The 112,934-nt window shown below is 69.3% G+C and carries 102 protein-coding genes and 1 pseudogene (1 of these 103 running past the window's edge); 58 read left to right on the forward strand and 45 right to left on the reverse strand.

Annotation, left to right across the window (positions count from 1 at the left end; all coding sequences use genetic code 11):
* Positions 1 to 450, forward strand: a 450-nt coding sequence (locus EV657_RS01850; RefSeq protein WP_134076960.1) for an NAD-dependent epimerase/dehydratase family protein, incomplete at its 5' end; no start/stop codon positions are given.
* 22 nt (positions 451 to 472) lie between these two features.
* Here the strand turns inward: EV657_RS01850 and EV657_RS01855 are convergent.
* Positions 473 to 940, reverse strand: a complete 468-nt coding sequence (locus EV657_RS01855) for an RrF2 family transcriptional regulator (protein ID WP_075784839.1) — start codon at positions 938 to 940, stop codon at positions 473 to 475.
* A 265-nt stretch (positions 941 to 1,205) separates the two neighbouring features.
* Here EV657_RS01855 and EV657_RS01860 point away from each other — a divergent pair, with 265 nt between their 5' ends.
* The 4 genes from EV657_RS01860 (at position 1,206) to EV657_RS01875 (ending at position 6,271) form a co-directional block, all read left to right on the forward strand.
* The gene (locus EV657_RS01860) at positions 1,206 to 1,385 is read left to right on the forward strand and encodes a hypothetical protein (protein ID WP_134076961.1); all 180 of its coding nucleotides are present in this window, start codon (positions 1,206 to 1,208) and stop codon (positions 1,383 to 1,385) included.
* A 142-nt stretch (positions 1,386 to 1,527) separates the two neighbouring features.
* On the forward strand, positions 1,528 to 3,033 hold the full coding sequence (gene murJ / locus EV657_RS01865; RefSeq protein WP_134076962.1) for a murein biosynthesis integral membrane protein MurJ: 1,506 nt from the start codon (positions 1,528 to 1,530) through the stop codon (positions 3,031 to 3,033).
* A 111-nt stretch (positions 3,034 to 3,144) separates the two neighbouring features.
* The gene (locus EV657_RS01870; RefSeq protein ID WP_134076963.1) at positions 3,145 to 4,314 is read left to right on the forward strand and encodes an efflux RND transporter periplasmic adaptor subunit; all 1,170 of its coding nucleotides are present in this window, start codon (positions 3,145 to 3,147) and stop codon (positions 4,312 to 4,314) included.
* Between the two features lies 1 nt (position 4,315).
* On the forward strand, positions 4,316 to 6,271 hold the full coding sequence (locus tag EV657_RS01875; protein ID WP_134076964.1) for a MacB family efflux pump subunit: 1,956 nt from the start codon (positions 4,316 to 4,318) through the stop codon (positions 6,269 to 6,271).
* A gap of 4 nt (positions 6,272 to 6,275) precedes the next feature.
* On the opposite strand, the gene EV657_RS01880 is transcribed toward EV657_RS01875, so the two are convergent.
* On the reverse strand, positions 6,276 to 6,539 hold the full coding sequence (locus EV657_RS01880) for a hypothetical protein (RefSeq protein ID WP_134076965.1): 264 nt from the start codon (positions 6,537 to 6,539) through the stop codon (positions 6,276 to 6,278).
* A 371-nt stretch (positions 6,540 to 6,910) separates the two neighbouring features.
* Here EV657_RS01880 and EV657_RS01885 point away from each other — a divergent pair, with 371 nt between their 5' ends.
* The 4 genes from EV657_RS01885 (at position 6,911) to EV657_RS01900 (ending at position 13,084) form a co-directional block, all read left to right on the forward strand.
* Positions 6,911 to 7,897, forward strand: coding sequence for an HlyD family secretion protein (locus EV657_RS01885; protein WP_134076966.1), 987 nt, complete (start codon positions 6,911 to 6,913; stop codon positions 7,895 to 7,897).
* Complete coding sequence (locus EV657_RS01890; RefSeq protein WP_134076967.1) at positions 7,894 to 9,402, forward strand: DHA2 family efflux MFS transporter permease subunit; 1,509 nt, start codon at positions 7,894 to 7,896, stop codon at positions 9,400 to 9,402. Before EV657_RS01885 ends, EV657_RS01890 begins: the two co-directional genes overlap by 4 nt.
* 148 nt (positions 9,403 to 9,550) lie before the next feature.
* A complete protein-coding gene (locus EV657_RS01895; protein ID WP_134076968.1) occupies positions 9,551 to 11,464 on the forward strand; it encodes a monovalent cation:proton antiporter-2 (CPA2) family protein in 1,914 nt (637 codons plus the stop codon).
* 108 nt (positions 11,465 to 11,572) lie between these two features.
* A complete protein-coding gene (locus EV657_RS01900; RefSeq protein WP_134076969.1) occupies positions 11,573 to 13,084 on the forward strand; it encodes a malonate--CoA ligase in 1,512 nt (503 codons plus the stop codon).
* A gap of 21 nt (positions 13,085 to 13,105) precedes the next feature.
* On the opposite strand, the gene EV657_RS01905 is transcribed toward EV657_RS01900, so the two are convergent.
* The gene (locus EV657_RS01905) at positions 13,106 to 14,584 is read right to left on the reverse strand and encodes an inorganic phosphate transporter (RefSeq protein ID WP_134076970.1); all 1,479 of its coding nucleotides are present in this window, start codon (positions 14,582 to 14,584) and stop codon (positions 13,106 to 13,108) included.
* A 401-nt stretch (positions 14,585 to 14,985) separates the two neighbouring features.
* On the opposite strand from EV657_RS01905, the gene EV657_RS01910 reads away from it, so the two are divergent.
* The gene (locus tag EV657_RS01910; RefSeq protein WP_075784829.1) at positions 14,986 to 15,471 is read left to right on the forward strand and encodes an NUDIX hydrolase; all 486 of its coding nucleotides are present in this window, start codon (positions 14,986 to 14,988) and stop codon (positions 15,469 to 15,471) included.
* A 162-nt stretch (positions 15,472 to 15,633) separates the two neighbouring features.
* Positions 15,634 to 16,281 (forward strand): nitrogen fixation protein NifQ, encoded by a 648-nt coding sequence (locus tag EV657_RS01915; protein ID WP_075784828.1) that lies wholly within the window; start codon positions 15,634 to 15,636, stop codon positions 16,279 to 16,281.
* On the opposite strand, the gene EV657_RS01920 is transcribed toward EV657_RS01915, so the two are convergent.
* On the reverse strand, positions 16,271 to 19,498 hold the full coding sequence (locus EV657_RS01920; RefSeq protein ID WP_134076971.1) for an efflux RND transporter permease subunit: 3,228 nt from the start codon (positions 19,496 to 19,498) through the stop codon (positions 16,271 to 16,273). The genes EV657_RS01915 and EV657_RS01920 overlap by 11 nt on opposite strands.
* Positions 19,491 to 20,468, reverse strand: a complete 978-nt coding sequence (locus tag EV657_RS01925) for an efflux RND transporter periplasmic adaptor subunit (protein ID WP_134076972.1) — start codon at positions 20,466 to 20,468, stop codon at positions 19,491 to 19,493. Before EV657_RS01925 ends, EV657_RS01920 begins: the two co-directional genes overlap by 8 nt.
* 484 nt (positions 20,469 to 20,952) lie before the next feature.
* Here EV657_RS01925 and EV657_RS01930 point away from each other — a divergent pair, with 484 nt between their 5' ends.
* The 3 genes from EV657_RS01930 to EV657_RS22465 all read left to right on the forward strand — a co-directional run bounded on the left by EV657_RS01930 (position 20,953) and on the right by EV657_RS22465 (position 24,355).
* On the forward strand, positions 20,953 to 21,315 hold the full coding sequence (locus tag EV657_RS01930) for a hypothetical protein (RefSeq protein WP_075784825.1): 363 nt from the start codon (positions 20,953 to 20,955) through the stop codon (positions 21,313 to 21,315).
* Between the two features lie 129 nt (positions 21,316 to 21,444).
* Positions 21,445 to 22,389, forward strand: coding sequence for a deoxyribose-phosphate aldolase (gene deoC / locus EV657_RS01935; RefSeq protein ID WP_207802481.1), 945 nt, complete (start codon positions 21,445 to 21,447; stop codon positions 22,387 to 22,389).
* A 4-nt stretch (positions 22,390 to 22,393) separates the two neighbouring features.
* A complete protein-coding gene (locus EV657_RS22465; RefSeq protein ID WP_166673622.1) occupies positions 22,394 to 24,355 on the forward strand; it encodes an aldehyde dehydrogenase family protein in 1,962 nt (653 codons plus the stop codon).
* A 26-nt stretch (positions 24,356 to 24,381) separates the two neighbouring features.
* Here the strand turns inward: EV657_RS22465 and EV657_RS01945 are convergent, their stop codons facing one another.
* Both EV657_RS01945 and EV657_RS01950 read right to left on the reverse strand, forming a co-directional pair.
* Positions 24,382 to 25,005, reverse strand: coding sequence for a DUF1523 family protein (locus EV657_RS01945; RefSeq protein WP_075784821.1), 624 nt, complete (start codon positions 25,003 to 25,005; stop codon positions 24,382 to 24,384).
* A 7-nt stretch (positions 25,006 to 25,012) separates the two neighbouring features.
* Positions 25,013 to 25,279, reverse strand: a complete 267-nt coding sequence (locus EV657_RS01950) for a hypothetical protein (RefSeq protein ID WP_075784820.1) — start codon at positions 25,277 to 25,279, stop codon at positions 25,013 to 25,015.
* Between the two features lie 134 nt (positions 25,280 to 25,413).
* Between EV657_RS01950 and EV657_RS01955 the strand changes: the two genes are divergently transcribed.
* Positions 25,414 to 26,700, forward strand: a complete 1,287-nt coding sequence (locus tag EV657_RS01955; RefSeq protein ID WP_134076974.1) for an acetylornithine deacetylase/succinyl-diaminopimelate desuccinylase family protein — start codon at positions 25,414 to 25,416, stop codon at positions 26,698 to 26,700.
* Positions 26,701 to 26,707: 7 nt separating this feature from the next.
* Here EV657_RS01955 and panC read toward each other — a convergent pair whose 3' ends face one another.
* Both panC and panB read right to left on the reverse strand, forming a co-directional pair.
* Positions 26,708 to 27,559 (reverse strand): pantoate--beta-alanine ligase, encoded by an 852-nt coding sequence (gene panC, locus EV657_RS01960; protein WP_134076975.1) that lies wholly within the window; start codon positions 27,557 to 27,559, stop codon positions 26,708 to 26,710.
* Positions 27,556 to 28,386: a 3-methyl-2-oxobutanoate hydroxymethyltransferase gene (panB, locus tag EV657_RS01965; RefSeq protein ID WP_075784817.1), complete on the reverse strand. Its 831-nt coding sequence runs from the start codon at positions 28,384 to 28,386 to the stop codon at positions 27,556 to 27,558. The genes panC and panB overlap by 4 nt, the downstream gene beginning before the upstream one ends.
* A 138-nt stretch (positions 28,387 to 28,524) precedes the next feature.
* Between panB and EV657_RS01970 the strand changes: the two genes are divergently transcribed.
* Positions 28,525 to 30,021, forward strand: a complete 1,497-nt coding sequence (locus tag EV657_RS01970) for an ABC transporter substrate-binding protein (RefSeq protein WP_134076976.1) — start codon at positions 28,525 to 28,527, stop codon at positions 30,019 to 30,021.
* Between the two features lie 166 nt (positions 30,022 to 30,187).
* On the opposite strand, the gene EV657_RS01975 is transcribed toward EV657_RS01970, so the two are convergent.
* A complete protein-coding gene (locus tag EV657_RS01975; protein WP_134076977.1) occupies positions 30,188 to 31,405 on the reverse strand; it encodes an aminopeptidase P family protein in 1,218 nt (405 codons plus the stop codon).
* A 243-nt stretch (positions 31,406 to 31,648) separates the two neighbouring features.
* On the opposite strand from EV657_RS01975, the gene EV657_RS01980 reads away from it, so the two are divergent.
* The 5 genes from EV657_RS01980 to EV657_RS02000 all read left to right on the forward strand — a co-directional run bounded on the left by EV657_RS01980 (position 31,649) and on the right by EV657_RS02000 (position 37,502).
* A complete protein-coding gene (locus tag EV657_RS01980) occupies positions 31,649 to 32,593 on the forward strand; it encodes an ABC transporter permease (protein WP_134076978.1) in 945 nt (314 codons plus the stop codon).
* Positions 32,590 to 33,411 carry an ABC transporter permease gene (locus EV657_RS01985; RefSeq protein ID WP_134076979.1) on the forward strand — a complete coding sequence of 274 codons (822 nt, stop codon included), beginning with the start codon at positions 32,590 to 32,592 and terminating at the stop codon, positions 33,409 to 33,411. The genes EV657_RS01980 and EV657_RS01985 overlap by 4 nt, the downstream gene beginning before the upstream one ends.
* Positions 33,408 to 34,979, forward strand: coding sequence for an ABC transporter ATP-binding protein (locus EV657_RS01990; protein ID WP_134076980.1), 1,572 nt, complete (start codon positions 33,408 to 33,410; stop codon positions 34,977 to 34,979). The genes EV657_RS01985 and EV657_RS01990 overlap by 4 nt, the downstream gene beginning before the upstream one ends.
* A 5-nt stretch (positions 34,980 to 34,984) precedes the next feature.
* On the forward strand, positions 34,985 to 36,433 hold the full coding sequence (locus EV657_RS01995) for an aldehyde dehydrogenase family protein (RefSeq protein ID WP_075784811.1): 1,449 nt from the start codon (positions 34,985 to 34,987) through the stop codon (positions 36,431 to 36,433).
* A 76-nt stretch (positions 36,434 to 36,509) separates the two neighbouring features.
* Positions 36,510 to 37,502: a P1 family peptidase gene (locus tag EV657_RS02000; protein ID WP_134077125.1), complete on the forward strand. Its 993-nt coding sequence runs from the start codon at positions 36,510 to 36,512 to the stop codon at positions 37,500 to 37,502.
* Positions 37,503 to 37,531: 29 nt separating this feature from the next.
* On the opposite strand, the gene EV657_RS02005 is transcribed toward EV657_RS02000, so the two are convergent.
* Positions 37,532 to 38,323 (reverse strand): alpha/beta hydrolase, encoded by a 792-nt coding sequence (locus tag EV657_RS02005; RefSeq protein WP_075787493.1) that lies wholly within the window; start codon positions 38,321 to 38,323, stop codon positions 37,532 to 37,534.
* Positions 38,324 to 38,392: 69 nt separating this feature from the next.
* Here EV657_RS02005 and EV657_RS02010 point away from each other — a divergent pair, with 69 nt between their 5' ends.
* Both EV657_RS02010 and EV657_RS02015 read left to right on the forward strand, forming a co-directional pair.
* Entirely contained in the window at positions 38,393 to 39,865 is a 1,473-nt protein-coding gene (locus EV657_RS02010) for an NAD-dependent succinate-semialdehyde dehydrogenase (protein ID WP_134076981.1), read from the forward strand.
* Positions 39,866 to 40,118: 253 nt separating this feature from the next.
* Complete coding sequence (locus EV657_RS02015) at positions 40,119 to 42,053, forward strand: elongation factor G (protein ID WP_134076982.1); 1,935 nt, start codon at positions 40,119 to 40,121, stop codon at positions 42,051 to 42,053.
* Between the two features lie 180 nt (positions 42,054 to 42,233).
* Here the strand turns inward: EV657_RS02015 and EV657_RS02020 are convergent, their stop codons facing one another.
* The 9 genes from EV657_RS02020 to EV657_RS02060 all read right to left on the reverse strand — a co-directional run bounded on the left by EV657_RS02020 (position 42,234) and on the right by EV657_RS02060 (position 54,565).
* Positions 42,234 to 42,716 (reverse strand): Hsp20 family protein, encoded by a 483-nt coding sequence (locus EV657_RS02020; protein ID WP_075787492.1) that lies wholly within the window; start codon positions 42,714 to 42,716, stop codon positions 42,234 to 42,236.
* A gap of 186 nt (positions 42,717 to 42,902) precedes the next feature.
* A complete protein-coding gene (locus EV657_RS02025; RefSeq protein ID WP_243837460.1) occupies positions 42,903 to 43,736 on the reverse strand; it encodes a trypsin-like serine peptidase in 834 nt (277 codons plus the stop codon).
* Positions 43,737 to 43,875: 139 nt separating this feature from the next.
* On the reverse strand, positions 43,876 to 45,165 hold the full coding sequence (gene glcF, locus EV657_RS02030; RefSeq protein WP_134076984.1) for a glycolate oxidase subunit GlcF: 1,290 nt from the start codon (positions 45,163 to 45,165) through the stop codon (positions 43,876 to 43,878).
* A gap of 4 nt (positions 45,166 to 45,169) precedes the next feature.
* Complete coding sequence (locus EV657_RS02035; protein ID WP_134076985.1) at positions 45,170 to 46,267, reverse strand: FAD-binding protein; 1,098 nt, start codon at positions 46,265 to 46,267, stop codon at positions 45,170 to 45,172.
* Positions 46,268 to 46,338: 71 nt separating this feature from the next.
* On the reverse strand, positions 46,339 to 47,772 hold the full coding sequence (locus EV657_RS02040) for an FAD-linked oxidase C-terminal domain-containing protein (protein ID WP_134076986.1): 1,434 nt from the start codon (positions 47,770 to 47,772) through the stop codon (positions 46,339 to 46,341).
* An 82-nt stretch (positions 47,773 to 47,854) separates the two neighbouring features.
* On the reverse strand, positions 47,855 to 49,906 hold the full coding sequence (locus EV657_RS02045) for a glutamine amidotransferase (protein ID WP_134076987.1): 2,052 nt from the start codon (positions 49,904 to 49,906) through the stop codon (positions 47,855 to 47,857).
* Positions 49,903 to 52,689, reverse strand: a complete 2,787-nt coding sequence (locus EV657_RS02050) for a DUF4159 domain-containing protein (protein WP_134076988.1) — start codon at positions 52,687 to 52,689, stop codon at positions 49,903 to 49,905. Before EV657_RS02050 ends, EV657_RS02045 begins: the two co-directional genes overlap by 4 nt.
* Positions 52,689 to 53,561, reverse strand: coding sequence for a DUF58 domain-containing protein (locus EV657_RS02055; RefSeq protein ID WP_113670219.1), 873 nt, complete (start codon positions 53,559 to 53,561; stop codon positions 52,689 to 52,691). The genes EV657_RS02050 and EV657_RS02055 overlap by 1 nt, the downstream gene beginning before the upstream one ends.
* Entirely contained in the window at positions 53,558 to 54,565 is a 1,008-nt protein-coding gene (locus tag EV657_RS02060; RefSeq protein ID WP_113670218.1) for an AAA family ATPase, read from the reverse strand. The genes EV657_RS02055 and EV657_RS02060 overlap by 4 nt, the downstream gene beginning before the upstream one ends.
* A gap of 83 nt (positions 54,566 to 54,648) precedes the next feature.
* On the opposite strand from EV657_RS02060, the gene EV657_RS02065 reads away from it, so the two are divergent.
* Complete coding sequence (locus tag EV657_RS02065; protein ID WP_243837461.1) at positions 54,649 to 55,224, forward strand: DUF1285 domain-containing protein; 576 nt, start codon at positions 54,649 to 54,651, stop codon at positions 55,222 to 55,224.
* A gap of 132 nt (positions 55,225 to 55,356) precedes the next feature.
* On the opposite strand, the gene polA is transcribed toward EV657_RS02065, so the two are convergent.
* The 3 genes from polA to EV657_RS02080 form a co-directional block, all read right to left on the reverse strand.
* Positions 55,357 to 58,164, reverse strand: a complete 2,808-nt coding sequence (polA, locus tag EV657_RS02070) for a DNA polymerase I (protein ID WP_134076990.1) — start codon at positions 58,162 to 58,164, stop codon at positions 55,357 to 55,359.
* 111 nt (positions 58,165 to 58,275) lie between these two features.
* Positions 58,276 to 59,019 carry a DsbA family protein gene (locus tag EV657_RS02075; RefSeq protein ID WP_134076991.1) on the reverse strand — a complete coding sequence of 248 codons (744 nt, stop codon included), beginning with the start codon at positions 59,017 to 59,019 and terminating at the stop codon, positions 58,276 to 58,278.
* Positions 59,020 to 59,038: 19 nt separating this feature from the next.
* Positions 59,039 to 59,251: a zinc-finger domain-containing protein gene (locus tag EV657_RS02080; protein ID WP_075784797.1), complete on the reverse strand. Its 213-nt coding sequence runs from the start codon at positions 59,249 to 59,251 to the stop codon at positions 59,039 to 59,041.
* A 99-nt stretch (positions 59,252 to 59,350) separates the two neighbouring features.
* On the opposite strand from EV657_RS02080, the gene EV657_RS02085 reads away from it, so the two are divergent.
* Positions 59,351 to 60,295: an ABC transporter ATP-binding protein gene (locus tag EV657_RS02085; RefSeq protein ID WP_075784796.1), complete on the forward strand. Its 945-nt coding sequence runs from the start codon at positions 59,351 to 59,353 to the stop codon at positions 60,293 to 60,295.
* Positions 60,292 to 60,840, forward strand: coding sequence for a pseudouridine synthase (locus EV657_RS02090; RefSeq protein ID WP_134076992.1), 549 nt, complete (start codon positions 60,292 to 60,294; stop codon positions 60,838 to 60,840). The genes EV657_RS02085 and EV657_RS02090 overlap by 4 nt, the downstream gene beginning before the upstream one ends.
* A 4-nt stretch (positions 60,841 to 60,844) precedes the next feature.
* Here the strand turns inward: EV657_RS02090 and EV657_RS02095 are convergent, their stop codons facing one another.
* Both EV657_RS02095 and EV657_RS02100 read right to left on the reverse strand, forming a co-directional pair.
* Positions 60,845 to 61,210 carry an HIT domain-containing protein gene (locus EV657_RS02095; protein ID WP_113670213.1) on the reverse strand — a complete coding sequence of 122 codons (366 nt, stop codon included), beginning with the start codon at positions 61,208 to 61,210 and terminating at the stop codon, positions 60,845 to 60,847.
* A gap of 32 nt (positions 61,211 to 61,242) precedes the next feature.
* On the reverse strand, positions 61,243 to 62,817 hold the full coding sequence (locus EV657_RS02100; RefSeq protein WP_134076993.1) for a DUF5928 domain-containing protein: 1,575 nt from the start codon (positions 62,815 to 62,817) through the stop codon (positions 61,243 to 61,245).
* A 63-nt stretch (positions 62,818 to 62,880) separates the two neighbouring features.
* Between EV657_RS02100 and EV657_RS22040 the strand changes: the two are divergent.
* Positions 62,881 to 63,753, forward strand: a pseudogene (locus EV657_RS22040) (sulfotransferase family protein); the annotation flags it as partial.
* A gap of 157 nt (positions 63,754 to 63,910) precedes the next feature.
* On the opposite strand, the gene EV657_RS02110 reads toward EV657_RS22040, so the two are convergent.
* Positions 63,911 to 64,906, reverse strand: a complete 996-nt coding sequence (locus EV657_RS02110; protein ID WP_113670211.1) for an adenosine kinase — start codon at positions 64,904 to 64,906, stop codon at positions 63,911 to 63,913.
* Positions 64,903 to 65,547 (reverse strand): endonuclease III, encoded by a 645-nt coding sequence (gene nth / locus EV657_RS02115; RefSeq protein WP_075784791.1) that lies wholly within the window; start codon positions 65,545 to 65,547, stop codon positions 64,903 to 64,905. Before nth ends, EV657_RS02110 begins: the two co-directional genes overlap by 4 nt.
* A gap of 129 nt (positions 65,548 to 65,676) precedes the next feature.
* On the opposite strand from nth, the gene EV657_RS02120 reads away from it, so the two are divergent.
* The 3 genes from EV657_RS02120 to EV657_RS02130 all read left to right on the forward strand — a co-directional run bounded on the left by EV657_RS02120 (position 65,677) and on the right by EV657_RS02130 (position 68,230).
* Positions 65,677 to 66,546, forward strand: a complete 870-nt coding sequence (locus tag EV657_RS02120) for a methylated-DNA--[protein]-cysteine S-methyltransferase (protein WP_134076994.1) — start codon at positions 65,677 to 65,679, stop codon at positions 66,544 to 66,546.
* Positions 66,547 to 66,692: 146 nt separating this feature from the next.
* The gene (locus tag EV657_RS02125) at positions 66,693 to 67,358 is read left to right on the forward strand and encodes a YiaD family glycine zipper/OmpA-like lipoprotein (RefSeq protein ID WP_113670208.1); all 666 of its coding nucleotides are present in this window, start codon (positions 66,693 to 66,695) and stop codon (positions 67,356 to 67,358) included.
* Positions 67,359 to 67,459: 101 nt separating this feature from the next.
* Positions 67,460 to 68,230, forward strand: a complete 771-nt coding sequence (locus EV657_RS02130; RefSeq protein ID WP_075784788.1) for an FCD domain-containing protein — start codon at positions 67,460 to 67,462, stop codon at positions 68,228 to 68,230.
* 19 nt (positions 68,231 to 68,249) lie between these two features.
* Here EV657_RS02130 and EV657_RS02135 read toward each other — a convergent pair whose 3' ends face one another.
* From EV657_RS02135 to EV657_RS02160, 6 genes are all read right to left on the reverse strand, one after another.
* Positions 68,250 to 68,807, reverse strand: coding sequence for a hypothetical protein (locus tag EV657_RS02135; protein WP_134076995.1), 558 nt, complete (start codon positions 68,805 to 68,807; stop codon positions 68,250 to 68,252).
* Positions 68,808 to 69,237: 430 nt separating this feature from the next.
* On the reverse strand, positions 69,238 to 69,798 hold the full coding sequence (locus EV657_RS02140) for a F0F1 ATP synthase subunit B (RefSeq protein WP_113670206.1): 561 nt from the start codon (positions 69,796 to 69,798) through the stop codon (positions 69,238 to 69,240).
* A gap of 4 nt (positions 69,799 to 69,802) precedes the next feature.
* Entirely contained in the window at positions 69,803 to 70,342 is a 540-nt protein-coding gene (locus tag EV657_RS02145) for a F0F1 ATP synthase subunit B' (RefSeq protein WP_075784785.1), read from the reverse strand.
* 85 nt (positions 70,343 to 70,427) lie between these two features.
* On the reverse strand, positions 70,428 to 70,664 hold the full coding sequence (locus EV657_RS02150; protein WP_042456520.1) for a F0F1 ATP synthase subunit C: 237 nt from the start codon (positions 70,662 to 70,664) through the stop codon (positions 70,428 to 70,430).
* Between the two features lie 57 nt (positions 70,665 to 70,721).
* Positions 70,722 to 71,474, reverse strand: a complete 753-nt coding sequence (locus EV657_RS02155; protein WP_075784784.1) for a F0F1 ATP synthase subunit A — start codon at positions 71,472 to 71,474, stop codon at positions 70,722 to 70,724.
* 2 nt (positions 71,475 to 71,476) lie between these two features.
* A complete protein-coding gene (locus EV657_RS02160; protein ID WP_134076996.1) occupies positions 71,477 to 71,812 on the reverse strand; it encodes an AtpZ/AtpI family protein in 336 nt (111 codons plus the stop codon).
* Between the two features lie 196 nt (positions 71,813 to 72,008).
* Here EV657_RS02160 and EV657_RS02165 point away from each other — a divergent pair, with 196 nt between their 5' ends.
* Positions 72,009 to 72,332: an ArsR/SmtB family transcription factor gene (locus tag EV657_RS02165; RefSeq protein WP_075787490.1), complete on the forward strand. Its 324-nt coding sequence runs from the start codon at positions 72,009 to 72,011 to the stop codon at positions 72,330 to 72,332.
* An 11-nt stretch (positions 72,333 to 72,343) separates the two neighbouring features.
* Here EV657_RS02165 and EV657_RS02170 read toward each other — a convergent pair whose 3' ends face one another.
* Positions 72,344 to 73,249 carry a DMT family transporter gene (locus EV657_RS02170; protein ID WP_134076997.1) on the reverse strand — a complete coding sequence of 302 codons (906 nt, stop codon included), beginning with the start codon at positions 73,247 to 73,249 and terminating at the stop codon, positions 72,344 to 72,346.
* Positions 73,240 to 74,109, reverse strand: coding sequence for a LysR family transcriptional regulator (locus EV657_RS02175; protein ID WP_113670244.1), 870 nt, complete (start codon positions 74,107 to 74,109; stop codon positions 73,240 to 73,242). Before EV657_RS02175 ends, EV657_RS02170 begins: the two co-directional genes overlap by 10 nt.
* A 372-nt stretch (positions 74,110 to 74,481) precedes the next feature.
* Here EV657_RS02175 and ffh point away from each other — a divergent pair, with 372 nt between their 5' ends.
* The 15 genes from ffh (at position 74,482) to EV657_RS02250 (ending at position 83,779) form a co-directional block, all read left to right on the forward strand.
* Complete coding sequence (gene ffh, locus EV657_RS02180; RefSeq protein WP_134076998.1) at positions 74,482 to 76,002, forward strand: signal recognition particle protein; 1,521 nt, start codon at positions 74,482 to 74,484, stop codon at positions 76,000 to 76,002.
* Between the two features lies 1 nt (position 76,003).
* Entirely contained in the window at positions 76,004 to 76,519 is a 516-nt protein-coding gene (locus tag EV657_RS02185; RefSeq protein WP_134076999.1) for a GNAT family N-acetyltransferase, read from the forward strand.
* Positions 76,516 to 77,043, forward strand: a complete 528-nt coding sequence (locus tag EV657_RS02190) for a GNAT family N-acetyltransferase (protein ID WP_113670204.1) — start codon at positions 76,516 to 76,518, stop codon at positions 77,041 to 77,043. The genes EV657_RS02185 and EV657_RS02190 overlap by 4 nt, the downstream gene beginning before the upstream one ends.
* Positions 77,040 to 77,567 carry a GNAT family N-acetyltransferase gene (locus tag EV657_RS02195; protein ID WP_075784778.1) on the forward strand — a complete coding sequence of 176 codons (528 nt, stop codon included), beginning with the start codon at positions 77,040 to 77,042 and terminating at the stop codon, positions 77,565 to 77,567. Before EV657_RS02190 ends, EV657_RS02195 begins: the two co-directional genes overlap by 4 nt.
* Positions 77,567 to 78,172: a GNAT family N-acetyltransferase gene (locus EV657_RS02200; RefSeq protein ID WP_134077000.1), complete on the forward strand. Its 606-nt coding sequence runs from the start codon at positions 77,567 to 77,569 to the stop codon at positions 78,170 to 78,172. Before EV657_RS02195 ends, EV657_RS02200 begins: the two co-directional genes overlap by 1 nt.
* Positions 78,165 to 78,461 (forward strand): chorismate mutase, encoded by a 297-nt coding sequence (locus EV657_RS02205; RefSeq protein ID WP_075784776.1) that lies wholly within the window; start codon positions 78,165 to 78,167, stop codon positions 78,459 to 78,461. The genes EV657_RS02200 and EV657_RS02205 overlap by 8 nt, the downstream gene beginning before the upstream one ends.
* Before the next feature lie 42 nt (positions 78,462 to 78,503).
* Positions 78,504 to 78,860, forward strand: coding sequence for a 30S ribosomal protein S16 (gene rpsP, locus EV657_RS02210; RefSeq protein ID WP_075784775.1), 357 nt, complete (start codon positions 78,504 to 78,506; stop codon positions 78,858 to 78,860).
* A 3-nt stretch (positions 78,861 to 78,863) separates the two neighbouring features.
* Positions 78,864 to 79,514, forward strand: coding sequence for a 5,6-dimethylbenzimidazole synthase (gene bluB, locus EV657_RS02215; protein WP_113670202.1), 651 nt, complete (start codon positions 78,864 to 78,866; stop codon positions 79,512 to 79,514).
* A 3-nt stretch (positions 79,515 to 79,517) separates the two neighbouring features.
* The gene (rimM, locus tag EV657_RS02220) at positions 79,518 to 80,027 is read left to right on the forward strand and encodes a ribosome maturation factor RimM (RefSeq protein ID WP_113670201.1); all 510 of its coding nucleotides are present in this window, start codon (positions 79,518 to 79,520) and stop codon (positions 80,025 to 80,027) included.
* Between the two features lie 114 nt (positions 80,028 to 80,141).
* Positions 80,142 to 80,501, forward strand: a complete 360-nt coding sequence (locus EV657_RS02225; RefSeq protein ID WP_134077001.1) for a hypothetical protein — start codon at positions 80,142 to 80,144, stop codon at positions 80,499 to 80,501.
* 39 nt (positions 80,502 to 80,540) lie between these two features.
* The gene (gene trmD / locus EV657_RS02230) at positions 80,541 to 81,344 is read left to right on the forward strand and encodes a tRNA (guanosine(37)-N1)-methyltransferase TrmD (RefSeq protein ID WP_134077002.1); all 804 of its coding nucleotides are present in this window, start codon (positions 80,541 to 80,543) and stop codon (positions 81,342 to 81,344) included.
* 290 nt (positions 81,345 to 81,634) lie between these two features.
* Complete coding sequence (rplS, locus tag EV657_RS02235) at positions 81,635 to 82,012, forward strand: 50S ribosomal protein L19 (protein ID WP_075784770.1); 378 nt, start codon at positions 81,635 to 81,637, stop codon at positions 82,010 to 82,012.
* An 11-nt stretch (positions 82,013 to 82,023) separates the two neighbouring features.
* The gene (gene rpmE / locus EV657_RS02240; RefSeq protein WP_075784769.1) at positions 82,024 to 82,245 is read left to right on the forward strand and encodes a 50S ribosomal protein L31; all 222 of its coding nucleotides are present in this window, start codon (positions 82,024 to 82,026) and stop codon (positions 82,243 to 82,245) included.
* Between the two features lie 226 nt (positions 82,246 to 82,471).
* Positions 82,472 to 82,867 (forward strand): CZB domain-containing protein, encoded by a 396-nt coding sequence (locus EV657_RS02245; protein ID WP_134077003.1) that lies wholly within the window; start codon positions 82,472 to 82,474, stop codon positions 82,865 to 82,867.
* Between the two features lie 102 nt (positions 82,868 to 82,969).
* Entirely contained in the window at positions 82,970 to 83,779 is an 810-nt protein-coding gene (locus EV657_RS02250; protein ID WP_075784767.1) for a division plane positioning ATPase MipZ, read from the forward strand.
* A 17-nt stretch (positions 83,780 to 83,796) separates the two neighbouring features.
* Here the strand turns inward: EV657_RS02250 and EV657_RS02255 are convergent, their stop codons facing one another.
* Both EV657_RS02255 and EV657_RS02260 read right to left on the reverse strand, forming a co-directional pair.
* Positions 83,797 to 84,111, reverse strand: coding sequence for a hypothetical protein (locus tag EV657_RS02255; protein WP_243837462.1), 315 nt, complete (start codon positions 84,109 to 84,111; stop codon positions 83,797 to 83,799).
* Between the two features lie 45 nt (positions 84,112 to 84,156).
* Positions 84,157 to 85,101: a LysR family transcriptional regulator gene (locus EV657_RS02260; RefSeq protein WP_134077004.1), complete on the reverse strand. Its 945-nt coding sequence runs from the start codon at positions 85,099 to 85,101 to the stop codon at positions 84,157 to 84,159.
* A gap of 114 nt (positions 85,102 to 85,215) precedes the next feature.
* Between EV657_RS02260 and EV657_RS02265 the strand changes: the two genes are divergently transcribed.
* The 4 genes from EV657_RS02265 to EV657_RS02280 all read left to right on the forward strand — a co-directional run bounded on the left by EV657_RS02265 (position 85,216) and on the right by EV657_RS02280 (position 90,198).
* Positions 85,216 to 86,634, forward strand: coding sequence for a form I ribulose bisphosphate carboxylase large subunit (locus EV657_RS02265; protein ID WP_134077005.1), 1,419 nt, complete (start codon positions 85,216 to 85,218; stop codon positions 86,632 to 86,634).
* Positions 86,635 to 86,655: 21 nt separating this feature from the next.
* Positions 86,656 to 87,012, forward strand: a complete 357-nt coding sequence (locus tag EV657_RS02270) for a ribulose bisphosphate carboxylase small subunit (RefSeq protein ID WP_075784763.1) — start codon at positions 86,656 to 86,658, stop codon at positions 87,010 to 87,012.
* Between the two features lie 85 nt (positions 87,013 to 87,097).
* Positions 87,098 to 87,901, forward strand: coding sequence for a CbbQ/NirQ/NorQ/GpvN family protein (locus EV657_RS02275; RefSeq protein WP_075784762.1), 804 nt, complete (start codon positions 87,098 to 87,100; stop codon positions 87,899 to 87,901).
* Between the two features lie 5 nt (positions 87,902 to 87,906).
* Positions 87,907 to 90,198: a nitric oxide reductase activation protein NorD gene (locus tag EV657_RS02280; RefSeq protein ID WP_134077006.1), complete on the forward strand. Its 2,292-nt coding sequence runs from the start codon at positions 87,907 to 87,909 to the stop codon at positions 90,196 to 90,198.
* A 90-nt stretch (positions 90,199 to 90,288) separates the two neighbouring features.
* On the opposite strand, the gene EV657_RS22045 is transcribed toward EV657_RS02280, so the two are convergent.
* Entirely contained in the window at positions 90,289 to 92,013 is a 1,725-nt protein-coding gene (locus EV657_RS22045; protein WP_243837463.1) for a c-type cytochrome, read from the reverse strand.
* Positions 92,014 to 92,551: 538 nt separating this feature from the next.
* On the opposite strand from EV657_RS22045, the gene EV657_RS02290 reads away from it, so the two are divergent.
* Complete coding sequence (locus tag EV657_RS02290) at positions 92,552 to 93,046, forward strand: DUF4405 domain-containing protein (protein ID WP_075784760.1); 495 nt, start codon at positions 92,552 to 92,554, stop codon at positions 93,044 to 93,046.
* A 76-nt stretch (positions 93,047 to 93,122) separates the two neighbouring features.
* On the opposite strand, the gene EV657_RS02295 is transcribed toward EV657_RS02290, so the two are convergent.
* From EV657_RS02295 to EV657_RS02310, 4 genes are read right to left on the reverse strand one after another with little or no spacing between them, the layout of a single operon-like run.
* Complete coding sequence (locus EV657_RS02295; protein WP_243837464.1) at positions 93,123 to 94,022, reverse strand: FAD:protein FMN transferase; 900 nt, start codon at positions 94,020 to 94,022, stop codon at positions 93,123 to 93,125.
* A 40-nt stretch (positions 94,023 to 94,062) separates the two neighbouring features.
* Positions 94,063 to 96,264: a PepSY domain-containing protein gene (locus EV657_RS02300; protein WP_134077008.1), complete on the reverse strand. Its 2,202-nt coding sequence runs from the start codon at positions 96,262 to 96,264 to the stop codon at positions 94,063 to 94,065.
* A gap of 10 nt (positions 96,265 to 96,274) precedes the next feature.
* Entirely contained in the window at positions 96,275 to 96,745 is a 471-nt protein-coding gene (locus EV657_RS02305) for a DUF2271 domain-containing protein (RefSeq protein ID WP_075784757.1), read from the reverse strand.
* Positions 96,746 to 96,777: 32 nt separating this feature from the next.
* Complete coding sequence (locus EV657_RS02310) at positions 96,778 to 97,188, reverse strand: hypothetical protein (RefSeq protein WP_134077009.1); 411 nt, start codon at positions 97,186 to 97,188, stop codon at positions 96,778 to 96,780.
* 144 nt (positions 97,189 to 97,332) lie between these two features.
* Between EV657_RS02310 and EV657_RS02315 the strand changes: the two genes are divergently transcribed.
* Positions 97,333 to 97,992 (forward strand): response regulator transcription factor, encoded by a 660-nt coding sequence (locus EV657_RS02315; protein WP_134077010.1) that lies wholly within the window; start codon positions 97,333 to 97,335, stop codon positions 97,990 to 97,992.
* Positions 97,989 to 99,422 (forward strand): sensor histidine kinase, encoded by a 1,434-nt coding sequence (locus EV657_RS02320; protein WP_113670190.1) that lies wholly within the window; start codon positions 97,989 to 97,991, stop codon positions 99,420 to 99,422. Before EV657_RS02315 ends, EV657_RS02320 begins: the two co-directional genes overlap by 4 nt.
* 15 nt (positions 99,423 to 99,437) lie before the next feature.
* On the opposite strand, the gene EV657_RS02325 is transcribed toward EV657_RS02320, so the two are convergent.
* On the reverse strand, positions 99,438 to 100,157 hold the full coding sequence (locus tag EV657_RS02325; protein WP_243628035.1) for a FadR/GntR family transcriptional regulator: 720 nt from the start codon (positions 100,155 to 100,157) through the stop codon (positions 99,438 to 99,440).
* Positions 100,158 to 100,279: 122 nt separating this feature from the next.
* On the opposite strand from EV657_RS02325, the gene EV657_RS02330 reads away from it, so the two are divergent.
* The 4 genes from EV657_RS02330 to EV657_RS02345 are packed head-to-tail and all read left to right on the forward strand — an operon-like array spanning position 100,280 to position 103,826.
* Positions 100,280 to 101,074, forward strand: a complete 795-nt coding sequence (locus tag EV657_RS02330) for an ABC transporter substrate-binding protein (RefSeq protein WP_075784753.1) — start codon at positions 100,280 to 100,282, stop codon at positions 101,072 to 101,074.
* Positions 101,075 to 101,129: 55 nt separating this feature from the next.
* Entirely contained in the window at positions 101,130 to 101,801 is a 672-nt protein-coding gene (locus EV657_RS02335) for an amino acid ABC transporter permease (protein WP_134077011.1), read from the forward strand.
* A gap of 1 nt (position 101,802) precedes the next feature.
* On the forward strand, positions 101,803 to 102,540 hold the full coding sequence (locus EV657_RS02340; protein WP_075784751.1) for an amino acid ABC transporter ATP-binding protein: 738 nt from the start codon (positions 101,803 to 101,805) through the stop codon (positions 102,538 to 102,540).
* A 26-nt stretch (positions 102,541 to 102,566) separates the two neighbouring features.
* Complete coding sequence (locus tag EV657_RS02345) at positions 102,567 to 103,826, forward strand: cysteine desulfurase-like protein (protein ID WP_243837465.1); 1,260 nt, start codon at positions 102,567 to 102,569, stop codon at positions 103,824 to 103,826.
* A gap of 111 nt (positions 103,827 to 103,937) precedes the next feature.
* On the opposite strand, the gene EV657_RS02350 is transcribed toward EV657_RS02345, so the two are convergent.
* The gene (locus EV657_RS02350; protein WP_134077012.1) at positions 103,938 to 109,307 is read right to left on the reverse strand and encodes an ExeM/NucH family extracellular endonuclease; all 5,370 of its coding nucleotides are present in this window, start codon (positions 109,305 to 109,307) and stop codon (positions 103,938 to 103,940) included.
* A gap of 131 nt (positions 109,308 to 109,438) precedes the next feature.
* On the reverse strand, positions 109,439 to 110,695 hold the full coding sequence (locus EV657_RS02355; protein ID WP_134077013.1) for an Hsp70 family protein: 1,257 nt from the start codon (positions 110,693 to 110,695) through the stop codon (positions 109,439 to 109,441).
* A 148-nt stretch (positions 110,696 to 110,843) separates the two neighbouring features.
* Here EV657_RS02355 and EV657_RS02360 point away from each other — a divergent pair, with 148 nt between their 5' ends.
* A protein-coding gene (locus EV657_RS02360; RefSeq protein WP_134077014.1) for a S8 family serine peptidase crosses the window boundary here: on the forward strand, positions 110,844 to 112,934 show its 5' portion. It continues 672 nt past the right edge of the window; 2,091 of the gene's 2,763 nt are visible here — the first part of the coding sequence; its start codon is at positions 110,844 to 110,846; its stop codon lies off the right edge, out of view.

Raw genomic sequence — 112,934 nt, forward strand, 5'->3', positions numbered from 1 at the left:
GAGGTCGGCGAGGCGCACGACCCCGAGACGCATCTGATCCCGGTGATGCTGGAGGCGATCGAGGGCCGGCGCCCGGCGCTGACGATCCACGGCACAGATTATCCGACGCCGGACGGGACCTGCATCCGCGACTACATCCATGTCAGCGATCTGGTGGCGGCGCATGTTCTGGGGCTCGACTGGCTGCTGGCGGGCAAGGGCAGCCGGGTGTTCAACCTGGGCACCGGGACCGGCTATTCGGTGCGTGAGGTGATCGAGGCCTCGCATGCGGTGACCAACCGCCCGGTGCCCCATTCCGAGGGCCCCCGCCGCGGCGGCGACGCGGTCCGTCTGGTCTCGGGCAGCGCCCGCGCCGAGACCGAGCTGGGCTGGTCCCCCGAACGCTCCGACCTCCCCACCATGATCCAGGACGCCTGGAAATGGTTCCAGTCACAAGGGTACAGGGGCTGACCGGAACGGGGCGGAGGCGCTCTCAGACGGGCGGCAGGGCGGCATCCGCCGCCAGCCGTTCGATCCGCTCGGGGCTTTCCAGCAGGTCGGCGAGGGTCAGCGACTCGATCAGCAACAGATAGGCGTAGAAGACCTGACCGAAGAGCCTGCGGATGCGGCAGCTTTCCTCGTCCTCGCAGTCGTCGCAGGGCTGGTAGGCCCGGCGCGACAGGCAGGGCAGCGGCGCGATCGGCCCGTCGACCTCGCGCAGCAACTCCCCGATCGAGACCTGACGCGGCGCCTTGATCAGCAGATAACCGCCCGACCGGCCCCGGCGCGAGCCGAGATAGCCGGTGCGTTTGAGATCCAGCAGGATATGTTCCAGAAACCGCTTGGGCGCGCCGGACCTCTGCGAGATCTGCTCGATGGTCAACGCCTCGCCGTCCCCGGCGGCCTCTTCCGCGAGCGCGATCAGGGCCTTCAAGGCATACTTGGTCTTCTGGGTGATCATAGGCCACGCATACGAGCGAAACCCGCGACGATCAAGCGCGGCTGTTGCCGGACCGTCCCGGCCGCGCTCGGCACCCCGAAAGACGAATTCTTAAGATACAGTGGCTTGACACCGAAGACCTGCCCAAAGCCATGGCGTTTTTGTCCACATGACGCCAGCCGTCGTCCCCGCCCGGGGCAATCCCTCGACCGAAACCGGAAAGGACGGGAGGATTTATCACGACAACCTCTGTAGACTTAACTGGCCACAATGGGGGATTCGCACCATGCAGCCAGCTCCAAGAGCGGGTTTCGGCGGGCTTGTGACAATGGGGCGGCACAATGCTGCCGCGCTGATCGTCTTTCTGGTCGCCTATCTGGCCCTCTTCGCCTTCATCCTGACACCCGAAAGCCTCTGGACCCAGCCGAGTTCTGCCACCGGCCACAGCCAGAACGCGGGGCGGTAACACCCGAAAGCCCCTCGGCGCCCATCCGCCGGGGGACCGAGCGCCCGACCCGGGCGGCCACTGGCTCCGGACCGGGAAAGGCGCGATAAGCAGGCGGCCCCGGGACCCGCCCGGACGGCGCGGGTCAAGGAGTCGCTGTCCCATGCTTGGCAAACTCGGCACCGTGTCCGGGCTGACCCTGCTCAGCCGGATCTTCGGGTTTCTGCGCGACGTGGTTCTGGCCGCGGCGCTGGGCGCAGGGCCGGTGGCCGATGCCTTCATGCTGGCCTTCCGCTTGCCGAACCATTTCCGCGCGCTGCTGGCCGAGGGCGCCTTCAACGCAGCCTTCCTGCCTGGATATGCCGCGCTGTCGGCCTCGGGCGGTCCGGCCAGACGCTTCGGCGCCGAGGTGCTGGGCTGGCTGTTGCTGGCCAATCTCGTGCTGCTCGCGGTGGCGCTGACCCAGACCGGATGGGTGCTGAGCCTCCTGGCACCGGGGCTTGGCGCCGAGGACCCGACCCGGGCGCTGGCGATCACGCTGACGCGGATCACCTTTCCCTACCTTCTGTGCATGTCGGTCGTGGCCTATCTGGGTGCGCTTCTGAACAGCCGCGACCGGTTCGCCGCGACCGCCGCCGCGCCGATCCTGCTCAATCTCTGCATGTTGGCAACGCTTTGGGCCGCGCCGCTCTTTCCGGGCGTGGCGCAGGCGGCGGCCGTGGGGGTCACCCTCTCGGGCGTGGCGCAGGTGGTGCTGCTGGCCGTGGCCGCGACCCGCGCCGGGATCGCGCTGAGCGTCGCCCCGCCGCGGCTGTCGTCCGAGACCCGGACCTTCTTCCGACGCCTCGGCCCGGCGATGCTGGCGGCGGGCGCGCTGCAGATCTCGGTGCTGGCCGATACGGTTCTGGCGACCTTCCTGCCCGCCGGGTCGCTGTCGACGCTTTACTATGCCGACCGGCTGTACCAGTTGCCGATCGGGCTGATCGGGGTCGCGCTGGGCACCGTGCTGCTGCCCGATATCGGGCGGCGGGCAGGGCTTGGCGATGCCGACGGGATGCGCCGGGCGCTGGACCGCGCGGCGATGGTCTGCCTCGCGACGGGCCTGCCGATGGCCGTGCTGATGGCGCTTCTGGGCGACTGGGCGGTCGAGGCGCTGTTCCGGCGCGGGGCCTTCGATGCCGAGGCCGCGCGCGCCTCGGCCACGATCCTCGCCGCCTATGCGCTGGGGCTGGTGCCCGCCCTGTCGGTGCGCTCGCTGGTCGCGGGCTTTCACGGCCGGGGCGACACCCGCACGCCGCTGACGGCGCTGATGCTGGCCGCGATCCCCAATCTGGGGCTCAAGCTCGCGCTGGCCCCGGTGCTGGGCGCGGCCGGTCTGGCGCTGGCGACCTCTGCGGGGATGGCGGTCTATGCCGGCCTGCTGTGGGTCCTGTCGCGGCGGCGCGGCCATGCTTCGGCGCTGCCGCGCGGGCGCGTCGCCGGGCTTCTGGCGACGACCGCCGTGATGGCGGCGGCGGTGCTGGCCCTGAAGGCGCCCCTGCGTGCAGCGGCCGAGGCGGCGCTGCCCGGGGGCGCGCTGGCCGCAGCCCTGATCGCGCTGGGGCTTGTGGGGCTTCCGATCCAGGCGGCGGGCAGCCTGCTTTTCTTGCGCGGCTGGCGCCCGGCCTGAACGGCGGCCCAGGCCGAAGCCCGCTCCCGGCGGCTTGCCCGGCGACGGAAACCCGCCCGCGGCCCGTATCAGCCTGCAACGCCCCTTTCGCCGCATTGCGAGCCTTTCCCGATGAAAACCAGACTGCGCCTTCTGATCCTTCTGGCCGCCGCCGCGCTGGGCGCCGGAGCCTGGGCGGTCTCGCTGCGCGACACCGCCACCGGCACGCCCGCCACCGCCGCCGCGACCCGCGGCACGGTCGAACGGACGGTTCTGGCCACCGGCACGGTCGAGGCAAGCCAGCTGGTCAGCGTCGGCGCGCGGGTCTCGGGCCAGATCGAGACGCTGGCGGTCGCACTTGGACAAGAGGTGACGGCGGGCGATCTGATCGCGCAGATCGACTCGCTCGACCAGCAGAACGACGTGCTGCAGGCCGAGGCCGATCTGGCCAATATCCTGGCCCAGATCGCGGCCAAGACCGCGAGCCTGAAGAAGGACGAACTGACGCTGAACCGGCAGGTCAAGCTGGCCGCGCAGAACTATGTCTCTGACGGCGATGTCGAGGCGGCGCAGGCCGATGTCGATGTCGACCGCGCCGATCTCGAGGCGCTCGAAGCCCAGCGCAAACGCGCCGAGGTGACGGTTTCGACCGCCAAGATCGCGCTGGAACGCACGCGGATCACCGCACCGATCACCGGCACCGTCGTCGCCATCGTCGTCGAGGAGGGCCAGACTGTGAATGCGGTCAACGACGCGCCGACCATCGTCAAGCTGGCCAATCTCGACCGGATGGTGGTGAAGGCCGAAATCTCCGAGGCCGACGTCGTGCATGTCAGGCCCGGGCAGGACGTGCGCTTTACCATCCTCGGCGAACCCGACACCCCGTTCACCGCGACCGTGCGCGATGTCGAACCGGCGCCGAGCGAGATCGAGGACAGCGACACAATCTCGACCGACGAGGCAATCTATTACAACGGCCTGCTCGAAGTCGACAATCCCGACCGCAAGCTGAGGATTGGCATGACGACCCAGGTCTCGATCGTGCTCGACCGCGCCCAGAACGTGCTGACCGTGCCCGCCTCGGCGATCAGGACCGGCCCGGGCGGCGCCGAGGTCGACCTGTACCACCCCGCCACCGGCAAGGTCAGCCCGCAACCGGTCGAGGTCGGGCTGAACGACAAGGTCACCGCCGAAATCGTCTCGGGCCTGTCCGAAGGCGACCGCGTCGTGACCGGATCGGCCGAGGCTCCGGCGGCCGAAGGCAGCGGATCGCGGCGGATGCGCCCGCCGATGGGGTTCTGAGATGGACGGCACCGAACCTGGCCAGCCGCTGATTGCGGCGCGCGGCATCACCCGCAGCTTTCAGGCGGGCGACGAGACCATCACCGTTCTCGACAGCGTGGATATCGAGATCCGCGCGGGCGAGATGGTGGCGATCATCGGCGCCTCGGGGTCCGGCAAGTCGACGCTGATGAACATTCTCGGCTGTCTCGACCGGGCGAGTTCCGGCCGCTACCTCTTCGACGGGCAGGATGTCTCGGCGTTGGGTCCCGACGCGCTGGCCGAACTTCGGCGCGAGCATTTCGGTTTCATCTTCCAGCGCTATCAGTTGCTGCCCGATCTGGACGCGGTCGGAAATGTCGAGGTTCCGGCGGTTTATGCGGGCGAAGGCGCCGGGCCGCGGCGCGCCCGGGCGACGGACCTGCTGCGGCGGCTCGGCCTCGGCGACCGGCTGGACCACCGGCCGAGCGCGCTTTCGGGCGGCCAGCAACAGCGCGTGTCCGTCGCGCGCGCCCTGATGAACGGCGGCGAGGTGATCCTGGCCGACGAACCGACCGGCGCGCTCGATTCCACCTCGGGCGAAGAGCTGATGGCGTTGCTGCTGGATCTGAACCGGCAGGGCCATACGGTGGTGATGGTGACCCATGACCCGCGCGTCGCCGCCCATGCCCACCGGGTGATCGAGATCCGCGACGGCCGGATCGTGTCGGACACCCCCACCGCCGCCCGGACCGGGGCGGACAGGCCCGACCGCCCGGTCCGCCGGATCCGCGCGGGCGCCGGGCTGAGACGCCAGATCGAGGCATTGGCCATGGCCGCGCGGGCGCTTCTGGCGCATCGGGTGCGCAGCCTGCTGACCATGCTGGGCATCATCATCGGCATCGCCTCGGTGGTGCTGGTGGTGGCGCTTGGCAATGGCAGCCAGCAGAAGGTGCTGGAAAACATCAGCTCGCTCGGGACCAGCACCATCACCATCCGCTCGGGCAGCGGCTTCGGCGCGCGCGACGCCAACCGCTTCGAGACGCTGGTGCCCTCGGATGCCGATGCGCTGGCACTGCAGGACTTTGCCGACAGCGTCTCGCCGGCGGTGTCCGACAGCCTGTCGGTGCGCTACCGGAACGTGACCTCGACCGCCTCGATCGGCGGGGTCAGCGGCGATTATTTCCAGGTCCATGCCTATACCACCCTGCAAGGCACCGTCTTCGGCCCCGAGGACATCGCCGCCCGCGAACAGGTCGCGGTGATCGACGAGGACACCCGCGACACCTTCTTCGGCGCGGGGGCCGACCCGCTGGGCGAGGTGCTGCTGCTGGGCCGGGTGCCGGTCCGGGTCATCGGGCTGGTGCGCGCGACCGGGGCGACCTTCGGCCCATCCTCGCTGAATGTCTGGATCCCCTACACGACCTCGATGGCGCGGGTTTCCGGGCAGGACCATTTCAGCAGCATCGCGGTCCGGATCGCCGATGGCTATGACATGACAAAGGCGCAGGACGCGATCCTGGCGCTGATGCTGACCCGCCATGGCAGCAAGGATTTCTTCCTCACCAACAGCGACTCGATCCGCGAGACCATCACCAGCACGACCCGGACCCTGACCGCGCTGGTCGCGATGATCGCGGTGATTTCGCTGATCGTGGGCGGCATCGGGGTGATGAACATCATGCTGGTGTCGGTCACCGAGCGGACCCGTGAAATCGGGGTGCGCATCGCCATCGGCGCGCGCCGGTCCGACATCGTCGCGCAGTTCCTGATCGAGGCGGTGCTGGTCTGCCTCGTCGGCGGGCTTCTGGGGATCGCGGGCGCGCTGCTGACGGGCGAGATCGTCGACCGGGTCGCGACCGAGGTGCGGCTGTCCTTCTCGGGCACGGCCATCGCGGTCGCGTTCCTGTCCTCGACGCTGATCGGCGTCACTTTCGGGTTTCTCCCGGCCCGGGCGGCGGCGCGGCTCGACCCGGTGGTCGCCCTGAGCCGGGAATAGGACCTCAGGCGGCCCGCATCGCCCGGCGGCGCAGCCGGATCGCGGCGATCCCGGCCCAGAGCATGCCAAGCGGCAGGGTCAGAAGAACGCCGAAGCCCAGCGTCGGCAGGGCGATGACGAAGGTCAGCACGATCATCACGATCGCCGCCATGCGGCTGACATAGAACAGTCCGAACGGCCCCAGCAACAGCGCGGCCAGAATGGCGACGGCGACATTCGGGCCGCCATCCGCGAGGGTGGAGCCGGAAACGGCAGAGATATCGGTCATGGCAGGTCCTCACACCCAGCGCATTCGCCCGGACCAGAGGAGGCCCGGACCTCGATGCATCCTGCCTCTGCCCGAAATCGGGCCGAAATCGCGCGCCAATGCGGGCGGAGGGCGACGGATAAAGACAATTCTATCGCCGCCCCGATCGCCCCGAAGGACGGCGGCCGCCCCGGTTTCGACAGCTGGATTGCGAAACTGTAATCCGGCCGACAGGGGCACGCGATCCGAGGCGTGCTAGGGTCCGCGCGCCCGGCGCGGCGCGGATGTTGCACCGGCCCCGAGACTCGGCCATGCCGCGGGAGCGGACGCCCGCGAAGCCGTAAAAGAACGGGCCGACGCATGTGCCCGGTAGAACAGGAGAGGGCGGGGCGATGAGGCTCGGTCGCAAACCGGTGCTCGCCGGGCTGGCGGTGCTGGCGCTGGCGGGGGTGCTGGTCTGGTGGTGGACCCATCAACGGGTCTATCCCGGCACCGACGATGCCTATGTCGGGGCCCATGTGCTGACCGTCGTTCCCGAGGTGGGCGGCCGCATCGCCGAGCTGGCCGTCGACGAGAACGACCATGTGGCGGCGGGCGATCTGATGTTCCGGATCGAGGATCGCGCGCTGAAGGCTGCGGTCGATCAGGCCCGGGCCCGGGCCGATGCCGCGCTGCAATCGGCGGGCGCCGCCGCCGAGGCCGAGCTCGACGTGGCCCGCGCCGCCAGCCGCGAGGCCGAGGCCGACTATCTGCGTCAGGAGGGGCTGTTTCGCCGGAACGACGTGTCGCAATCGGCGCTCGACAGGGCGCTGGCCGCGCGCGATCAGGCCCTTGCCGAAGAGACGGCAGCGGCCCAGCAACTGGCCCGGGCGCAGGCCAGCCTCGGCGACGAGGGCGACCGGAATGCCGGGGTCCGCGAGGCGCTGGCCGCGCTGCAGATGGCCGAGATCGACCTCGACCACGCGACCGTCACAGCCCCCGAAAGCGGCTGGATCGCCAATATCGACCTCAGGCCCGGGTCTGTCGTGACCGCCGGACAGGCGCTTTTCTCGCTGGTGGGCGATGCCGAATGGTGGATCGAGGCCAATTTCAAGGAAACCGATCTGACCCGCATCCGCCCCGGCCAGCCTGCGGCCATCGGCATCGACCTTTGCCCCGCGCTCGATCTGGAGGGCCGGGTCGCCAGCATCGGCCCGGGGGCGGGGGCGGTCTTTTCGCTGTTGCCCGCGCAGAACGCCACCGGCAACTGGGTCAAGGTCACCCGCCGCATCCCGGTCCGGATCGCGCTTGACCCGGTGCCCGAGGCCGCACGGTTCTGCCTGAAGGCGGGCGCCAGCGCGACCGCGACCGTCGACACCACGGCCGCGCCCGGACCATGAGCGCCGCGCGCTGGCCCATCGTCCTGGCGGTGGTGCTGACCGCGATCCTCGAGGTCATGGACATGACCATCGTCAACGTGGCCCTGCCCCATGTAAAGGCAGCCTTCGGGCTGACCTCGGACCAGACCGTCTGGATCGTCACCAGCTACATCGTCGCCTCGGTGGCGGTGATGCCGCTGACAGGGTTCTTCGTGCGGCGGGTCGGCCGGCGGCGGCTGATCACATCGGCGATCCTGGGCTTTGCCGGCTTCTCGATGCTGTGCGGGCTGTCCTGGTCGGTCGGCACGCTGGTCCTGTTCCGGATCGGCCAGGGGCTGAGCGGAGCCTTCCTGATCCCGCTGTCGCAATCGATCTTGTTCGACGCCTTCCCGCGCGAGAAACGCGGCCAGGCCATGGCCTTCTTCGGGCTGGGCGTGGTGGTGGCACCGGTCTTCGGCCCGACGCTGGGCGCGCTTCTGACCGAATATTTCTCTTGGCGCGCGGTCTTCTACGTCAACTTGCCGCTGGCGGCCTTCGCGCTGATGCTGATCGCGGGCGAGCTTGAGGCCGAAGAGACCCGGGCGCTGCCGGTCGACTGGGCGGGTCTGGCGCTGATGCTGACGGCCATCGGTTGTCTGCAGATGACGCTCGATCTGGGCGAGACCCGTGACTGGTTCGGCTCGAAGCTGATCCAGGTCACCGCGCTGAGTTCGGCTGTGGCGGGGGCGCTGTTCGTCGTGCGGGGCTGGCACAAGCGCGACAACATCGTCGATTTCTCGCTGCTGCGCGACCGCAGCTTTGCCGCGGCGAATGTGGCCATCCTGGGCTTCGGGGTGTCGATGTTCGGCGCCATCGCCATCCTGCCGCTCTTCGTGCAGGGGCTTCTGGACTACCCGGTGCTCGACGCGGGCTATCTGTTCATTCCGCGCGGGCTGGCAGCGGGCGTGTCGATGGTCCTGACCGGCGCGGTGCTTCTGAAACGGATCGATGCGCGGCTTCTGGTGGTCGCGGGGCTTGGGCTGACCGGGCTGGGCAATGTGCTGCTGAGCGGGCTGAACCTCGATGCCGGGTTCTGGGATCTCGGCCTTCCCGGCGTGGTGACCGGCTTCGGGATGGGGCTCTTCTTCGTGCCGATGTCGACGCTGGCCTTCCAGAACATCTCGTCGGCGCGGCAGGACGAGGCCTCGGGCATCTATGGCGTCACCCGGTCGATCGGCTCGTCGATCGGCGTCGCCATCCTGGGCTGGCAGGTGTCCGAGCGCAGTCAGGTGCACTGGGCTTTGCTGGGCGAGGAACTGACCGCGACGCGCCAGGCGGTGGCCCAGTATCTGGCGCCGCTGGGCCTTGCCCCCACCAGCCCGGAGGGGGCGGCCCAGCTGGCCCAGACGCTGCGTGCGCAGTCGGCCATGCTGGCCTATCAGGATGCCTTCCTGCTGGCGGGGCTTGCCGCCTTCGCGATGATCCCCGCCGCGCTGGTCCTGCAAAAGCCGCGCCCGGGCGCGCCCGCCGAGACCGCGGCCACCTGAACGTCCGCGGCCCCCGCTGCGACAACGCCCCGTTCGCGTTCGCCGGTCCAGATGCTTGCAGCACTCGCCCCAATCGCTAGGGTGCGACGCATGCGACACCACCCTTCGGCCCGTCCGGCCGGCGGCGGATCGCCCACCGGGACGGTATATGGAAGGCTTCCTGCTCAACGCCACGCTTTATCTGCTGTGCATCGTGCTTGCGGTTCCGCTGGCCACGCGGCTGGGGCTTGGCTCGGTCCTGGGCTATCTTCTGATCGGGCTGGTTGTTGGGCCGGTGCTGGGGCTTGCCGGTGCCGAGATGATCACGCTGCGCCATGTCTCGGAAATCGGCGTGGTGATGATGCTGTTCCTGATCGGGCTCGAACTCGACCCCCGCGCGCTATGGGCGATGCGGGACAAGCTGGTCGGGATGGGCGGGCTGCAGGTGCTGATCACGGTGGCGCTGGTCACCGCGGCCGCCATTGTCTTCGGCCAGACCTGGCAGTCGGCGCTGGCCATGGGGATGATCTTTTCGCTGTCCTCGACGGCCATCGTGCTGCAGACCCTGACCGAAAAGAAGCTGATGAACACGCCCGGCGGGCGCAGTGCGTTTTCGGTGCTGCTGATGCAGGACATCGCGGTGATCCCGATGCTGGCGATCATGCCCTTCCTCGCCTCGCCCGAGATGCGCGCGGCCGAGACCGAGGGCACCCATGGCGCGATGCATCTGATCGAGGAGCTGCCCGCCTGGGGCGTGACGCTGGTCACGCTGGGCGCGGTCGCGGGCACGGTGCTGGCCGGTCACTATCTGGTGCGCCCGCTTTACCGTTACGTCCAGGCGGCGCGGCTGCGCGAGCTGAACACCGCGATGGCGCTGGTGATCGTGGCGGGGATCGCCTCGCTGATGCTGATGGTGGGGCTGTCGCCCGCGCTTGGCACCTTCCTCGCGGGCGTGGTGCTGGCCAATTCGGAATTCCGGCACGAACTGGAAAGCTCGATCGAGCCGTTCAAGGGCCTGCTGCTGGGACTGTTCTTCATCACGGTCGGCGCGGGCATGGATTTCTCGGTGTTCTGGGACGCGCCGATCCTTCTGCCGGTCTATGTGACCGGCCTGGTGCTGATCAAGGTCGCGGTGCTGTACGGGCTGGCGCTCGCCTTCAAGCTCGACCGGTCGAACCGCTGGCTGTTCACGCTGGGGCTGGCGCAGGCCGGGGAATTCGGCTTCGTGCTGGTGGGTTTCGCCTCGTCCCAGCGGATCATGCCGCCCGACATCGTCGCCATGTCGAGCCTTGTGATCGCGCTGTCGATGCTGATCACGCCCGCGCTCTTCATCCTGCACGACATCATCGCCCGGGTTTTGCAGGCGCGCGGCGGGCCGCGGCCCGATGCCGACCAGATCGACGAACACCATCCTGTCATCATCGCCGGGATCGACCGGTTCGGGCTGACGGTGAACCGGATGATCGCGCTGACCGGCGGACGGACCACGGTGATCGACGACGACCTGCGCGCGGTGCGGCGAGTCCGGCGGCTGGGCTTCAAGGCCTATTACGGCGACGCGACCCGGCCCGCGCTGCTCGATTCCGCGGGCATCGACACCGCCGAGGTGCTGGTGGTCTGCATCGGCGACGCCCGGGCCGCGACCACGCTGGTGCGCTACGCCCGGCGCGTGCGGCCCGACCTTTTCATCATCGCCCGCGCCCGCGACCGCGAACATGTCTTCGAGCTGTACCGCGCCGGCGCCGACGAAACCGTGCGCGAGGTCTTCGACAGCGCGCTGCGCTGCGGGCGCCGGGTGCTGGAAAAGACCGGGCTTTCCGCCTACGAGGCCGAGAATGCCGAAGAGACGCTGTTCAGCTTCGACCGCACGGCGCTGCGCGAGCTGGCCAAGGTCTGGAAGCCCGGCGTGCCGCTCGAGGACAATGCCGAATACATGGAGCTGAACAGCAAGCTTCAGTCCGATCTGGAACGCGCCTTCGCCGAAAGCCTGCTGCACGAGGCCGCCGCGCTGCGAAGCGAAAGCGAGACCACGACGCCGACCGACGTGCTGGCCGAATCCGATACCCTGCCCGAGCCGCGCTGAGCGCCCGTCCGGGGTGCGGTGCTTGGCGCGCTTTACCGTCGCGGGCGCCGTCCCGCAGACTGGGTGGGCCGGCGCCGATGCCGGTCCCGACCAGACCGGAGCCAGCCCATGGCCAACCCGCTTTACGACCAGCTTTTCGGCCGCCATGCAGGGCGCGAGACGCCCTTCCTGCATCTGGCCGACGGCCGCACCCTGACCCATGCGGCCTTCCTGACCACCGCCGCCCGCTTTGCCCATGCGCTGAACGCCTTCGGGCTCGGCCCCGGCGACCGGCTGGCGGTGCAGGTCGAGAAATCGCCCGAGGCGCTGGCGCTTTATGCGGCCTGCGCCCAGGCCGGGGTGATCTTCCTGCCGCTCAACACCGCCTATACCCCGGACGAGCTGGCCTATTTCCTGTCAGACAGCGGGGCGCGGCTGTTCATCTGCGACGGCCGCCGGATGGGCGGGCTGACGCCGGTCGCCGAGGCTGCGGGCGCCCGGATCGCCACGCTGAATGCCGATGGCTCGGGCAGCTTCACGGTGATCGCCCGCGCCAGGACCGGCACCTATCCGACGGTGCCGCGCGACGCGGAGGATCTGGCCGCCTTCCTCTACACCTCGGGCACCACGGGGCGGTCCAAGGGGGCGATGCTGACCCAGGCCAACCTGATCTCCAATGCCGAGGTGCTGACCGATGTCTGGCGGTTCACCGCCCGGGACGTGCTGCTGCACGCCCTGCCGATCTTTCACACCCACGGGCTTTTCGTCGCCACCAACACCCTGCTGCTGGCCGGCGGGTCGATGATCTTCCTGCCGAAATTCGACACCGACGCGGTGATCGCGGCGCTGCCCCGCGCGACCGCGATGATGGGCGTGCCCACCTTCTACACGCGGCTTCTGGACGATCCCCGCTTCGACCGCGCACTGGCGGCGCCTCTCAGGCTCTTCGTGTCGGGCAGCGCGCCGCTTCTGGCCGAAACCCACCGCGCCTTCGAGGCCCGTACCGGCCACCGCATCCTCGAACGCTACGGCATGACCGAAACCAACATGTCGACCTCGAACCCCTATGAGGGCGAGCGCATCGCGGGCACGGTGGGCCTGCCGCTGCCCGGGGTCGATCTGAGGATCGCCGATCCCGAGACCCGGGCCGAACTGCCGCAGGGCGAGATCGGCCAGATCGAGGTCCGGGGCCCCAATATTTTCAAGGGCTACTGGCAGATGCCCGAGAAGACCCGCGAAGAGCTGTGCGAGGACGGCTTTTTCCTGACCGGCGATCTGGGGCGGATCGACGAGAACGGCTATGTGCAGATCGTCGGCCGCGCCAAGGACCTGATCATCTCGGGCGGGCTCAATATCTATCCCAAGGAGATCGAAGAGGCGCTGGACGCCCAGCCCGGGGTGCTGGAAAGCGCGGTGATCGGCGTGCCCCATCCCGATTTCGGCGAGGCCGTGGTGGCGGTCCTCGTGCCCGCGCCGGGTGCCGGGCCCGATCTGGACGCCATCGCCGCCGACCTCAGGACCCGGCTGGCCGCCTTCAAGCAGCCGCGCCGGATGGTGCTGACCCCGGCGCTGCCGCGCAACGCCATGGGCAAGGTGCAGAAGGCGGCGCTTCGCGCCGAGTATCGCGACAGCTTCGCCTGAGCACGCGTCGCGTCCGGGTCGCTATTGCAGGGCCATGATCGCGGCGAAAAGCCCGCCCGACAGCAGGGCTGTCGCCGGGACGGTGATGCCCCAGGCCGCGACGATGGTCATGAAATGCGACCGGCGCACCAGCTTGCGGCGGCGGCGTTCTTCCGGGGCCAGCCGCTTGGCCTGCGGCAGCGTCTGGTCCATCCGGCGCCAGCGCCGCTCGGCATCCCATTCGCGGAAGAACCCGACGCCGAAGACCCCGCCCACGGCGATATGGGTCGAGCTGACCGGCAGCCCCAGCCACGAGGCCACGATCACCGTCAGCGCCGCCGACAGCGCCACGCAATAGGCCCGGACCGGGTTCAGCTTGGTGATCTGGCTGCCGACCATGCGGATCAGCTTGGGCCCGAACAGCATCAGCCCGAACGAGATCCCGAAGGCGCCGATCACCATCACCCAGACCGGAATCGCAACCTGCCCCAGAACCTCGCCGTCCTGCTGGGCATGGACGATGGCCGCCAGCGGCCCGACCGCATTGGCCACGTCGTTGGCACCATGGGCAAAGGACAGAAGCCCTGCGGAAATCACCAGAGGCCCGGTGAACATGACCTTCAGCGACCGGTTCCGGTTCTCGAGCCCCACCGACTGGCGCCGGATCAGCGGCACCGAAACCAGCCCGACCAGGACCCCGACCAGCACCCCGATCAGCGCCGCATGCCCGAGCCCGATATCGAAGAGGTGTTTCAGCCCCTTCATCGCCAGATAGGTCGCAAAGGCGGCCGACATCACGCCGATCAGGACCGGCACCCAGACCCGGGCCGCCGCGATCTTGTCGTCCCGGTAGACGACCTTCCACTTGATGAAGGCCAGCATCCCGGCCGCGATCACCCCGCCCAGAAAGGGAGAGATCACCCAGCTGGCGGCGATGCCGCCCATGGTAGGCCAGTTGACCGCGGCAATGCCCGCTGCGGCGACGCCAGCGCCCAGAACGCCCCCCACCACCGAATGGGTGGTCGAGACCGGCGCCCCGATCCAGGTGGCGATGTTGACCCAGACGGCGGCCCCCAGCAGCGCGGCCATCATCGCCCAGGTGAAGGTGGCCGAGTCCGCGACGCTTTCGGGCGCGATGATGCCCTTGGAAATGGTCGAGACCACGTCGCCGCCCGCGATCAGCGCGCCCGCGCTTTCGCAGATCGCGGCGATGGCGATGGCCCCGGCCATCGACAGCGCGTTGGCGCCGACCGCAGGACCCATGTTGTTGGCGACGTCATTGGCCCCGATGTTCAGGGCCATGTAGGCCCCGAAGGCCGCCGCCGCCATCACGAACAGAAGGCCCGGCGTGTTTCCCGTCACCAGTGCCGCGGCCAGCGCCGCCGCGATGATGAAGGCCAGCGAGATTCCGACGCCCACCAGCGGACGCGACACGGATTGCGCGGCGGTTCCAACCTGCGACAGGCGCTTGAGGTCCTTGTCCAGCGTCTTCCACTGGCGGTCCTTGAAACTGTCTGACAAGGGAAGCCTTTCCTCGTTCGGCCGTCCGTCGGGGACGCACGCCGCTCACTGCTATGAGACACCCTGCGGCGGGGCCTCCTGCGATTGAGGGGCCCAGAAACCGCAGCGCGCCGCAGGTCCGCACGCGCGGACGATCCGTCACGGCGGGGTCAATGTCACTGAAACGTCACATTCACAAGACCCGCCGGGGCCGACCCTGGCGGTTTCTCATCCCAATCGGGCCGAATGGGCCCCAGAGCGTGTCGTATTTGCGGTTGATGACGCTATATTTTTGCACATCTCCCAAAGTATGGCGTCTATGATTCGCGACAGTCGGTCGCGCAAAGCGCGCCCCTCCGGAGAGGCCCGGAGGAAGAACAGCGCGGACGCAGCCCCGACCGCGCAGGATGCGAGCGGAAAAGATGGACGGGAATTTGGCGACCGAGCCAAAGTCACCGGTCGGCAGCCAGATCGCGGCGCTGCCGTTTCGACGTGACAAGAATGGCCGCCTGAGCGTGCTCATGGTCACCTCCCGCGGGACGGGCCGCTGGGTCATGCCCAAAGGCTGGACCATGGACGGGCGCAAGCCCTGGGTCGCCGCCGAGATCGAGGCGCTGGAAGAGGCCGGGGCCGAGGGCTTCATCGCGACCCAGAGCATCGGCACCTACGATTATGACAAACGGCTCGACGACGGCTCGGTGCTGCGCTGCCGGGTCGAGGTGTTTCCGATGATCGTGAAGACGCTCAAGCGCGACTGGAAGGAGCGGCGCGAACGCACCCGCCGCTGGTTCAGCCCCAAGGCCGCGGCCCGGCGGGTCGACGAACCCGAACTGGCCACGCTGCTGCGGTCGCTGTCGGGCAAGCCGCAGAAGGTGCCCGTGATCCGCGACCTGATCCGGTCGGCCTGACCCGGATCGGGGGCGCCCGGGGCGGCCGGCGTTCGCGCAGTGCCGCCGACAGCGTCATCGCCGCCCAGCAATGCGGCACGGCACGCCTGTGGGCCCGGCCGGACGGCGGATCGCTTGACGGCGCCGGGCCGAGATCCAAGGCTGGATCCCAGGAGCGCAAAGATGACAGCTGACACCGCCTATGACCGGTTGATGGCCGGGGCCGCCCGCGCCCGCTGGGACGCGGCCGACCTGCATGTTGCCGCCTCGATCCTGGCGCTCGCCCTGTCCGAAGCCCCGGTTCCCGAGGACCTGCCCGCCCATTGCGGTCTGGACGCGGCCGAACTGGCGGGGCTGCTGGGCGCCCTCTTTCCGGCGGCGCCGCGCGAGTTTCTGCGCGGCATCGGCGCCGTCCCCCGCGGCATCGAGGAAGACTCGCTGCGCACGCTGCTGCTGGCGCATGCGGGCGGCACGGCGCTGGCGGTGCCGCTGGCCTCGATGATCGCCCGCCGCGCGATGGAGCCCGATCACCTCTGGCAGGATCTGGGCCTGCGCAACCGCGGCGAGCTTTCGGCGATGCTGACCCGGCATTTCGGCCCGCTCGCGGCCAAGAACACCGCCAACATGAAATGGAAGCGGTTCTTCTACCGGCTGATCTGCGAGGAGGAGGGCTTCGTTCTCTGCGCGACGCCGGTCTGCACCGACTGCGCCGATTTCGACATGTGCTTCGGCGAGGAAAGCGGCGAATCGCGGCTGGCCCGCGCGGGCCGGGCCGAGCCGCCGGACGGCAGCCCGCCCCCGGCACGGGCGGACGGCAGGGTCAGGTCTTGAAGATCCGGTAGATCGCCGGGATCACCAGCACCGTCAGCAGGGTCGACGAGGCCAGCCCGAACAGCAGCGACAGCGCCAGCCCCTGAAAGATCGGATCCGCCAGGATCACCGCCGCCCCGATCATCGCGGCCAGCGCGGTCAGCAGGATCGGCTTGACCCGCGTGGCCCCGGCCTCGACCAGCGTCTCGACCGTGATCCGGCCCTCGGGATCGGCATGGCGGATGAAATCGACCAGCAGGATCGAGTTCCGCACGATGATCCCCGCCAGCGCGATGAAGCCGATCATCGAGGTCGCGGTGAAGGGCGCATGGAACAGCCAGTGGCCCAGCATGATGCCCAGGAAGGTCAGCGGCACCGGCGTCAGCACCACCAGCGGCAGCCGGAACGACCCGAATTGCGCCACCACAAGGATGTAGATCCCGACCAGCGCCACCCCGAAGGCCGCGCCCATGTCGCGGAAGGTGACCCAGGTCACCTCCCACTCGCCGTCCCACAAGAGGGCCGGCTTGTCCTCCGACAACGGCTGGCCATGCAGGCGGATCTCGGGCGCGGTCAGGCCCTGCGCCTGCCAGTCGACCCGGGCCAGCCGGTCCTGAACCGCCAGCATGCCGTAAAGCGGTGCCTCGAAATCGCCCGCCAGATCGGCCTGCACCATCTCGGCATATCGGCCATTATGGCGGAAGATCGGGAACGAGGCCTGTTCCTCGGTCAGCCGCACCACATCGCCCAGTTCGACCACACCGCGCCCGCCGGGCAGCACATTGGCCGGAACCGGCGTCGCCAGCGCCCGTTCATCGAGCACCCGGTCGGCCTTGTCGCGCGCGACCACGATCGGGATCGGCGCCCGCCCCGCACCGCGATGCGAATAGCCGACCGTGGTGGCGCCGTTCAGCATCCGGAGCGTGTCCAGCGCATCGGCCTCGGCGACATCGAAGAAGGCCAGATCGGACGGATCGGTCTCGGCCCGGATGCGGCGGGCGCGGGTGCCGAAGCTGTCATCGACATCGACGATGAAGGGCGTGTCCTCGAAGGCCTGCCGGACCCGGGCCGCAACCGCCCGGCGGGTATCGCCATCGGGGCCGTAGATCTCGGCCAGCAGCGTCGCGATGACGGGCGGTCCGGGCGGCGGCTCGACCACTTTCAGGACCGTGCCCGCCGGCAGATCGAGCGCCCCCAGCCGCTGGCGCAGGTCAAGCGCGATGGCATGGCTGGTGCGGTCGCGGGCATCCTTGGGCGAGAGGTTGACCTGCACATCGCCCTGTTCGGGGCTTTCGCGCAGGAAGTAATGCCGGACGAGCCCGTTGAAGTTGAAGGGCGCGGCGGTACCCGCATGGGTCTGGGCCGAAACCGCCTCGGGCATGGCCAGCGCCACCCTGGCGGCTGCCTGCGCCACCGCGTCGGTCGCCTCGACCGAGGCGCCCTCGGGCAGGTCGATGACGATGGCCAGTTCCGACTTGTTGTCGAAGGGCAGCAGCTTGACCGTCACGTCCCTGGTGTAAAGCGCGGCCATCGAGCCGAAGGAGACCGTCGCCACCCCCAGCAGGAAAACGAGGCTGATCCATTTGCGCGACAGGATCGGCCGCACGAGATGGGTGTAAAGCCGCCCCAGCCGCCCGCCCGGATGACCCGCCCCCGCGCCCCCCGCATGCAGAGGCGCCCGTCCCGCGATCTTCAGCATCAGCCAGGGCGTGATCGTCACCGCGACGAAAAAGGAAAAGATCATCGCGGCCGAGGCATTGGCCGGGATCGGGCTCATGTAAGGCCCCATCATCCCCGACACGAACAGCATAGGCAAAAGCGCCACCACAACGGTCAGGGTCGCGACGATGGTCGGGTTGCCGACCTCGGCCACGGCCTCGACCGCCGCCCGCACCCGGCTGTCGCCCGGTTTCATCATCCCCCAGTGCCGGGCGATGTTCTCGATCACCACGATGGCGTCATCGACCAGAATGCCGATGGAAAAGATCAGCGCGAACAGCGACACCCGGTTCAGCGTGTAGCCCATGGCATGGGCGGCAAAGAGCGTCAGCAGGATCGTCACCGGAATGACGATGGCCACCACCAGCGCCTCGCGCCAGCCGATGGCAAAAAGCACCAGCGCCACGATCGAGACCGTCGCCAGCCCCAGATGGAACAGAAGCTCGTTGGCCTTTTCCGAGGCGGTATGGCCGTAATTCCGCGTGACCTCGACCGCGACCGTATCGGGGATGAGCCCGCCCTTCATCTGTTCAAGCCGCTGCAGGACCTGTTCGCCCACCACCACGGCATTGGCGCCCGCGCGCTTGGCCAGCGCCAGCGTGACCGCGGGGCGGCGGACGATCTCGCCCTCGGGGCCGCGGGCAAGGCTCGCCACGTGACGCTCGTCCAGATCCGAGACGAAGCCGATTTGGGCCAGATCGCGCAGATAGACGGTGCGTCCGTCGCGCGCGGTCAGCTCCAGATTGCCGATCTCGGCAGGGGTTGCCAGCGTCCTGCCCAGCACCAGCCCGACCTGCTGGCCTGCGTCGCGCACCAGCCCCGCCGGGGCGGCGGCATTGGCACCCGCGACCTTCTGCGACAGCTCTTGCAGGGTGATCCCGTACAGCGCCAGCTTCTGCGGATCGGGGGCGACGCGCAGCGCCTCTTCGGTCTCGCCGACCAGATAGGTCAGCCCGACATCGTCGATCCGGACCAGTTCGGTCTCGGCCTCGCGGGCAATCCGGGTCAGATCGGCTGCGGTCACCGCGGTCTGGCCAAAGACCGGGGTGAAGGTCAGCGTGACGATCGCCACATCATTGATGCCGCGCCCGACCACCAGCGGTTCGGGAATGCCGACCGGGATGCGGTCCATGTTGGCCAGGATCTTGTCGCGCACGCGCAAGATCGCGGTGTCCTGACTCAGCCCCACCTTGAACCGCGCGGTCACCGTCGCCCGGTCGTCATAGGTCTGGGAATAGACATGCTCGACCTCGTCGATCCCCTTGACGATGGTCTCGAGCGGCTCTGTCACCAGCTTGACCGCATCGACCGCCCGAAGCCCGTCGGCCCGGACATGGATATCGACCAGCGGCACCGAAATCTGCGGTTCTTCCTCGCGCGGCAGGGCGATCAGCGCGATCAGGCCCAGCGCAAGCGCCGCCAGCAACAGAAGCGGTGTCAGCGGCGAGCGGATGAACCCCTTGGTCAGGTATCCGGCAAGGCCGAGGCGGCGGGCGGCGGGGCGGGTCTCGTCACTCATCGGGGCTCACCACGCGGTCGCCGGGTTCCAGCCCGGTCAGGATCTCGACCCGGTCGCGGCCGTCATGGCGCAGCCGTTCGCCCGGCACCACCACGCGCTCGACCGGGCCATCGGGCCCCGCCACCGCGACGAAATCGAGCCCGCCCCGATGCGTCACCGCGCCCGGCGGCACCAGCAGGGCCTGCCGGGTGCCGACCGGCAGCCGGACCGGCACCCGGCGCCCGACGAAACGCCCGTCGAGCCCCTCGACCTCGACATCGGCCAGCACCCGGCCGCCTTCGATCTGCGGATAGATCTTGACCAGCCGCCCGCTCTGGCCGTCGCGCCCGGTGCTGTCGCCGACGGCGATCCGGTCGCCCGGGCGCAGCGCCAGCGCATGCCGTTCGGGGATCGCGAGGCGCAGGAACAGCCCGCCGCCGCCGATCTCGGCCACGGTGTCGCCCGCCACCAGAACCGAACCGGGCGAGATCGGCACCGACAGCACCAGCCCGCTGCCGGGCGACAGCACCGCGCCCTCGGCGACCTGCTGCTCGATCACCCGACGCCGGGCGGCGGTGCTGTCGATCTGGCCCTCAAGCTCGGCCACCTGGGTCGTGAGTTGATCCAGCCGCTGCTGGGTGACGACGCCCCGCTCGCGCAGCGCCCTGCCCCGGTCGAGATCCCGCCGCGCGGTGTCGAGCTGGGCGGTCAGCGCCTTCAGCGTCGCGTCAAGCGCGCGCATCTGGAAGGTCAGCTTGTCGTCCTCGATCCGCGCGATTTCCTGTCCGGCCTCGACCGGATCGCCCTCGATCACCTTCAGTTCGGCCACCGTGCCGCCGATCCGGCTGCGCGCGGGCACCCGGTTGCGGGTCTCGACCTCGCCATAGACCGGCTTCCATTCGGTGATCGTCACCGGCGCCAGCACCGTTTCGGCCGCCGCCGCGGGCACTGCCGTCAGCAGCACCAGAATCGTAATGAGTCGCCCGCCCATCGCCGCACCTTTCCCCGGATCGCACCTGCCCGGGCGAACCGGTTCGCCCCCAGATCAACAAATGCAATTTATTGAATGTATGGGCCGGTTCCGTCGCATTTGCAAGGCCTCCGGACCGGCCGCCCGCTCCGGATCCTGTCGGGCGCCCGGCGATCTGGTGTAAAAACCGATTTGTTACAAAACGATGACCCCACCGCAGCCGAATCCGGCGGGCTTCGCCAGGCCCGACTGCGACATTCCGCGCCGCCATTGGCCTGTCGGAATCCCGCCGGAAAGGCGCCATCGGCCGCGCAGCGATCCGCCTAAAAGGCGACTGATAAGCTTGTTTGGAAGGGGCCTGACGTCTATCTTTCTTTCCGTCTCGGCAAGCCGGAGGAGGCGGCACCGACACGACCGCATTTATAAAGTTATTTGTTAGCCGGGGAGGCGGGCACCCGGCGTGCAGCCCGGCCCAGTTTCGCGGATGATGTTGACGTTACGTGCCATGCCAGACTCAAGCTGTCCCGAGCCCGGGGTCGACCCCACCGAAGGGCTCACGGAATTTGCGCTTGAATCCCTTCTGGCCTCGCCAGAGGGATGGCGGTCCTTTGCCCGCGAAAGCGTGGCGGTCTGGCCCAATTCCCGGCCGCTGGCGGTGATCTTCGCGCTGGTCAACGCCTCTGCGCAGATCGAGGCGATCTTCTCCGAAGGCAGCCCGGCCCGTACCGCGGCGCAGAACGGGTTCCGGCTGGCGGGGCTTTTGTCGGCCGATCTTTACGCAATGCAGAGCCTCGGCCTGCCGCATGCCCGCGCGGCCGACTTCGCGGCCTACTGGCACAGCTCGGACCCCTATTTCCTGAACCTCTGATCCGCCCGGACGCCGCCTTGCCAAGCCCCGTGCCCGCATGCGAGCAAGGGGAACCGTGAACTTGCAGGGGGACGCATTTTGCCAGGCGAGAAGACCCCAACACCCGCCCGGACCGCCGGGACGCAGCCGGTGCAGAAGCACAATGCCGGCCTGCCGCTCGATACCGGCTGGGTCGCTGCCACCCGGGTGAACCGTCCGGCGGCCGAACGCCATGTGGCGGGTCTTGCCGCGCGGCGCCCGGCCGATCCGGCGGCCGAAGCGGCCTGGCTTCTGCGCGCGGTCGGGCTGATCGACCTCACGACACTGTCGGGCGACGACACGCCGGGCCGTGTCCGCAGGCTGTGCGCCAAGGCCCGGAACCCGTTGCGCGCCGATCTCAGGGCGGCGCTTGGCGCCGGGCCGGTGACCACGGCTGCGGTCTGCGTCTATCACGAGATGATCGCGCCTGCGCGCGCGGCGCTCGAGGGCTCGGGTCTGCCGGTCGCGGCGGTCTCGACCGGCTTTCCCGCCGGGCTGTCGCCCTTTTCCACCCGGCTGGCCGAGATCGAGGCCAGCGTCGCGGCCGGAGCGGCCGAAATCGACATCGTGATCTCGCGGCGTCACGTCCTGTTGGGCGACTGGCAGGCGCTGTATGACGAGGTCGCGGCCTTCCGCGCCGCCTGCGGCCCCGCCCACATGAAGGCGATCCTTGCCACGGGCGAGCTGGGCACGCTGACCAATGTCGCCCGCGCCAGTCTGGTCGCGATGATGGCGGGGGCCGATTTCATCAAGACCTCGACCGGCAAAGAGCCTGTGAACGCGACCCTGCCGGTCGGGCTGACCATGTGCCGGATGATCCGCGCCTATCGCGAGGCGACCGGCATCGACGTCGGCTTCAAGCCCGCGGGCGGGATCTCGACGGCGACGGATGCGCTTGACTGGCTGGGGCTGGTGGGCGAGGAACTCGGGCCGCGCTGGCAGGAACCCGCGCTGTTCCGCTTCGGCGCCTCCTCGCTTCTGGGCGCGATCGAGCGGCGGTTGGACGAGATCGCCTTCGGGGCGGGCAGCACCCCCCGCCGCCACGCGCCGGGCTAGACCGATGCCGCCCACCACTCTCGACCGCGGCCCCGGCCGCGCCCCCGATGCCGAGGCCCGCGCCTGGATCGCCCGGAAGCAGGGCCGCTTCGGTCCCTGGATCGGCGGGCCGGTTACGCCGGACGGGCCGCGCCGGACCCTGATCGCGCTCGCGACGGGGACCGACCTTGCCGAGCTGGCCGAGGCGACGCCGCCGCAGATCGCCGACGCCCGTGCCGCCGCCGGAAGCGCGCAAGCCGACTGGGCCGCGCTGTCCGGCCCCGCGCGGGCCGTTCGGCTGCGGGTCTGGGCCGAGGCGATCGAGGTCCGCGCCGCCTGCCTGACCCAGCTTCTGGCGCTGGAAACCGGGCGGCCGGTGCGGCATGGCCGCACCTGGCTGGCCGAGGGAAGAGCGGCGCTGCGACAAGCGGCGGATCAGGCCTTGCTGGGCCTGGCAAACCGACCGGGCCTCGTGCCTTTGGGGATCGTCGCGCCCGGCCTGTCGCTTGGCCGGATCGGTCCGGCGCTGGCGGCAGGCAATGCCGCGATGCTCGCGCCCGGCCCGGGCGGCGGCACGCTTGCCGCCCTGTGCCTGGCCGAGGCCGCGGCAGAGGCCGGGCTGCCCGCGGGCCTGCTGACGGTGCTGACCGGCCCCGCCGAGCCATTGCTCGGTCTCGCGCGGCCACCCGTCCCTGAGCTTGGCGGCCCTTGCCTGCATCTTGTGCTGGAGGATGCCGATCTCGACGCCGCCGCCGACGCCATCGCCGAGGCTCTGGGCAATCCGCCGCCCGGCACGACCGGGCAGCGCCTGCTGGTTCAGGACTCGGTGGCCGAGCGGGTCCATGCCCGGCTGGCCGGGCGCATGGCGCGGCTGATCGTCGGCGACCCGCTGGATCCGGCGACCGATCTGGGGCCGCTGCCGGGGGCCGGGCTGCGCGACCGGCTGACCGCCGCGCTGGCCAACAGCACAAGCACCCCGATCCAGCCGCTGCCCCGCTTGCCCGACACGGGCCTCCATTTCGCGCCTGCCCTGATTCCGGGCCTCGCCCCGGCCTCGCCCGAGATGGAGACCGGCCTGCCCGGCCCGGTGCTGCTGTCGATCACCTTCCGCAGCCCGGCCGAGGCCATCCTGCTGGCCAATGCCGGGCCGCCCGCACCCTCCGCAAGTCTCTGGAGCGAGACGCTGGCCGTCGCGCTCGATCTTGCCACCGCGCTTGAGGCCGGAACGGTCTGCGTGAACGGCACCGATCTTGGCCCCGCCCCGGACCCTCTGGAACTCTGGCAACGGCCTGCGGGTCTTGCCCCGGCCCGGCCCATAGCCCCCGCACCGGCCGACCGGGGCCCCGACCCAACGGCCGCGCTGACTGCGGCGCGCCGCGTGCAGCCCGGCTGGGCCGGGCGGGGCGCCACCGGGCGCGCCGCCGTTCTGGCCCGTGCCGCCGCCCGGATGCCCGAAGAGGCCGCCGCCCCGCTGGCCGCCTGCGCCGCGCGGGCCGCGACCGCCTGCGCCACCTGGTCCGAAGGGCCAGGCCGCGCCACGCTGAGACGTCACAGGCCGCTTGGCCTCATCGCCGCGCTTTGCCCGGCCGAAACCCCGGCCCTCGCGGCCGCCTCGATCCTCGGGCCGGTGCTGGCCGCGGGAAACGCCGCAGTGCTGCTGCCGCACCCCGGCGACGAGACCCGGCTGCGTCTTTTGGTGACGGAGTTGGAAGCGGCCGGACTGCCCGCCGGGCTGGTCCAGATCCTGTCGGGCGCGCCAGCGGCTGTGGCGCTCCGCCTCGCCGCACGGGTCGATCTCGATGCGCTCTGGTGTTGCGAGGGAGACGACCTGCCGGACACCCTGCCCGTCCGGGCGGCATCCGGCGGCCCGGCGCTATGGCTGGCGCAAGCCGCCCCCGGGGCCTGGTCGGACCCGGGGGACGCAAGCGAGGCCTTTCTGCGGGCGGCCACCCGCGCTCAGACGATCCGGACAAGCTGGGGCGCCTGAGCGCCCCGGCCTGGCGGTATGGCGGATCAGCGCGAGAACACCCGGCGCCAGAACCCCTCGGCACGGTCGCCCACCGTTTCGAGCGATTCGCCCATCTCGTCCAGCATCGGCTCGATCCGGTCTTCCTTGAACCGGGCCAGCATCTGCCAGATCCAGATCACCAGCGCGCCCAGCGCGCCGAGGAAGAGGATGTTGAACCACGGAATGGGGCTGTCATCCGGGCTGTCCACCGGACGGAGCTCGACCGCATTCGGATAGATCGACAGGTATTCGTTGCGCCAGCCGTAATGGGTCACGACCACCCATTCCGGATTTTCCTTGTCCGAGATCATGTCGCTCGCCTTGGCCTGAAGGTTCGAGCTGTCGAACTTGAAATAGGGCGGCCAGCCCCAGCTGGTATCCTCGTTGCGGAAGACGACCGGCTTGCCGTCGCGGTTGAACGTCTCGATGAAATTGACGAAGCGGGTATTGTCGCCTTCGCTGTTCCCTGCGCCGTCGCTGGCGAAGAAGATCCGGTTCTCGCCGAAGTTGATCTGACGTTCCTTGGTCGCGGTGATCCGCACCACGTCATGCTGGGGCAGCGTGTAGTGCAGGAAGCCCGCGATCACCAGGACGACGATGGTGACGATGGTCCATTTGACGTATGCCATTCGAGCCTCACATGTAATTCGTGATATAGATGATCGTGCCGACGACGATGGCCGGCACGACATAGACCCCGAGGATCAGCTTGCGCCGGAGCGAGCGGTCATATTGCCGGAGCCCCTCCTCGACGTAAGCATCGCGGTCGCCGATACGGATGTCCTCGTCCCATTCCCGTCCGAGCTTGCCGCGTCTGACCGCACGGGAATAGAGCGACACGGCAATATAGATCACCGTGAGGATCACGAACCCCGCAAGAGCAAAACGCAGGAATGCAAACATGGTTCCGTCCTCCCCGGAGATCCCGCCCTCGCTGCCGAATATAGGCATGCCCCGTGCGATTTGCACGACAGGCCAGCGGCCGGACGCAGCCTAGGCGCGATTGCCGCAGGGAGCGCGAGGCGCTAGGATCGGGCATGGACACATCTCCGGGGCATGGTCTGGAACGGGCGGTCGCGGCAAGGCGCGACGAGGTGGCCGCGCTGACGCGCGATCTGATCCGCATTCCCACGCTGAACCCGCCGGGGCGCAACTATCTGGAAATCTGCGAATATCTGGGCGAGCGGCTGGCCGCGAAGGGTTTTGAGGTCAGCTATGTCCGGGCCCGCGGCGCGCCCGCCGACAGCGACGCCCATCCGCGCTGGAACATGATCGCGCGGCATGAGGGCACCGAGGGCGGCGACTGCGTCCATTTCAACGGCCATCACGACGTGGTCGAGGTCGGCCATGGCTGGAGCGTCGATCCCTTCGGCGGCGAGATCCGCGACGGCCGGGTCTGGGGCCGGGGCGCCTGCGACATGAAGGGCGGCATCGCTGCGGCGGTGCTGGCGGCCGAGACCTTCGTTGCCACCTGCCCCGCCTATCGCGGCGCGGTCGAGATCAGCGCCACCGCCGACGAGGAATCGGGCGGCTTCGGCGGGGTCGCCTGGCTGGCCGAGCGCGGCTGGTTCGCGCCCGAGCGCGTCCAGCATGTCATCATCCCCGAGCCGCTGAACAAGAACCGGATCTGTCTGGGCCATCGCGGCGTCTGGTGGGCCGAGATCGAGACGAAGGGCCGGATCGCCCATGGCTCGATGCCCTTCCTCGGCGATTGCGCGATCCGCCATATGGGCGCGGTGCTGGCCGAGATGGAGGCCACGCTGTTTCCGCTGCTGGCGGGGCGACAGACCGCCATGCCCGTGGTGCCAGAGGGCGCCCGCGCCGCGACGCTGAACATCAACGCGATCCATGGCGGCGAGCCCGAACAGGAGGCGGACTATGACGGCCTGCCCGCGCCCTGCGTGCCCGACCGCTGCCGCATCACCATCGACCGGCGGGTGCTGATCGAGGAGGACCCCGAGGAGGTCAAGCGCGAGATCCGCGCGCTGATGGAGCGGGTCCGCGCCCGCCGTCCGGGCTTTGACTACGAGATCCGCGAGCTGTTCGAGGTCCGCCCCAGCATGACCGACCGCGGCGCCCCGGTGGTGCAGGCGGTCGAACGCGCCATCGGCCGGGTACTGGGGACTGCGCCCGATTTCGTCGTCTCGCCCGGCACCTATGATCAGAAGCATATCGACCGGATCGGGCGGCTCAGGAACTGCATCGCCTATGGGCCGGGCGTCCTCGATCTGGCGCATCAGCCTGACGAATGGGTCGGCATCGACGACATGGTCGAGGCCGCCCAGGTGATGGCGCTGACCCTGTCCGACCTGCTCGACGGCTGACGGCGCCTCAGCGCGCCGCCACCGGGATATTGTCGATCAGCCGCACCCCGCCCAGATGTGCCGCGACCAGCAGCCGGGCAGGCACGTCCGCAGCCTCGAGCGGCGCCAGATCGGCAGCCGCGCGCAGTTCGAGATATTCGACCTCGGCAAAGCCCGCCGCCATGATCGCGGCTCGCGCCGTGGCCAGTGTCGTCTCTGCCCCGGCCCCGGCCTCGAGCGCCTGTCGCGCGGCCTCGAGCGCCCGATAAAGGGCGGGCGCCATGGCGCGCGAATCGCCGGACAGAAGTGCATTGCGCGAGGACAATGCCAGCCCGTCGGGCTCGCGCACCGTGGGGCAGCCCACGATCTCGACCGGAATGTCCAGATCGCGCACCAGCCGCCGCACCACCATCAGCTGCTGAAAGTCCTTCTCGCCGAAAAAGGCGCAATCGGCGCCGGTCTGCAGCAACAGCTTGGTCACGACCGTCGCCACCCCGTCGAAATGGCCCGGCCGGTGCGCGCCGCAGAGCCCCTCGCTGACGCCCGAAACCGAGACCGAGGTCGCAAAGCCCGGCGGATAGACCTGATCGGCCGCGGGCACATAAAGCGCATCGACGCCGAGCGGCGCCAGTTTCTCGGCATCGCGCGCCTCGGTGCGCGGATAGCGCGCCAGATCGCCCGGATCGTTGAACTGCCTGGGGTTGACGAAGATCGTGACGATCACCCGGTCGGCGGCAGCCTTCGCGGCAGCGGCAAGGCTGAGATGCCCGTCATGCAGCGCGCCCATGGTCGGCACGACGGCGACGCGGGCGCCCTCGGCCCGCCACTCGGCCCTGACAGCGCGCAGCGCCTCAAGGCTGCGCAGGATCGGCGCGGTCATGCCGCACCTCCGGTCTCGTCGGCAAAGACATGCTCGGGGCCCGGAAAGCGCCGGGCGCGGACCTCTTCGGCGTAGAGGGCCACGGCCGCGCGGGCGGCACTGCCCAGTTCGGCATAGCGCTTGACGAATTTCGGCCGAAAGCCGGTGAAGACCCCCAGCATGTCGTCGACGACAAGGATCTGCCCGTCGCAGCCCGCCGAGGCGCCGATGCCGATGGTCGGGATCGGAACCGCGTCGGTGATCCGGTCGGCCAGCGCCGCGGGCACCTTTTCCAGCACCACCGCGAAGGCGCCGGCCTCGGCCACCGCCTGCGCATCGGCCAGCACCCGCGCCCCGTCCGCGCCGCGCCCCTGCACCTTGTAGCCGCCGAAGCCCATCACGCCCTGCGGCGTCAGCCCGACATGGGCCATCACCGGAATGCCGCGCGCGCTCAGAAACCGGATCGTCCCGGCCATCGCCGCCCCGCCTTCCAGCTTGACCGCGCCGCAGCCGGTCTCGGCCATCAGCCGCGCGGCATTGCGGAACGCCTGTTCGGGGCTTTCCTCATAGCTCCCGAAGGGCATGTCGACGACCATCAGCGCATGGCTCAGCCCGCGCGCCACGGCCCGGCCATGCATCAGCATCATCTCCATGCTGACGCCCAGCGTCGAAGGAAGCCCGTGCAGCACCATGCCCACGCTGTCGCCCACCAGAACGACATCGCAGGCGGCATCGACCGCCTCGGCCATCGGCGTCGTATAGGCGGTGAGGCAGACCAGCGGCGCGGCCCCCTTCCTCGCCCGGACCTCTGCCACCGTCATCTGGCGGCTTTCGGCACTTGCACTCATCCTCTCCTCCCCGGCGCTGCAATTGGCGCGCCTTATAGCGTGCTGCAGCGCAGAATCCAGCCCGCTGCCATGCCCTGGGCCTTGCCTTGCGCCCCCGCCCGGCCTCAGATGGGGACGGAACGGAAAGGAGACCGCAGGATGCGCCCCATTCGGATCATCGCCCGGACCCTGGTCCTGGCCCTGCCTTTCGGACTGAGCCTTGCGGCCGTCCCCGCCCGCGCCGCGCCACCGGATGCGATTACCCTCGGTATGGTGCTGGAGCCGCCGAACCTCGACCCGACCTCCGGCGCCGCCGCCGCGACCGACGAGGTGGTCTATGCCAATGTCTTCGAGGGGCTGACGCGCTTTGCCCCAGACGGCACCGTGGTGCCGGGCCTCGCCGCCAGCTGGGAGACGAACGGGACCGCCACGGTCTACACCTTCCATCTGCGGGAGGGGGTGCGGTTTCATGACGGCACGGCGATGGAGGCCGATGACGTGGCCTTCAGCCTCGACCGCGCCCGGGGCCCCGACAGCACCAACGCCCAGAAGGCGCTGTTCGACGGGATCGACAGCATCGCGGCAACCGATCCGCTGACCGTGACGGTGACGCTTGCCCGGCCCGACGGGGCGTTTCCCTTCAAGATGGCCTGGGGCGATGCGGTGATCGTCGCCCCCGAGACGGCCGGGACCGCGGCCACCGCCCCGGTCGGCACCGGTCCCTTCCGGTTCGACCGCTGGGTCCATGGCGACCGGGTCGAGCTGGTGCGCAACCCCGATTACTGGGGTCCGGCCCCGGCGCTCGCCCGCGCGACCTTCAAGTTCATCCCCGACCCGAACGCGGCCTATGCGGCGATGATGGCGGGCGATGTCGATGCCTTCCCGAACTTTCCCGCGCCCGAAACGCTGCCGCAATTCGAGGCCGACCCGCGGTTCAAGGTGATCGTCGGCACCACCGAGGGCGAGACAATCCTTGCGATCAACAACCGCCGCCCGCCGCTTGACGGCATCCGGGTGCGCGAGGCCATCGCCCATGCCATCGACCGGCAGGATGTCATCGACGGGGCGATGTTCGGCTATGGCACGCCCATCGGCACGCATTTCGCGCCGCACCATCCCGACTATGTCGACCTGACCGGCCTGTCGCGGCACGACCTCAAGAAGGCCCGCGCGCTTCTGGCCGAGGCGGGACAGACCGACCTGAAACTGCGGCTGGCGCTGCCCCCGCCAAGCTATGCGCGGCGCGGGGGCGAGATCGTGGCGGCCGAACTGCGCGCCGCGGGGATCGAGACCGAGATCACCAACCTCGAATGGGCGCAATGGCTCGACCGGGTGTTCAAGCGGAACGACTTCGACCTGACCATCGTCAGCCATACCGAGCCGATGGATATCGGCATCTATGCCCGGCCCGATTACTATTTCGGCTATGGAAAGCCGGATTTCGTGGCCCTCATGGACCGGCTTGCGGGCGCAACCGCCCCCGACGAGCGGTCCGAGATCCTGAAGGCGGCGCAGCGGATGATCGCCGAGGACCACGTCAACGTCTATCTCTTCCAGCTGGCCAAGACCGGCGTCGCCAATGCGAAGATCGAAGGGCTTTGGGAGAACGCACCGACCCAGGCCAACGACCTGACCGCCGTGCGCTGGGCTGACTGATCCAGACGGGCGCCTGCGGCGCACGCCCTCTGGCCTGCCCCTGACGGGGCAGGCGATCTTCGGGGTATATGAACCAAGAAGAAGGACCGAAGAGCCCCCCGCATGCATCTTCTTCTTGGTCCAAATACCCGGTTCGCGACAGCACGGCCGGGCGCCACGCCTCCGGTCAGGCGATCACGTTGAATCCGGGCCCGTAGGGATAGAGGGTGATGTCTTCCGCCCCGTCCCCGGTGACGATCAGGATGTCGTGTTCGCGGTAGCCACCCGCGCCGGGACGACCTTCGGGGATGGTCAGCATCGGCTCCATCGAGATCACCATACCGGGTTCCAGCACGGTCCCGACATCCTCGCGCAGCTCCAGCCCGGCCTCGCGGCCATAGTAATGCGACAAGACCCCGAAACTGTGGCCATAGCCGAAGCTGCGATATTGCAGCAGGTCCCTCTCGGCGAGGAAGTCGTTGATGCGATGGGTGATCTCTGCACAGGAAGCGCCCGGTTTCAGCAAAGATATGCCGTAGTCATGGGCCGCCACGTTGGCCTCCCAGATCCCCAGCGTCGCGGGGTCGGGCTCGCCCAGAACCATCGTGCGTTCCAGCGCGGTGTAGTAGCCCGAGATCATCGGGAAGGCGTTCAGCGACAGCAGGTCGCCACGCTGCAGGACACGGCCCGTGACCGGGTTATGGGCGCCATCTGTGTTCGGCCCGGACTGGAACCAGACCCAGGTGTCGCGGTATTCGGCCTCGGGAAAGCGGCGGGCGATTTCCAGCTCCATCGCATCGCGCCCGGCCATCGCCACGTCGATCTCGCGCGCCCCCTCGCGCACCGCCGCGCGGATCGCGTGGCCGCCAAGGTCGGCCACCGCCGCCCCGGCCCGGATCAGGTCAAGCTCGGCCGGGCTCTTGCGCATCCGCTGCTGCATGGTCGCGGGCGCCAGATCGACCGTGCCCGCGGGGGCGAGGAAGGTGTCAAGCTCGTCCCGCCGGGCCAGGGTCAGGTGGTCGGCCTCGATCCCGACGCGGCGGCCCTGCCCCGCGACATGGGCGACCGCACGCCAGAAATTGTCGCGCGCCCAGTCGGTATAGGTCAGCGCCTCGCCATGGCAGCGCCGCCAGGGCTGGCCCGCGTCGATGCCCGCGCCGATCAGGACCGACTGCGAGGCGGTCACCACCAGCGCATAGGGCCGGCCGAAGCTGCAATAGAGAAAGCCCGAATAATAGGCCACGTTCTGCATCGAGGTCAGCACCGCGACCTCGGCGCCGGTGGCGTCCATCGCGGCGCGAAGCCCCATCAGGCGGGTGTCGTATTCCTCGGGCGCGAAGGGCAGCGCGGCCTTCTCGCCATTCGCGAAACAGTAGAAGTCGGGTCGGATTTCAGGTCGGGTCATGGGAGCTCCCTGACAGGCCATCCCGGCGCGCGGGCCGGGACATCGGATGTTCCCGGCGTACAGGAGGACAGGCGGAAACCGCCGGGCATCGGGGGCGTCACGCCCCCCGCGCACGACGCCATCGGCACGGTGCCCGGGGCCGAGCATAGCCGGTCGGCGCCGTCTGGCAAGCGCTGGATCGCGGCCAGAGGCGGCGGCGATTGCACTGGCGCCAGGCCCGCGCCTTGGCCTAGATTCAGGCGCATGCTGCGTTACGCCCTGACCCGCCTCCTGTCGTTGTCGCTGAGCCTGATCGCGGCCAGCATCGCGATCTTTGCGGCGATCGAGGTGATCCCGGGCGACCCCGCCGCCTACATGCTGGGGCTGAACGCGGCGCCCGAGACGGTGGCGGCGCTGCGCGACGAGCTGGGGCTGTCGGGCTCGGTCTGGGCGCGCTATCTCGACTGGGCTTCGGGGCTTGCGACCGGCGATTTCGGCATCTCCTACACCTATCGCGTGCCGGTGGCCGATCTGGTGGCGCAGCGCCTGGCCGTCTCGCTGCCGCTTGCCGCCTATGCGCTGGCGCTGTCGACGGCGATCGCGCTGCCGGTCGGGCTCTGGGCCGCGGCGCGGCGCGGGCGGGCGGCCGATCTGGGGATCATGGCGGCGACGCAGCTGGGCATCGCGGTGCCGAATTTCTGGTTCGCGATGCTGCTGGTGCTGGTCTTCGCGGTCAAGCTGCGCTGGGTCTCGGCGGGCGGCTTTCCGGGCTGGGAGGCGGGGCTGGGCCCCGGGATCAAGGCGCTGACCCTGCCGGCGGTGGCGCTGGCCCTGCCGCAGGCCGCGATCCTCGCGCGGGTGATGCGCTCGGCGCTGATCGAGACCTTGGGGCAGGATTATATCCGTAGCGCCCGGGCCAAGGGGCTGAGCCGGGCCCAGGCGCTGCGCCGCCATGCGTTCCGCAACGCGCTTATCCCGGTCCTGACCATCCTCGGGCTGCAATTCTCCTTTCTGCTGGCGGGGGCCATCATCATCGAGAACGTGTTCTTCCTGCCCGGGCTCGGGCGGCTGATCTTTCAGGCCATCACCCAGCGCGACCTGATCGTGGTCGAAAGCGTGGTGATGCTTCTGGTCTTCGCGGTGATCCTTGTCACCTTCCTCGTCGACCTGGCCTATGCCGCGGTCGATCCGCGGCTGAGGCGCCGATGAGCGCACGGCCGACCCTGATCGCGGGCGGCGTGCTCAGCGGCACCGTGCTGGCGCTGGCGGCGCTGTCGCTGGTCTGGGTGCCCCATGACGTGACCGCGCTGAACATCGCCGAGCGGCTGCGCCCGCCGGGCGGCGCCTATCTGCTGGGCACCGACCAGCTGGGCCGCGACATGCTGTCGATGCTGATGGTCGGCGCGCGGTCCTCGATCGCGGTGGCGCTGGTCGCGGTCGGCATCGGCATGGGCGCGGGCGTGCCGCTGGGGCTGATGGCGGCGGCGGCCCGCGGCGGCTGGCTTGACGAGATCGTCATGCGGATGAACGACCTGATCTTCGCCTTTCCGGCACTGGTGATCGCGATCCTGATCACCGCCATCCTCGGCCCCTCGGCGCTGAACGCGATCCTGGCCATCGGCATCTTCAACATCCCGGTCTTCGCCCGGGTCACGCGGGGCGCCGCGCTCAGCCTCTGGACGCTCGACTATATCCGCGCGGCCGAGCTGGCGGGCAAGGGCCGGGCCCGGATCAGCGCCGAACATGTCTTGCCCAATATCGCCAACCTGCTGATCGTGCAGGCCACGATCCAGTTCAGCCTCGGCATCCTCGCCGAGGCGGGGCTGTCCTATGTCGGGCTCGGGGCGCAGCCGCCGACGCCCAGCTGGGGCCGGATGCTGGCCGAGGCGCAGACCATGATCTACACCGCGCCCCGGCTGGCGATCCTGCCGGGGCTGGCCATCGTGCTGACCGTGCTGGGGCTGAACCTTCTGGGCGACGGGCTGCGCGACGCGCTCGACCCGCGCCTCAGGAGAGCCGCCCGGTGATCCTGCTGCGCGATCTGGGGCTGAGCCTGCATGGCCGTGCGGTGCTGAACGGCGTCTCGCTCGAAATCGGGCGGGGCGAGATCCTGGGACTTGCGGGCGAAAGCGGATCGGGCAAGTCGATGACCGCGCTGGCGATCATGGGCCTTCTGCCCGAGGGCGCCGAGCTTCGCGGCCATCTGCGGCTGAACGGTCTCGATCTTCTGTCGCTGTCGGACCGGCAGATGTGCGCGATCCGCGGCCGCGATCTGGGCATGATCTTTCAGGAGCCGATGACCGCGCTGAACCCCGTGCAACGAATAGGCGATCAGGTGGCCGAGACGCTGATCGTGCATGGCGAGGCGACCCGGGCCGAGGCACGCCGCGCCGCCGCGCGGCTCCTGCACCGCGTCGGGCTGCCGCCCGAGCGGTTTCCGCCCACGCGCTATCCGCACGAGCTGTCCGGCGGCCAGCGTCAGCGGGTCTGCATCGCCATGGCCATCGCGCTGCGCCCGCAACTGCTGATCGCAGACGAGCCGACCACCGCGCTCGACGTGACCACGCAGGCGCGGATCCTCGATCTGCTGAAGGGGCTGGTGGCCGAGACCGGGATGGGGCTTTTGCTGATCACCCACGATCTGGCGGTAATCTCGGGGCTTGCCGACCGGCTGGCGGTGATGCGCCGCGGCGAGATCGTCGAGGAGGGCCCGGCCGCGGCCGTTCTTGCCGCCCGAAAGCACCCCTATACCCGCGCGCTGGTGGCAGCGTCTGCGCACCGGCCCGCGACGCCCCCGCCGCTGCCCGGCCCGCCGCTGCTGGAGGTGCGCGAGGCGCGGCGCAGCTATCCGGCGGCCCATTCCGGCCTGTTCCGGCGGCTGCCGCCCCATCGCGCGGTCGACGGGGTCAGCTTCGGGATCGCGCGCGGTGAAAGTCTGGGCCTTGTGGGCGAGTCCGGGTGCGGCAAATCGACCTTGGCGCGAGCCGTGCTGGGGCTCGATCCGCTGCAGGGCGGCGAGATCCGGCTGGACGGAGATGTCGTGCGGGCCGGTGCGGCGATGCCCGCCCGGCTGCGCCGCAAGATGAACGCGGTCTTTCAGGACCCCTATGGCAGCTTCAATCCGCGCCACCGCGTGGCCCGGCTGATCGCCGAGCCGTTTCATCTGGACGGGCGCCCGAGCGATGCCGCAGACCGCATCGACGCGGCGCTCGAGGCTGTGGGGCTTGATCCGAAGGACCGCGACCGCTTCATCCACGAATTCTCGGGCGGCCAGCGCCAGCGCATCGCCATCGCGCGCGCGCTGATCGCGCGGCCCGATCTGATCGTGCTTGACGAGGCGGTTTCGGCGCTTGACGTTCGCGTCAGGGCGCAGATTCTCGATCTGCTGGCCGATCTGCGCGCACGGTTCGGTCTGTCCTATCTTTTCATCAGTCACGACCTGTCCGTGGTCAGGTCGAGCACCGAACGAGTGCTTGTGATGCAGGCGGGCCGGATCGTAGAGGAAGGGGCGACAGAAAAGGTGCTGCACAACCCTGCGCATGCTTATACCAAGGCATTGTTGTCGGCCGCGCCGAAGCTGAAGGAACCGGATTAAGACGTATGCGCGAGCTTTGGTTCGAAACCGACCGCTGCTTTATCGGCGGGGTCTGGCAGCCGCCTGCCAGCCGCGATTTTCTTGCGGTCGAGAATCCCTCGACCGGCGCGCCGATCGGGTCGATCGCGCGCGGCAAGGTTGCCGATATCGACGCGGCCGTCACCGCCGCGGACGAGGCCCGGCAGGGGTCCTGGGGCCGGATGACCGCGACCGAGCGCGGCCGGGTTCTGACCCGAATCGGCCAGTTCGTGCGCGGCCGTGCCGAAACGCTGGCGCGGATCGAGGCCACCGATGTCGGCAAGCCGCTGACCCAGGCACGGTCGGATGCGATGACGCTGGCGCGCTACCTGGAATTCTATGGTGGCGCCGCCGACAAGGTGATGGGCCACAGCCTTCCCTACATGGAGGGCTATACCGTCTACACCCTGCGCGAGCCGCATGGGGTGACGGGCCATATCATCCCCTGGAACTACCCGATGCAGATCATCGGACGCTCGGTCGGGGCGGCGCTGGCGATGGGCAATGCCTGCGTGCTGAAGCCGGCCGAAGAGGCCTGCCTGACCGCGCTCGCCTTTGCCAAGCTGGCCGAAGAGGCGGGCCTGCCCGATGGCGCGCTGAACGTGGTGCCGGGGCTGGGCGACGAGGCCGGCGCGGCGCTCGCCTCGCATCCCGGGGTCGATCATATCTCGTTCACGGGCTCGCTGTCGGTCGGACGCAAGGTTCAGGCCGAGGCCGCACGCCATGTGGCGCCGGTGACGCTGGAACTGGGCGGCAAGTCGCCCCAGATCGTCTTCGCCGATGCCGATCTCGACGCCGCGCTGCCGTTTCTGGTCAATGGCGGGCTGCAGAACGCGGGACAGACCTGTTCGGCCTCGTCGCGCATCCTGGTCGAGCGGCGGCTTTATGACGAGCTGGTCGAGCGCATGGCGGGCGCCTATCGCGCGCTCTGGGTCGGCCCCGCGCTTGAGGATCTCAATCTCGGGCCGCTGATCTCCGGTCGGCAGAAAGAGATCGTTCTGGACTATCTCGGCAAGGGGCAGGATCTGGAAACCGCGGCCGAGGGCCGGATCATCGGCAATGCGCCCGCGGGCGGGTATTACGTGGCGCCGCGGCTGCTGACCCGGGTGCCGCCCGGGCACCGGCTGGCGCAGGAGGAAATCTTTGGCCCGGTGCAGGTGGTGATCCCCTTCGCCGACGAGGAGGAGGCCGTGTCGATCGCCAATGGCACCGGCTACGGGCTGGTTGCCGCGGTCTGGACCCGCGACGGCGCCCGGCAGATGCGGATGGCCAGGAAGCTGCGCGCGGGCCAGGTCTATCTGAACAATTACGGCGCGGGCGGCGGGGTCGAGCTGCCCTTCGGCGGCGTGGGCCTTTCGGGCCATGGCCGCGAAAAGGGGTTCGAGGCGCTTTACGGCTTTTCGGTGCTGAAGACGGTCGCGGCCCGCCACGGCTGAGCCGACCGCAGGTCGGCCTTCCGTCGGGCGCTGTGCCGTGGGTATTTTTGCCAAGAAGAAGACGGAAGGGGGCGCGATGCGGCCGGGGCGGCGGAACCTTGTGACCGATGTGGCGGGGCTGAGGGTCGGCCAGGCCGGGGATGTGCGGGTGAAGACCGGCGTGACGGTTCTTTTGGGCGACGCGCCCTTCGTGGCCGGGGTGCATGTGATGGGCGGCGCGCCCGGCACCCGCGAAACCGATCTTCTGGCGCCCGACCGGCTGGTGCAGGAAATCGATGCGCTGGTGCTGTCGGGCGGGTCGGCCTTCGGGCTCGATGCCGCGGCGGGGGTGGTCGAGGGGCTGCGCGCCATGGGGCGCGGCTTCGAGGTCGCGGGGCAGCGGGTGCCCATCGTGCCGGGCGCGATCCTGTTCGATCTGGCGAATGGCGGCCACAAGGACTGGGACGAGGCGCCCTATCGCGCGCTTGGCCGCGCGGCGCTGGCAGCGGCAAGCGAAGAGATCGAGCTGGGCAGCGCGGGCGCGGGGCTGGGCGCCACCACGGCGGATCTGAAGGGCGGGCTCGGCTCGGCCTCGCTGGTGCTGGAGAGCGGCATCACCGTCGGCGCGCTGGTTGCGGTCAATGCGCTGGGGTCTGCGGTCATGGGCGGCGGGCCGGAATTCTGGGCCGCGCCCTTCGAGATCGGGGACGAGTTCGGCGGGCGCGGTGTCGGGCGGCACGACCCTCTGGCCGAGCCACGCCCCGAGGCAAAGCTTGGCCAGTCGACGACCATCGCCATCGTCGCGACCGATGCGGCGCTGACCCAGGCGCAGGCGACGCGGATGGCGGTCGCGGCCCATGACGGCATGGCCCGCGCGCTGGTGCCGAGCCATACGCCTTTCGACGGCGATCTGGTCTTTGCCGCAGCGACCGGGGCGAAACCGCTGCCCGAAGGCGGGTACGAGGCGCTGCGGCTGGGCCATGCCGCCGCCGTCTGTCTGGCGCGGGCCATCGCGCGCGGGGTCTATCTGGCGCGCGCAGCGCCGGGCGACACAAGGCCCTGCTGGCAGGAGCTGTTCGGCCAGGACTGAGCCAGGACTGAGCCAGGACTGAGCCAGGCCTAGAGCCCGTCGAGCAGCGCCCCGGTCAGCGGGCTGTCGGGCCGGGTCAGCCCCTCGATCACGTCGAAATGGTGGCGCCCTTCATCGACGGTCAGCGCCGCCCCCGGCCAGGCCTCGGCCAGCCAGCGCGCCTGATCGACAAAGACCGGGCGTTCGTCGCCGCCAACCCAGACATGGACCGGCACATCGGCCCGCGGCGTCATCAGCGCCGGGCTTTCGGCGGCCGCCGTTGCGGCATCGAGGTGAAGCGGGCCAGCCATCTGCGTGCTCAGAAGCGGCCGCAGGTCCGAGACCGGCGAGATCGGCACCACCCGGGCGATCCGGTCCGCGGACGCGCCCGGCGCGGTATCGCCGCAAAGCATCCGCGCCACCAGATGGCCGCCCGCCGAATGCCCGGCCAGCACCAGCGGCCCGCCGGGGACGCGGCTGGCGATGGCCTCGACCGCCGCGCGGATATCGGCGGTGATGTCGGGGATCGCGACCTCGGGGGCCAGCCGGTAGGACGGCATCGCCACCGCCCAGCCCCGCGCCACGGCCCCCGCCGCCAGATGCGACCAGAGCGAGCGGTCGAACTTCATCCAGTAGCCGCCATGGACAAACACCACGAGCCCGCTAGGTTCTGCCTCGGGCAGGAACAGATCGAAGCCCTGCCGCGGATGGGGTCCGTAACTTTGCCCCGTCTGGCCCCGTGCCCTGGCCCGGAATGCCGCGGCCTCTGCGGCCCAGCGCGGCGGGTAGGCTTCGGCGGACGGGATATAAGGGGCGTTGGCATAGGCGTCGTCCCAGTCGATGGCTTCTTCTTGCATCCCCGTTCCCCCTGCCTCCATGCTGCACCGAAAATATCCAAGGGAGAATGACCGATGCTTGCACGCGACCTCAAGAGCCTTCTCAAGGACCCGGGCCTGCTGGCCACCGATGCCTATCTCGCCGGGGACTGGGTCGGGGCCGATGACGGCGCGAGTTTCGCCGTGACGAACCCGGCCAATGGCGAGACCATCTGCCAGGTGCCCGACATGGGCCGGGCCGAGGCCGCCCGCGCCATCGAGGCCGCCGCCGCCGCCCAGAAGGGCTGGGCCGCGAAGACCGCGAAAGAGCGCGCCGGCGTGCTGCGCAAGTGGTACGACCTGATGACGGCCGCGCAAGAGGATCTGGCGCTGATCCTGACCGCCGAAATGGGCAAGCCGCTGGCCGAGGCCCGGGGCGAGATCGCCTATGGCGCCTCCTTCGTCGAATGGTTCGCCGAAGAGGCCAAGCGGATCTATGGCGAGACCATTCCGGGCCATCAGCCCGACAAGCGCCTGACCGTGATCCGCCAGCCGGTGGGGGTGGTGGCCGCGATCACGCCCTGGAACTTCCCCAATGCGATGATCACCCGGAAAGCGGCGCCCGCGCTGGCTGCGGGCTGCGCGATCCTGATCAAGCCCGCGGGCGAGACGCCGCTTTCGGCGCTGGCCATGGCGGTGCTGGCCGAACGGGCGGGCCTGCCCAAGGGGTTGTTCTCGGTCATCACCTCGTCGAAATCCTCGGATATCGGCAAGGAGTTCAGCGAGAACCCGGTGGTGCGCAAGATCACCTTCACCGGGTCGACCGAGGTCGGGCGCATCCTGCTGCGCCAGGCCGCCGACCAGGTCAAGAAATGCTCGATGGAGCTGGGCGGCAACGCGCCCTTCATCGTCTTCGACGACGCCGATCTGGATGCGGCCGTGAAGGGCGCCATAGCCTGCAAGTTCCGCAACAACGGCCAGACCTGCGTCTGCGCCAACCGGATCTACGTGCAGTCGGGCGTCTACGACGCCTTCGCCGCCAAGCTGGCCGAGGCGGTCGGCAAGCTCAAGGTCGGCGACGGCATGGATGACGGCACCGATCTCGGCCCGCTGATCTCGGACGCCGCGCGCGAGAAGGTCGAGGCCCATCTGGCCGATGCCACCGCCAAGGGCGCCAAGGTGATCCTGGGCGGCAAGCCGCATCAGCGCGGCGGCACCTTCTTCGAACCCACCATCGTCACCGGCGCCACGCAGGAGATGCAGTTCGCCACAGACGAGACCTTCGGCCCGCTGGCGCCGCTGTTCCGGTTCGAGACCGAGGACGAGGTCATCGCCATGGCCAACGACACGATCTTCGGGCTGGCCTCGTATTTCTTCGCGCGCGACCTGAGCCGGGTCTACAAGGTGGCCGAGGCGCTGGAATACGGCATCGTCGGCGTCAATACCGGGCTGATCTCGACCGAGGTCGCACCCTTCGGGGGCGTCAAGCAGTCGGGGCTGGGCCGCGAGGGCAGCCGCCACGGGATCGAGGATTACCTCGAGATGAAATACATCTGCATGTCGGTCTGAGACCGGCGCCCGCAGGGCGACAGAGCGCCGCAAGCGGGCGGGTCCCACCTGCCCGCTTGCGGTCATTTCCGCCTTGACCCCGAAGGGTTAAAGGGCCGAACATCGCCCCATACGGGGCAGCGGCCCGACGCCATTGGCGGCCGCACCCGACCTCCGGGACAGGCCCTTCGCGCCCGTGCCGGACCCGGGCGCAGGACTTCCGTGACGCGGCGGCGCGACCCGTCCGAAGCCACCGATGGGAGGATTTCATCACATGCGCTGCTTCACCATCCTGGGCCCCTCGCAGTCGGGCAAGTCGACGCTGCTGAAGGCCCTGGGCGAGCTTGAGGGCCGACCGGTCACGGCCGCCTTCACCGACGCCCTGACCGTCAGCCAGTTCTCCTATCTGGGCGAATCCTGGGCCGGGTTCGACATCGCGGGCGGGCCCGACTTCCTGGGCCATGCGGGCGAGGCGCTGGCCGCCTCGGACGCCGCCATCCTGTGCGTGCCGCCCGACCCCGAGGCGGCGGTGCTGGCCGCGCCCTATCTGCGGCTGGTCGAACAGTCGGACGTGCCCTGCTTTGTCTTCATCAACAAGATGGACCAGGACGAGGCCCGCATCCGCGACATCGTCGGCGCGCTGCAGGCCTATGCCAACCACCACATCGTCCTGCGCCAGGTGCCGATGCGTGACGCCGAGGGCCATGTGGTGGGCTCGGTCGATCTGGTCTCGGAACGCGCCTTCCAGTACCGCGAGGGTCAGCCCTCGAAGCTGATCGAGATCCCCTCGGACATCCAGGACCGCGAACAGGAGGCCCGGGCCGAACTGCTGGAACATCTGGCCGATTTCGACGACAGCCTGATGGAACAGCTGATCGACGACCGCGAACCCGCCTCGGGCGAGGTCTACACCATCCTCGCCGAGGCCCATCGCGACAGCGCGATCATCGCCGCCTATCTGGGCGCCGCCAGCCATGGCAACGGGCTGACCCGGCTGATGAAGGCGCTGCGCCACGAGGCGCCGGGGCGCGAGACCATCGGGCTCCGGCTCGGGATCGAGGCGCCGCTGGCCGTGGGCGTCGCCTCCGACACCCGCAAGCATGTCGGCAAGTCGATCCTGATCCGGGCGCTCGGCAGCTCGATCCGGCATGGCGAGCCTCTGGCCGGCGGGTCCATCGGCAACCTGACCGGCATCGACGGCAAGCCGGTGGCCGAACCGCTCGACCCCGGCACGCTGGCGGTGGCGGTCAAGTCCGACCATCTCGATCCGGGCATGGCCTATACCGCCGAGGGCAGCCAGCCGCTGCCGCGCTGGACCCGGGGCCGGCCGCCGACCTATCCGCGCCTGCTGTTGCCCGCGAACGAACGCGACGATGCCCGGCTTTCCGCGGCACTCGGGCGGATGGCGGCCGCGGATCCGGGGATGGAGACCACCCAGGACGGCGAGACCGGCCATGCGGTGGTTCATCTGCAAGGCCCGATCCATCTGCGCCGGGTGCTGGCCAAGCTGGCCGAGGATTTCGGCATCGAGGCGGCCGACCAGCCGGTCTCGGGGATCTACCGCGAAACCATCACCCGGCCCATCGAGACCCACTACCGCCACCGCAAGCAGTCGGGCGGCGCCGGGCAGTTCGCCGATGTGGTGCTGACCGTCCGGCCGCAGGGCCGGGGCGCGGGCTTTGCCTTCGACGAGACGATCAAGGGCGGCACCGTGCCCCGCAACTACATTCCCGCGGTCGAGGCCGGGGCGCGCGAGGCGATGGAACGGGGGCCGCTCGGCTTTCCGGTGGTCGATGTCGCGGTGACGCTGCTCGACGGCAAGACCCATGCGGTCGACAGCTCGGACCATGCGTTCCGCACCGCGGCCAAGGCGGGGGTGCGCGAGGCGCTCGAGCAGGCGGGCTCTGTGGTGCTGCAACCGATCGAACGGGTCGAGATCCATGTGCCGACGATCCATTCGGGCTCGCTCGTGGCACTGATCAGCAGCCTCAAGGGCCAGGTGCTGGGCTTCGAGGCGCATCGGCGGGCGCGCGGCTGGGACGTGTTCCAGGCGCTGATCCCGGCCGCCGCCAAGGAGGAACTGTTCCAGGCGCTGGGCGGGCTCAGCCACGGCACCGCCTGGTTCGAAAGCCATTTCGACCATTACGAGGAACTGCACGGCAAGGATGCCGACCGCATCCGCGAAGCCCGCGCCGCCGAGCTGGCCTGACGCGATCCCGTCACCAACCGGCCCCGGGGGCCCGGGAGGCGCCAGCCTCCCGGGCCCCCGGTCGCCTTGCGCAGCAAGGCGAAAAACCTCTTCTTCCGGCGTCCCCGCAATGACCGCTCGATGCGAAAGGCGCGCGGGGGGACCCGCGCGCCGCATGGGCTGTCAAGCTGGCGGGGTCGATCAGACCGCCGCGCCCTCGGGCTGCTCGGCTTCCGCGCGCGCCTCGATGCGCTGCGCGCCGCCGCTCGAAATCTCGATCCGGCGAGGCTTCAGCGATTCCGGCACTTCGCGCACCAGATCCACATGCAGCATGCCATCGGCATGGGTGGCGCCGGTGACGCGCACATGATCGGCCAGCGCAAAGCGGCGTTCGAAGGCGCGGGTCGCGATGCCGCGATGCAGGAAGCTGCGTTCGGTGTCCTCGGGCGCCTTGCGGGCCGCGATCACCAGCGCACCGTCCTTGACCTCGACCGACAGCTCATCCGCAGCAAAGCCCGCCACGGCGACCGAGATCCGGTAGCCCTGATCCGAGGTCTTCTCGATGTTATAGGGCGGGTAGGTCGGCTGGGCCATGTCGCTGGCCATCACCCGGTCCATCAGGTCGGCCACCCGGTCGAAGCCGACGGTGGCACGGTAAAGCGGGGCAAAATCGTAGTGACGCATTGTATCATCCTCCATTGAGCGATGTCGTCTATGTGTTGGCCCTCCCGATGCGGGACGGGCCGGTCTCGCGGACCCCGAAGGCGCCCGCAAAGGACAAGCTGGGAATGGACAAAATCGGTTTCAAGACCCCACGCACCGCTCTTCCAGCAGATTTTTGGGGCCGGCCCGGCCGCCGTCTCTCCGGGTTCAGGGCCGCAGGAACCTGGCCCCCGCGCTACGCGCCGTTCCCGCGCCGAAGCGGCGCATCGGCGAAAGCGGGGCCTCAGACACAGGGGGCGCCGCGCTCTCTGTCCCGCCCCCCGCCAGCCGCGCGCGCAGGATCTCGAGCCCCTCCTCGACCGTGCTGCCCAGCGCCACTTTCCGCGCATCCATCTCGGCCTTGGCCGAAACCACCGACACGATCCGGGGCACCCCGTTCTCGACCCGGAAGACCGGCGCGCCCGAGGCGCCGAAATCGACGTCGCAGGACAGCATCACCACCCCGTCGATCCCGGCCAGGACGTGGCAGACCTCCTGCAGCGAGGGCACCTCGGACCGGTCGAGCGCATAGGACACCACGCCCACCGCATCGCCCTGCCCGGGCTGCGGCGCCACCCCGAAGGGCACGAGCCCCGGCAGCCGGATCGCCCGGTCAAGCTGCAAAAGCGCCAGATCGTGCCGCACCCGGCCGACCGAGGCCTCGGCGCCAGGGACATAATCGGGATGCACCGCGCCGCGCCGGATGCCGCGATAGGCCTCGGCCCGGCCGTTGCGCCAGCCCGCGCGAAACTCCATCCGCTCCAGCGGCAACCGCCCGCCGGTCGTCTTGTCGAACAGGCAATGCGCGGCGGTCAGCACCAGATCGGTGGCGATCAGCGCGCCGGTACAGAACCCCCCGCCGCCCAGTTCCAGCCGCCCGACCCCTTCCCAGCCTCGCGACTCGTCGCCGGTGACCAGCGCGTGCAGCGGCCGGTCGGCGGCTGCGGCCCATGCAGGCGGGACCGGCACCAGCGCCCCCAGGGCCAGAAGCCCCGCCCACACCGATGGCGCACGGGCTCTGACCCTCGGTCGGGGCCGGTCCGCAAGACGGGGGCAAAGGAAACGGCGCAGGCACATCGCTCTGCCCTAGCACCGGCTCGCGGCAATACTGCGGCATCCAGGGCGCGGCGGGGCCGCGCTGTCAGTCCCGGCGTGACAACGCCCGCGGCTTCGGCCCGCCGGTCGCCCAGTCGACCAGCTCGACCGTATGCAGGACCGGCACCCCGGTGCCCGACCCGATCTGCGCGATACAGCCGATATTGCCCGCGGCGATGACGTCCGGCGCCCTGGCCTCCAGCGTCCGCACCTTCCGGGCCTTCAGCTGCCCGGCAATCTCGGGCTGCAGCAGATTATAGGTCCCGGCCGAGCCGCAGCACAGATGCGCATCGACCGGCTCGACCACCTCGAACCCGGCGCGGCGCAGCACCGCCTTGGGCGCTTCCTTCACCTTCTGCCCGTGCTGCAGCGAACAGGCCGCGTGATAGGCCACCCGCAGCCCGCCCCGGCCCGGCGGCAGATCCAGCCGTTCCAGCAGCTCCGTGATATCGACGGCCCGCGCCGCCACTTCCGCCGCCGCCTCGGCCAGCGGATCGCCCCGGAACATGTGACCGTAATCCTTCACCGTGGTGCCGCAACCGCTGGTATTGACGACGATGGCATCAAGCCCCTCGCCCGCGATCTCGGCCGACCAGGCCCGGATTGCCCGCGCGGCCTGGGCATGGGCCTCGGCGGCCCGGCCCATGTGATGGGTCAGCGCCCCGCAACAGCCCATGCCCTTCGCCACCACCACCTCGACCCCGTGCCGGGTCAGCACCCGGATGGTGGCATCGTTGATATCGGGGTCGAGCGCCTTCTGCGCGCAGCCGGTCAACAGCGCCACCCGCATCCGTCGCGCACCCTTGGCGGCAAAGACCTGCGGCCGGTCGCTTTCGCCCGGCTCGGGCAAGCGGGCAGGCGCCATGGCCAGCATGGCCCTGAGCCGCGGATCGGGCATCAGCCGCGCAAACGGCCGCCCCAGCCGCGCCAGCCGCAGCGCCGCCCGGAACCGCCCGGGATAGGGCAGCGTCTTCGCCACCAGCCAGCGCAACGCCCGGTCGCGCCAGGGGCGCCGGTAGGTCGCCTCGATATGGGCGCGGGCATGATCGACGAGATGCATGTAATGCACGCCCGAGGGACAGGTGGTCATGCAGGCCAGGCAGGACAGACAGCGGTCGACATGGCGCACGGTGCGCGCATCCGCGGGCCGCCCGCTCTCCAGCATGTCCTTGATCAGGTAGATCCGCCCACGCGGGCTGTCGAGCTCGTCGCCAAGCACCTGATAGGTCGGGCAGGTGGCGGTGCAGAACCCGCAATGTACGCAGGCCCGAAGGATCTCGTTGGCGCGCGCGATCCCGGGGTCCTGCAATTGCTCTTCGGTGAAATTCGTCTGCATCGGCTCAGCCCATCGCCCCGGGATTGAAAAGACCCCTGGGGTCGAACTCGGCCCGAAGCCGCGCGGCCAGCGCCGCCAGCGGCGCCGGTTCCGGGCTTGCCAGAGGGCCCGCCCCCCGGACCCGAACCGCATGTCCGGCAATGCCCGACAGGGCCGGGCGGATGTCATGGCCTTCCGGCACCAGCACCCAGACAAGCCCCCCGCCCCAATCGAAAATCGCCGCCTCGGCCGCAACCGCCGCCGCCGCGCGCGGCCCGTCCGAGGGCCGGACCGAGATCCGCCAGACATCGCCCGGCCGGTCGGCGAAATCCTCCACGTCTCGAAGCCGCCGCATCATCGCCGCGACCTCATCCGGCGCCTCGACGACCCGCGCCGGGCCGAACCGGTCCAGAAGCGCCCCAAGCCGCCCGGCGCGATAGGCAACCGACGCCGCGAATCCCTCCAGCCGCAACCAGGTCTCGCCCGCCTCGGGCAGATGCGCCGCCGCCGACACCTCGAAGGGCGAGCCCAGCGCGGCCGACATCGCCGCGACCGCCGCCTCGGACGTCAGACCCTCCATCACCAGAACCGCCGCCGCCTCGGGCACCGGCAGCACCTTCACGGCCAGTTCGGTCAGCACGCCCAGCGTGCCCCGGCTGCCCGCCATCAGCTTGACCAGATCGTAGCCGGTCACGTTCTTCATCACCCGCCCGCCATTGCGGATCACCCGGCCGCGCCCGTCGACGAAACGCACCCCCAGCATCGCGTCCCGGCAGGCCCCCGCCTGCACCCGGCGCGGCCCCGAGACATTCGCCGCCGCCACCCCTCCAATCGTCGGAACGCCGTCGCGGCCCAGAAGCCGGCGGTGGTCCATCGGCTCGAAGGCCAGCCGCTGCCCCTCGGCCGCCAGCACCGCCCCGACCTCGGCCAGCGGCGTCCCCGCCCTGACGACCAGCGTCAAGGCGCCGGGCTCGTACAGCACCACGCCCGAAAGCCCCGCGACGCTCAGCCGGTCGCCATCTCCCGGAACGGTCATGCCGCGCGTGCCCCCGCCCTCGATCTGCAAGGGCCGTTCCGCCCCGGCCACGATCCCGGCCAGTTCGGCCTCTGTTTCAGGTCTCATCATTCTTCTTGGTCCAACTACCCTCGGGGGGTGAATTGTCCGTCAGGACAAGAGGGGGGCAGACAGCCCCCCTACCCCGCGCGCCGCCCCGCGCTGACCTCCAGCGGGAACACCTTTGCCGGGTTCAGCAGCCAGCCCGGATCGAACACGTCCTTCACCCGCATCTGCGCGTCCAGATCCTCGGGCCGGTACTGCACCCCCATCAGATCGCGCTTCTCGACGCCGACGCCATGCTCGCCGGTCAGACAGCCGCCCGCGTCGACACACAGCTTCAGGATCTCGGCCCCCAGCGCCTCGCAGCGCTCCAGATCGCCAGGCGCATTGGCATCGAACAGGATCAGCGGATGCATGTTGCCGTCGCCCGCATGAAAGACGTTGGCCACCCTGAGCCCGGCTTCGGCCGACAGCTCGCCGATCCGCCGCAGCACGTCGGGCAGCGCCGAAACCGGGATCGTGCCGTCAAGACACATGTAATCGCCCAGCTGCCCCATCGCCCCGAAGGCCGATTTCCGTCCCAGCCAGATCCGCGCGCTTTCCTCGGCCGACCCGCTTTCGCGCAGCTCGACCGGATCATGCGCCATCGCGATCCGCTTGATCAGTGCCAGCTGGTCGTCGATCTCGGCCGGGCTGCCCTCGACCTCGACGATCAGAAGCGCCTCGCAATCTGGATAGCCCGCGCCCGCGAAAGCCTCGGTCGCCGCGATACAGGGCCGGTCCATGAACTCGATCGCGACCGGCAGCACGCCCGCGCGGATGATGTCGGCGACACAGGCGCCAGCCCGTTCCGAGCAGTCAAAGCCCATCAGCACCGGCCGCGCCCCTTCGGGCTTGGGCAGGATGCGCAAGGTCGCCTCGGTCACCACGCCAAGCTGGCCTTCGGACCCGCAGATCACCCCCAGCCAGTCATAGCCAACCGCATCCAGATGCGCGCCGCCGATCTCGACCACGGTGCCGTCCATCAGGACCAGGGTCACGCCCAGCAGGTTGTTGGTCGTGACCCCGTATTTCAGGCAATGCGCACCGCCCGAGTTCATCCCGATATTGCCCGCGATGGCACAGGCCAGCTGCGAGGACGGATCGGGCGCATAGAACCAGCCATCGCCCTCGACCGCGCCGGTGACCGACAGGTTCGTGCGCCCCGCCTGCACCCGGATGAAGCGGTTGGGGTAGTCGACCTCCAGCACCTCGTTCAGCCGCGCCACGCCCAGGATCACGCTATCGGCGGTGGGCAGCGCCCCGCCCGCCAGCGACGTGCCGGACCCGCGCGGCACCACCGGCACGCGCTCTTCGTGGCAGATCTTCAGAACGGCCGCGACCTCGGCGGTCGAGGCGGGCAGCACAGCGGCCAGCGGCGGGCAGCGATAGGCGGTCAGCGCATCGCATTCATAGGCGCGGGTCGCGGTGGGGTCGTGGATAACGGCGTCTTCGGGCAGCACCGCCATCAGGCGGCGCAGCACATGATCCTTCTTCGCCATCACCCGGGCATCCGGTGCGGGCATCTGCATGTCCGGCTCTCCTCCCTCGAACCGGTCAAAAAATATGACCAGTTTTGCAGCTTGGCAAGGACCTTTCCCCGCCCGCCCCGGGTCAGCGCCGCCCTTCGCGCAGCCAGGCCCCGACGCTCAGCAGGGCAGCCAGAAGCAGGAACGCCCAGGCGGGCGCCAGCGGCATGACGGTGACATCGCTGGTCAGATAGGCCCCGCGCGGAGTGATGCCCAACCAGCCCCGGCCATGGGCGCGGCGGCCCTCGCGCACCGTGCGCAGATCGGGCATGCCCGCATGAAGCGGCAGGATCCCGCCGCGCGTGGCCGCAACCGGCGCATCCAGCCGGGCACCGCTGGCAATGGTCTCCTCGAACTCGCGCGGCGCCGCCGGTCCCAGCGCAATCACCGTGTCGAGCGTGCCGTCGGTCAGGCGGTAAAGCCCCATCTCGGGACCTTCATAGGTCGCGGTGAAACGGCCGGGCGCGGTCTCGGTCAGTTCAAGCCGGTCGGTGCCGCCATCGGGGCGCGCGATCTCGACGCTCCGCGGCTCCTCGGACAGCGACCGGCGGGTGACGGTCATCACCTGCCCCTCGGCCGTGGCGCTCAGCGCCTCTTCCTCCAGCTCGGGCTCCTTCATCATCCAGTGCGCGAGCCGCCGCAGCAGTTCAAGCTGCGGCCCGCCGCCCTCGAAGCCGCGGGTCCAGAGCCAGGCATGGTCCGACCCCAGCAGCGCGACCCGACCCTCGCCGACGCGGTCAAGCACCAGCAGCGGGCGGTCGTCGATCCCGCTCATCACCACCTCGCCCCGCTTCGGCACCAGGTCGACCAGCCGGAACCAGCGGCCCCAGGCACCGCCCGCCTCGGCCTTCAGCCCCTCGGTCACCGGATGGCGCTGGCCGAGATCGGTGATCTCGGGACGATAGCCCTGCTCGATCACCCGGGCGCTGGGCTCGGCAGGCAGGATGTCGGCCAGGGGCGAGCGGTAGATTGACTCGGCCCCGGCGAAATCGGGTCCGGCCGCGATCAGCAGCGCGCCGCCCTTCTCGACATAGTTGCGCACATTGTCGAAATAGACCGCCGGAAGAATGCCGCGCCGCTTGTAGCGGTCGAAGATGATCAGGTCGAACTCGTCGATCTTGTCGAGGAACAGCTCGCGCGTCGGAAAGGCGATCAGCGAAAGTTCCGACACCGGCACGCCGTCATGCTTGTCCGGCGGGCGCAGGATGGTGAAATGCACCAGATCGACGGAACTGTCCGATTTCAGCAGGTTCCGCCAGGTCCGTTCGCCGGGATGCGGCTCGCCCGACACCAGCAGCACCCGCAGCCGGTCGCGCACGCCGTTGATCTGTACCACGGCCGCGTTGTTGCGGTCGGTCAGCTCGCCCGGCTGCTCGGCCACCGAGAACTGGATCACGTTGCGCCCGGCATGGTCCAGCACCACCGGCACGTCGAGATCCTCGCCGATCGGCACGCGATAGCTTTGCGGCTCGCCGCCATCGACCGAGACGGAGACTGAGGTCGTGCCGCCCATGGTCTCGGGCACCGCGCCCTGATCCTCGATCTTCAGGGTCAGCGTGACCTCCTCGCCGAGGATCGCGAAGGCGGGCGCGTTCTCGACCAAGAGCCGCCGGTCCCAGTCGTCCTCCTGCCCGGTCAGGAGCGCATGAAGCGGCGCGGGCAGCGACGGCGCGCGGTCCAGATCGTGCAGCTGCCCGTCGGTCAGCAGGATCGCGCCCGCAAGCCGCGACCGCGGCACCTCGGCCAGCGCCTCGGACAGGGCCGTCATCAGCATCGTGCCCTCGTCGCCCGCGCCGTCCCCGAAACGCACGACCCGCAGCTCGGTATTGTCGAGCGCAGCCACCTCGGCGCGGACCCTCTCGACCGCACGGGCGGTCTGGTCGGGCCGGTCCGCCAGCCGCTGCGAGGCGCTTTCGTCAACCACCAGAACCACGATGTCGGACAGCGGTGTCCGCTCTTCGGTCTGCAATGACGGGTTGGCCAGCGCGGCCAGGATCGCCACGGCGGCAAGCCCGCGCAGCCACCAGCCCGCAAGCCCGCGCCAGAGCGCGAAGCCCACCATCAGAGCGGCCAGCGCCGCCGCCGCCCAAAGCAAGAGCAGCGGCACCAGCGGGTCGAAGATCACCTCGCCGGTCATTGGCCGAGCCTGTCGAGCAGCGCGGGCACATGGACCTGGTCGGATTTGTAGTTGCCGGTCAGCACATGCATGATGAGGTTGACCCCGAAGCGGAAGGCGATCTCGCGCTGGCGTTCGCCCGCATAGCCGCGCCCGACCGGGAACATCGCTGCGCCCTGCCCGTCGATGGCCCAGGCCGAGGCCCAGTCATTGCCGCCGATCACCACCGGCGTCACCCCGTCATTGAGATCGCGGAAGGGCATGCCCTCGGCCTGTTCGGCATCGGGGGGGGGTGCTGCCTCGACCCACACGTCGCGCCCGGCATTGCGGCCGGGAAAGTCCTGCAACAGGTAGAAGGTGCGGGTCAGCACATGATCGGAAGGGATCGGTTCCAGCGGCGGAATGTCGAGCGGGCGCGCCAGTTGCTGCAGCCGCCGCCCCTCGGGCGAGCCGCCGCCATAGGCCGCGACATCGGCATCGCGCGTGTCGAAGAGAATCATGCCCCCGGTCCGCAGATAGCGGTTGAGCCGGGCATAGGCCGCGGGCGAGGGCATCGGCTGCCCGGCGGTCACCGGCCAGTAGAGGAAGGGAAAGAACGACAGCTCATCGGTCTCGAGATTGACGGCGATGGGCTCGGCGGGCTCGATCGAGGTGCGCTGGGTCAGCTTTTCCGACAGGCCCCGAAGCCCCGCATCGGCGATCTGGTCGACCCGGGCATCACCGGTCAGGACATGGGCCAGGACAACCTCGCTGGTGGCGCGCAGTGCCAGCGCGTCGTCGGCGGGCGTACCGGGCTCCTGCGCCCAAGCCCCCTGCGGCACCAGCATCACAAGCCCCAGCGCCAGAACCGCCGCGCGGCCCGCGCCGCGCCCGCCCCGAAGCCGCCCCGACAGCCAGAGCGAGGCCAGGATGTCGGCCGCGAAGATCGCCAGCGCCGCGGCCAGAACCCAGCCCTTCAGCACCGTCTCGCGCGCGACAGTCAGCCCCTCGACCGCGATCCGGGCGGGCCAGGCGGCGGGGCTCAGCACCGTGTCCGTCCCGATCACGTTCAGCGCCAGCCGCCGGTCCTCGCCCGCATAAAGCCCGGGCGGCAGATCCGGCCCCGGCACCGCCCTGGCCAGCATTTCGCCCGGCACCCCGGGCAACTTGCCGGCCTCGGCCAGCTCGCCGAAGGCGTCGATCACCGCTTGCGGCACCCAGGTCGTCCCCGCCAGTTCGGCCGCATCGGGCCGTGCAGGCCGGGTCGAGACCGCCAGCCGTTCCAGCATCTGCACGAACAGACCCGACAGCGGCAGGCTCGACCATTCGGCATTGGCGGTGACATGGAACAGCACCACCTGCCCCTGCCCCATCTTCTTGCGCGTCACCAGGGGCGTGCCGTCGCTGAGCGCCGCTATGGACCGGTCGGCCAGCGACGGGTCGGGCTGGGCCATCACCTGGGCATTGACCCGCACATCGTCGGGCACCGCGAGCCCGAAGAAGGGCGAGCCCTCGCCGAAGGGCCGCAGCGTCTTGGGCTCGCCCCAGCTCATCGCCCCGCCGACCGTGCGCCCGCCCGCGCGCAGCCGCACCGGCATCAGCGGATCTTCCTCGGCACGGCTGACATCCGAGGCGGCAAGCCGCGGCCCGGCAAAGCGCAGCAAAAGCCCGCCCTTCTCGACCCAGCCTTGAAGAGTCTCGGATTCGGCCGGTGAGAGGGTCGCCACATCGGCCAGCACGATCACATCGGGATTGGCCAGCACCACATCCGACAGGGTGCCCTCGATCAGATCGGCGGTGGGGTCCAGCGCCTTGTGCAGATAGTGCAGCGGCGACAGCAGTTGCAGCCCCTCGCGGTTCTCGTTGCCCGCGATCAGCGCCACCTCGCGCCGCTTGAGGCTGTCATCGGTCAGGCTGACCGCCCCGGCCGAGCGGACGCCCTCGATGGCAAAGCGGCTGATCCGGTTGCGCAGCTCGGGCGGCAACACCAGATCGGTCGCTGCCTCGGTCTCGCCGGGGGCGAAGGCCACCGGCACCCGGGCCAGCACCCGCTCGACCCCGGCGGGATCGCGGCCGGTGGCGGCCAGCGTGGCTTCGGTCGCGGGGCCGGGCCGGGCACGCAGCGCGGTCAGCCCGATGGCCCCGTCCCGAAACGCGGCCGGACGCATCGCCACAAGCGGCCGGGGGCTTTCGAAGACGCTGACCTGCCCGTGCCGTTCAAGCGCCGACAAAAGAGCCGTACGCCCCGGCCAGTCGAGCCCCCCCGACAGCCAGAACGTATCGAACCGTCCCTCAAGCGTCCGGGTCCAGTCAGCCAGCGCATCCGCATCGGGCAGCCAGGCCGCCGGGCGGAAGCCCGCGAGCCGGGCCGACCAGACCTCGGCCGCCTGGAAGGGCAGCCCGTCGCCGGGCAGGTCGGTCGCCTGCACCACCGCGACCGGCCGGCCGTCGCGGGCGGCCTCGTCCAGCATTGCCTCAATCCGGTCGATGCGGCGCGGCCAGTCCCGGGCATCGGCCCAGCTGCCGTCGATCATCACCAGAAGCGGCCCGCGCCCCGGCGTCCGGTCCTGCGGGTTCAGCACCGGCCCGGCAAAGCCCAGGATCAGCGCGGCCACCGCCAGCATCCGAAGCAGCAGAAGCCACCAGGGCGTGCGGTCGGTCTGGGTCTCGTCATCGGCCAGCCCCAGCAGCAGCGCCACCCCCGGAAACCGCCGCCGGATCGGCGCGGGCGGCACCGCCCGCAGCAACAGCCACAGCGCGGGCAGCAGCACCAGCCCCCAAAGCAGCAGCGGCGCGGTGAAACCGAAGGCCCCGACGGTCCACATCAGCGCCCGCGCTCCAGCGCGCGGAACAACCACAAAAGCGCGCCCTGCGCGCCCTCGCCGGTGTGATGGGCCGAATAATGCCAGCCGGTGACCCGCGCCAGATCGGCCAGCCGCGCCTTGCGCTCGGCCAGCCGCGCCAGATAGCGGCCGCGCAGATCACCCGCTTTCAGCGTTTCATGGCGCAAGGTGCCGCCCATGCTTTCGAAGATGGTCCGCCCGTCGAAGGGAAAGGCCTCTTCGGCGGGGTCCAGCACCTGCAGCAGCGCGCCCTTGACGCCGCGGTCGGCGGCCTCGGTCAGCGCGGTCTCGACCGGAGCCAGATCGCCGAGAAAATCGGACAGGAAGACCGCGCGGGAATGGGGCGGCATGCCCCGGGTCGCGGGCACGCCGTAATCGCTTTGCGACAGGTCGCGGCCCAGCACCTCGGTCAGCCTGAGGATCTGATGCTGACCGCGCCGGGGCGGCAGGTCGGACCCCAGAAGCCCCACCCGTTCGCCGCCCCGAATCAGCAGAACCGCCAGCGCCAGCGCCAGCACCCGCGCGCGCATCGCCTTCGGCGGGTGGTTCCCGCCCGAAAAGCCCATCGAGGCCGCGTCGTCGACCCAAAGCAGCACGCTTTGCGCCGCCTGCCATTCCTTCTCGCGCACGAAATGCGCATCCGACCGGGCCGACCGGCGCCAGTCGATCATCCGCGCCTCGTCGCCCGCATGGGCCGGGCGGTATTGCCAGAACTCGTCGCCCTGGCCTGCCCGGCGTCTGCCATGCTCGCCCAGCAAGACCGCCTGGGCCAGATGCTCGGCCTCGGCCAGAAGCGGCGGCAGGGCCTCGGCCAGCCCCTCGGCACGGGCGCGGAGGGCGGCGGCAGAGATCACGCGGCGGCCTCGACCCGCACGGTGTCGCGCGCGACCTTTTCGATGATCCGGGGCAGGTCCTCGCCCCGGGCGCGGGCGGCGAAGCTCAGCGCCATGCGGTGGATCAGGACCGGCCCGGCCATCTTCAGCACATCGTCGGCCGAAGGCGCCAGACGTCCGTCCAGCAGCGCCTGCGCGCGCACCGTCAGCATCAGCGCCTGGGCCGCGCGCGGCCCCGGCCCCCAGGCCACGTTCTCGCGCACGGCCTGCGGCGCCTCGGGTTCGTTCGGACGGCAGGCCCGGACCAGATCGAGGATCAGCTCGACCACGCCCTCGCCCACCGGCATCTGCCGCACGACCTTCTGGGCGGCGATCAACTCGGCGGCGGTGAAGACCGGATGGGCCTCTTCCTCGGCGACCCCGGTGGTCGCCATCAGGATGTCATGCTCGGTGCGGCGGTCGGGATAAGGCACGTCGATGCGCACCAGAAACCGGTCGAGCTGGGCTTCGGGCAGCGGATAGGTGCCCTCCTGCTCGATGGGGTTCTGGGTGGCCAGCACATGGAAGGGCGGGGTCAGCGCATGCGACTCGCCCGCGATGGTGACGGATTTCTCCTGCATCGCCTGCAAAAGCGCCGATTGCGTCCGGGGGCTGGCCCGGTTGATCTCGTCGGCCATCAGCATCTGGCAGAAAATCGGCCCCTCGATGAACCGGAAGGCGCGCGAGCCGTCAGGCGCCGTCTCCAGAACCTCCGAGCCCAGAATGTCCGCGGGCATCAGATCGGGCGTGAACTGGATGCGCCCCCCGTTCAGCCCCATCACCGTCGACAGCGTGGCCACCAGCCGGGTCTTGCCCAGCCCGGGCAGGCCGATCAACAGCCCGTGCCCGCCGCAAAGCAACGCGGACAGGGTCAGGTCGACCACCCGTTCCTGACCGATGAACCGCTTGGTGATCGAGGCCTTCGCCTCGGCCAGCTTCTCGCCCAGCGCCTCGATCGCGGCCACCAGTTCGGTCTCGTCGGGCATGACTTCTCTCCTGTCCGGCTTACATGAGCCATTATCGGCAGATATCCTGTTCACCTCAAATGGCAAAAAACCGACAGGGACAAATGATCGTGAAACCTGTTACCGAATGCCTCGCCGAAGCGGCCCGCGCGGCCTCGGGCAAGGGTCTGCCGCCGGTGCACCTGTGGAACCCGCCCTTCTGCGGCGACATCGACATGCGGATCGCCCGGGACGGGACCTGGTTCTACCTCGGCACGCCGATCGGCCGGGCCCCGCTGGTGCGGCTGTTCTCGACCATCCTGAAACGCGAGGGCGACCGCCATTTCCTCGTCACCCCGGTCGAGAAGGTCGGCATCACCGTCGACGACGCCCCTTTCGTCGCGGTCGATGTGGACCGTTCGGATGAGGGTGGCGAACCTGTCCTGACCTTCACGACCAATGTCGGCGACCGCGTTGCGGCTGGCCCGGGCCACGAGATCCGGGTGACGCGCGATCCTGGAACCGGCGAGCCCGCGCCCTATCTCCATGTCCGCGCGGGTCTTCAGGCGCTGATCGACCGCAAGAGCTTCTACCGGATGGCCGAGATCGGAGACACCGTCCGGCACGAGGGCCGGGACTGGTTCGGGTTCCGCTCCAAGGGCCTTTTCTTTCCGGCAATTCCCGCCGAGGAACTGACCTGAGCGCAAGCCATGCTGCACGCGCGCGACATGGGTATTTGAGCCAAGAAGAAACCGGGAATGGGTCTTCGCCAAAGCTCCCCGCCCCCGCAGAACCTATGGGCGAGGCCCCAATTCTTCGCAGAAGAATTGCGCCTAATGCGCCGCGGCCCAGTTCGGCCCCTGCCCGGCATCGACGACCAGCGGCACGTCCAGCGCCACGGCAGGAAGCCCGGCGCGTTCCATGACCGCGCGCGCGCACTCGGCGACATCTTCTGCCGCCCCCGCCTCGACCTCGAAGATCAATTCGTCATGGACCTGCAGCAGCATCTTCGCAGGTAGCCCCGCGATCGCCGCAGGCATCCGGATCATGGCGCGGCGGATGATGTCGGCCGCCGTCCCCTGGATCGGAGCGTTGATCGCCGCACGCTTCGCAAAGCCCGCCTGCGGCCCCTTGGCGCCGATCTCGGGCGTATGGATCCGCCGCCCGAACAGGGTCTGCACATAGCCGTGCTCCTTCGCGAAGGCGACCGTCGCGTCCATGTAGTCGCGGATGCCCGGAAACCGCTCGAAATAGCGGTCGATGAAGCCCTGCGCCTCGCCGCGCGGAATGCGCAGGTTCCGCGCGAGGCCAAAGCCCGAAATCCCGTAGATCACCCCGAAATTGATCGCCTTGGCGCGGCGGCGGATCTCGGGCGTCATCTCGGCCATCGGCACGTCGAACATCTCGGACGCCGTCATCGCATGGATGTCCTGGCCCTCGCGGAACGCCGCCTTGAGCGCATCGATCCCGGCGACATGGGCCAGGATGCGCAGCTCGATCTGCGAATAGTCGAGGCTCAGCAGCACCTTGCCCTCATCGGCCACGAACGCCTCGCGGATGCGGCGCCCCTCTTCGGAACGCACGGGAATGTTCTGCAGGTTCGGATCGGTCGAGGCGAGCCGCCCGGTCACCGCCCCGGTGATCACGTAAGAGGTATGCACGCGGCCCGTCTCGGGGTTGATGTGGTCCTGAAGCGCGTCCGTATAGGTCGATTTCAGCTTCGACAGCTGGCGCCAGTCCAGTACACGCGCGGGCAGGTCATGGCCCTCGGCCGCCAGATCCTCCAGCACATCGGCGCCGGTGCCATAGGCGCCGGTCTTGCCCTTCTTGCCACCCGGGAGGCTCATCTTGTCAAAGAGGATCTCGCCCAGCTGTTTCGGCGAGCCCACATTGAAGCTTTCCCCCGCCAGCTCGTGGATCTCGGCCTCAAGCGCGGCCATCTTCTGGGCAAAGGCGTTCGACATCCGTGAAAGCGTGTCGCGGTCGACCTTGATCCCGGTCATCTCCATCTCGGCCAGCACCGGCACCAGCGGGCGTTCGAGCGTCTCGTAGACGGTCGCGACCTTCGCCCGGTGCAGCTGCGGCTTAAAGAGCTGCGCAAGCCTCAGCGTCACATCGGCATCCTCGGCGGCGTATTTCACGGCCTCGGCGACCGGCACCTTGTCGAAGGTGATCTGCGACTTGCCCGAGCCCAGCAGCGACTTGATCGGGATCGGCTCGTGCCCGAGATAGCGTTCGGACAGCGCATCCATCGAATGGCCGTGCAGCCCCGCATGCATCGCGTAGGACATCAGCATCGTGTCGTCGATCGGCGCGACCGCGATGCCGTGACGGGCAAGGATCTTGGCATCGTATTTCATGTTCTGCCCGATCTTCATCACCGCCGGGTCCTCCAGCAGCGGCTTGAGCAGAGCCAGAGCCTCGTCCATCGGCATCTGCCCCGGCGCCAGCGCCGCCGAGCCGAAAAGATCGCCCTCTCCCTCGCGATGGCCAAGCGGGATGTAGCAGGCCTGCCCCGGCTCGACCGCCAGCGAGATCCCCACCAGATCCACCCGCATCTCGTCCAGCCCGGTGGTCTCGGTATCGACCGCGACCCAGCCCCGGGCCTGCGCGCGCGCGATCCAGACCTCAAGCGCGGCCGCGTCGCGCACGCACTCATACCCCTCGGGGTCAAAAGGCAGCGCGGCCGGCGCCGCGGGCACGTCGGGCGCCGCGGCGGAGCTTGGCTCGGACAGAACGGGCGGCTCGGCGCCCAGCGCATCGGCGACCCGCTTCAGCAGGGTGCGGAACTCCATCTGTGCCAGAAACCCCAGCAGGGTCCCGGCATCGGGCTCTTTGACCTCGAGATCGTCCAGAGTCTCGTCAAGCGGCGTATTCGCATCGAGCGTCACCAGCTTCTTCGACAGTTCGATCTGGGCGCGGTGCTCGATCAGGGTCTGGCGGCGCTTGGGCTGCTTGATCTCCTCGGCCCGGTCCAGCAGCGTTTCGAGATCGCCATACTCCTGGATCAGCTGGGCCGCGGTCTTGATCCCGATCCCCGGCGCGCCCGGCACGTTGTCGACCGAATCGCCTGCCAGCGCCTGCACATCGACCACCCGGTCGGGGCCGACGCCGAATTTCTCTTCGACCTCCTCGACGCCGATCCGCTTGTTCTTCATGGCGTCCAGCATCTCGACCCCGTTGCCGACCAGCTGCATCAGGTCCTTGTCGGAACTGACGATGGTCACCCGGCCGCCCTTCTCGACCGCCAGCCGCGCATAGGTGGCGATGATGTCGTCGGCCTCGTAATTCTCCTTTTCGATGCAGGCGATGTTGAAAGCGCGCGTGGCCTCGCGGGTCAGCGGGATCTGCGGGCGCAGATCGGCGGGCATCTCGTCGCGATTGGCCTTGTAGTCGGGGTAAAGATCGGTGCGGAAGGTGTGGCTGCCCTTGTCGAAGATCACCGCCACATGGGTCGGCGCATCAGGGCCGCGATTGTCCTGCACGTATTTGTGGATCATGTTGCAGAACCCCGCGACGGCCCCGATGGGCAGCCCGTCGGATTTCCGCGTCAGCGGCGGCAGCGCGTGGAAAGCGCGGAAGATAAAGGCCGAGCCGTCGATCAGATGCAGATGGCAGCCGGTGCCGAAACCCTCGGTCATGTCGTTCTCCCCGTCGCTGGCCCGTGTCACTGGCCCGTGTCACCGGCCCGCCTGCCGGACCTGCCTGCGGTCTTGCCATGAAGCGCACGGCTTCGCCAGTGCCGGACGCGCTCAGCCACAGGCGGAGCCGGGCGCCGCGCGTCCTTCGGCGATCAGCCGGTCCAGCATCGGCCCGTCGACCCCGCCAAGGATCGCCACGCGACCGACCACAAGGCCGGGAGTGCCGACAAAGCCGAAAGCCGCGGCCAGCGCCCGGGCCTCGGCCAGCCGCGCCTCGGTGCGCGGATGGGCCATGTCCCGCTCGAAGGCGGCAATATCGAGCCCCATCCCGGCGGCAATCTCGCGCATGCCCCTGGGGGTCGGCACCAGCGCCCCGCCCATGGTGCGCTCCTGCCAGTCGAGCGCCGCGCCCTGTGCCTCGGCCGCCAGCGCCGCCCGCGCGGCCAGGACCGAGCTTTCGCCCAACAAGGGCAGCGGCTGCCAGGCGATGCGGATCGCGGCCGGTCGGCGCGCCGCGCGCGCGATCAGCAGGGGCGTCAGCTGGCGGCACCAGGGGCAGCGGATGTCGATGAAACAGGCGACCGGCACCGCTTCCGGGACCTCAGGCGCGGGACCGAAAAGCGCGGCGCAGGGGTCTTCGGGCAGCGGCGGCGGGGGCTCGGCGGTCAAGCCGATCAGAGGCGACAGCGCAGGGCCGGGCCTCGGCACGCGGCGAAAGCCGGGCAGGCCCGGCACCGGTTCGGTCTCGATCTCGGGAGGGAAGGCCAGCCGCCAGAGCCCCGGCCCGGCCGAAAGGCCAGCGGTCAAGCCCACGGCCCCGATCAGCCAGGCCAGCCCGCGGCGGGTGACGGTCATCGGACCAGCGCGCGGCCGGTCAGGTCCTGACCTTGTCGGCAAAGCTCTGATGCACGAACTTGCGGTCGCAATAGCCGCATTCGACAAAGCCCGTCTCGGGCGGGATCGACAGCCAGACCCGCGGATGACCCAGACCCGGCCCGCTGCCATCGCAACAGACCCGCCATTCGCTGGTGTATGTCGTTTCGGGAGGGATGCTGTCGGTGTCCTGTCCGGGGGCTTCTGGGGGCATGCGATTAAGCTCCGCGCGTTGCCGAGGCGACCGGATCGCCTTATGTCCGGGGCCATGATAGCGAATGAAGCGGCACGGGCAAGCGTCAGAGGCAGGGAAATGACTGGGAACGCGATCGAGATCGAGGGATTGACCAAGACCTATGCCGCCAGCGGCAGCCAGCCGCCGAAACAGGCATTGAAGGGCATCGACCTCGACATCCCTGCCGGGTCGATCTTCGGACTGCTGGGGCCGAACGGCGCGGGCAAGTCGACGCTGATCAACATCTTGGCCGGTCTGGTGCTGAAAACCAGCGGCAAGGTCAGCATCTGGGGCTTCGATCAGGACGTGAACCCGCGCCAGTCCCGCGCCTCGATCGGGGTGATGCCGCAGGAGTTGAACATCGACCCTTTCTTCACGCCGCGCGCAGCGCTCGAGGTGCAGGCGGGGCTTTACGGAGTGCCGAAATCCCAGCGCGTCACCGACCGGGTGCTGAAGGCGATCGGGCTCGAGGACAAGGCCGACGCCTATGCCCGGAACCTGTCGGGCGGCATGCGGCGGCGGCTGTTGCTGGGCAAGGCGCTGGTCCACCGGCCGCAGGTGCTGGTGCTGGACGAGCCCACGGCGGGCGTCGATATCGAGCTGCGCCAGATGCTCTGGGCCAATATCCGGCGGCTGAACGAGGAACAGGGCACCACCATCATCCTGACCACGCATTACCTGGAAGAGGCGCAGGAGATGTGCGGCGAGATCGCCATCATCAACCATGGCGAACTGATCGCGCGCGATTCGACTTCGGCCCTGATCGGGAGGATGGATGCCAAGACGCTGGTGATCCAGCCCGAGGACGAGGTCGCGGCCCCGCCCGAGATGCCCGCCCCGGTCGAAACCTGCCTTCGGCCCGACGGCGCGCTTCGCTTTACCTATCGCCGGAGCGAAATCGGCACCGGCGCGGTGATCGAGGCGGTCCGGAACGCGGGCATCTCGATCCGCGACATCGCGACCGAAGAACCCAACCTCGAGGACGTCTTCGTCGCGTTGACCTCGCACAAGGGCGCCGCGTGAGCCGGGTGATCCTTTTCAACAAGCCCTGGGGGGTGCTGTCGCAATTCACCGATGACGGCCCGCCCCGGCCCGACCGCCGGACGCTGGCCGCCTTCATCGACCAGCCCGGGGTCTATCCGGCCGGACGTCTCGACCGCGACAGCGAGGGGCTTCTGGTGCTGACCGATGACGGGCGCCTGCAGGCCCGGATCGCGAACCCGAAGGCAAAGACCGAAAAAACCTATTGGGCCCAGGTCGAGGGCATTCCCCCGGACGGGGCGCTCGACGCGCTGGGGCGCGGCGTCACCTTGAAGGACGGGCCGACCCGTCCGGCGCGGGTCCGGCGGATCGACGAACCGGCCGGGCTCTGGCCGCGCGACCCGCCGGTCAGGGTCCGCAAGTCGGTGCCCGATTGCTGGATCGAGCTGACCATTTCCGAAGGCCGGAACCGTCAGGTCCGCCGCATGACGGCCGCCGTGGGCCACCCGACGCTGCGGCTGATCCGCTACCGAGTGGGCGACTGGACCCTCGACGGGATTGAGACCGGAACCTGGCGCGCGGCCTGAGGCCTCAGCCCTTCGCCAGCATCCGCCCCAGAACGCGCCCGCCGAGGATGTGCACATGCAGGTGCGGCACTTCCTGCACCCCATGCTCGCCCGCGTTCGAGATCACCCGGAAACCGTCCTCAAGCCCCTTCATCTCGCAGACCCGGGCGATGGTGCGGGTGAAATCGACGATCTCGGCATCGCTCGCCTCGGCCGCGAAATGATCGTAGCAGACATAGGGCCCCTTCGGGATCACCAGCACATGCACCGGCGCCTGCGGCGCGATGTCGTTGAACGCAAGGCTCATCCCGGTTTCCAGCACGGTGTCGTTCGGGATCTCGCCCCGCAGGATCCGGGCAAAGACGTTCTGGTCGTCATAGGCATAGGTCATGTCGGTCCTCACTCACGCGCTGTCGAAAGGGCTCAATCGTCGAACAGGGTCGCCGTATCGGCGATCCCGCGGGCCGTGTCATAAGGGATTGCAAGGAATTGCGCCAGCACCAGCGCCGCCTCGCTCAGCTTCTGGCCCGGGCTCAGACGGTACAGCGCCGGAAACCCGGCCGCCCTGAGCCGCGCGGTCTCGCGCTCCAGGTCCTGGGCCAGCGCCGGCAAGACCCGCGCGGCCACCCCCGGCGGACTTGCGTCCGACAGAAGCCCCAGCCGCCGGGCATGGCCCAGAAGGTCGGCATGGCTGAACGGGCAGACGATTTCCAGCACCCGCACGGTCGCCCCGTCGGCCTGAAAATCCGCCATGATCTCCAGATCGGCCGGGTCGAGGCAGAGGATCAGCCGGTCGGTGCCAAGGCTTTCATAGACCAGCCGCAGAAAGGCGCGGGGGTGGCGGCTGCGCTTGGCCCGACTGCGTTCTATCCCGCCCAGATCGGGCAGGTCGACCGCCTCGTCATCGAAGGCGAAATCGGCGGAAGCCAGCCCCGTGGCCTGACGCACCCGTTCGACCAGACGGCGTGCGACATGCCATTTCTTGCAGGTCACCAGCATCAGCTGGCGCCCCTGCCCCAGTCCCGCGCTGCGTTCCCAGGCGCGGCCGCCAAAGCGCTGTCCGATCCGGCCGCGCCCGGTCAGGAACCGGTAGACCTCGGGGCCGCCGCCCGAGGCCGCGGGTCCCGGATCGGCCGAGGCGTAGACCGCCGCCAGCCGCGCCCGCAACGGCACGGCCTCGACCGAGATCTTGCGGGCGAAATAGCCCTCCTGCGCCACCAGCAGGTCGTAGTGGTCGTTGTAGAAGGTCACCGGCATCCCGTAATCGGTGAACATGAGGAAGGTCGGCGCGCGCGACCGGATCTGGCCGGTCGGCACCAGATGACGCACGAGCGTCTGGAAAAAGGTCTCGTCCGGGATCCAGCTGGTGCGGAAGAACCGGACCACATCGGGCCGCCGCACCAGGAAGGCCAGAATCGCCTCGACCGTAGACCGGCGCAGACACCACCACTGGCTGCCGATCATCACCTGCAGATCGGGCGGCGGCGCCCGCTGTAAGCCCAGCGCCTTCTGCACCGCCATCGAGGCATGGAACAGCCGCCTCTGGCGGCGCTCGTTGAAGAAATGCCGGTAGATCAGCCGTTCGTCCTTCAGCCCGGTCCGGATCCAGCCCGACTCGAAGAAATCGACGCTTTCGATGTGATCCGACCCGCTGTCGTCCAGATCCGCGCGCAGCCGCACTGCAGGCTTGATCGGGAGGCAGTCGCCTGACAGCAGGTAAAGATGCGTGGCCTGCGGAAACGCCGCCAGCGCGGCGCGGGCCGCGTTCAGCGTCGCCTGCACCGGCGACCAGTCGCCCCAGCCACAGCGCACCCGCCGGGCGAAGACGGCCGAAGGATTTCCCGCCAGCGCGGCACGAATCTCGGCGAAATCGGCATCCGGCGCGCGGCGGTCCAGATGGATGGCGACCAGATCGCCCGCCGCCGTCAGCCGCCCGGCCTGAGCGACGATCGTGTCCGGGTCCCTGTGACAGAGCAGCAAATAGGCGACGGTCGCCATGCAGATCCCCCGAACGGGCGGCCGCAGTGTCGCCAGGGCCGCATTTGCCGATTATTACGGGCTCTGAGGACAGAAGTCACCGCAGGCGGTTCGGTTCCGCCCGCATCGACCAGGCGGAAGACGGGCTTTCCCGGCACCTGGATTGACCTTGAGCGAAAGCATGCTTGCCGCGTGGTGCCGAAATGCGCCTGCTCGACCATCGGCCAGATCATGTATTTCTCGGATCGCGGCCGGTTCTATGACGGCGATATCCACGAGGCCGCCGAGGGTCTGCACAAATGGGCGTCCGAGGACAGCCAGCCCGCGATCGACCGCCGCGCCCGCGCGCGGGACACGCTGGCCTTCACCTGCATGCGCACGCCCTATGCCCGGGTGCTGTCCTCCCTCTTCAACAAGATCTGCGGTATCCAGCGCAGCGGCACCCGTTACCGCGGCAAGCTGGTGTCGGCGCTGATCGAACCCTACGGCATCGAGCTCGGCGGCCCCGACGGCCAGCAGGAATTCGACCAGATCGCCAGCTTGCGCCGTTTTCTGCTGTCTGCCCGCGACCCGATCCGCTGGCGCCGCCCGATGGAGCCCGACATCCACTGGTCCGACATGTCGGGCCATGTGGCGACCTTCATCGCCAATGGCGGCCGCCACGACCGGATCTTCGCCACCGAATGCGCCGATACTGGGATGCAGGCGGTGCTCGACGCCGCGCCGATCCGTCACCCGGTCGACCTCGCCCAAATCCCCCGCTTCAACGAATCCGAAGGCTACGGGCCGCGCCGCGCCCACCCGGTCGGGGCCTATTTCGACGACCTGTCGCGCCATCTCGTCTACGAGATCTGACATCGCGACTTCCGGCTCTTTCGCTACGACGCGGAACACCCCGCCAATCAGCGTCCGCTGGGCGAGATCGACCTCGACGCGGTCCACGCCCATCTCGGCGACCGAGCCCCGGGCTCATCCCGTCGCGGCCTTCTTCTTGGCCGAAATACCCCCGCCGGAGGCGCGCGCGTCAGCGCGCCCGGCCCAAGGCCGGCCCGCACGGGGCGCGCGCAGCGCGCGCGCCCCGTGCGGGCCGGGGGCGGGAGCGCCCCCGCCGCCTTCAGATCAGTCCATGGGTGCGGAACAGATGGGTCAGATCGGCCTCGGCACGCGCGCCGATATGGCTGATGATCTCGCTGGCCGCAACGCAGCCCATGCGGCCGCAGCTTTCCAGATCATGGCCCTGCGTCAGCCCCCACAGAAACGCCCCGGCGAACAGATCGCCCGCGCCGGTCGCGTCGACCACCCGGGTGTTCAGCGCCGGTGCATGCCAGCGCCCGGTCCCCGACAGGATATGCGCACCATCGGCGCTGTCGGTGCAGGCCACCAGCCCGATCTCGGCCGCGGCATGGGCCAGCGCGTCGTCGAAGACCTCGGTCTGGTACATCGACAGGATCTCGGCCCGGTTCGCGAACAGCAGGTCCACATCCTCGCGGATCATCCGGCGGAAGGCGTCGCGGTGGCGGTCCACGCAGAACGGGTCGGACAGGGTCAGCGCCACCTTGCCGCCCGCGGCCTTCGCGGCCGCAATGGCCTTGGCGAAGGCCGCATGGCTCTCGGCCCCGTCGAAACGGTAGCCCTCCAGATAGATCCACTCGGCATCGGCGATCTGCGCCGCGTCGATATCGGCCGCCGACAACCGCTCGGACAGCCCCAGATAGGTGTTCATCGACCGTTCGCCATCGGGCGTGACCAGAATGATGCAGCGCCCGGTCTCGCCCGGTTCTGCTTCCGGCGCCATGGGCGTCGCGAAATCGGCACCCTGCGCGCGCAGGTCATGGGCGAAGATCGCGCCCAGCTGGTCGTCCTTGACCTTGCCGACATAGGCGGTGCGCCCGCCCAGATGCGCGATGCCCGCGATCGTGTTCGCGGCCGACCCGCCCGAGATCTCCTGCGCCGGGCCGATCCGGCCGTAAAGCTCGACGGCGCGCTCGGTGTCGATCAGCTGCATGATGCCCTTCTCGACGCCGTGGTCGGTCAGGAAAGCCTCATCGGCATGGGCCAGAACGTCGACCAGCGCATTGCCGATGCCGACGACGTGATAGGTCTTGGTCATACTGTCTTGTCCTCGTATGGGCAGAGATCCCGGATCGGGCAGGTCCCGCAGATCGGCTTGCGCGCCTTGCACAGGTAACGGCCGTGCAGGATCAGCCAGTGATGCGCATGGCGCTGGAATTCGGCCGGCACATTGTCCTCGATCGCGCGCTCGACCGCCTCGACGGTCTTGCCCGGCGCGATCAGGGTGCGGTTGCCGACCCGGAAGATATGGGTGTCGACGGCCTGGGCGGGCAGCCCCCACCACATGTTCAGCACCACATTCGCGGTCTTGCGCCCGACCCCGGGCAGCGCCTGCAGCGCCGCGCGCGAGGACGGCACCTCGCCGCCATACTCCTCGACGAGGATCCGGCTCAGCTTGATGACATTCTTCGCCTTGTTGCGAAAAAGCCCGATCGTGCGGATATGCTCGATCAGCCCCTCCTCGCCCAAAGCCAGCATCTTCTCGGGCGTGTCGACCCGGGCGAACAGCGCCCGCGTCGCCCGGTTCACCCCGGCATCGGTCGCCTGCGCCGACAGCGCCACCGCGACCAGCAGGGTATAGGCGTTGACATGTTCAAGCTCGCCCTTCGGCTCGGGCTCGGCCGCCTGAAAGCGGGCAAAGATCTCGCGGATCGTATGATAGGGCAGAGCCTGGGCCATCGGCCTTCCTATGCCCGTGCGGCGGGGCAGAGGCAAGGCCGCAGCGGGGCCGCCTTTTGGCGCAGGTTCCGGGTCGCGCGGGCAGGCAACCGGGCCTATCCTGAGAGCCAGCATCCGAAAGGAAGGACCATGCCGAAGGACACGGACCGGGACGACAGCCAGGCCTATCATTTCTCGGTGATCCGGCGCGCCATCGACCGGATCGACGCGGCCGGCGCCGAGGCGCTGCCGCTTGACGCCCTGGCAGCCGAGATGAACATGAGCCCCGCGCATTTTCAGCGCGTCTTCTCGCGCTGGGTCGGCGTCTCGCCCAAGCGCTATCAGCAGTATCTGACGCTCGGCCACGCCCGGGCGTTGATGCGCGAGCGCTTCACCACGCTCGAGACCGCCGACGCGCTGGGGCTTTCGGGCGCGGGGCGGCTGCACGATCTGTTCCTGCGCTGGGAAGCGATGAGCCCGGGCGATTATGCCAGGGGCGGCGCCGGGCTCGAAATCCGATGGGGCTGGGTCGACAGCCCGTTCGGCCCGGCGCTGCTGATGGCGACCGACCGCGGGATCTGCGGCATCGGCTTTGCCGCCGAAACCGGGCCCGAACCGGCGATGGCCGACCTGAAATCGCGCTGGCCGCGCGCCAGCTTCGTCGAGGACCCGATGGCGCTGGCGCCCTGGGCCGAGGCCGCCTTCGGGCGGCGGGGCGGCGAGGCGCGCCTGCACCTGATCGGGGCGCCCTTCCAGATCAAGGTCTGGGAGGCCCTGCTGAGCGTGCCCTCGGGCCAGGTCACGACCTATTCCGAAATCGCCCGCGCCATCGGCCATCCGGCGGCGGTGCGCGCGGTCGGCACCGCGGTCGGGCGCAACCCGATCAGCTATCTGATCCCCTGCCACCGGGCCTTGCGCAAGACCGGCGCGCTGGGCGGCTATCACTGGGGCCTGCCGGTCAAGCGCGCCCTTCTGGCCTGGGAATCGGCCCGGGCCGAGGCCGCGGCGAGCGGCCCCTGACCGCCCCCCGCCCCCCGTCCCCCGCCGATCGGCCATTTGCCGCCCGATCTGCCCCTCTGCCCGTCTCGCCCCCCTCGAAGACCGCCGCCATCCGACTATATTCGCGGGCAACGGTCCCCGAACGGGACTCAAGCAGAGAGGCAGTCATGATCCGCGCCAGCAAACCTATCCTTCTGACCATCGCCGGGGCGCTTGCGCTCGGCGCCTGTACCGATCCCTCGGTCCAGACCGGCGATGCCCGGCAGCGCACCAAGGAAGGGGCGGCTATCGGCGCGGGCCTTGGCGCCGTGACCGGGCTTTTGGCCTCGAACCGGGGCGGCAACGACGCCAAGAGCGCGCTGATCGGCGCGGCGGTCGGCGCGGCGGCGGGCGCGGCCATCGGCAACAACCTCGACAAGCAGGCCGCCGAGTTGCGCCAGAGCTTCGACAACAACCAGATCGGCGTGGTCAATACCGGCAACGCGCTGATCGTGACGATGCCGCAGGATATCCTGTTCGACACCGACAGCGCCGCGGTGCGTTCGGGGCTGCGCGCCGACCTGCAGACGCTGGCCTACAGCCTGAACGACTATCCCAACACCACCGTCGATATCATCGGGCATACCGACAATACCGGCTCGGCCAGCTACAACCAGCAGCTGTCGACCCGCCGCGCCACCGCCGTGTCGTCGATCCTGACCGGGGCGGGCGTCAATTCCGGCCGCCTCCGCGCCTATGGCCGGGGCGAGGAACAGCCCATCGCCTCGAACCTCTCGCCCGAGGGCCGGGCCCAGAACCGCCGGGTCGAGATCGTCATTCGCCCGATGTCCTGACGCGGTCCGGGCCCCCGGGTTCCGGCCCGGGGGCCCGGCCATTGCCGCCGGGCGTCCGCGGTCATATCTTCTGACCGGTTCAACGGAGACCGCGCGGCGCCATGCCCTTCCAGAAAGTCCTGCCCGAAAAGCTGTCGGCGGCGGTGGTGCGCCAGATCGAGCTTTTGATCCTGCGCGGCGTGCTGCGGCCCGGCGAACGGCTTCCGGCCGAACGCGATCTTTCGGACCGGCTTGGCGTGTCGCGGCCGTCGCTGCGCGAGGCCATCGAGGCGCTCGAGGCGCGCGGGCTTCTGGTGCGCAAGGCCGGCGCCGGGATCTTTGTGGCCGAGGTGCTGGGCGCGGCCTTTTCCGACGCGCTGGTGCGCCTCTTCGCCAGCCATGACGAGGCGTTGTTCGACTATATCGCCTTCCGCCGCGACCTCGAAGGGCTGGCTGCCGACCGCGCCGCCCGCACCGCATCAGACACCGACCTCAAGGTCGTCGACACGCTGTTCGCGCGGATGGAGGCCGCCCATGCCAAGCGCAACCCGGCGGACGAGGCGCGGCTCGATGCCGAATTTCACCTGTCGATCATCGAGGCCAGCCACAATGTGGTCATGACCCACATGATGCGGGCGATGTTCGACCTTCTGCGCGAAGGGGTCTTTTACAACCGCCAGATCATGTTCCGCCAGCGGACCACGCGCACGAGCCTGCTGGACCAGCACCGGGCGATCAACGCAGCACTACAGGCCCGCGACGGCGCCGCCGCGCGCGCGGCGGTCGAGCGGCATCTGGACTTTGTGGCCGAGGCGCTGCGTGCAGATCAGGCCGTCGCCCGCAACGAGGAGGTCGCCCGCCAGCGGCTGGAACAGGCGCTGGGCAAGGGCTGACCGCGATCCGCAGGCGCCGTCAGTTGACGCTGGTCGCCAGGTTCGCGTGAATCCGGCAGCGTTTGTGCAGCGCCCAGTAGGTCGCGAAGTCGAGCTCGTCCTGAACCGCCAGCATCCGCCGCAGCGAATCGAGGTTCATCCGCACCAGATAGGGTTCGGGCGCATGCATGTCGCCGCCCCGGAAGGTGATGCAGGCCAGCTTTTCGGGCGTGGGCGTGCGGATGAAGAACCCCGCATCGACCTTGGCCCCGGCAAAGCGGCGCGCGCGTTCGGTCATGTCCTGGCGGCGCTGATTGATCGGGTCGGTGGCCATCACCGCCTCGATCGCCACCGCATGCTGGGCGGCGCGGACACCGCTGTTGTGATCTTCCAGGAAGCGCTGCGCAGGGCCGACTCCGTAAAGCGCCAGCAGGGCGCAAAGACCCACCCCCAGCAGGATCGCCGAAAAGGTGCCGGGCCGGAACAGGTTCCGCGCCGGGGCCCCGGGCGGCGGGACGGCCGCCGCACCGCTGTCCGCACGCGGATGCCGGGCCGAGAGGGCCGCGGGGCGGGGCGGGGTATGGGTCAGGCTGGACATAGGAGGCTCCGGAGCCGGTAAAATGGAAAAAGCGGGCACTACCCCGATCGGCGCCCGCGGACCGCCGCCCGCACCGGAACCCGCAGCGACCGGCGCAAGCCTCCTCCGAGGGACGGGAAGAGCGTCAGGGCGAGCAACCCGACGAACAGCGCGAGAGGTGTTGGGGCGAGGATGAGGACGGCGGTCATCACGGGACTCCCTGCGAAACTGCGCCGGGGCGAGTCCCCGCGCGTTCGACAGTAGAAACCGCGAATGTGGCAGGGTCATGCCCCGGACAGGACAAATCGCGATTAAAGCGATCATTCGCACGTATTTCCCGCGTCACGTGCATTCGGGTTCCGGCGCGGTCCCCTGAAGCGAAAAACCCCAGCCTTTCGGCCGGGGTTCTATCGGGACCGGCAGCCGGGCGCGATGGCCCCGCCGGTTCGGATCAGTGCAGATGCAGCTTGCCGCGAACCTCGCCGATGGCGTCCTGCACCAGCTTGTCGTTGGTCTGGTCGGTCATCTGGCGCACGATCACCTCGCGCGCGGCCGCAACGGCGACCGCGATGGCCCGGTCGCGCACTTCCTTGACCGCCCCGGACTTGGCCGACTCGATCTGTTCGTCGGCGGCGGCCAGACGGCGGGCGATGGCGACCTTAAGGTCGTCCTTGGCCTTGGCGGCGGCCGCTTCGGCTTCGGTCCGCGCGGTCTCGACGATCCGCTCGGCCTGGGCCTGCACTTCCTTCTGCTTGCGCTCGTAGGACGCCAGCACGGTCTGCGCCTCTTCGCGCAGGGCCCGCGCCTCGTCGAGATCGGACTTGATCTCGGCCGCGCGCTTGTCGAGCATCGCCATCAGCTTGCCCGGCACCCGCAGGTAAACGAGCAGGGCAAGGAAGGCGACGAAGCTGATGGTGACGACGAATTCGGCGTTGTTCAGCGAGAAGAACGGGCCTTCCGCCGCCAGCGCCGGCGAAGCCGACAGCATCAGAGCGACTGCGAGTTTCTTCATCGGATCACCCTTTCAGCTTGCCGTCGACGGCGGCGTCGACAGCCCCCGACTCGGCCCTGAAGCCCATCGCGGCGATCACGTCGGCCGTGGTCGCACGGGCAACCTCGCTGACGCTTTCCAGCGCGCCCGCGCGGATCTCGGCGATCTGCTTTTCGGCCTCGGCGGACCGCGCCGCGATTTCCGCATCGGCCTTGGCGGTGGCGGCGTCGAGGTCGGCCTTGATCTCGGCCTTGGTCTCGGCGACGATCCGCTGCGCCTCGGCGCGGGCATCGGCCAGCGCCTTCTCATAGGCGCGCTCGGCCTCCTGGGCCCGCAGCTTCAGCTCTTCGGCGGCGGCGATGTCGTTCGAGATCGTGCCCTGGCGCTCGGCCAGAACCGCTCCGATCCGCGGCAGCGCGATGCGCGACAGCACGAAGTAGATCGCGAACAGCGTGACGACCAGCCAGAAGATCTGGTTGGGATAGGTCGAGAAGTCGAGCTGCGGCATGCCGACGGCTTCGGCGGCGTGACCGGCAGCTGCGGCGGTCTCTAGTTCTGTTGCCATGTCGTCCCCCTGGAACCCCGGATCACACCGGGTGGGTGCGTCTTGTCACGCCCCACCCGGCCGTAAGGATCGGTTCAGTCGGAGATCAGACGGCGAACATCAGCAGAAGCGCGACGAGGAACGAGAAGATCCCCAGCGCTTCGGCGAACGCGATACCGATGAACATGGTGGCGGTTTGCGAGGCAGCCGCCGACGGGTTGCGCAGGGCGCCGGAGATGTAGTTGCCGACGACGTGGCCGATGCCGACCGAGGCGCCGCCCATGCCGGTACAGGCCAGACCAGCACCGATATAGGCACCCATTTGAACGATATCGCCTTCCATGTCGATTTCTCCTTACGTTGGAATTGGCAGATTCAGTGTGTGATACTCAGACCGGCGTCAGTGGTGCGGATGCAGCGCATCGCGCAGGTAGACGCAGGTGAGGATCGCGAAGACATAGGCCTGGATGAAAGCCACCAGGAATTCGAGCGCGTAGATCGCCCCGATCGCCACGACCGGGAACACCGCGCCCACGCCCAGAACGCCCGCGAAGCCCGCGAACACCTTCATCACGGCGTGGCCGGCCATCATGTTGCCCATAAGCCGGATCGAGTGGCTGACCGGGCGGACGAAGTAGGAAATGACCTCGATGACCGCCAGGATCGGGCGCAGCGCCAGCGGCGCGGCGGTGATCCAGAACAGGCTGAGGAAGCTCGCGCCGTGCTTGACGAAGCCCAGAACCGTCACGCCGATGAACACCGCCAGCGCCATGGTCCCGGTGACCGCAAGATGCGAGGTGGTGGTGAAGGCGCCGGGGATCAGGCCGAGGAAGTTCGCGAAGACGATGAAGATGAAGAGCGACATGATGTAGGGAAAGTATTTCAGGCCGTCGCGGCCCGACACGTCCTCGACCATCTTGTAGACGAAGCCATAGGCCAGTTCGGCCACCGACTGGATGCGCGAGGGAACGATCGCGCGGCCCCGGGTGCCCATCACCAGCAGCAGCACCGTGCACAACACAGCGATGCCCATCCAGAGGGTCACGTTGGTGGGGGTGTACCAGTGCACCGCCCCCTCGCCGAAGAGCGGGCGCACCATGAACTGGTGCATGGTATCGATGTTCACTCCGCCGGTCGCGTCTTCGCTCGCCACGTTCAATCCCTCTTCTCGTCCTCAGCGGCGGCCGCCGCCTGTTGGCCCTGGACCTCCTGCGCGGTGCGCAGCATCACCCGGATGCCCGCCGCAAGGCCCAACAATATGAACAGCACCAGAAAGATCGGCTTTGTCCCCAGCCAGGAGTCGATGCCGAACCCGATGCCGAAGCCGATCCCCAGACCGGAGACCAGCTCTATCACCATTCGCCAGGCCAGCTGCGCCTGGGTGTAATGCGAGTCCATGTGAGAGGGCGCGGGATCGGCCTTGGCCTTCTTCAGCGCGGCCAGCCTGGCTTCCAGCCGGGCGAGCCGTTCCTTTTCGGCCGGGTCCATCATGCGAACGTCCCCCTCGGACAGTCGCGGCGAAGCTAGTCAGCGGGGGGAAATGAGTCAAGCGGATTGCGACGCCATCAAGCCATTGAAAAAACATGGTTTTGCCGAATGCTGCCGCGCGGAACCCGGCCCCGGCACGGCTTTGCCATATTCAACCGGACGGTTGACGATCGGGCCGGTGCAGGCGCATCCTGCGGCGATGGAAGACCGGCTCGACATCGTCTTTGCGGCGCTCGCCGACCCCACCCGCCGGGCGATCCTCGCCATGCTGCTGGAAGACGACATGGCGGTGACCGACGTGGCCGAGCCGTTTCAGATGTCTCTGGCCGCCGTTTCCAAACATCTGGCGATCCTGACCCGGGCGGGTCTGATCAGCCAGGAAAAGCGCGGGCGGGTGAAATGGTGCAAGCTTGAACCCGACGCGTTGAAGGACGCCTCGATCTGGATGCAGAGCTTCGGCCAGTTCGAGGCGGTGAACCTCGACGCCTTCGAGCGCTTCCTCGCGGCGGAACTGAACGGCTGAGGCCGGGCGGCCTAGTCGTCCTTCAGCAGCATCGCCAGCGCCAGCACGGTCAGCGCGACCCCGCCCAGCACCAGCGCGCGCGGCGCCCCGTGGCCCAGCGCGAATTCCCACAGGATCACCCAGGACGGCGTCAGGTAGGTATAGGCCATCACCTTGGCCGCGGGCAGCCTGAGCGCCGCGTATTGCAGCAGCACGAAAGTCATCGCGCTGGCGCAGACCGCCAGATAGGCCAGCACCGCCCAGACCAGCGGCGGCAGCGCACCCCAGTCGGTCGCGACCAGCGCGGGCGCGCCGTAAAGCGTCAGCACCAGCAGGGCCGCCAGCATCATCCCGAAGGTGAAGACCAGCGCGGGCTCGCCCCGGTTCAGCTTGCGCACCAGCGGCGTATAGGCGGCATGCGCGATGCAGCCGATGAAGAAGACCGCCTCGCCCCGCCCGATCTCGAACCGCAACAGCGCCCCGAGATCGGCGCGGAAGATCACCCAAACCGCCCCGGCCCCGCCGATCGCCAGCGCCGCCGCCACCCGGGGCGTTGCCCGCTGGCGCAGGAACAACCAGCCGAAGCCCGCCGACATGACCGGGGTCAGGGTGAAGACCGCCGCCGTCGGCACCGGCGCGGCCGTCTTCAGCCCCTCGAACATCAGCACGAAATACAGCGCAAAGACCGTGCCCAGGACCAGAAAGCGCCAGGGCGCGCGGAACTGCCCGCGCCTCAGCCCCGGGCCCAGCGCCGCGGCCAACCCGATCAGCACCCCGGCCAGCAGGAAGCGCAGGGCGGTCAGCGCCACCGGGTCGATGTCATTGGCAATCAGGCTGCCGAAGCTGAACGATCCCGCCACCAGCGCCGAGAAGCTCAGCATCGCCAGATGGCCGCGCAGAGCCGCGCCGCGCGGGACCGCGGCCGGGCTCAGGGCCATTCCTTCGCCGCATCCTTCAGCCGCGTGGTCAGGGACTGCACCTTGGCGGTGCGATGCAGATCGACATGGGTCACAAGCCAGAGCGGCACATCCCATTCGGCCAGCGGCGGGTGCATCTGTTCGAGCCCGGGCAGCCGCTCGGCCCACCAGACCGGCACGAAGCCGATGCCCGCGCCCGCAACCACGGCCTCGACCTGCGCCCGCGCGTCCGAGGCGCGAAAGCCCACCCGGTCCGACGGCGCCCTGGCCTTGAGCCAGCGGTTGAAGGGCGCCCGGTGATCCTCGTCGGACGGGCCCACATAGAAATGCGCCGACATGTCCTCGCCCAGTCGGCCATGCGCGGCGACATAGCCGTTGCTGGCATAAAGCGCGTAGCGCAGCGTATAGAGCCGTTGCACGATGTTGTCGGGCTCGTCCGGCTGCCCTCCGGCGCGGACCGCGACATGGGCCTCGCCATATTCCAGCCGGTACAGCCGGGAATCGGCCATCAGGCGCAGGGTCAGTTCGGGATGTTCGGCCTGGAACCCGGACAGCACCGGCACCAGAAGCGGCGTCAGGCTGTCGACCGTCGTCACCGTCAGATCGCCGGTCATCGCCGCGCCGCGCCCCCTCAGCCGCCCGGCAAGCTGGCTGAACTGATCGGCGGTGACCTGCGCCACGCGCAAAAGCTCTTCGCCCGCCTCGGTCGGGGTGTAGCCGCGGGCATGGCGCTGGAAGAGCTTGACGCCCAGCCGGTCCTCCAGCGCGTCCACATGGCGGATCACCGTGGCATGGTGCACCCCCAGCGCATCGGCGGCACCGCTGACCGTGCCCAGCCGCGCCACATGATAGGCGGTGCGGATCTCATCCCAGTTGTCGATATCCATCTCGGTCCATCTTGGTAACGCAACCTGTGCAAAAAGTCACAGTTCGCGGCGATGCTGGCCAATTGCGTTCACCAAGGCAAGGGCGATGTTCCGGGCGCCCCTTCGATCGGCGGCCCTCTCGGCCCGGCCGGGCGGGACCCCGGACCGGGTCCAGCTTGACTCGGACGGCGTTTCGTGGCTTAAGCGCGGCCATTCCGGAACGGTGCAAACCCTTCCGGTCCCGGCCCCTGTCCGGGATCGCCCCCCGTCAGCGAGGTTTCGCCCACGGGGGCAAATCGCGTTTTGCGCATCGCGACGCGCTGACAAACCGGTCGTTCCCGCCCACATTGCGGGGACAGGTGCAACGGTCGAAGGAGGGCCAGGGCCATGTTCGAAAGTCTTTCCGACCGCCTTTCCGGCGTATTCGACCGGCTGACCCGGCAAGGGGCGCTGACCGAGGAGGATGTCGCGACCGCGCTGCGCGAGGTCCGCGTCGCGCTTCTGGAAGCCGACGTGTCGCTGCCGGTCGCCCGCGATTTCGTCAAGTCGGTGCAGGACAAGGCCACCGGCCAGGAGGTGACCAAGTCGGTCACGCCGGGCCAGCAGGTGGTCAAGATCGTCCACGATGCGCTGGTCGAGGTGCTGACCGGCGAGGGCGAGCCGGGTTATCTCAAGATCGACAACCCGCCCGCGCCGATCCTGATGGTCGGCCTTCAGGGCGGCGGCAAGACCACCACCACCGCCAAGCTGGCCCGTCGCCTGAAAGAGATCAACGGCAAGCGCGTGCTGATGGCCTCGCTCGACGTGAACCGCCCGGCGGCCATGGAACAGCTGGCGATCCTCGGTGTGCAGATCGGCGTCGACACCCTGCCCATCGTCAAGGGCCAGAAGCCCGTCGACATCGCCAGACGCGCCAAGCAGCAGGCGGCGATGGGCGGCTATGACGTCTACATGCTGGACACCGCCGGCCGTCTGTCCATCGACGAAGAGCTGATGGCCGAGGTCGAGGCCGTCCGCGATGTCGCGACGCCGCGCGAGACGCTTCTGGTGGTCGACGGCCTGACCGGCCAGGATGCCGTCCACACCGCCGAGAATTTCGACGAACGGATCGGCATCACCGGCGTTATCCTGACCCGGATGGACGGCGACGGCCGCGGCGGCGCGGCGCTGTCGATGCGCGCGGTCACCGGCAAGCCGATCAAGTATGTGGGTCTGGGCGAGAAGCTCGACGCGATCGAGGAATTCCACCCCGAACGGATCGCGGGCCGCATCCTCGGCATGGGCGACATCGTTTCGCTGGTGGAAAAGGCGCAGGCCACCATCGAGGCCGAGCAGGCCGAGCGGATGATGAAGCGCATGCAGAAGGGTCAGTTCAACATGAACGACCTGAAGATGCAGCTGGAACAGATGCTGAAGATGGGCGGGATGGAAGGCATCATGGGAATGATGCCCGGCATGGGCAAGATGTCCAAGCAGATGGCCGATGCGGGCTTCGACGATTCGATCCTGCGCCGCCAGATCGCGCTGATCAATTCGATGACCAAGAAGGAACGCGCCAATCCGCAGCTCTTGCAGGCCAGCCGCAAGAAGCGGATCGCGGCGGGTGCGGGCCTTGAAGTGCCGGAACTGAACAAGCTTCTGAAGATGCACCGGCAGATGTCGGACATGATGAAGAAGCTCGGCCAGAAGGGCGGCCGCGCGATGCTGAAGAAGGCGCTGGGCGGCATGTTCGGCAAGGGCGGCATGCCCGACATGGCCAATATGGATCAGGCCCAGCTGGAAGAGGCCGCGCGCAAGATGGGCGCGGGCCTGCCCGGTGGAATGGGCGGTCTGCCCGGAGGCATGGGGGGCGGCATGAGCCTGCCCCCGGGGCTCGGCGGGCTTGGCGGGTTCGGCAAGAAGAAGTGACGTGACCGCAGCACCCATCATAGACACCGCGCGGCTTCGCCTGCGCCCGCACCGGGTCGAGGATTTCGGCCCCTATGCGGCGCTGTTCGCCTCGGAACGCGCGCGCTTCATGGGCGGGCCGCTGTCGCGCCGACAGGCCTGGCAGGTGTTTGCCGCCGATGTCGGGCAATGGGCGCTGATGGGCTTCGGCGCCTGGGGCGTCGAGCGCCGCGAGGATGGCGTGGCGGTGGGACAGGTGGCGCTGAACAAGCCCGACCATTTCCCCGAGCGCGAACTGGGCTGGCTGGTCTTCGACGGCCATGACGGCCGCGGCTATGCCACCGAGGCCGCAGAGGCTGCCCGCGACCACGCTTTCGGCGCGCTCGGCTTCGACACGCTGGTCAGCTACATCTCGCCCGAAAACCGCCGCTCGGTCGCGCTGGCCGAACGGCTTGGCGCAAGACCCGACGCGACCGCCGCCCGGCCCGATCCGGGCGATCTGGTCTATCGTCACCCGCGCCCGGAGGCAGCGGCATGAAGATCACGATCGACTGCCCCGAGATCGAGACAGAGAGGCTGATCCTGCGCGGCCCCAGGGCGGCCGACTGGGAGGCCCACGCCGCCTTTGCCGGGTCCGAACGCGCACGCTACATCGGCGGGCCGTTCTCGCGGCGCGACGCCTGGACGAAATTCGCCTCGCGCTGGGGCCATTGGGCGCTGCATGGCTATGGCATGTTCACCGTCACCCGGAAGGGCTCGGACGCCGCCATCGGCGTGATCGGGCCGCATTTCCCCGAAGGCTGGGCGGAACCGGAACTGGGCTGGATCCTCTATCCCGAGGCCGAGGGTCAGGGCCTGGCGCGCGAGGCCGCGCTGGCCTGCCGCCGCTTTGCCTATGACACGCTCGGCTGGACCACCGCGATCAGCTATATCGACGCCCGGAACGACCGCTCGCGGGCGCTGGCCGAACGGCTGGGCTGCCGCCTCGATCCGTCGGTGCCCTATCCTTTCGACGAGGATTGCGTGGTCTACCGCCATCCCGGACCGGAGGCCGCCGCATGACCTTTCTGCCCGTCGTTCCCGCGCTGACCACGGCGCGGCTCACGCTGCGCGGTCCCGAACCGCGCGACTTTCCGGTGCTCCGCGCCTTCTATGCCTCGGACCGGTCGGGCTTTGTCGGGGGCCCGAAAAGCCCCGAGGGCGCCTGGCGCCAGCTTGCCACCGAAATCGGCCACTGGGCGCTGCGCGGCTACGGGCGCTGGATCGTGACCGAGCGCGGAACCGGCCACACCGTCGGCATGGTCGGGCTCTGGAATCCCGAGGGCTGGCCCGAGCCCGAGGTCGCCTGGGATCTCTTCGAGGGGTTCGAGGGCAAGGGCTATGCCACCGAGGCCGCCCGCGCCGCCCGCAGCCATGCCTACGGCGCGCTCGGCTGGCCCACGGCGATCAGCCTGGTCAACCGCGCCAACATTGCCTCGGCCCGGGTCGCCGAACGGCTGGGCGCGGTCTACGAGGGCGAGGTCACCCACGAAACCTATGGCAGCATCGGCGTCTACCGCCATCCGGCCCCGGAGGCGTGTCGTTGATGGCCCATTCCGCGATTCCCGTCCTGGAAACCGAGCGGCTGGTGCTGAAGGGCCCCGCCCCCGAGGACTATCCGAATTTCGAGGCGACCTTCACCAGCTACCGCGCGCGCTTCATGGGCGGGCCGCTCAGCGAATACGAATCCTGGATGCTGTATGCCGCCGAGATCGGGCATTGGCAGATCCACGGCTTCGGCATGTGGATGATCCACGACCGCGAGACCGACGCGACGCTGGGCATGGCGGGCGGCTGGTATCCCAAGGGCTGGCCCGAGCGCGAGATCGCCTGGGTGATCTGGCCGCGGGTCGAGGGCCGGGGCATCGCGCTCGAGGCCGTCCATGCCGCGCGCGGCTGGTGCTACGACCGGCTCGGCTGGACCACCGCCGTCACCTATGTCGATCCGAAGAACGCCAGTTCGGTCCGGCTGTGCGAACGGCTTGGCGCGACGCTCGACGCAGACGCCCGCACCGTCGACAGCCATGACATCGTCTATCGCCATCCCAGCCCCGCGGCGCTGGCGGCGGCGCCCCTTGCCGCCCGGACCGCGGCCGAACTGGCCGACCATATCGACCCCTCGTGCAAGCCGAAAGGAGTGCCCCTTGACTGACGACGTCCGCCGCGCCGCCGAGCTTCTGAAGGAGCACCGCGCCAGCATCGACCGGCTTGACGCCATCCTCGTCTACACCCTGGGCGAGCGGTTCAAGCACACCCAGGCGGTCGGCCGGCTGAAGGCCGCGCACGGGCTGCCGCCCTCGGACCCGGCGCGCGAGGACCAGCAGATCGCGCGGCTCGAGGATCTGGCCCACCAGGCCGATCTCGACCCGGAATTCGCCAAGAAATTCCTGAACTTCATCATTCAGGAAGTGATCCGTCACCACTTCGAACACCAGAAATAGGCAGACCCCTGCCCCCCAAGCCAACGAACAGGAGAAACTGACATGGCTCTGAAACTTCGTCTCGCCCGCGGCGGCTCGAAAAAGCGTCCCTTCTACCGGATCGTCGTCACCGACAGCCGCATGCCGCGGGACGGCCGCTTCATCGAGAAGCTGGGCGTCTACAACCCGCTGCTGGCCAAGGACAGCGAAGAGCGCGTGAAGATGGATACCGAGCGCGCCCAGTACTGGCTCGGCCAGGGCGCCCAGCCGACCGACCGTGTCGCCCGGATGCTGGAAGCCGCGGGCGTGCTGGCCAAGACCGAACGCAGCAACCCCAAGAAGGCCGAGCCCGGCGACAAGGCGAAGAAACGCGCCGAAGAGAAGGCCGCCAAGGCCGCTGCCGCCGCCGAGGCCGAATAAGCCATGGCCTCCGAGACAGCCCGGGCCGACCGGTTCGCGCCCGCCTTCCGCGACGAGCTTTTCGAGCTGATGCGGTGGCGGCGCGACGTGCGCCATTTCCGCACCGATCCGGTCGCGCCCGAGCTGCTCGACCGCTGCCTTTCGGCGTTCCGGCTGGCCCCCTCTGTGGGCCTGTCGGAACCCTGGCGGCTGATCCGGGTCGAAAGCCCGGCCGCCCGCGCCGCCGCGCGGGCCAATTTCGAGGACGCCAATGCCGCGGCCCTCAAGGGCTATAAGGGCGAGAAGGCCGCGCTTTACCCGCGGCTGAAACTGTCGGGCATGGACCGCGCGCCGGTGCAGCTTGCGGTCTTCTGCGACGAGGAAACCGCGCAGGGCGCAGGCCTTGGCGCCGCCACCATGCCCGAGATGCGGCGCTATTCGGTGGTCGCGGCCATCTCGATGTTCTGGCTTGCCGTCCGGGCCGAGGGGCTGGGGCTTGGCTGGGTGTCGGTGCTTGACCCCGACCGGCTGGCCCGCGATCTGGGCGCGCCCGAGGGCTGGAGCCTCGTCGCCTATCTCTGCCTCGGCTGGCCCGAGGTCGAACGCGACAGCCCCGAACTGGAAGAGGTCGGCTGGGAAAGCCGTGCCGCCGGCCTGATCGTCGAGGAGCGTTAGGACATGACCGACAGGGTCTGCGTCGGGGCGGTCTCCGGGTCCTTCGGGGTCCGGGGCGAGGTGCGGCTGAAAAGCTTCTGCGCCGATCCCGCCGCCATTGCCGATTACGCGCCGCTCTATTCCGAGGACGGCGCGCGAAGCTTCGATCTGGAGATCACCCGCGCGGTCAAGGAGGGCTTCGCCGCCCGCCTTTCGGGTGTCGTCACCAAGGAAGAGGCCGATGCGCTGAAGGGCCTGCGGCTCTACGCCGACCGCGACCGGCTGCCCTCGCTGCCCGACGACGAATTCTATCATGCCGACCTGATCGGGCTGACCGTGGTCGATCCGGGCGGCAAGGTGCTGGGCACTGTCCATGCGGTCTTCGACCATGGCGCGGGCGACCTGATCGAGGTGCGCGGCCCGGGCCTCAAGGCCGCCGTTCTGGTGCCCTTCACCAACGCCATCGTGCCCACCGTCGATCTTGAGGCCGGGCGGATGGTCATCGACCCGCCCGACGGGCTTTTCGAGACCTGAGGCGATGACCTGCGGGCGCCGCGCGAATTGCGGCGGGGCGCCTCATTGCGGTTCCGCCCGATCGGGTGTTCCCCTGCCCGCGCCCCATATCCGACCACAAGGAGCGTCAAGCCCATGAACCTGCCCCAGATCTTCTACGCCGTGATCCTGTTCGGCGCCTTTCTCGGCGGCACTGCCGGGATCGATGCCTGGGTCATCCTCGTGATCGCCGCCTTCGCGGTCGTCGCGACCGTCTTCGACCCGGCCGCCAAGGCCAAACGCACCGCCGAGGGCAAGACCCTGACCAAGGCGCTGCCGATGATCGTCGTCAACCAGGTGATCTGGGCGAACCTCGCCTTCCTGATCGGCCTCGGCCTGGCCTGGCCCTTCGGCGGCAGCATCCTCGCGCTGCCCCTTCTGGTGCCGCTGATCGTCTCGGGCATCGGCTGCGCCGGTGCACTGGCCGTGGGCATGAAACCCGGCGCCAAAGGCTGAGCCTTCCGCCGCCTCTGAAAACCCGCTAGAGACCCGCCCATGACGGAGAATGCCAGATCCCATGGGCGGCTGTCGGTGTCGGCCAGCCTCAAGCCCCGCGACCTGATGGCCGAACGTCCGCGCCTGAGGGGCGCCTGGACCGCGCGCGTCATCACGCTGTTCCCCGAAGCCTTTCCCGGCATTCTCGGCCTGTCGCTGACCGGCAAGGCGCTCGACCAGGGTCTCTGGGCGCTCGAACCCATCGACCTGCGCCCCTTCGGCGAGGGCAGGCATCGCAACGTCGACGACACGCCCGCGGGCGGCGGCGCCGGGATGGTGCTGCGCGCCGACGTGGTGGCGAAGGCGCTCGATCAGGCGGCCATCGGCACGCCGCCCGACCGCGCCCGCTGGCCGGTCGTCTATCTCTCACCCCGGGGCGCGCCGTTCACGCAGGCCACGGCCCGCCGCTTCGCCGCGGCCGAGGGGCTGACCCTTCTTTGCGGCCGGTTCGAGGGCGTCGACGAGCGGGTGCTGGAGGAATACGCAGTCGAGGAGGTCTCGCTGGGCGATTTCGTCCTCACGGGGGGCGAGATCGCGGCCGAGGCGCTGATCGACGCGACCGTGCGGCTTTTGCCGGGCGTGCTGGGCAATGCCGCCTCGACCGAAGAGGAAAGCCACTCGGCCGGGCTGCTGGAACATCCGCAATACACCCGCCCCGCGGAATGGCACGGCCGGGCCATTCCCGAGGTGCTGCTGTCGGGCAATCACGGCGCGGTCGAGCGCTGGCGCCGCGACATGGCCGAGCGGCTGACCGAGTCCCGGCGCCCCGACCTTTGGGCGGCCTATCGCCGGAAGCCCGACTAGACCGCTTGCGCCTTCAGAACAAGGCGCCAAACGGCTTGATTGCAGTCCCCGCCTTGTCTATACACCGCCCGTCCGGGGCTTTCGCGAGTCGGCCGGGCACTTTCTTTTTGGCCTCGTGCTTCTTCGGCACGGCCCGGGCCGGGGAAAGGACCATCGAACAGGAAACGCAACCTGAAACTCTGGCGGGCGCCCCCGAATGGGACGAAGGCGGACCCGGACGAAGGCACAGAGCTCTGAGGCGGCAAGAAAACTTCGCGGACCAGAACCGCGAGCGAAACCGGAGACATGCGATGGACCTGATCGCGCAACTGGAGGCCGAGCAGATCGCCGCGCTCGGCAAGACCATTCCCGACTTCAAGCCGGGCGACACCATCCGGGTGGGCTACAAGGTGACCGAGGGCACCCGCACCCGTGTGCAGAACTACGAAGGCGTCTGCATCTCGCGCAAGAACGGCAAGGGCATTGCCGGCTCGTTCACCGTGCGCAAGATCTCTTTCGGCGAAGGCGTGGAACGGGTGTTCCCCCTCTTCTCGACCAATATCGACTCGATCGAGGTCGTCCGCCGCGGCCGCGTTCGCCGGGCCAAGCTTTACTACCTGCGCTCGCGTCGGGGCAAATCGGCCCGGATCGCCGAGGTCTCGAACTACAAGCCCAAGTCCGCGGAATAAGGAACAGGCCCATGCGCAAGGACATCCACCCCGATTACCATGCCATCGACGTCAAGCTGACCGACGGCACCGTGGTCCAGATGAAATCGACCTATGGCAAGGAAGGCGACACCCTGTCGCTCGACATCGACCCCAGCGTGCACCCGGCCTGGACCGGCGGCAGCTCGCGTCTGATGGATACCGGCGGCCGCGTGTCGAAGTTCAAGAAGAAATACGAGGGCCTCGGCTTCTGAGCCCAGCCCTTCGAAGATTGCCGAACGCCGCCCCTCGGGGCGGCGTTTTCGTTTCACGCCCTGGGCAGTGACGCGTTTTGATTTAAAATTATTCTACTTTCTGACGTCCTTGCGCCCTTCCTCGGACAAGTTCCCGGCTTTTTCCCTTGGAACGCCGCAATCGCGCCACAATCCGGGCGCCCTCTCACGAACATAAAAGTTTATTCAGATTGATGAGGTTCAGCCGATGTCCCTCCCCATTTCCCGTTCGACGGCCGAGGCCCTGGAGGCCGCCATCCAGTCTCATTTGCTCTTGAGGGGCCGGCTGCGCCAGGCGGTGCAGACCGGCCGGGCCGGAATTTCTCCGGAAGAGGCCAGCGCCCAGGGCGGCTGCGACCTCGACCGGCTGCTGGGCGGCGGCGATCTGGCCGCCGCTGCGCGCGGCGCCCGACATGTCCGCGAGATCGCCCGCAGCCATGCCGAATTTCACGCCTGCGCGGGGCGCATCCTGCGGCTGGTGGCCGACCGGCGGGTCGGCACGGCCGAATGCGCGCTGGGGGTCGAACTGCGCGACATCTCGAACCGGATGATCGCCGAAATCGAGGCTTTGCAGGACGAACTGAAAGCCCCGACCGGCGCGTGACGACCGGGGCGGCCCTGCGGCCGCTTCCAATCCCTGCCCCCTCACCGTAAGGTGAGGGCGGGTCTTTCGGGGGTTGGGACCGGCAGAAAAGCGAGGTTGGCAGTGGCGCATATCATCGTCGTCGGCAATGAGAAGGGCGGCGCGGGAAAATCCACCGTGTCGATGCATGTGGCGACGGCGCTGGCGCGCCAGGGCTTCCGGGTCGGCGCGCTCGATCTCGACGTGCGGCAGCGTTCGCTGGGCCGCTTCTTCGACAACCGCAGCGCCTATCTGGCCCAGACCGGCGTCGATCTGCCCTCGCCCGATTTCCGCGAGCTGCCCGAGATCGACGCGGCGACCCTGGACGAAAGCGAAAACGTCCACGACCGGCGGCTGTCGACCGCGATCGCCGAGCTGGAACGCGAAAAGGACTTCATCCTGATCGACTGTCCCGGCTCGCATACGCGCCTCAGCCAGGTCGCGCATACGCTGGCCGACACCCTGATCACGCCGCTCAATGACAGCTTCATCGACTTCGACCTGCTGGCGCGCCATGACGGCGCGACCGGCAAGATCCTCGGCCCGTCGATCTATTCGGAAATGGTCTGGAACGCCCGGCAGATGCGCGCGCAGGCCGGGCTGAAACCCATCGACTGGGTGGTGCTGCGCAACCGGCTGGGCGCCCAGCAGATGCACAACAAGCGCAAGATGGGCAAGGCGCTGGACAATCTCTCGCGCCGGATCGGGTTCCGCGTGGCACCCGGCTTTTCGGAACGAGTGATCTTCCGCGAACTGTTCCCGAACGGGCTGACGCTGCTCGATCTCAAGGATACCGGGGTCACCACGCTGAACATCTCGAACGTGGCCGCCCGGCAGGAGCTGCGCGACCTGATGGCCGCCCTGAAACTGCCCGAGGTCGAACAGGTCGCCTGACGAGCGCCCGGCCCGGTTCAGGACATGCCGTGGCCCGCGACCCGGGCCGAGACCTCCTGCAGCCCGTGAACGAGGAAGATGCCCATCAGCGCGTGATAGAGGATTGCGCCGCCCAGCACGTGCAGCATGAAGATCCAGCCGCCCGAAACACCCGCCGCGACCACCACAAAGAGCGACGACACCGCCGAAACCACCAGCGCGATCAGCATCGCCCGGCCGTTCGGACCCAGCCTCCGGGCGACGATGGCGCGGCGTTCAAGCTCGGCGGCGCCCAGCAGCAGCACCAGCGAAAAGCCAAGATACAAGGCGAAGACCTGCATCATCCCTGACATCCTTTCTCTTGCGGCCGGCCCCCGCCCCGGCCTTTCGCGAAAGGGTTACTCCTGTGCGGCCTCTTTCGCAATGCGCGCTATGGCCGGCCCCGCCTCGACCGCTTGCCGGGCATGGGCGACCAGATGGTCGAGAAACGCCTCTGCCACCACCGACAGATGCTTGCCGCGCGGATAGGCGACCTGCCATTGCCGCAAAAGCGGAAAGCCCGCGACATCCAGCACCTTCAGCGCCCCGGTCGCGCCTTCCAGCGCCAGCGTGTCGCGCGACAGGGCGCCGAGGCCCAGGCCGCCGATCACCGCCTGCTTGATCGCCTCGTTCGACCCCAGCTCCATCCGCATCGGCAGCGTCAGCCCCCGCGCCCGGAAGAACCGTTCGACCGTCAGCCGCGTGCCCGACCCGCGTTCGCGCAGAAGGAACGGCTCGCGCGCGACCCGTTCGGGCGGAATGTTGACCTCGGCGGCCAAGGGATGATCGGGCCGCGCGATCAGCACCAGCGGGTTGTCGGCAATGGCCCGCGCGACGACGTCGAGCCCCTCGGGCGGGGTGCCGAGGATGCACAGATCGTCCTCGCTGGCGGCAAGCCGGGCCAGCACCGCCTGCCGGTTGGTGACCGTCAGCGCCACCTCGATGCCGGGATTGGCATCGCAGAACTGGCCTAGCAGGCGCGGCAGGAAATATTGCGCGGTCGAGACGATGGCCAGCGTCAGCCGCCCCTCGCGCAGGCCGCGCATGTCGGCCAGCCGCATCTCCATCCGGCCGACCGCATCCAGCGTCTCGCGCGCGCCCTCGACCACCACGCGCCCCGCATCGGTCGGCTGCATCCGCTTGCCGATCCGGTCCAGAAGCGGCACGCCAAGGCTGTCTTCCAGCTGCTTGACCTGGGTGAAGACGGCCGGCTGGGTCAGGTTCAGCTCTTCGGCCGCGCGGGTATAGCTTTGGTGCCGGGCCACCGACAGGAACACCGACAATTGCCGCAGGCTGATCCGCATACTAGGCAATTCCCTATTATCAACCTAAAAACTATTCAGTTTTATAGAGGCATTCAAGCGCTCATAGTCCCCCCGAGCCGAAAACGGCCCGCCATGAACCGCGGAGGAGGACAGATGGCCAAGACCTATGACGCCGGTGTCAAGGAATACCGGTCGACCTATTGGGAACCCGACTACACGCTGAAGGACAGCGACATCCTCGCTGTCTTCAAGGTGATCCCGCAGCCCGGCGTGTCGCGCGAAGAGGCCGCGGCCGCCGTCGCCGCCGAAAGCTCGACCGGGACCTGGACCACGGTCTGGACCGACCTGCTGACCGATCTCGACTATTACAAGGGCCGCGCCTACGCCATCGAGGACGTGCCGGGCAGCGACGAGGCCTTCTATGCCTTCATCGCCTATCCGATGGACCTGTTCGAGGAAGGCTCGGTCGTCAACGTCTTCACCTCGATCGTGGGCAATGTCTTCGGCTTCAAGGCGGTGCGCTCGCTGCGTCTCGAAGACGTGCGCTTCCCGCTGTGGTTCGTCGCCACCTGCTTCGGCCCGCCCCACGGCATTCAGGTCGAACGCGACAAGATGGACAAATACGGCCGGCCCCTGCTGGGCTGCACCATCAAGCCCAAGCTGGGACTTTCGGCCAAGAACTATGGCCGCGCGGTCTATGAATGCCTGCGGGGCGGGCTGGACTTCACCAAGGACGACGAGAACGTCAATTCCCAGCCCTTCATGCGTTGGCGCGACCGGTTCCTGTTCTGCCAGGAGGCCATCGACAAGGCCGAGGCCGAGACCGGCGAGCGCAAGGGTCACTACATGAACGTGACCGCGCCCACCATGGAAGAGGTCTACAAGCGCGCCGAATTCGCCAAGGAGCTGAAGACCCCGATCATCATGTCGGACTACCTGACGCTGGGCTGGGCCGCACATAACTCGCTGTCGAAATGGTGCCGGGACAACGGCCTGCTGCTGCACGTTCACCGTGCCATGCACGCGGTTATGGACCGCAACCCCAATCACGGTATCAACTTCCGGGTGCTGGCCAAGATGCTGCGGTTGCTCGGCGGCGATCACCTGCATTCGGGCACTGTCGTCGGCAAGCTCGAAGGCGACCGCGAGGCGACGCTGGGCTGGATCGACCTTCTGCGCGACCGCCATATCAAGGAGGACCGCTCGCGCGGGATCTTCTTCGATCAGGACTGGGGCGCGATGCCCGGGGTCTTCCCGGTCGCCTCGGGCGGCATCCATGTCTGGCACATGCCGGCGCTGGTCTCGATCTTCGGCAACGACTCGGTGCTGCAGTTCGGCGGCGGGACGCTTGGCCACCCCTGGGGCAACGCGGCTGGCGCCGCGGCGAACCGGGTGGCGCTCGAGGCCTGCGTGCAGGCCCGCAACGAGGGCCGCGAACTGGAAAAGGAAGGCAAGGAGATCCTGACCAATGCCGCGAAGCACAGCCCCGAGCTGAAGGTCGCCATGGAGACCTGGAGAGAGATCAAGTTCGAATTCGACACCGTCGACAAGCTCGACACCCAGCACCGCTGAGCGCCCGGAGGAAGAGAGAGAATGAGCAACGTTCAGGACTACACCTCGCGGCTGTCGGACCCCGCGAGCCGCAAGATGGGCACCTTTTCCTACCTGCCCGAGATGGACGACGCGCAGATCCGCAAGCAGGTCGAATGGATCGTGAAACATGGCTGGAACCCGGCCATCGAACATACCGAGCCGCAATTCGCCAAGTCCAACTACTGGTACATGTGGAAGCTGCCGATGTTCGGGGAAACCGATGTCGACACCATCCTGGCCGAGCTGAAAGCCTGCCACGAGGCGAACCCCGACAACCATGTCCGCCTGATCGGCTACAACAACTACACCCAGAGCCAGGGCGCCAACATGGTGGTCTATCGCGGCACGCCGGTCTGACCGGACCCACGACCGTAGACCGAAAGACCGTGCCCCGAAGGGCGCGGTCCGAACCTGCGAACGCACTCCCGGGGGAGGACGGACCATGACGGATATGCTCGACCAGTACCGCGTCGCGGAAGAACCCTATTACCGGCCCGTCGCCGACGAGGTGGCGCTTTACGAGGCCGCCTATGCCGCCAAGATGCCGGTGATGCTGAAAGGCCCGACGGGCTGCGGCAAGACCCGCTTTGTCGAGCACATGGCCTGGCGGCTGGGCAAGCCGCTGATCACCGTCGCCTGCAACGAGGACATGACCGCGTCCGACATCGTGGGCCGGTTCCTGCTGGATGCCGAGGGCACGCGCTGGCAGGACGGGCCGCTGGCCTTCGCCGCGCGGCATGGCGCGATCTGCTATCTCGACGAGATCGTCGAGGCGCGGCAGGACACCACCGTCGTCATCCACCCGCTGACCGACAACCGCCGCGTCCTGCCCCTTGAAAAGAAAGGGGAACTCTTGCGCGCGCACGAGGACTTCCACCTCGTGATCTCGTACAACCCCGGCTATCAGAGCCTGATGAAGGACCTCAAACAGTCCACCAAGCAGCGCTTCGGCGCGCTCGATTTCAGCTATCCCGACCATGCGACCGAGGTCGAGATCGTCTCGCATGAATCTGGCGCGGACCCCGGGGATGCCGACAAGCTGGTCTCGATCGCGGAACGGGCCCGCAACCTCAAGGGTCACGGGCTGGACGAAGGAATTTCCACCCGGATGCTGATCCATGCGGGAAGCCTGATGGCCCGCGGGATCGAACCGCCCGCCGCCTGCCGCATGGCGCTGGTCCGCCCGATCACCGACGATCCCGACATGCGCGACGCGCTGGACGCCGCCGTCGCCACCTATTTCTGACCGCCATGGCCACGCTTGAGGACTATGCAGAGCTCCTGGCCGATCTCGACGCGCCCCAGCGCGAAAAGCTGGAGGACGTCTGGCCCGAGGCGGTGCGCCAGCTCAGCCCGCGCGGGCTCGACAACTGGCTGAAGGGCACCGCGGCGCTGTCACATATGGGGCGCGGCGACCATATCGTCCGCACCTGGATCGAGACCGTGCCCACCGTCGCCCGCGATCTGGGCGAGGATATCATCCCCGATCTGGCGCAGGCCTGTCTGGGCTTTGCTTCGCGCACCTCGGGCGCGGTGATCGAACGGGTGCTGGCGACCGCCCCCGTGGCCTCGCGCCGCCTTTCGGACCCCGATCTGTTCCGCGCCTATCTGCAATTGCTGAACCAGTTGCTGGCGCAGGCGCCCCGGGGCCTGCGGCCGATGCTGGACCATCTCGAAGAGCTTCTGGGCGTGCTGACGCTGGGCGGCCTGCGCCGCTGGGCCAGCTGGGGCGCCGAGGCGCATCGCACCGATTACGAGGAGCTGACCCGCTATTTCGGCCTCGAAAGCGCGGAATCGCAGGCGATCCTGCAAAACGAACGCAAGGGCACGCTGTTCGTCGACATCCACCGCCGGATCGGGATGTATCTGCGCGCGCTTTGGGGCCGCGATTTCCTGATGCGCCCGACGGCCGGCGATTTCGAGGCCCGCGAAGGCATCCGCCCGCATATCGCGGACTATTTCCTGCACCTGCCCGACGCCTATGACGACTGGGAGGGCGTGCCGGGGCTCGACCTTTACCGCGCCGCCGCCGCCCATGCCGCGGCCCATGTGGCGGCCACGACCGCGCCCTTGAAGGGCGACGAGCTGAACGCGTTGCAACGTGCCGCTATCGGCCTGATCGAGGATGCCCGCGTAGAGGCGCTGGCCATCGCCCGCTTTCCGCGTCTGCGCGACCTGTGGCTGAGGTTTCACAGACCCGCGCAGGATGGCTCGATGACCGCGCGTTTCGGCCGGATCGCGCTGGCGCTGCTGGATCCCGACGCCGCCACCGGCGACGAGATCGCGGACTGGGCGCGGGCGGCCTTTGCCGGGGCCGATCTGGGCACCGCACAGACATCCTTCGATCTGGGCCTGCAACTGGCGCATCGTCTGCGCAACGAGCCCTATTCCGCCTGGCGCGACGGGCAGGCTGCGCCCTACCGCGACGACAACCGCTATATCTGGGAATTCGAGGAGTCGGTCGACTGGGAAAAGGGCATGGCCCCCGACCAGCAGGTTCGCAGATATGTCTCGGTCTCGGAAATGGTGAACGAGGTCGAGGTCGAAACCGCCGGCGAGGACGCGCAGGAGATCTGGGTCGCCGAGACCGAGCTGTTCGACGATGACGGTGTCTCGTTCAACGAGAAAGAGGGCAAGGAACCGACCGCGCCGCCGGTCCCCTATGACGAGTTCGACTACAAGATCCAGATGCACCGCCCGGCCTGGGCCACGGTGCTGGAAAAGCGCCCGCGCCTGGGCGATCCGGCCGATATCGACGCGATCCTGACCGAAAACCGCAAGCTCACCCAGCGGATGCGGCATCTGCTGGACGCAATGCAGCCGCAGGGCGTCCAGCGCATCCGCAAGCTCGAGGACGGAGACGAGATCGACCTGAACGCCGCGACCCAGGCCCTGATCGACATCCGCATGGGGCTGCAACCCGACCCGCGGGTGATGATGCGGTCGGTCCGCAAGACCCGCGACATCGCGGTGATGGCGCTTCTGGACCTGTCGCAATCGACCAACGATCCGGTGGCGGGGCAGGAGCGGACGGTGCTGGACCTGACCCGCACCGCGACCGTCCTTCTGGCCGAGGCCATCGCGAAGGTGGGCGACGCCTTCGCGCTGCACGGCTTCTGCTCGGACGGGCGGCACAACGTCTTCTATGCGCGCTACAAGGATTTCGACCAGCCCTGGGGCGAGATCCCGAAGGCGCGGCTGGCGGGGATGGAGGGCCGCCTGTCGACCCGCATGGGCGCCGCGATCCGCCACGCGGGCGCGCATCTGGGCCGGGTCGCCGCCGCCAAGAAGCTGATGCTGGTGATCACCGACGGCGCGCCGTCCGACATCGACGAACGCGACCCGCAATACCTGCGCCAGGATGCCCGCGCCGCCGTGCAGGAGGTCGCCAGGACCGGTGTCATTCCCTTCTGCCTGACGCTCGACCCCCGCGCCGATCAATATGTCGCGCAGACCTTCGGACAGCGGAACTTCCTCGTGCTGGAAAATGTCGAGCGTCTGCCCGAACGCCTGCCCCAGCTTTACGCGGGCCTGACCCGGTAGCCTTCTGACTGAAAACGAAAACCCCGCCCCGGCAGCGCGGCCGGGACGGGGCTTTCGCGGTCGGCGCCGGGCGTCAGACCCGGTGCGGCCTCACTCTTCGGACAGCTTCGCGATATAGGCGTAGATGTCCTTGACCTCTTGCGGGTCCTTGGCGTTGTAGGTCATCAGACCGCGCGCCTTGGGATCGTCGAGATAACCGCGCAGGAAACCGGTCGGGTCCTGAGCATAGACCGACACCTGTTCCTCGTCCCAGACCAGACCGGCTTCACCGGCGGCGGTCATCGATTTCGAGTAGCGGAAGCCCTCGACGATGCCCGCATGGCGGCCCGGCATGCCATAGAGGTTCGGACCGACCTTCAGGCCGCGACCGGCCAGCATCTCGCCCGAGGGGCTGACGACGCTGTGGCAGGTGGCGCACTGGATGAAGGCCTTTTCGCCCTTGGCGGCATCGCCGGTGATCGCGGCGGCGGCGGCGACAGCCCCGGCAGCGGCAGCGGCATCGTCAGCCGCGGGCTCTTCCGCAGCGGCGGGCTCTTCGGTCGCGGCAGCTTCCTCGGCAGCAGGCGCTTCGGCGGCCGGTTCGGCAGCAGCCGGTTCTTCCGCAGCGGGCGCTTCGGCAGCCGGTTCGGCTGCGGCTTCCTCGGTCGCGTCGCCGCCGATCAGGGGCTCTTCGCTGCCGGTCAGGGCTTCACGGGTGTCCTGCACGGCTTCGGTCACGGCTTCGCCCGCGCTGTCGGCAGCGGCTTCGGCGGTATCGACCGCATCGGCCACGGCGTCCCCGACGGTCTCGGCAGCGGCTTCGGCGTTATCGGCCACGTCGGACGCGGCTTCGGCCGTCTGATCGACGACGCTGGGCTCCTCGGCAGCCGGTTCTTCCGCGGCAGCCGGTTCCTCGGCGGCGGGAGCTTCCTCGGCGGCGGGAGCTTCCTCGGCCGCTGGCTCTTCAGCCGCAGCGGGTTCTTCGGCGGCGGGTTCTTCGGCAGCAGCGGCTTCTTCGGCAGCCGGTTCGGCAGCGGCTTCTTCCCCGGCAGCGGCGATGGCGTCGAAGGCTTCCTCAACGGTCGCAGGCGCTTCGGCCGCAGCTTCGGCAGGCTCTTCGGCGGCAGCGGTCAGGGCCGCGGACTTGCCAGCCAGCGCGGCGGCACGCTCGGCGAGATCGGCATATTCGGCAGCAAGAGCCGCCGCCTGGTCAGCCAGGGTCAGCGCCGAGGCGACGGCCTCGGGGGTGTCGACCGCAGGCGCTTCGACGGCTTCGGCCTCGGCGGCGGGTTCTTCCGCGGCGGGTTCCTCCGCGGCGGGGGCTTCCTCGGCCGGGGCTTCGGCGGCCGGTTCCTCGGCAGCGGCAGCCTCTTCGGCGGCCGGCTCTTCGGCGGCGGGCGCTTCGGCGGCCGGCTCTTCGACAGCGGCGGGTTCCTCGGCGGCCGGTTCTTCAGCGGCAGCAGCTTCCTCGGCGGCCGGTTCGGCGGCAGCTTCGGTGGCTTCGGCAACGTCAGCGGCGGGCGCTTCGGCCGCAGCTTCTTCGGTCGCTTCTGCGGTGGCTTCCTCGGTCGCTTCTGCGGTGGCTTCCTCGGTCGCTTCTGCGGTGGCTTCCTCGGTCACTGCCTCTTCGGCGGTGGCTTCGGGCGCTGCCGCTTCGGTGGCTTCGGGCGCTGCCGCTTCGGTGGCTTCGGCGGCGGGAGCTTCGGCGACCGGCGTCTCGATCGCGGGCTCGGTCGTGGGTTCCTTGCCGCCGCTGAAGCTGACGGCGGCGATCGCGATGCCAAGCGCCGGCGCGGCGACGATCAGCCGGATCAGGTTCTGCGAATTATTGGACATGGTTCATCCTTTTTTCGTTCCGCTGCCCACGGCTGGGACCACCCCCTCCGCGGCAGGACGTCCTCCTGCGGGTTCCGACGGGAGCCCCTGATGCCTCCCGCATCGGCCAGAAGACCCGCCGGACCGCCCGCAAAAGGCATGCCGGCGTCCCTTGGCCGCCATGCAGGACCATACCCAACGGCGCACGGGATGGCAGCCTTTTGTCGTCGCCTGCGACTCTGATACGCGGGCGAACCCCCTTGTCAGCCCGCAGAGGGTGACCCGGCACCGGGTTTCGGCCCGGTCCGATCAGGTTCGCGCCGGATGCGGCCGGGCGAAACGCGGCATTTCGCCCCCGAATCGCTTGCACGGCGACAGCCGGGCGGCAGGTGTCGATTCCCCGCGCCGCAGCGGGTCGCGCCTGAAAAGATGCGTCTTTCCCGCCGGTTTTCGTCAGCCGCTTCAGCCAGCCGTCAGGCAGGCGACGCCATATGCGCGCATCGGCCCGGCCCCGCATCAGGCGACCGCTGCCGGAATAAAACTGCTAAGGAGAACGACCATGCGCAGCCTTCTCATGCGCTACGCCACCCCGTCGATCATCGGCCTCTTCCTGGTGTCGCTGGTCACCGGGACCGCCCTTTTCTTCCATGTCGGCCCGTCGGCCTTTCATGGCATCCACGAATGGCTCAGCATGGTGCTGATCCTCGGCTTCGCGCTGCATGTCTGGCGCAACTGGCGCCCGATGCTGGCCTATATGAAGGGCAAGCCGCTGGCGGTGTCGCTGGTGGTGTCCCTGCTGCTTTCGGCGGTCTTCTTCCTGCCCGGCCGCAGCGAAGGCGGCCCTCCGGTCTTCGGACTGGCGGCCCAGGTCATGGCGCATTCCGCGACCGAGGTCGCCCCGGCGCTGGGCACCACGCCCGACGCGCTGATCGCGCGGCTGACGGCCGCAGGCTATACCGTGGGCGGCCCCGACCAGCCGCTGGCCGAAATCGCCAGCGCCTCGGGCCGCTCGACGATGGATCTTGCCGCCACGTTGATCGGCAGCGCGCGCTGATCCCGCCCACACAGATGCCGACAGCGAAACGCCTGCCCGTCCTAGGCAGGCGTTTTGGTTTCGATGGGACCGGGGATCAGGCGGCAAAGCCCGGCCCGATGGCAGTCTCGGCCAGACCGGCGCCGTCGCGCTCCAGAAAAAGCACCGAAAGCCCCAGCCGCCGCGCCAGCGCCGCGCCCTCTTCGCGGCCCAGCACCATCAGCGCGGTCGCCCAGGCATCGGCCTCCATGCAGCGGGGCGCCAGCACCGTGACCGAGGCCGGAGAGGCCGCAAGCGGCGCGCCCCGCCGCGGGTCCATGGTATGCGACAGCCGCCGCCCGCCCAGATCGACCCAATGCCGATAGTCGCCCGAGGTCGCCACCGCCCCGGACTCGAGCGCCAGAACCGCATGCGCCGCCCGCTGGCCGGGATCGGGGCGTTCGACCGCCACCGCCCAGGGCTGGCCACCGGGCCGCGGGCCCAGCGCGCGCAGTTCGCCGTCGATCGACATGAGCGCGCTGCCGATGCCGAAGGCCCGCGCAGTCTCGGCCAGCCGGTCGACCCCGTAGCCCTTGGCGATGCCGCACAGATCGAGCGCCAGCGGCCCGTGCTTGCGCGCCCGCCGGTTGGCGCAGTCGAGTTCCAGTACCTCGCAGGCAGGCCGACGCGGCTCCTTGAGGGCCGCGCGAATGCGTCCCGGATCGGCCGCGGCGCCGGAAAAGCCCCAGGCCGCGACCGCATCGCCCATCCCGATCTCGAAGGCGCCGCCCGAGGCTTGGCCGATGGCAAGCCCGGCCGCCAGCACCTCGACCAGATGCTCGGGAAGGTCGATCCAGCGATCCGGCCCGGCGCGGTTCAGCCGCATCAGGTCGCTCTCGGCGCGGCGGGTCGTCATCTGCGCCTCGACCTCGGCGACCGCCGCGGCAAGGGCTGCATGCAGCGGGGCCGGATCGACCCCCGCCCCGACATGCAGCACCGCCGACCAGCGCGCGCCCATGGCCGGCCCGTTCAGGACCAGCCGACACAGGCATCCGGGGTCAGTAGACGTCCTCGACATAGCGCCCCTCCGCCTTCAGCCGTACCACTGCCAGGCCCGCCGGATCGAGGATATCCTCCAGCGCCTCGGCCACGCCCCGGGCCATCTCTCGGCCGCCGCAGACCATGATCCGTGCGCCCTGGGACACCAGCGCGGCCACCCGGTCGGCATCGCGGCGCAGCAGATCCTGCACATAGGCCCGGTCGGCGGTGCGCGAGAACGCCGTCGCGACCGAGGCAAGACGCCCGTCCTTCTGCCACTCCACCAGATCCTCGCCGAAGAGAAGATCGCTTTCCGGCGCACGCGCCCCGAAATAAAGGTGCAGCGGCCGTTGCGCGCGGTTGCCCCGGGCAAAGCCCGCAAGCGGCCCGATGCCGGTCCCGGCCCCGATCAGGATCAGCGGCGCCTCGTCCTGCCCGGCATGGAAGGCCGGGTTCGGGCGCAGCACCGCCGCCACGCTGTCGCCGGGCGCCAGATCCATCAGCTGCCCCGAGCACAGCCCGCCCGGATGCTTGCGCACGCAGATCTCGGCGAACCCGTCGGACGACCCCGAGGCCAGCGAATAGTACCGCGGACGGCTGTCGCCCTCGGGCAGCACGGCCAGCAGATCGCCCGCAAGGAACGGGCCGAAGCCGCCGCCGGTCAGGCGCTGCCAGAGGCTCCGGCGCGGCAGGGCAAAGCGCAGGATCGCCGTCGGCGCCTGCACCTCGGCGCCGTAATCGCGGCGCGAGACCAGCCGAAGACGCACCGGTTCGGGACCGGCGCTGGCGGGCAGAAGATCCAGCTCAATGCCCAGACGATCGGCCAAAGCCCGGACCCAGCGGGCGAAATCCTGCGGAGACTGGCGATCGACGCGGGCGGGGGTCATGAGCTCGGCCCAGCCCGCCGCGCGGGCGGCCGCGCGCACCTTGTCGGCATAACCGCAGAAGGCGGGAAAGGCGCTATCGCCGAAGCCCAGCACGGCGAACGGGGCTGCGGGCGCCACGCCCAGCGCGGCCACCCGGTCGAGAAAGCCCTGCGCCGAGCCCGGCGCGTCGCCATCGCCCGAGGTCGCGGCCAGGATCAGAATCCGCTGCGCACGCAGATACCGTTCGGGCGCGAAACCGGACATCGGCCCGACATGGACGCGGCTTCCGGCGCGGGTCAGCGCGGCGCGCAGGCGCTCGGCAAAGCCCCAGGTGGTGCCGCCCTCGGACCCGACCAGAAGGATCGTGTCGGCCGCCTCGGGCGCGACCGCGCGAACCCGCCGCCCGGCCGCCCCGGCGGTGCGGCGGCCCGCCTGCTGCGCAAGCCCGGTCAGACCCAGCACCGGCACGCTCAGCGCGGCCAGCCCCAGCAGAAGCCCCAGCAGGGCGGCGCCCCGACCGGTATGAAGCATCATCGCCAGATCGCCCAGCCGGTCGGCCCAGCCGCGCGCGGTCCAGGCCAGCATCTGGCCGCTGGCCGGATCGACATAGCCGGTCCCGGCCACGGTCCTCAGCGTGAAGACGTCGCCCGCACTTCCCGGGCGCGGAAAGGTCAGTTGTCGCAGATCGGCCAGCGGCAGATCGCGCAGCGCCGCCATCGCGGACGGAGACATCTCCGCCGCGCCGCCCGGCACGAAGCCGGGCAGGCCGGTCTCCGGCAAAAGCCCGAAGGTGCCCGCCGCCAGCCAGATCCCGGTCAGCGCGGAGAGGGTCAGCGCCGCGCCGCCCAGCCGCGCCAGATCGAGATGCAGCCGCCGCGACAGGGGCCCGCGCGCGGGCGCCAGCAGCCGCGACCAGCCGCCCAGACGCCGCGCGGTCAGTGCCAGCCCCGACAGCGTCAGCGCCAGCATGGCAAGGCTTGCCGCTGCCACCACCAGCCGCCCGGCATCGCCCAGAAACAGCGACCGGTGCAGGTTGGTCAGCCAAAGCTGCAGCGCCGACCGCTTGGCCGGGGCAAGGATCTCGCCGGTCGCGCCATCGACAGCCCAGCGCAGGGCCGTGCCGTCCTGAAAGGCATAGGCGGTGATGCCGCCCGCGGCCGACACCCGGATCTCTTCTAGGCCCGGCACACTGTCCTGCAGGGTCGCGGCCAGGTGGCCCGCGGATATATCGGGCAAGGGCACGGCACTCAGCGCCCCCGCCGCGGGATAAAGCGACAATGCCGCCCCGCTAAGCGCGGTCACGGACAGGATCAGGGCCGCGCCAAGCCCGGCCCAGCGATGCAGCGGACGGATCATCGGGGTCTCCTCACATCTCGTAGGCGAAGCTGGCGATATAGCCGCGGCCCGCGACCGGCTGGCCCGCGCCCCCGGTGGTCAGCGGCACCACGATCTCGGAGGGGCTGTCGCGCATGTCCTCGACCGCCGCGTCCACATGCAGCTGATAACCCGCGTCGAAAAGCGCATCGGCCAGATCGAAACTGACGGTCAGCGTCCGTCCGGCGCCGACGCTGGCGCCGGTGATCCCGGCCACCTCGGCGGCATTGCCGCCGGTGGCGCGGTACCAGTCCGAGAGGCTCTTGTAGTATTTGGCCTTGGCCCCGGCCATCCAGAGCGAGCCCACATAGGCGCCGGAGGCATCGGTGACGTAATAGGCCAGATAGGCGCCGTCGCCGCCGTAATTCGCCATCCGGGTGGTAAAGGTCACCTCCTTGGCAAAGGCCAGACCGGGCGCGGTCAGCGCCGTGGTCAGGGCAAGGGCAGAAAGCAGGGTCTTCATGGTCGGATCTCCTTTGGCCGGGCGAGCCGGGATCAGTTGGACTGCGCGCGCGGCGCGGCGCCGTTGTTGAACAAGCCGTTGGCGGGCGGCGCGACAGATCCCGGCGCGGGCTGCGCTTGGGCGCGGGCCCGGCCACCGCGCGTGTCGCAGTCGCCAGAGCGGCGCGTCGCATGCGACCGGTCGCGGCGGCCTCGGTCGTCATCGTCGCGGCCGAAGCCGAACCAGCCACGGTCGTCGTCATCATCGTCGGCCCAACGGCCATGGTGACGGTCGCTGCGCCCGGCGCCCCAGTAGGCCTGACCGCCTCCGTCCTGCTGCGCCATCGGCGCGGCCGGGCGCGGAGCGATCCGGGTGGTTCCATCCGCCTGGGCGAGTGCGGTCCCGGTCATCCCGAGGGCGAGAATCGCGGCCAGCAGCGGGGCGGATTTGAGGGTCGGTGTCATGGCTTTGTCCCTTTCAGGTGAACCTTCGATGGGACCGTTTTCCGCCCCGCGCCTGATCGGCGCCTGACGCCTGTGCGAATTCCGCTTCAGCTTCCCGTCAGGGAGGGGGGGCTATAGAGTGCCCCCAGCACGAAGGACGAACCGATGCGCATCCTGCTGATCGAGGACGATACGGTACTGGGGGCCGCAGTGGCCGACCAGCTGCGGGCCGACGGCCATTCGGCCGACTGGGCCAAGCGGCTTGACGCCGCCGACGACACGCTGGCGGTCGGGGCCTTCGATCTGGTGCTGCTGGACCTGATGCTGCCCGACGGGCGCGGCATTCCCTTCCTGCGCCGGATGCGGGCGCGGGGCGACGCGACGCCGGTCATCATCCTGACCGCGCTCGACCAGGTGTCGGACCGGATCGAGGGGCTGAACGCTGGCGCCGACGACTACATGGTGAAACCCTTCGATCTGGACGAGCTGTCGGCCCGGATCGGATCGGTGGCCCGGCGCTATGCGGGCAACCCGAACCCGCTGATCAATCTGGGGCCGCTGGAAATCGACCTGGCCGCCAAGGCGGTGCGCCGCTACGGCCGCCCGGTGACGCTGACCCATCGCGAATGGGCGCTGTTCGAGGCCTTCGTGCAGGCGCCCGGGCGGCTTTTGTCCAAGGCGCAGCTTGAGGAGCGGCTTTATTCCTTCGACGACAGCATCGAAAGCAACACCATCGAGGTGCATGTCAGCCGGTTGCGCAAGAAACTCGGCCGCAGCGTGATCGATACCGAGCGCGGGCTCGGCTACCGGCTGGGCAGCCCGTGAGGGCGCCGCGCTCGTTGCAGGGGCGGCTGGCGCTGGCGGTGGGGCTGGCGGTGACCGTGCTGTGGATCGCCGCGGCGGGCGCCACGCTGCGCGAACTGAGCCACGAGATGGACGAGGTCTTCGACGGCGCCCTGCGCGATGCGGCGCACCGGCTGCTGCCGCTGGCGGTGCGCGTCCATGAGGGCCGCGACCGGGGGCTGGCGCTGGGGCCGCTGGTCCGGGGCGAGCGGGACGGACATCGCCGCAAGGATGACGATGACGACGACTGGCACGAGGACCGCCGCAACCGGCATGCCGAGGAATGGTCGGAACGCATCCGGCAGTTCAACGGCGATGTCGAGGATCTGAGCTATGTGGTGCGCGACGGCGACGGCTCGATCCTGCTGATTTCCGAGGATGCCGAACCCGACGATTTCCCGCCATTCCGGCGCGAGGGCTTCAGCCGCACCGCGACCCACCGTCTGTTCTACGAATCCGCGCGCGGCGAGGACGTGACCATCGCCGTGGCGGAACCCCTGTCGCGCCGCAGGGACATTGCGCGCGAGATTGCGACGAACCTCGCTTTGCCTCTGGCGGTGGTGATCCCGCTCAGCCTGCTGGCCATCGTGATCGCGGTGGGCACCAGCCTGCGCCCGGTGCGCAGCCTTCGCCAGCAGCTGGCGGAACGCGGCTCGCGCAATCTTTCGGCGCTGGGCGATGGCGGCCTGCCGACCGAGCTGCGCCCCATCGTCGGCAGCATCAACGACCTGCTGTCGCGCCTGCGCGCCGCCTTCGAGGCCGAACGCAGCTTTGCCGCCAATGCCGCGCACGAGCTGCGTACCCCGGTCGCGGGCGCCATTGCCCAGGCCCAGCGACTGCGCGCCGAGACCGCCGACCGCAGCGCCGCAGCCCGCGCCGCCGAGATCGAGACCACCCTGAAACGGCTGAACCGCCTGTCCGAAAAGCTGATGCAGCTGGCCCGCGCCGAGGGTGCGCGACTGCGCGTTGCCGAGCCCTCGGACCTGCGCCCGGTGCTGCGGATCGTGGCGGACGATCTCGAACGGCTGGGCTCGGCCGGGCGCATCGCCCTGACGATGCCCGAGACGCCGGTGCTGTCCGATCTCGACCCGGACGCCTTCGGCATCCTCTGCCGCAACCTGATCGAGAACGCGCTGAAACACGGCACGCCCCAGGGCCCGGTCGAGGTCGCGCTCGGCCCGGGCGGCGTGCTGTCGGTCGCCAATGACGGCGCGCCGGTCCCGCCCGAGGAACTGGCGCGGCTGACCGCGCGCTTCGCCCGCTCGAATGGCCGGGCCGAGGGCGCGGGGCTGGGGCTTGCCATCGTGCGCACCATCGCCGACCGGGCCGCGGGCCGGATCGAGCTCCTGTCGCCCCGCCCCGGCAAAAGCGACGGGTTCGAGGCGCGGTTCACCCTGCCCGCCCGGCCCTGAGCCGGGCGCGCGGCCTCAGGCCAGAACGATCCCGGCGCTGCTGGCGGTGTTGCGGATATGCGCGCCCATCGCCGCCGCGCTGCCCGCCCCGTCGCCCGCCCGAAGCGCCGCGATGATCTGGCGGTGTTCGGCGATCGACTGCGCCATGCGGGCGCAGGCGGTATTGGGAACAGGCTGGCGCTGGCTTTCGGTCAGAAGGCTCTGCACCGACTGGTACAGCCGCCACAGCATCCGGTTCGGGCAGGCCCGGGCGATGGTTTCGTGCAGCCGCAGGTCGGCCTCGACATGGGCCACCAGATCGCCCTGGTTCCAGGCGCTTTCGAAGGTCGCGTTGGCATGCTCCAGCGCGTCGAGATCGGCCGCGCCCAGATGCCCGGCCGCCAGCCGGCACAGCTCGGTCTCGATCAGCAGGCGCGACTGGAACACGTCGCCGATGCTGAACGCCCCGTCATAGCGCCACGGCGAGGGCAGCCGGTCCTCGCCCTCGGGATCGACCACGAAGGTCCCGCGCGCGGGCAGCGTGCGCACCAGACCCAGCGTCTCGAGCGTCAGAAGCGCCTCGCGCAGCGTCGGGCGCGACACCTTCAGCCGGTCCGACAGCACCCGCTGCGACGGCATTTTCTCGCCGCGCTTCAGTTCGCCCGACCGGATCATCTCCTGCAGATGCCGCGCCGTGGCCTGCGCGACCGGCACCTTGTCGTCATGGGAAATCATCGCACCCTCCAGCCCGGCCATCCTATCGCCCGCGCCGCAAGGTCCGCAACTTGGGCTCTTGCATTCGGACCGGCCTCATGGTCCCATACTGGTCAGACCGGTTTGTCCGGTCAATCCAGAATCATAACCAACGGGGATCGACAATGACCAAGACAGGGATGACCGCCGCCGCGCTCGGGCTGGCGGTACTGGCGGGCGGCGCACTGCCCGCGGCGGCGCAGGACACGCTGACCGTCGGCGCCAATATCGGCAACGTTCCGTGGGAGTTTCAGGACGAGACCGGCGCCTTCGTGGGCTTCGAGATCGACCTGGTGAATGCCGTCGCCGAAAAGCTGGGCGCCGAGGTCGAGATCGTGAACATCCCGTTCAACGGGCTTTTCTCGGCAGTCCAGTCGGGCCGGATCGACATCGCCATGTCCTCGATCACCATCACCGACGAGCGGTTGACGTCGGTCACCTTCGCCCAGCCCTATTATGACAGCGACCAGTCGCTGACCGTCGTCGCGGGCGGCCCGGCCTCGCTGGACGAGATGTCGGGCAAGACCGTAGGCGTCGATACCGGCTCGACCGGCGACATGTGGGCGACCGAACACAACGCCGAATACGGCTTTGGCGATATCCGCCGGTACGAAGGTCTTGCGCCCGCCATGCTGGACCTGACTGCGGGCCGGATCGACGGCTATATCTCGGACATTCCGGCGCTGCTTTACTACGTCAAGGACAAGCCCAACCTCGAAGTCGTCCAGCGCATCGAGACCGGCGAGAAATACTCGATGATGTTCGCCAAGGACGCCCCGCTGGCCCAGACCGTGAACGATGCGATCACCGCGCTGAAGGACGAGGGCGCCATCGCCGCGCTGCACGAGAAATGGTTCGGCAAGGCGCCGGAGGACACCACCTCGACGGTGCGCGTCCTGCCGATTCCGTCGCTCGACTGACCGAAGACCGGGGCCGCGCCACCGCCGCGCGGCCCCCTTCCAGAGAAAGACACCCATGGGAATCGTCGAGACCTTCCTGAACGCCGAGGTGTTCGTCCGGACCTGGCCGCTGCTGGTCAAGGGGCTCTGGGTGACGCTGCAGCTCGGCGCGTCGAGCATCCTTGCCGGGCTGGCGCTGGGCCTCGGCCTGTCGATGGTCCGGCTTTACGCGCTGTGGCCGCTGCGGCTGCTGGCCCGGATCTATATCGACGTGTTCCGCTCGATCCCGGTGCTGGTGCTGCTGATCGTGGTCTATTACGCCCTGCCCTTCGTCGGCCTGCGGCTGTCGCCCTTCGTGTCGGCCATGACCGCGCTGTCGCTGGTCTCGGGCGCCTATACGGCCGAGATCTTCCGGGCCGGGATCGAGGCGATCCCGCGCGGCCAGTTCGAGGCGTCGGCCGCGCTGGGACTGACCGCGCGCCAGACCATGATCGACGTGATCCTGCCGCAGGCGATCCGGGTGGTGATCCCGCCCCTGACGAACAATTCGATCAACGTCGTCAAGGACACGGCGCTGGCCTCGGTGGTGGCGATGCCCGACCTGCTGAAACAGGCGACCCAGGCCCAGGCGCTGGCCGCCAACCCGACACCGCTGATCGGGGCGGCGCTGATCTATCTGGCCTTCCTCTGGCCGCTGGTCGCGCTGGTCTCCCGGATGGAGCGCCGCTTCGGCGCGAGGAGGCGCTGAGATGTCCGGCTTTGTGAGCATCCGCAATCTGCGCAAGTTCTACGGCGATTTCGAGGTGCTGAAGGGCATCGATCTGGAAATCGAGAAGGGCGAGGTCGTCTGCGTGATCGGCCCCTCGGGGTCCGGCAAGTCGACCCTGATCCGCTGCATCAACCGGCTGGAGGAGTTTTCCGACGACAGCGCGATCCTTGTGGACGGGATCCATGTGACGCCCGGCCGCTCGCTGGCCAGGGTCCGCGCCGAGGTCGGGATGGTGTTCCAGTCCTTCAACCTCTTTCCGCATCTGACCGTGCGCGAGAACGTCATGCTGGCGCCGCGCCGGGTCCGCCGCACCCCCCGCGCCGCGGCCCGCGCGCAGGCCGACCGGCTGCTGGCCCGGGTCGGCATCGCCGAGCAGGCCGACAAATATCCCGAGCTTCTGTCGGGCGGCCAGCAGCAGCGCGTGGCCATCGCCCGGGCGCTGGCGATGGAGCCGCAGGTGCTGTTGTTCGACGAACCCACCTCGGCGCTCGACCCCGAGATGGTGGGCGAGGTGCTGGACGTGATGCGCGCGCTGGCCGGGACCGGCGTGACCATGGTGATCGTGACCCACGAGATGGGCTTTGCCTCGCAAGTCGCCGACCGGGTGATCTTCATGGATGGCGGCCGCGTGCTTGAGGTCGGACCGCCCGATCAGGTGCTGGGCGCGCCGCAAGAGCCCCGGACCCGGAATTTCCTCAGCGCGGTGCTGAACCACTGACGCGATCTTACCGACAAGGACAGACGATGACCGAACCGACCGACCCGCTCGACATGGCGTTCGTGCAAAGCCAGTTTCCCGGCCTGCGCGATGACTGGGTGTTCTTCGACAATGCCGGGGGCGCGCAGACCGCGCGCGGCGCCATCGAGCGGGTGACCGAGTTCCTGACCCATCGCAACGTTCAGATCGGCGGCAGCTATCAGGTCTCGCTCGACGCGGCCGAGGCGCTGATGCGCGGGCGCCGGGCGGCGGCGACGCTGGTCAATGCCGCGCGCCCCGAAGAGATCGTCTTCGGCCCCTCGACCACGGTGCTGATGCAGACGCTTGCCGCCGCGATGCGCAGCCAGTTCCGGCCCGGCGACGAGATCGTCGTGACCATGGCCGATCATGAAAGCAATATCGGCCCCTGGATGCGGCTGCGCGAATTCGGGGTCGAGGTCAGGGTCTGGCCGCTCGACCCCGAGACCCATGAACTGAAGCTGGAGGATCTCGCGCCGCTGATGTCCGACCGGACGCGGCTGGTCTGCGTCACCCATGTCTCGAACATCCTCGGCCATATCACCCCGGTGGCCAGGATCGCGCGGTTCGTCCATGACCATGGCGCACAGATCGTCGTCGATGCCGTCGCCTATGCGCCGCACCGGCTGATCGACGTGCAGGGCTGGGATGTCGATTACTACGTCTTCAGCCTCTACAAGACCTACGGGCCGCATACCGCGATCATGTATGGCAAGTACGACCTGCTGTTGCGGCTCGACGGGCTTTATCACTACTTCTACGGCAAGGACAAAGTCCCCGGCAAACTCGAACCCGGCAACCCGAATTACGAACTCGCCTACAGCACAGAAGGGGTGGTCGAGTATCTGGCGGCGCTGGGCACCCGCGCCGGGGCGGCCGCCGATGCCAGCCTGCGCGACCGGGTGGCCGCCGGTTACGCGGCCATCGAGCGCCACGAGGCCCGGCTGACCGACCGGCTGCTGTCCTGGCTGAACGCCCGCAACGACTGCCGGGTGATCGGCCCCGCCCGGACGGGCGACGCGGCGCGGGTTCCGACCGTGTCCTTCCGCTTCGACGGGCTCGATTCGGGGGCGGTGACGCGGGCGATGGACGGTTACGGCATCGCCATCCGCCATGGCGATTTCCACGCCCGGCGGCTGGTCGAGGCCCTGGGCGAAACCGGCGATGGCGGCGTCCTGCGGGTGTCGATGGTGCATTACAACACGCTGGCCGAGGTCGACCGCCTGACCGCCGCCCTGGCCGAGATCGTTCAGGCCGCCGCGGCCTGAACCGTACGCGCTTCGGCAGCGCCCGCCGGTCCTGCGGCCCACCCCCTGGTCGCGCGGCGCGGCCTGCCGGAAGGACCCGGGCCGGAGGACTTTCCCCGGCCCGGGCCCGGTTCAGGCGCCCATGAACGTGTAGTCGTGCACGAAGTCGATATTCGCCGCCGTCACGCCGCTGCCGCGGATATAGATGGCGTCGTCCTGGCCCAGCGGATCGTCGAGATAGACCACGACGCTGGTTCCGGACTGGACGATCCCGGCGATCTCGACCCCCTGGCCCAGCGCGATCCGGTCGACCCCGACCTCGTAGTCCAGCACGATATCGCGCTCGCGGCTGCCGTTCAGCGCCTCGTCGCCGAAGTAGAACAGATCGGCCCCGGCCCCGCCCAGCATGGTTTCGTAGAAGCCCGCGCCCGAGACCACCAGATCGTCGCCATCGGTGCCCGTCAGGCGGTCGTTGCCCGCGGTACCCATCACCAGCGTCAGCGCCGGGGCGTCGATCACCGTGTCGTCGCGGTAGTTGAGGTTCTGGATCCGCTCGTCGCCCTCGGCCCCGGTATCGGCCAGATCGAAGGCGCTGTCGGCATCGCCGAAATTGGCGGCCAGATACTCGGCCAGCGCATCCTGTTCGGTGCCGTCTGCCGCGAAGGTGGCGACGCCCGACAGGGTGCCGTCCGTGGTGCCGTCGCCATCGAGATCGGCCAGATCGACCCGGTCGGTATAGGCCGCCTCCTGCGGGAAGGGATAGCCGTCGCCGCCATCGGCCATGAAGTTCAGAGTCACGACGCGGACAAGCCCGTCGGCATCGCCCACCAGTTGGCCGTCGCGCACCAGCACGTCGATGTCGTTGCCATCGGCATCGGTGATCGCGGCCGAGACGATCCGCGCCCCCGCCGGCAGGTCGGGGTCGAAGCTGAACTGCACGCCCGAAACCTGCGGGAACTGGCCCGCCGCCGAGGGTGCCGCGGCGACCCCGTGTTCGAGGATCGCGACCAGATCGGCCCGGGTCACCGTGACCAGCGACAGCGCGTTGTTGAAGGCCAGCGTCGCCTTGATGTCGGTCTCGCTGATGCCGCCCTCGGGTTTGACGATTTCGCCGTCGGCATCGACAATCTCGCCATTGGCCTGACGCACATAGCCGGTGCCGCCCGGAGGCACCACGGTCTCGCCGATCGAGGCGCGGATGCCGCCGCCGTTCTTGATCGAGACCAGCACCGTATCGTCGACCGCCCTGGCCGCCGCGAGGTTGGCATCGGCGGTCAGGTCGCCCAGGTTGGTTTCCTGGGTGCGGACCCCGTCGGCGTCGCCCTCGGCGCCGGAGCCCGAGCGGTTGCCGTTCAGGAACACCTCCGAGATGCCGAAGACATTGCCCTCGGTCGCCACGATCTGCGCGCCGATGGCATCGGCAATCGCCTGGATCTCGGGATCGACAAGATCCCCGGCGCCCAGATCCGCCACGCCCTGATCGTCGGTCGCATAGGCGCCCGAGACCTCGGCGTCGTAGCTGTCGGCCAGGATGTGCCCGTCCTCGTCGAAGTCGATGACCAGCCGGCCCACGTATTTGTAGGACCCGTCGGTATTGACCACGGCAACGGTGTTGCCATCGGCATCGGTGACGAATTGCGGATAGGTGCCCTGCGCCGCGTCGTCATCGCGCAGCCGGTCGGTTTCATCGGCCAGCAGCGTGTTCGACCCGCCCGCCAGGATCACATCGACATCCGACAGCCGCGAGGCCAGCGCCAGCTCGATCCCGAGGATCTGCATATGCGCCATCAGAATGACCTTGTTCATCCCCGGATTGGCGGCCAGCACCGCGTCGACCTCGGCCTGGATCACCGCGGCCAGCGCGTCAAGCTCGGCCTCGGTCGGCTGGGTCCCGGCCCAGTCGGGCGAGATGGTCACGCCGCCGGGGCTAGAGATCCGGCCCAGCGTGGGCGTGGTCGCGCCCACGACACCGATCAGGTCGCCGTTGACGTCTAGAACGGTCGACGAGGTGATCGAGTTGCCCTGCGGCGCCTGCCCGCCCGCCACGGCAAGCGGGCCGAGGTTCGCGTCGGTCGAGACGTCGAGATTGGCCGAGAGATAGGGGAAGAGCGTGCCGGCGAAGTCCTGCCCGGCCAGCGCGGACCCCGTCAGCGCCGAGAAATCGCCCGCCGCATCGCCCGAGATCAGACCGGCCAGCACCGCCGTGCCCTTGTCGAATTCGTGGTTGCCCAGCGCGACGGCCGCAAAGCCAAGCTCGTTCTGGATCTGGATATCCGCGATCCCGCCCGACCCGAAGACAGCGGCCGAGGCCTCGAAGAAGACGCCCGGGATGAAGGCGTCGCCGGAACTCAGCCGGATGGTGTTGTCGGCCACTCCGTCATGGCCCAGATCCTGCGCCTCAAGCGCGTTCATCACCGCCGAGAGGTTGGGCGCCGCCGCGACCGAAGAGGCGCTGCCCTCCTGGTCCGAGACATGCAGGATTTCCAGTGTGAAGATGCGGGGCGCGCTTTGCAGGTCGAGCCCGACCACCACCGGATCGTGATCCGAGGCGCGGTAGGGGTCGGCGGTGTAAAGCGATCCGTCGCGCCCGTAATCGAGGTTGTAGTCGAGCGCGTCGGCCTCGTCGGCATTGATGTTCCAGATCGTGGCGCCGGTCACCTGACCGGCAAGGCTGCCGCTGGCCAGCGCATGGTCGAGCGAGCCGGTCATGCCATCGAAGACATAGGAATAGCCGTCCGGGTCGTATCGGGTGACCACGTTGACATAGTCGTCCGCGGTGCCCGCGATGTCGTCGGCGCCCGCCTCGATGGCGCGCACCGGGTCTTCCTTCGTATAGGCGTTCAGATCTCCGATGATCAGGACATCCGGGTCGCCCGAGCCGGTCGGATCGGAGGCCAGCCAGTCGGCCAGCGCCTTGGCGGCCTCGGTGCGGGTCGCGTTGTTGGCCCCCTGCCCGTCGCCAATGTCCTCATCGCCCGGCAGCACCGAGCCCTTGGATTTCAGATGCGTGACGACGGCGGTGAAGCTTTCGCCGCTGGCGGTCTCGGTGAAGGTCTGGGCCAGTGCCGGGCGCTGTACGCCCTCGGTCGCGAAGCGGCTGTCGACGGTTTCGTCGAGCAGGGCGAAATCGCCGGTCAGCGACACGGTATCGGTGTTGTAGAGGAAGCCCACCTTGATCGCGTCGCCTTCAAGCGCGCCGCCCATGGCGCCCTCGATCGGGCCGGTCTCGACATAGGCATAGCTGCAGCCCTCGGCGTTCAGCGCCGCGACCAGCGCCGCCAGCGAGGTCGAGCCCAGCGGGTCGTTCTCGATCTCGATCAGGCCCACCACATCGGCCGCGACCGCCTTGATCGCGGCCACCAGCTTGGCTTCCTGCCGGTCGAACTCGGACATCCCGTCATAGGAGAACGCATTCGCGCCGCGCGGCTCCAGGTCGCCCGCAGGCCCGGTGACGTAGGGGCCGTTATAGCTGCCGGGAGTGGTGTCGATGGAGGTGAAGTAGTTCAGCACGTTGAAGGACGCGACGGTCAGGCTGCCGCCCACATCCTCGGGCGCTTCGCTGCGCGGATTGGTGGCGGTCAGTTCGCCCGCCTGCGGCAGGTGGATGCGGTATTCAGGCTCTTCCGAACTCGAGGCGCTGTCCTCGGAATAGCTGAGAACGCCGGTCAGCCCGGTATAGACATCGCCCATCCGGATCACGTCGCCCCCATCGAGCCTGCCGTCCTCGCCGAGGAAGGGCACCAGGATCTCGGCCGGGTTCTGCACGTCCGACCCGTCATCCAGCACCAGCGACCGCGCCGCCACCTCCTTCAGATAGGCGGCATAGCCCTCGACGCCGGGCTCGAAGATCTCGGTATAGGTGGCAAGCTGGCCCTCCGAGCTGATCCGGATCGTGCCGAACCGGTCCAGCTGGAACATCTCGGTCACGCTCATCTCTTCGGGAATGGCGACCAGCATGCCCTCGTAGGCCTCGAGATTGGCGACATAGTCGCCATCGGCATCGACCAGCACCGTCGCGGTGGGGAACTGGATCACCGTGGCCTCGGGCAGCGCCGCCGTGCCGTCGACCGAAACGGCATCGGCGTTGATCCGGGTCTCGCCGCCGGTTTCGGCAACAAGGCCCTCGACCGTCACCAGATCGCCCGCCGAAACCGCCCGCGTCGAGGCAACGAAGATCCCTTCCGAGGTCTTCGAATTGCCATCGGCATCGCTGTCCTCTTCCTGGATGTAGAAGCCGCCAAGCCCCGGCATGACCTGGGTCACGACCGCCTGCACCCGGACCGCCGCCCCCAGCAGCGGGCTTTCGTCGGCCGCCCCGGCCAGCCCGACCAGCGTGCCGTCGGCCAGATCGGTTTCGCCCTGAATCTCGTGGATGAGGACATCGGCATAGTCCCCGCCGATCTCGCGCGTGGCGGCGGTGGGGGTGTTGGCCGGGCCGAGGTTGAAATCGGCCAGCACGAAATCGGCCGCGCTGTCGGTATCGACGCCATCCTCGGCGCGGCGCGCGCCCGCGGGCAGGAAGCTGCCATCGGGGCCGACGACCGGCGCGCCGAAGGCGAAGGACCCCGCGCCCTCGCCATCGGTCACGCCGAGGCTGTCGATCACGGTCTCGGCGCCGGTGACGCTGTCGCCCGACAGCGAGGCGGTCTCGACCAGCGCCAGCGTGTAGCTGGAATTCTCGATGGTGTTCGTCGCAATCACCAGATCGGGCGTCACGCCATAGACCTGTGCGACCGACGCGGTGCCGACCAGGAAGAAGCCGTTGGTGCCCAGCGCGTCCCCGGCACCGAAGTCGATCCGGGCATCGATATGGCCGTTATCCGACTGCGCGTCGCTTTCGACCACGATCAGGCTCAGCCCCGCCAGCGACTGACCGGGCGCGCCGTAAAGCTCGACATATTCGACATCGGTGCCGGTGGTGCTGCCCAGCACCTCGTTGATCACCAGCGCCTGCGCGGCGCCGCCGTAACCTGCCAGCGGCACCGGCGCGGCGGCGGTGGCATTGGCGGTCGCGTCGTCCAGCGCATCGGCGCCCGAGAAGGTCCAGTCGGCGGGCTTGAAGACCGGGCTCGGGCCGGTGCCCGGATTGCGCGCGGCCCAGCCGTCGCGATAGTCCCAGACGGTGCCGCTGCCCGAGGCGTCCGGCGTACCGAAGGTATCGACCACGGTGCCGTTCAGGAACAGCTCGATCGCGTCATCGCCGTTGATCGAGGCGGCGCTTGGCGCGACGAAGTCCGGGGCAAATCCGAAGAAGGCGGCAAAGCCGGTCGATTCGGTCGCAACGTGAAGATAGCTGCCCGCCTGCACCGAAACGGGGGGAAACACGAATTCCTGCCCGTCCGTACCACCGCCATTATTGGCAGAGCCAAGCCCGTAGACCGAAAGATCGGCAATGTCTTCAATGGCATAAAGCTCGATGGCCTTGGGCAGCCCGCCGCTCAGCGGGCCGTCGACGATGGCGGTCAGCACAAGACCGGACCCGGTCGATGCGAGTTCAGGCATGGTGAATTCTCCCCGTTGCGAGGACCGCCCCCCGCGACCCCCTGCGCACCCCCTTTCGGGGCCGAAGCCAGCCCTAGCAGCGACACATGACGGAAATGAGAAGGTTAACGCCCGGCGAACAGGCCGCCGCGTCAGGCCTCGGCGGTGGCCAGCGCCAGCCCGTCGACGACGGCGGTAAAGGCCTCGGACCGGCGCAGCGCGGCGCCGGGGCAGACCGCGCGGGCCTCGGCCTCGACCAGCCCCATCAGGCTCGACCCGCCGACCAGCACCACCGCGCCGATCTGGTCGGGGCGCGCCTGGGCCAGCATCAGGGTTTCATAGATCGCCATCCTGAGCGGCTCGCGGCAAGGCGCGAGCGCCGCGTTCAGCGAGCCCGCCGTGATCGGGGCGCCAAGGCCGCGTTCGATCCGGCCCATCTCGATCCGCGCGGCCGCGCCGCCGCCATTGGCCGCGATCTTGCCCGCCTCGACCGCGAAGGCCAGTTCGTGACCCAGCCGCGCGCCGATCACATGGCCAAGCCGCCCCATCGCCACCGCGTCGACCGCGTGGCGTTCCATGTCGGCCACCGCCCGTTCGGTCTCGCGCGTGTAAAGAAAGGGGATCATCGCCCAGGTCGACAGATCGACATAGATCGCCTTCGGCACCGGCAACAGCCCCTCGCCGAAGCTGCGGCGCAGCTCGCCGCCAAGCCCCAGCAGCGGCATCGCATGGGCCATCGAGACGGCATGGTCGAAATCGGTGCCGCCCAGCCGGATCCCGTGGCTGGCGAGGATCTCGATGCCGCCCGGCGCCGCACGGAAGACCGAGAAATCCGAGGTGCCGCCGCCGATATCGACAATCAGTCCCAGCTCGTCGGCCCGGGCATCGGCGCGGGCGGCCAGCGCTGCCGCCTCGGGCTCGAAGCGGAAGTCGACGGCGTGAAAGCCCGCCGCCTCGTAGCAGCCGCGCAGATCGGCCTCGGCGGCGGCGTCGCGGGCCGGATCGGCGCTGTGGAAATGCACCGGGCGGCCCGACAGGACCCGGTCGAAGCGGGTGCCCGCATCGGCCTCGGCCCGGGCCTTCAGCTCGGCCAGAAAACCGGTGACGATCTCGGCCAGCGTCCGCCGCTTGCCGCCGATCGGGCGCGCCTCGTGAAAGAGCGGCGTGCCCAGCACGCTTTTCAGCGCGCGCATGTAGCGCCCTTCCTCGCCCGCGATCAGCGCCTCGGCGGCGGCCGAACCGATCCGCATCGCCGACCGGTCCTCGGGGAAGAAGATGGCGGTGGGCAGGGTCTCGGCGCCGGGCTCGATGGCCAGCCTGCGGACCTGACCCCCGGCCAGCATCGCCGCGGCCGAGTTCGAAGTTCCGAAGTCGATGGCAAGCGGAGCGGAGGCAAGCGGGGCGGACATGGCGGGACTCCCTGACGCACGAAGCCTGCCGAGGTAGCGGAAACCGCGCGGCGGCGCAAGGGGCGGCACCCGCCGCCCGAAGCCAGTCTTGGTTTTTGGGGCTTTCGCGCGCATACTTTCCGCAGGGGATTTCAGGGGGGATTTTTTGATGACGCTGGAATTGCTTGTTGCCGCGCAATCGGTCGCGGCGCCCGAGGCCGAGCCCGGCCTGCCGCCGGATCGCTTGAGGTTCACGCTCGAATACGCGTCGCCGCCCGATTGCGACGCCCAGCGCACGCGCCTTGCGGGGATGCTGGGAGGCGACCATTTCAGCCTTGAGCCGCTCGACCCGCTGCTGCCGCAATTTCTGGTGCTGCAGTTTCCCGGGGTGCGGCGGCGGGTCTCACCCGAGGCGCTGTTCGACGCGGCCGACACGCTGGTCGAAGAGATGCAGCTGGTCTCGGCGGTGCCGGACATCCGCGCCAGCTTCGTCGGCGCGCCCGAGGACCCCGAGCGGGTCGAAAGCGTGGCCGATGCCTTTCTCACCCTCACCTGCTGGGTGGCGAAGGACGAGGCGCTGCCCGACGACTGGGCGGTAAGCGCGATCAACGTCAAGCCGGTCTGGGCGCGCGGCATCACCGGGCAGGGCGTCCTGGTGGCCCAGCCCGATACCGGGGTCGCCGACCATCCCGAACTGGCGGGGGCGCTGGATCTGGGACACGCCTGGAACACCCTGACCGGCACCGCCGACCCGACCGATCCGCTGTCGACGGCCATGGGCAATCCGGGCCATGGCACCGCGACCTCCTCGACCGTGGCCAGCCGCGCGGCGGGCCGGGTCTTCGGCGCCGCGCCGGGGGCGAAGGTGGCGCCGATCCGCTGTCTCGACGCGGTGGTTCTGGGGCTCGACCCGACGCCGGTGGCCAGGGCGATCCTGCATGCGGTGCATGCGGGCGCCGACGTGATCTCGATGTCGCTGGGCGGCGCGCTTTATTCCCCGGCGATGGCGGCGGCGCTGCGGACGGCCGCGCAGGCCGGGATCGTGATCGTCTCGGCTGCGGGCAATTGCGTGCAGCCGATCGTGGTCTATCCCGCGCGCGACCCGAACGTGGTGGGCATGGCCGGGACCAACCATCTGGACAAGCCCTGGAAGGGCACCAGCCGCGGCCGCCAGGTGGCCGCCGCCGCCCCGGCCGAGAATGTCCGCGTCGCGCGCCGCAAGCCCGGCGACAACGGTCAGGGCACGACCGAGCCCAGTCAGGGCACGTCCTTCGCGACCGCGCTGACCGCGGGCGTGGCCGCGCTTTGGGTCCAGCATCTGGGGCGCCAGCGCGTCCGGGACGAGGCCGCGCGGATCGGCATCACCGTCACCGACCTCTTCCGCACGGCTCTTAAGGCAACGGCGCGGCGGCCCGCGAACTGGCCGCAGGGCATGGGCGCGGGCATCGTCGATGCCGACGCGCTTCTGCGGCTCGACCTGTCGCGCATCAGCCCGCTCGCGGCCCCCGAATCCGCGCCCCCGCCCGACGACGATGCGATCCTTGCCGCGCTGGAGGACAGCTTTGACGCCATCGAGATGGGCGACGGCGACTGGCCCCGGGTCGGAACCGAGGCGGTCTATCTGCTGAACGACGCCTGGCTGCGCGAGAACCGGGCCGCCGGCGTCGCGGTCGAGACCACGGCGAGCCCGCGCCCCAGCGCCGGTCTTGTCCGCCACATGCCCGAGCCGGTCATGCGCGGGCTGGCCGCGCGGTCCGACGCGGGCGCCTTCACGCCGCCGCTGATCGCGGCCACCGGCCCCTCGGCGCAATATGCGAAGCTGCTGGCGGCAGGCCAGCCCGGCACTGCGGAATCGAGCGCGAACCTGACCGAGCACGAGGCCCGGGCGCGCCTTGCGGGCGAGGGCGCGGGGCGGCTGATGGCGCGCACCCGCGCCAGTCTCGACCGGCTGCAGGCCACCGGGCTTGGCGACCGCGACGCGCAGGCCCGGATGCTGGAAGGCGCCGAGGAGGTGATCCGCATGGCGGCCGAGAACCGGCTGGACGAGCTGGACCTGCCCGGCCGCATCACGCTCGAGGCGCTTGTGCGGATCCAGGACCGCCCCGCCTTCCGGGTGATCGACGGCAGCGTCGATACCGACGATCCGCTGGCGGGCGACTGGGCGCCCTTCCTCGGGCTGGTGGTCGACCTGCCGGACTGGACCCGCTCGGTCGGGCGGATCGACCTCGACGGCACCCATATCGGCACCGGCTTCCTGATC

Origin of the sequence: Rhodovulum visakhapatnamense (assembly GCF_004365965.1) — a bacterium.
In the GTDB taxonomy this organism is placed as follows: Bacteria; Pseudomonadota; Alphaproteobacteria; order Rhodobacterales; family Rhodobacteraceae; genus Rhodovulum; species Rhodovulum visakhapatnamense.

Excerpts from the sequence above, each read along its gene's own strand:
- EV657_RS02325 (WP_243628035.1), bottom strand. The coding sequence starts at position 100,157 with ATGGCCGGGCTGGAGGGTGCGATGATTTCCCATGACGACAAGGTGCCG.
- murJ (WP_134076962.1), top strand. The coding sequence starts at position 1,528 with ATGCTTGGCAAACTCGGCACCGTGTCCGGGCTGACCCTGCTCAGCCGG.
- EV657_RS02195 (WP_075784778.1), top strand. The coding sequence starts at position 77,040 with ATGACCTTTCTGCCCGTCGTTCCCGCGCTGACCACGGCGCGGCTCACG.
- EV657_RS02280 (WP_134077006.1), top strand. The coding sequence starts at position 87,907 with ATGGCCACGCTTGAGGACTATGCAGAGCTCCTGGCCGATCTCGACGCG.
- EV657_RS01995 (WP_075784811.1), top strand. The coding sequence starts at position 34,985 with ATGCGCGAGCTTTGGTTCGAAACCGACCGCTGCTTTATCGGCGGGGTC.
- EV657_RS02050 (WP_134076988.1), bottom strand. The coding sequence starts at position 52,689 with ATGTGGACCGTCGGGGCCTTCGGTTTCACCGCGCCGCTGCTGCTTTGG.
- EV657_RS01890 (WP_134076967.1), top strand. The coding sequence starts at position 7,894 with ATGAGCGCCGCGCGCTGGCCCATCGTCCTGGCGGTGGTGCTGACCGCG.
- EV657_RS02120 (WP_134076994.1), top strand. The coding sequence starts at position 65,677 with ATGCCGAAGGACACGGACCGGGACGACAGCCAGGCCTATCATTTCTCG.
- EV657_RS02100 (WP_134076993.1), bottom strand. The coding sequence starts at position 62,817 with ATGGCGACCGTCGCCTATTTGCTGCTCTGTCACAGGGACCCGGACACG.
- EV657_RS02080 (WP_075784797.1), bottom strand. The coding sequence starts at position 59,251 with ATGCCCCCAGAAGCCCCCGGACAGGACACCGACAGCATCCCTCCCGAA.
- EV657_RS02145 (WP_075784785.1), bottom strand. The coding sequence starts at position 70,342 with ATGGCAACAGAACTAGAGACCGCCGCAGCTGCCGGTCACGCCGCCGAA.
- EV657_RS02295 (WP_243837464.1), bottom strand. The coding sequence starts at position 94,022 with ATGGGCGCGCGCTGGTCGGCGGTGCTGCATGTCGGGGCGGGGGTCGAT.
- EV657_RS01900 (WP_134076969.1), top strand. The coding sequence starts at position 11,573 with ATGGCCAACCCGCTTTACGACCAGCTTTTCGGCCGCCATGCAGGGCGC.
- EV657_RS01945 (WP_075784821.1), bottom strand. The coding sequence starts at position 25,005 with ATGGCATACGTCAAATGGACCATCGTCACCATCGTCGTCCTGGTGATC.
- EV657_RS02040 (WP_134076986.1), bottom strand. The coding sequence starts at position 47,772 with ATGCAGATGCCCGCACCGGATGCCCGGGTGATGGCGAAGAAGGATCAT.
- EV657_RS02110 (WP_113670211.1), bottom strand. The coding sequence starts at position 64,906 with ATGACCAAGACCTATCACGTCGTCGGCATCGGCAATGCGCTGGTCGAC.
- bluB (WP_113670202.1), top strand. The coding sequence starts at position 78,864 with ATGGCCTCCGAGACAGCCCGGGCCGACCGGTTCGCGCCCGCCTTCCGC.
- EV657_RS02350 (WP_134077012.1), bottom strand. The coding sequence starts at position 109,307 with ATGCCTGAACTCGCATCGACCGGGTCCGGTCTTGTGCTGACCGCCATC.
- EV657_RS01885 (WP_134076966.1), top strand. The coding sequence starts at position 6,911 with ATGAGGCTCGGTCGCAAACCGGTGCTCGCCGGGCTGGCGGTGCTGGCG.
- EV657_RS01920 (WP_134076971.1), bottom strand. The coding sequence starts at position 19,498 with ATGAGTGACGAGACCCGCCCCGCCGCCCGCCGCCTCGGCCTTGCCGGA.
- EV657_RS02060 (WP_113670218.1), bottom strand. The coding sequence starts at position 54,565 with ATGCCCGACGAGACCGAACTGGTGGCCGCGATCGAGGCGCTGGGCGAG.
- EV657_RS01895 (WP_134076968.1), top strand. The coding sequence starts at position 9,551 with ATGGAAGGCTTCCTGCTCAACGCCACGCTTTATCTGCTGTGCATCGTG.
- EV657_RS01880 (WP_134076965.1), bottom strand. The coding sequence starts at position 6,539 with ATGACCGATATCTCTGCCGTTTCCGGCTCCACCCTCGCGGATGGCGGC.
- glcF (WP_134076984.1), bottom strand. The coding sequence starts at position 45,165 with ATGCAGACGAATTTCACCGAAGAGCAATTGCAGGACCCCGGGATCGCG.
- EV657_RS01950 (WP_075784820.1), bottom strand. The coding sequence starts at position 25,279 with ATGTTTGCATTCCTGCGTTTTGCTCTTGCGGGGTTCGTGATCCTCACG.
- EV657_RS01980 (WP_134076978.1), top strand. The coding sequence starts at position 31,649 with ATGCTGCGTTACGCCCTGACCCGCCTCCTGTCGTTGTCGCTGAGCCTG.
- EV657_RS02035 (WP_134076985.1), bottom strand. The coding sequence starts at position 46,267 with ATGAGACCTGAAACAGAGGCCGAACTGGCCGGGATCGTGGCCGGGGCG.
- EV657_RS02170 (WP_134076997.1), bottom strand. The coding sequence starts at position 73,249 with ATGGCCCTGAGCCCGGCCGCGGTCCCGCGCGGCGCGGCTCTGCGCGGC.
- nth (WP_075784791.1), bottom strand. The coding sequence starts at position 65,547 with ATGGCCCAGGCTCTGCCCTATCATACGATCCGCGAGATCTTTGCCCGC.
- EV657_RS02125 (WP_113670208.1), top strand. The coding sequence starts at position 66,693 with ATGATCCGCGCCAGCAAACCTATCCTTCTGACCATCGCCGGGGCGCTT.
- EV657_RS02010 (WP_134076981.1), top strand. The coding sequence starts at position 38,393 with ATGCTTGCACGCGACCTCAAGAGCCTTCTCAAGGACCCGGGCCTGCTG.
- trmD (WP_134077002.1), top strand. The coding sequence starts at position 80,541 with ATGACGGAGAATGCCAGATCCCATGGGCGGCTGTCGGTGTCGGCCAGC.
- EV657_RS02330 (WP_075784753.1), top strand. The coding sequence starts at position 100,280 with ATGACCAAGACAGGGATGACCGCCGCCGCGCTCGGGCTGGCGGTACTG.
- EV657_RS01955 (WP_134076974.1), top strand. The coding sequence starts at position 25,414 with ATGGACACATCTCCGGGGCATGGTCTGGAACGGGCGGTCGCGGCAAGG.
- EV657_RS01910 (WP_075784829.1), top strand. The coding sequence starts at position 14,986 with ATGGACGGGAATTTGGCGACCGAGCCAAAGTCACCGGTCGGCAGCCAG.
- EV657_RS02095 (WP_113670213.1), bottom strand. The coding sequence starts at position 61,210 with ATGACCTATGCCTATGACGACCAGAACGTCTTTGCCCGGATCCTGCGG.
- rpmE (WP_075784769.1), top strand. The coding sequence starts at position 82,024 with ATGCGCAAGGACATCCACCCCGATTACCATGCCATCGACGTCAAGCTG.
- ffh (WP_134076998.1), top strand. The coding sequence starts at position 74,482 with ATGTTCGAAAGTCTTTCCGACCGCCTTTCCGGCGTATTCGACCGGCTG.
- EV657_RS02065 (WP_243837461.1), top strand. The coding sequence starts at position 54,649 with ATGATCGTGAAACCTGTTACCGAATGCCTCGCCGAAGCGGCCCGCGCG.
- EV657_RS02345 (WP_243837465.1), top strand. The coding sequence starts at position 102,567 with ATGACCGAACCGACCGACCCGCTCGACATGGCGTTCGTGCAAAGCCAG.
- rplS (WP_075784770.1), top strand. The coding sequence starts at position 81,635 with ATGGACCTGATCGCGCAACTGGAGGCCGAGCAGATCGCCGCGCTCGGC.
- EV657_RS02265 (WP_134077005.1), top strand. The coding sequence starts at position 85,216 with ATGGCCAAGACCTATGACGCCGGTGTCAAGGAATACCGGTCGACCTAT.
- EV657_RS02150 (WP_042456520.1), bottom strand. The coding sequence starts at position 70,664 with ATGGAAGGCGATATCGTTCAAATGGGTGCCTATATCGGTGCTGGTCTG.
- EV657_RS02130 (WP_075784788.1), top strand. The coding sequence starts at position 67,460 with ATGCCCTTCCAGAAAGTCCTGCCCGAAAAGCTGTCGGCGGCGGTGGTG.
- EV657_RS02310 (WP_134077009.1), bottom strand. The coding sequence starts at position 97,188 with ATGACACCGACCCTCAAATCCGCCCCGCTGCTGGCCGCGATTCTCGCC.
- EV657_RS01875 (WP_134076964.1), top strand. The coding sequence starts at position 4,316 with ATGGACGGCACCGAACCTGGCCAGCCGCTGATTGCGGCGCGCGGCATC.
- rimM (WP_113670201.1), top strand. The coding sequence starts at position 79,518 with ATGACCGACAGGGTCTGCGTCGGGGCGGTCTCCGGGTCCTTCGGGGTC.
- EV657_RS01970 (WP_134076976.1), top strand. The coding sequence starts at position 28,525 with ATGCGCCCCATTCGGATCATCGCCCGGACCCTGGTCCTGGCCCTGCCT.
- EV657_RS01860 (WP_134076961.1), top strand. The coding sequence starts at position 1,206 with ATGCAGCCAGCTCCAAGAGCGGGTTTCGGCGGGCTTGTGACAATGGGG.
- EV657_RS02165 (WP_075787490.1), top strand. The coding sequence starts at position 72,009 with ATGGAAGACCGGCTCGACATCGTCTTTGCGGCGCTCGCCGACCCCACC.
- EV657_RS02085 (WP_075784796.1), top strand. The coding sequence starts at position 59,351 with ATGACTGGGAACGCGATCGAGATCGAGGGATTGACCAAGACCTATGCC.
- EV657_RS02015 (WP_134076982.1), top strand. The coding sequence starts at position 40,119 with ATGCGCTGCTTCACCATCCTGGGCCCCTCGCAGTCGGGCAAGTCGACG.
- EV657_RS02300 (WP_134077008.1), bottom strand. The coding sequence starts at position 96,264 with ATGATCCGTCCGCTGCATCGCTGGGCCGGGCTTGGCGCGGCCCTGATC.
- EV657_RS02335 (WP_134077011.1), top strand. The coding sequence starts at position 101,130 with ATGGGAATCGTCGAGACCTTCCTGAACGCCGAGGTGTTCGTCCGGACC.
- EV657_RS01930 (WP_075784825.1), top strand. The coding sequence starts at position 20,953 with ATGCCAGACTCAAGCTGTCCCGAGCCCGGGGTCGACCCCACCGAAGGG.
- EV657_RS02190 (WP_113670204.1), top strand. The coding sequence starts at position 76,516 with ATGAAGATCACGATCGACTGCCCCGAGATCGAGACAGAGAGGCTGATC.
- EV657_RS01925 (WP_134076972.1), bottom strand. The coding sequence starts at position 20,468 with ATGGGCGGGCGACTCATTACGATTCTGGTGCTGCTGACGGCAGTGCCC.
- EV657_RS01975 (WP_134076977.1), bottom strand. The coding sequence starts at position 31,405 with ATGACCCGACCTGAAATCCGACCCGACTTCTACTGTTTCGCGAATGGC.
- EV657_RS02255 (WP_243837462.1), bottom strand. The coding sequence starts at position 84,111 with ATGTCAGGGATGATGCAGGTCTTCGCCTTGTATCTTGGCTTTTCGCTG.
- EV657_RS22045 (WP_243837463.1), bottom strand. The coding sequence starts at position 92,013 with ATGTCCAATAATTCGCAGAACCTGATCCGGCTGATCGTCGCCGCGCCG.
- EV657_RS01870 (WP_134076963.1), top strand. The coding sequence starts at position 3,145 with ATGAAAACCAGACTGCGCCTTCTGATCCTTCTGGCCGCCGCCGCGCTG.
- EV657_RS02245 (WP_134077003.1), top strand. The coding sequence starts at position 82,472 with ATGTCCCTCCCCATTTCCCGTTCGACGGCCGAGGCCCTGGAGGCCGCC.
- EV657_RS01985 (WP_134076979.1), top strand. The coding sequence starts at position 32,590 with ATGAGCGCACGGCCGACCCTGATCGCGGGCGGCGTGCTCAGCGGCACC.
- panC (WP_134076975.1), bottom strand. The coding sequence starts at position 27,559 with ATGACCGCGCCGATCCTGCGCAGCCTTGAGGCGCTGCGCGCTGTCAGG.
- EV657_RS01915 (WP_075784828.1), top strand. The coding sequence starts at position 15,634 with ATGACAGCTGACACCGCCTATGACCGGTTGATGGCCGGGGCCGCCCGC.
- EV657_RS02315 (WP_134077010.1), top strand. The coding sequence starts at position 97,333 with ATGCGCATCCTGCTGATCGAGGACGATACGGTACTGGGGGCCGCAGTG.
- EV657_RS02000 (WP_134077125.1), top strand. The coding sequence starts at position 36,510 with ATGCGGCCGGGGCGGCGGAACCTTGTGACCGATGTGGCGGGGCTGAGG.
- EV657_RS02160 (WP_134076996.1), bottom strand. The coding sequence starts at position 71,812 with ATGATGGACCCGGCCGAAAAGGAACGGCTCGCCCGGCTGGAAGCCAGG.
- EV657_RS01855 (WP_075784839.1), bottom strand. The coding sequence starts at position 940 with ATGATCACCCAGAAGACCAAGTATGCCTTGAAGGCCCTGATCGCGCTC.
- EV657_RS02305 (WP_075784757.1), bottom strand. The coding sequence starts at position 96,745 with ATGAAGACCCTGCTTTCTGCCCTTGCCCTGACCACGGCGCTGACCGCG.
- EV657_RS02075 (WP_134076991.1), bottom strand. The coding sequence starts at position 59,019 with ATGACCGTCACCCGCCGCGGGCTGGCCTGGCTGATCGGGGCCGTGGGC.
- EV657_RS02045 (WP_134076987.1), bottom strand. The coding sequence starts at position 49,906 with ATGACCGGCGAGGTGATCTTCGACCCGCTGGTGCCGCTGCTCTTGCTT.
- EV657_RS02290 (WP_075784760.1), top strand. The coding sequence starts at position 92,552 with ATGCGCAGCCTTCTCATGCGCTACGCCACCCCGTCGATCATCGGCCTC.
- EV657_RS02340 (WP_075784751.1), top strand. The coding sequence starts at position 101,803 with ATGTCCGGCTTTGTGAGCATCCGCAATCTGCGCAAGTTCTACGGCGAT.
- EV657_RS02135 (WP_134076995.1), bottom strand. The coding sequence starts at position 68,807 with ATGTCCAGCCTGACCCATACCCCGCCCCGCCCCGCGGCCCTCTCGGCC.
- EV657_RS22465 (WP_166673622.1), top strand. The coding sequence starts at position 22,394 with ATGCCGCCCACCACTCTCGACCGCGGCCCCGGCCGCGCCCCCGATGCC.
- EV657_RS02270 (WP_075784763.1), top strand. The coding sequence starts at position 86,656 with ATGAGCAACGTTCAGGACTACACCTCGCGGCTGTCGGACCCCGCGAGC.
- EV657_RS02020 (WP_075787492.1), bottom strand. The coding sequence starts at position 42,716 with ATGCGTCACTACGATTTTGCCCCGCTTTACCGTGCCACCGTCGGCTTC.
- EV657_RS02200 (WP_134077000.1), top strand. The coding sequence starts at position 77,567 with ATGGCCCATTCCGCGATTCCCGTCCTGGAAACCGAGCGGCTGGTGCTG.
- polA (WP_134076990.1), bottom strand. The coding sequence starts at position 58,164 with ATGACCGAGGGTTTCGGCACCGGCTGCCATCTGCATCTGATCGACGGC.
- EV657_RS02275 (WP_075784762.1), top strand. The coding sequence starts at position 87,098 with ATGACGGATATGCTCGACCAGTACCGCGTCGCGGAAGAACCCTATTAC.
- EV657_RS02355 (WP_134077013.1), bottom strand. The coding sequence starts at position 110,695 with ATGTCCGCCCCGCTTGCCTCCGCTCCGCTTGCCATCGACTTCGGAACT.
- panB (WP_075784817.1), bottom strand. The coding sequence starts at position 28,386 with ATGAGTGCAAGTGCCGAAAGCCGCCAGATGACGGTGGCAGAGGTCCGG.
- rpsP (WP_075784775.1), top strand. The coding sequence starts at position 78,504 with ATGGCTCTGAAACTTCGTCTCGCCCGCGGCGGCTCGAAAAAGCGTCCC.
- EV657_RS02260 (WP_134077004.1), bottom strand. The coding sequence starts at position 85,101 with ATGCGGATCAGCCTGCGGCAATTGTCGGTGTTCCTGTCGGTGGCCCGG.
- EV657_RS02225 (WP_134077001.1), top strand. The coding sequence starts at position 80,142 with ATGAACCTGCCCCAGATCTTCTACGCCGTGATCCTGTTCGGCGCCTTT.
- EV657_RS02140 (WP_113670206.1), bottom strand. The coding sequence starts at position 69,798 with ATGAAGAAACTCGCAGTCGCTCTGATGCTGTCGGCTTCGCCGGCGCTG.